This is a genomic window from Microcoleus sp. AT3-D2 (assembly GCF_036705715.1).
Classification (GTDB): Bacteria; Cyanobacteriota; Cyanobacteriia; order Cyanobacteriales; family Microcoleaceae; genus Microcoleus.
On sequence record NZ_JAUBVE010000010.1, the window covers coordinates 1 to 115343 of the forward strand.

At 46.2% G+C, this 115343-nt stretch carries 106 protein-coding genes, 1 other RNA gene, 2 pseudogenes and 1 CRISPR repeat array (1 of these 110 running past the window's edge); of the genes and pseudogenes, 65 read left to right on the plus strand and 44 right to left on the minus strand.

Annotated elements, in window-relative coordinates:
• The 9 genes from QUB44_RS06470 to QUB44_RS06510 form a co-directional block, all read left to right on the plus strand.
• Positions 1-597, plus strand: a 597-nt coding sequence (locus QUB44_RS06470) for a phosphopantetheine-binding protein (protein ID WP_333364570.1), incomplete at its 5' end; no start/stop codon positions are given.
• Positions 598-695: 98 nt separating this feature from the next.
• Positions 696-2384 (plus strand): pyridoxal-dependent aspartate 1-decarboxylase PanP, encoded by a 1689-nt coding sequence (gene panP / locus QUB44_RS06475; RefSeq protein WP_333364573.1) that lies wholly within the window; start codon positions 696-698, stop codon positions 2382-2384.
• Complete coding sequence (locus QUB44_RS06480) at positions 2371-3915, plus strand: condensation domain-containing protein (protein ID WP_333364576.1); 1545 nt, start codon at positions 2371-2373, stop codon at positions 3913-3915. Before panP ends, QUB44_RS06480 begins: the two co-directional genes overlap by 14 nt.
• A gap of 173 nt (positions 3916-4088) precedes the next feature.
• The gene (locus QUB44_RS06485) at positions 4089-6455 is read left to right on the plus strand and encodes a condensation domain-containing protein (RefSeq protein WP_333364579.1); all 2367 of its coding nucleotides are present in this window, start codon (positions 4089-4091) and stop codon (positions 6453-6455) included.
• Between the two features lie 6 nt (positions 6456-6461).
• Entirely contained in the window at positions 6462-7880 is a 1419-nt protein-coding gene (locus QUB44_RS06490; protein ID WP_333364582.1) for a condensation domain-containing protein, read from the plus strand.
• Between the two features lie 31 nt (positions 7881-7911).
• Entirely contained in the window at positions 7912-9204 is a 1293-nt protein-coding gene (ectB, locus tag QUB44_RS06495; protein WP_333364585.1) for a diaminobutyrate--2-oxoglutarate transaminase, read from the plus strand.
• A gap of 48 nt (positions 9205-9252) precedes the next feature.
• Complete coding sequence (locus QUB44_RS06500; RefSeq protein WP_333364588.1) at positions 9253-14373, plus strand: amino acid adenylation domain-containing protein; 5121 nt, start codon at positions 9253-9255, stop codon at positions 14371-14373.
• 169 nt (positions 14374-14542) lie between these two features.
• A complete protein-coding gene (locus QUB44_RS06505) occupies positions 14543-18889 on the plus strand; it encodes an amino acid adenylation domain-containing protein (RefSeq protein ID WP_333364591.1) in 4347 nt (1448 codons plus the stop codon).
• A 123-nt stretch (positions 18890-19012) separates the two neighbouring features.
• The gene (locus QUB44_RS06510) at positions 19013-20170 is read left to right on the plus strand and encodes an aldo/keto reductase (RefSeq protein WP_333364594.1); all 1158 of its coding nucleotides are present in this window, start codon (positions 19013-19015) and stop codon (positions 20168-20170) included.
• Between the two features lie 166 nt (positions 20171-20336).
• Here the strand turns inward: QUB44_RS06510 and QUB44_RS06515 are convergent, their stop codons facing one another.
• From QUB44_RS06515 to QUB44_RS06550, 8 genes are all read right to left on the minus strand, one after another.
• A complete protein-coding gene (locus tag QUB44_RS06515; protein ID WP_333364597.1) occupies positions 20337-21377 on the minus strand; it encodes a tetratricopeptide repeat protein in 1041 nt (346 codons plus the stop codon).
• A 451-nt stretch (positions 21378-21828) separates the two neighbouring features.
• Positions 21829-22602, minus strand: coding sequence for a BMC domain-containing protein (locus QUB44_RS06520; protein WP_333224493.1), 774 nt, complete (start codon positions 22600-22602; stop codon positions 21829-21831).
• A gap of 205 nt (positions 22603-22807) precedes the next feature.
• Complete coding sequence (locus tag QUB44_RS06525; RefSeq protein ID WP_333364600.1) at positions 22808-23485, minus strand: carbon dioxide concentrating mechanism protein; 678 nt, start codon at positions 23483-23485, stop codon at positions 22808-22810.
• Positions 23486-23774: 289 nt separating this feature from the next.
• On the minus strand, positions 23775-25409 hold the full coding sequence (locus QUB44_RS06530; RefSeq protein WP_333364603.1) for a ribulose bisphosphate carboxylase small subunit: 1635 nt from the start codon (positions 25407-25409) through the stop codon (positions 23775-23777).
• A gap of 110 nt (positions 25410-25519) precedes the next feature.
• On the minus strand, positions 25520-25825 hold the full coding sequence (locus QUB44_RS06535; RefSeq protein ID WP_006635057.1) for a EutN/CcmL family microcompartment protein: 306 nt from the start codon (positions 25823-25825) through the stop codon (positions 25520-25522).
• Between the two features lie 315 nt (positions 25826-26140).
• Entirely contained in the window at positions 26141-26482 is a 342-nt protein-coding gene (locus QUB44_RS06540) for a carbon dioxide-concentrating mechanism protein CcmK (RefSeq protein ID WP_242719590.1), read from the minus strand.
• Between the two features lie 96 nt (positions 26483-26578).
• On the minus strand, positions 26579-26890 hold the full coding sequence (locus QUB44_RS06545; RefSeq protein ID WP_006635059.1) for a carbon dioxide-concentrating mechanism protein CcmK: 312 nt from the start codon (positions 26888-26890) through the stop codon (positions 26579-26581).
• A gap of 506 nt (positions 26891-27396) precedes the next feature.
• Positions 27397-27522 carry a hypothetical protein gene (locus QUB44_RS06550; protein ID WP_333364608.1) on the minus strand — a complete coding sequence of 42 codons (126 nt, stop codon included), beginning with the start codon at positions 27520-27522 and terminating at the stop codon, positions 27397-27399.
• On the opposite strand from QUB44_RS06550, the gene QUB44_RS06555 reads away from it, so the two are divergent.
• Positions 27514-29388 (plus strand): NAD(P)H-quinone oxidoreductase subunit F, encoded by a 1875-nt coding sequence (locus tag QUB44_RS06555; RefSeq protein WP_333364611.1) that lies wholly within the window; start codon positions 27514-27516, stop codon positions 29386-29388. The genes QUB44_RS06550 and QUB44_RS06555 overlap by 9 nt on opposite strands.
• A 149-nt stretch (positions 29389-29537) precedes the next feature.
• Here the strand turns inward: QUB44_RS06555 and QUB44_RS06560 are convergent, their stop codons facing one another.
• Complete coding sequence (locus QUB44_RS06560) at positions 29538-30149, minus strand: Uma2 family endonuclease (protein ID WP_333364615.1); 612 nt, start codon at positions 30147-30149, stop codon at positions 29538-29540.
• 128 nt (positions 30150-30277) lie between these two features.
• Here QUB44_RS06560 and QUB44_RS06565 point away from each other — a divergent pair, with 128 nt between their 5' ends.
• Both QUB44_RS06565 and QUB44_RS06570 read left to right on the plus strand, forming a co-directional pair.
• The gene (locus tag QUB44_RS06565; RefSeq protein ID WP_333160186.1) at positions 30278-31792 is read left to right on the plus strand and encodes an NADH-quinone oxidoreductase subunit M; all 1515 of its coding nucleotides are present in this window, start codon (positions 30278-30280) and stop codon (positions 31790-31792) included.
• 177 nt (positions 31793-31969) lie between these two features.
• On the plus strand, positions 31970-33136 hold the full coding sequence (locus tag QUB44_RS06570; RefSeq protein WP_333364618.1) for a CO2 hydration protein: 1167 nt from the start codon (positions 31970-31972) through the stop codon (positions 33134-33136).
• A 350-nt stretch (positions 33137-33486) separates the two neighbouring features.
• Here QUB44_RS06570 and QUB44_RS06575 read toward each other — a convergent pair whose 3' ends face one another.
• From QUB44_RS06575 to QUB44_RS06610, 8 genes are all read right to left on the minus strand, one after another.
• On the minus strand, positions 33487-34206 hold the full coding sequence (locus QUB44_RS06575; protein ID WP_333364621.1) for a PHP domain-containing protein: 720 nt from the start codon (positions 34204-34206) through the stop codon (positions 33487-33489).
• Between the two features lie 407 nt (positions 34207-34613).
• Complete coding sequence (locus QUB44_RS06580) at positions 34614-37028, minus strand: bifunctional serine/threonine-protein kinase/ABC transporter substrate-binding protein (RefSeq protein ID WP_333364624.1); 2415 nt, start codon at positions 37026-37028, stop codon at positions 34614-34616.
• A 742-nt stretch (positions 37029-37770) separates the two neighbouring features.
• Entirely contained in the window at positions 37771-38523 is a 753-nt protein-coding gene (locus QUB44_RS06585) for a hypothetical protein (protein ID WP_333364627.1), read from the minus strand.
• Between the two features lie 17 nt (positions 38524-38540).
• A complete protein-coding gene (locus QUB44_RS06590; RefSeq protein WP_333364630.1) occupies positions 38541-39869 on the minus strand; it encodes a DUF2254 domain-containing protein in 1329 nt (442 codons plus the stop codon).
• A gap of 14 nt (positions 39870-39883) precedes the next feature.
• Positions 39884-40870 (minus strand): mechanosensitive ion channel family protein, encoded by a 987-nt coding sequence (locus QUB44_RS06595; RefSeq protein WP_333364633.1) that lies wholly within the window; start codon positions 40868-40870, stop codon positions 39884-39886.
• A 349-nt stretch (positions 40871-41219) separates the two neighbouring features.
• Positions 41220-42341 (minus strand): EcsC family protein, encoded by a 1122-nt coding sequence (locus QUB44_RS06600; RefSeq protein WP_333364636.1) that lies wholly within the window; start codon positions 42339-42341, stop codon positions 41220-41222.
• A gap of 14 nt (positions 42342-42355) precedes the next feature.
• On the minus strand, positions 42356-42907 hold the full coding sequence (locus tag QUB44_RS06605) for an SH3 domain-containing protein (RefSeq protein WP_333364639.1): 552 nt from the start codon (positions 42905-42907) through the stop codon (positions 42356-42358).
• 155 nt (positions 42908-43062) lie between these two features.
• Complete coding sequence (locus tag QUB44_RS06610) at positions 43063-43674, minus strand: hypothetical protein (protein ID WP_333364642.1); 612 nt, start codon at positions 43672-43674, stop codon at positions 43063-43065.
• Positions 43675-44169: 495 nt separating this feature from the next.
• On the opposite strand from QUB44_RS06610, the gene QUB44_RS06615 reads away from it, so the two are divergent.
• Complete coding sequence (locus tag QUB44_RS06615) at positions 44170-45096, plus strand: DUF2382 domain-containing protein (protein WP_333364645.1); 927 nt, start codon at positions 44170-44172, stop codon at positions 45094-45096.
• Between the two features lie 50 nt (positions 45097-45146).
• Positions 45147-46112 carry an S-layer homology domain-containing protein gene (locus QUB44_RS06620; protein ID WP_333364648.1) on the plus strand — a complete coding sequence of 322 codons (966 nt, stop codon included), beginning with the start codon at positions 45147-45149 and terminating at the stop codon, positions 46110-46112.
• 23 nt (positions 46113-46135) lie between these two features.
• Here the strand turns inward: QUB44_RS06620 and QUB44_RS06625 are convergent, their stop codons facing one another.
• The 7 genes from QUB44_RS06625 to QUB44_RS06655 form a co-directional block, all read right to left on the minus strand.
• Positions 46136-47767, minus strand: coding sequence for an alpha-amylase family protein (locus QUB44_RS06625; protein WP_333364651.1), 1632 nt, complete (start codon positions 47765-47767; stop codon positions 46136-46138).
• A 425-nt stretch (positions 47768-48192) separates the two neighbouring features.
• The gene (locus QUB44_RS06630) at positions 48193-48759 is read right to left on the minus strand and encodes a DUF3611 family protein (protein ID WP_333160326.1); all 567 of its coding nucleotides are present in this window, start codon (positions 48757-48759) and stop codon (positions 48193-48195) included.
• Positions 48760-48938: 179 nt separating this feature from the next.
• Complete coding sequence (locus QUB44_RS06635; protein ID WP_333364655.1) at positions 48939-49778, minus strand: hypothetical protein; 840 nt, start codon at positions 49776-49778, stop codon at positions 48939-48941.
• Between the two features lie 81 nt (positions 49779-49859).
• Complete coding sequence (locus tag QUB44_RS06640; RefSeq protein ID WP_333364658.1) at positions 49860-50477, minus strand: hypothetical protein; 618 nt, start codon at positions 50475-50477, stop codon at positions 49860-49862.
• A 78-nt stretch (positions 50478-50555) separates the two neighbouring features.
• The gene (locus QUB44_RS06645; RefSeq protein WP_333364660.1) at positions 50556-51596 is read right to left on the minus strand and encodes a hypothetical protein; all 1041 of its coding nucleotides are present in this window, start codon (positions 51594-51596) and stop codon (positions 50556-50558) included.
• Positions 51597-51831: 235 nt separating this feature from the next.
• Positions 51832-52446: a hypothetical protein gene (locus QUB44_RS06650; RefSeq protein ID WP_333364663.1), complete on the minus strand. Its 615-nt coding sequence runs from the start codon at positions 52444-52446 to the stop codon at positions 51832-51834.
• Positions 52447-52543: 97 nt separating this feature from the next.
• Positions 52544-53404 carry a formate/nitrite transporter family protein gene (locus QUB44_RS06655; RefSeq protein ID WP_333364666.1) on the minus strand — a complete coding sequence of 287 codons (861 nt, stop codon included), beginning with the start codon at positions 53402-53404 and terminating at the stop codon, positions 52544-52546.
• A gap of 444 nt (positions 53405-53848) precedes the next feature.
• Here QUB44_RS06655 and QUB44_RS06660 point away from each other — a divergent pair, with 444 nt between their 5' ends.
• The 7 genes from QUB44_RS06660 (at position 53849) to QUB44_RS06690 (ending at position 61270) form a co-directional block, all read left to right on the plus strand.
• Complete coding sequence (locus tag QUB44_RS06660) at positions 53849-54076, plus strand: hypothetical protein (protein WP_333364669.1); 228 nt, start codon at positions 53849-53851, stop codon at positions 54074-54076.
• Positions 54077-54375: 299 nt separating this feature from the next.
• Positions 54376-55410, plus strand: coding sequence for an RRXRR domain-containing protein (locus QUB44_RS06665; RefSeq protein ID WP_333364673.1), 1035 nt, complete (start codon positions 54376-54378; stop codon positions 55408-55410).
• A gap of 49 nt (positions 55411-55459) precedes the next feature.
• Positions 55460-56878, plus strand: a complete 1419-nt coding sequence (locus QUB44_RS06670) for an Nramp family divalent metal transporter (RefSeq protein WP_333364676.1) — start codon at positions 55460-55462, stop codon at positions 56876-56878.
• A gap of 241 nt (positions 56879-57119) precedes the next feature.
• Positions 57120-57983 carry an HAD hydrolase-like protein gene (locus QUB44_RS06675; protein WP_333364680.1) on the plus strand — a complete coding sequence of 288 codons (864 nt, stop codon included), beginning with the start codon at positions 57120-57122 and terminating at the stop codon, positions 57981-57983.
• Entirely contained in the window at positions 57976-59049 is a 1074-nt protein-coding gene (locus QUB44_RS06680; RefSeq protein WP_333364683.1) for an AI-2E family transporter, read from the plus strand. The genes QUB44_RS06675 and QUB44_RS06680 overlap by 8 nt, the downstream gene beginning before the upstream one ends.
• A 207-nt stretch (positions 59050-59256) precedes the next feature.
• Positions 59257-60108 (plus strand): DUF1206 domain-containing protein, encoded by an 852-nt coding sequence (locus tag QUB44_RS06685; protein WP_333364686.1) that lies wholly within the window; start codon positions 59257-59259, stop codon positions 60106-60108.
• Positions 60109-60295: 187 nt separating this feature from the next.
• Positions 60296-61270: a TIGR03885 family FMN-dependent LLM class oxidoreductase gene (locus QUB44_RS06690; protein WP_333364689.1), complete on the plus strand. Its 975-nt coding sequence runs from the start codon at positions 60296-60298 to the stop codon at positions 61268-61270.
• Positions 61271-61282: 12 nt separating this feature from the next.
• On the opposite strand, the gene QUB44_RS06695 is transcribed toward QUB44_RS06690, so the two are convergent.
• From QUB44_RS06695 to QUB44_RS06705, 3 genes are all read right to left on the minus strand, one after another.
• Positions 61283-62101: an ion transporter gene (locus QUB44_RS06695; protein WP_333364692.1), complete on the minus strand. Its 819-nt coding sequence runs from the start codon at positions 62099-62101 to the stop codon at positions 61283-61285.
• 687 nt (positions 62102-62788) lie between these two features.
• Positions 62789-63682: a DUF2382 domain-containing protein gene (locus tag QUB44_RS06700; protein ID WP_333364694.1), complete on the minus strand. Its 894-nt coding sequence runs from the start codon at positions 63680-63682 to the stop codon at positions 62789-62791.
• 682 nt (positions 63683-64364) lie between these two features.
• Complete coding sequence (locus QUB44_RS06705) at positions 64365-65603, minus strand: HetZ-related protein (RefSeq protein ID WP_333160354.1); 1239 nt, start codon at positions 65601-65603, stop codon at positions 64365-64367.
• A gap of 43 nt (positions 65604-65646) precedes the next feature.
• Here QUB44_RS06705 and QUB44_RS06710 point away from each other — a divergent pair, with 43 nt between their 5' ends.
• On the plus strand, positions 65647-65898 hold the full coding sequence (locus QUB44_RS06710; protein WP_333364696.1) for a hypothetical protein: 252 nt from the start codon (positions 65647-65649) through the stop codon (positions 65896-65898).
• A 225-nt stretch (positions 65899-66123) separates the two neighbouring features.
• Here QUB44_RS06710 and dtd read toward each other — a convergent pair whose 3' ends face one another.
• From dtd to QUB44_RS31090, 4 genes are all read right to left on the minus strand, one after another.
• The gene (dtd, locus tag QUB44_RS06715) at positions 66124-66579 is read right to left on the minus strand and encodes a D-aminoacyl-tRNA deacylase (RefSeq protein ID WP_333364700.1); all 456 of its coding nucleotides are present in this window, start codon (positions 66577-66579) and stop codon (positions 66124-66126) included.
• A gap of 307 nt (positions 66580-66886) precedes the next feature.
• Entirely contained in the window at positions 66887-68017 is a 1131-nt protein-coding gene (locus tag QUB44_RS06720; protein WP_333364702.1) for a GTP-binding protein, read from the minus strand.
• 387 nt (positions 68018-68404) lie between these two features.
• The gene (locus tag QUB44_RS06725; protein WP_333364705.1) at positions 68405-68614 is read right to left on the minus strand and encodes a hypothetical protein; all 210 of its coding nucleotides are present in this window, start codon (positions 68612-68614) and stop codon (positions 68405-68407) included.
• Positions 68615-68964: 350 nt separating this feature from the next.
• On the minus strand, positions 68965-69144 hold the full coding sequence (locus QUB44_RS31090; RefSeq protein WP_445299875.1) for a transposase: 180 nt from the start codon (positions 69142-69144) through the stop codon (positions 68965-68967).
• A gap of 721 nt (positions 69145-69865) precedes the next feature.
• Here QUB44_RS31090 and QUB44_RS06730 point away from each other — a divergent pair.
• From QUB44_RS06730 to QUB44_RS06745, 4 genes are all read left to right on the plus strand, one after another.
• On the plus strand, positions 69866-72640 hold the full coding sequence (locus tag QUB44_RS06730; protein WP_333364708.1) for an ATP-binding protein: 2775 nt from the start codon (positions 69866-69868) through the stop codon (positions 72638-72640).
• Positions 72633-73964, plus strand: a complete 1332-nt coding sequence (locus QUB44_RS06735; RefSeq protein WP_333364712.1) for a response regulator — start codon at positions 72633-72635, stop codon at positions 73962-73964. Before QUB44_RS06730 ends, QUB44_RS06735 begins: the two co-directional genes overlap by 8 nt.
• A 98-nt stretch (positions 73965-74062) precedes the next feature.
• Positions 74063-75613: a thymidylate synthase gene (locus tag QUB44_RS06740; RefSeq protein WP_333364715.1), complete on the plus strand. Its 1551-nt coding sequence runs from the start codon at positions 74063-74065 to the stop codon at positions 75611-75613.
• On the plus strand, positions 75610-76149 hold the full coding sequence (locus QUB44_RS06745; RefSeq protein WP_333160370.1) for a dCMP deaminase family protein: 540 nt from the start codon (positions 75610-75612) through the stop codon (positions 76147-76149). Before QUB44_RS06740 ends, QUB44_RS06745 begins: the two co-directional genes overlap by 4 nt.
• Before the next feature lie 241 nt (positions 76150-76390).
• Here QUB44_RS06745 and QUB44_RS06750 read toward each other — a convergent pair whose 3' ends face one another.
• The 3 genes from QUB44_RS06750 to QUB44_RS06760 form a co-directional block, all read right to left on the minus strand.
• On the minus strand, positions 76391-76897 hold the full coding sequence (locus QUB44_RS06750; protein WP_333364718.1) for a salt stress protein, Slr1339 family: 507 nt from the start codon (positions 76895-76897) through the stop codon (positions 76391-76393).
• 72 nt (positions 76898-76969) lie between these two features.
• Positions 76970-77575: a VWA domain-containing protein gene (locus QUB44_RS06755; protein ID WP_333364721.1), complete on the minus strand. Its 606-nt coding sequence runs from the start codon at positions 77573-77575 to the stop codon at positions 76970-76972.
• Between the two features lie 119 nt (positions 77576-77694).
• The gene (locus QUB44_RS06760; protein WP_333364723.1) at positions 77695-78171 is read right to left on the minus strand and encodes an NAD(P)H-quinone oxidoreductase subunit N; all 477 of its coding nucleotides are present in this window, start codon (positions 78169-78171) and stop codon (positions 77695-77697) included.
• Positions 78172-78602: 431 nt separating this feature from the next.
• Between QUB44_RS06760 and rplC the strand changes: the two genes are divergently transcribed.
• From rplC to prfA, 31 genes are all read left to right on the plus strand, one after another.
• Positions 78603-79238, plus strand: a complete 636-nt coding sequence (gene rplC / locus QUB44_RS06765) for a 50S ribosomal protein L3 (RefSeq protein WP_333364726.1) — start codon at positions 78603-78605, stop codon at positions 79236-79238.
• 190 nt (positions 79239-79428) lie between these two features.
• Positions 79429-80061, plus strand: a complete 633-nt coding sequence (gene rplD / locus QUB44_RS06770) for a 50S ribosomal protein L4 (protein WP_333364729.1) — start codon at positions 79429-79431, stop codon at positions 80059-80061.
• Positions 80054-80362: a 50S ribosomal protein L23 gene (locus QUB44_RS06775; protein WP_006634999.1), complete on the plus strand. Its 309-nt coding sequence runs from the start codon at positions 80054-80056 to the stop codon at positions 80360-80362. The genes rplD and QUB44_RS06775 overlap by 8 nt, the downstream gene beginning before the upstream one ends.
• A 168-nt stretch (positions 80363-80530) precedes the next feature.
• Entirely contained in the window at positions 80531-81394 is an 864-nt protein-coding gene (rplB, locus tag QUB44_RS06780) for a 50S ribosomal protein L2 (RefSeq protein WP_333364732.1), read from the plus strand.
• A 113-nt stretch (positions 81395-81507) separates the two neighbouring features.
• Positions 81508-81789: a 30S ribosomal protein S19 gene (gene rpsS / locus QUB44_RS06785; RefSeq protein WP_006634997.1), complete on the plus strand. Its 282-nt coding sequence runs from the start codon at positions 81508-81510 to the stop codon at positions 81787-81789.
• Positions 81790-81886: 97 nt separating this feature from the next.
• Positions 81887-82246, plus strand: coding sequence for a 50S ribosomal protein L22 (gene rplV / locus QUB44_RS06790; protein ID WP_006634996.1), 360 nt, complete (start codon positions 81887-81889; stop codon positions 82244-82246).
• Between the two features lie 113 nt (positions 82247-82359).
• A complete protein-coding gene (rpsC, locus tag QUB44_RS06795; RefSeq protein WP_242719701.1) occupies positions 82360-83088 on the plus strand; it encodes a 30S ribosomal protein S3 in 729 nt (242 codons plus the stop codon).
• A 115-nt stretch (positions 83089-83203) separates the two neighbouring features.
• On the plus strand, positions 83204-83623 hold the full coding sequence (rplP, locus tag QUB44_RS06800) for a 50S ribosomal protein L16 (protein WP_333157138.1): 420 nt from the start codon (positions 83204-83206) through the stop codon (positions 83621-83623).
• Between the two features lie 156 nt (positions 83624-83779).
• Positions 83780-84091 (plus strand): 50S ribosomal protein L29, encoded by a 312-nt coding sequence (rpmC, locus tag QUB44_RS06805; protein WP_333364735.1) that lies wholly within the window; start codon positions 83780-83782, stop codon positions 84089-84091.
• Between the two features lie 37 nt (positions 84092-84128).
• Positions 84129-84377 (plus strand): 30S ribosomal protein S17, encoded by a 249-nt coding sequence (rpsQ, locus tag QUB44_RS06810; RefSeq protein WP_006634992.1) that lies wholly within the window; start codon positions 84129-84131, stop codon positions 84375-84377.
• A gap of 116 nt (positions 84378-84493) precedes the next feature.
• Complete coding sequence (gene rplN / locus QUB44_RS06815; RefSeq protein ID WP_006634991.1) at positions 84494-84862, plus strand: 50S ribosomal protein L14; 369 nt, start codon at positions 84494-84496, stop codon at positions 84860-84862.
• A gap of 1 nt (position 84863) precedes the next feature.
• Positions 84864-85226, plus strand: a complete 363-nt coding sequence (gene rplX / locus QUB44_RS06820; RefSeq protein WP_333057790.1) for a 50S ribosomal protein L24 — start codon at positions 84864-84866, stop codon at positions 85224-85226.
• 146 nt (positions 85227-85372) lie between these two features.
• A complete protein-coding gene (rplE, locus tag QUB44_RS06825; protein ID WP_006634989.1) occupies positions 85373-85918 on the plus strand; it encodes a 50S ribosomal protein L5 in 546 nt (181 codons plus the stop codon).
• A gap of 22 nt (positions 85919-85940) precedes the next feature.
• On the plus strand, positions 85941-86345 hold the full coding sequence (rpsH, locus tag QUB44_RS06830) for a 30S ribosomal protein S8 (protein ID WP_190657976.1): 405 nt from the start codon (positions 85941-85943) through the stop codon (positions 86343-86345).
• Positions 86346-86468: 123 nt separating this feature from the next.
• A complete protein-coding gene (gene rplF, locus QUB44_RS06835) occupies positions 86469-87017 on the plus strand; it encodes a 50S ribosomal protein L6 (protein WP_333057791.1) in 549 nt (182 codons plus the stop codon).
• A gap of 2 nt (positions 87018-87019) precedes the next feature.
• Positions 87020-87382 (plus strand): 50S ribosomal protein L18, encoded by a 363-nt coding sequence (gene rplR / locus QUB44_RS06840; RefSeq protein ID WP_333057792.1) that lies wholly within the window; start codon positions 87020-87022, stop codon positions 87380-87382.
• A 131-nt stretch (positions 87383-87513) separates the two neighbouring features.
• Positions 87514-88062 carry a 30S ribosomal protein S5 gene (rpsE, locus tag QUB44_RS06845; RefSeq protein WP_190745441.1) on the plus strand — a complete coding sequence of 183 codons (549 nt, stop codon included), beginning with the start codon at positions 87514-87516 and terminating at the stop codon, positions 88060-88062.
• Positions 88063-88208: 146 nt separating this feature from the next.
• Positions 88209-88655: a 50S ribosomal protein L15 gene (gene rplO / locus QUB44_RS06850; protein ID WP_006634984.1), complete on the plus strand. Its 447-nt coding sequence runs from the start codon at positions 88209-88211 to the stop codon at positions 88653-88655.
• Between the two features lie 102 nt (positions 88656-88757).
• On the plus strand, positions 88758-90062 hold the full coding sequence (gene secY, locus QUB44_RS06855; RefSeq protein ID WP_333057793.1) for a preprotein translocase subunit SecY: 1305 nt from the start codon (positions 88758-88760) through the stop codon (positions 90060-90062).
• Positions 90063-90067: 5 nt separating this feature from the next.
• Entirely contained in the window at positions 90068-90652 is a 585-nt protein-coding gene (locus QUB44_RS06860; RefSeq protein WP_333209323.1) for an adenylate kinase, read from the plus strand.
• Positions 90653-90945: 293 nt separating this feature from the next.
• Complete coding sequence (gene infA, locus QUB44_RS06865) at positions 90946-91170, plus strand: translation initiation factor IF-1 (protein ID WP_006276978.1); 225 nt, start codon at positions 90946-90948, stop codon at positions 91168-91170.
• Between the two features lie 368 nt (positions 91171-91538).
• Positions 91539-91652 (plus strand): 50S ribosomal protein L36, encoded by a 114-nt coding sequence (gene rpmJ, locus QUB44_RS06870; RefSeq protein WP_015178722.1) that lies wholly within the window; start codon positions 91539-91541, stop codon positions 91650-91652.
• An 83-nt stretch (positions 91653-91735) separates the two neighbouring features.
• Positions 91736-92119 carry a 30S ribosomal protein S13 gene (rpsM, locus tag QUB44_RS06875; protein WP_006634981.1) on the plus strand — a complete coding sequence of 128 codons (384 nt, stop codon included), beginning with the start codon at positions 91736-91738 and terminating at the stop codon, positions 92117-92119.
• Positions 92120-92203: 84 nt separating this feature from the next.
• Entirely contained in the window at positions 92204-92602 is a 399-nt protein-coding gene (gene rpsK, locus QUB44_RS06880; protein ID WP_332978136.1) for a 30S ribosomal protein S11, read from the plus strand.
• 174 nt (positions 92603-92776) lie between these two features.
• Positions 92777-93721, plus strand: coding sequence for a DNA-directed RNA polymerase subunit alpha (locus tag QUB44_RS06885; RefSeq protein ID WP_333057810.1), 945 nt, complete (start codon positions 92777-92779; stop codon positions 93719-93721).
• A 124-nt stretch (positions 93722-93845) separates the two neighbouring features.
• Entirely contained in the window at positions 93846-94196 is a 351-nt protein-coding gene (gene rplQ / locus QUB44_RS06890) for a 50S ribosomal protein L17 (RefSeq protein WP_006634978.1), read from the plus strand.
• A gap of 29 nt (positions 94197-94225) precedes the next feature.
• On the plus strand, positions 94226-95068 hold the full coding sequence (gene truA / locus QUB44_RS06895; protein ID WP_333057795.1) for a tRNA pseudouridine(38-40) synthase TruA: 843 nt from the start codon (positions 94226-94228) through the stop codon (positions 95066-95068).
• A gap of 139 nt (positions 95069-95207) precedes the next feature.
• Positions 95208-95663 carry a 50S ribosomal protein L13 gene (gene rplM, locus QUB44_RS06900; protein WP_015178725.1) on the plus strand — a complete coding sequence of 152 codons (456 nt, stop codon included), beginning with the start codon at positions 95208-95210 and terminating at the stop codon, positions 95661-95663.
• On the plus strand, positions 95663-96076 hold the full coding sequence (rpsI, locus tag QUB44_RS06905; RefSeq protein ID WP_333364738.1) for a 30S ribosomal protein S9: 414 nt from the start codon (positions 95663-95665) through the stop codon (positions 96074-96076). The genes rplM and rpsI overlap by 1 nt, the downstream gene beginning before the upstream one ends.
• Positions 96077-96281: 205 nt before the next feature.
• Positions 96282-96590 (plus strand): 50S ribosomal protein L31, encoded by a 309-nt coding sequence (rpmE, locus tag QUB44_RS06910; protein WP_333059812.1) that lies wholly within the window; start codon positions 96282-96284, stop codon positions 96588-96590.
• A 346-nt stretch (positions 96591-96936) separates the two neighbouring features.
• A complete protein-coding gene (gene prfA / locus QUB44_RS06915; RefSeq protein WP_333364741.1) occupies positions 96937-98031 on the plus strand; it encodes a peptide chain release factor 1 in 1095 nt (364 codons plus the stop codon).
• Between the two features lie 15 nt (positions 98032-98046).
• Here prfA and QUB44_RS06920 read toward each other — a convergent pair whose 3' ends face one another.
• The gene (locus QUB44_RS06920) at positions 98047-98595 is read right to left on the minus strand and encodes a hypothetical protein (RefSeq protein ID WP_333364744.1); all 549 of its coding nucleotides are present in this window, start codon (positions 98593-98595) and stop codon (positions 98047-98049) included.
• A 27-nt stretch (positions 98596-98622) separates the two neighbouring features.
• Between QUB44_RS06920 and QUB44_RS06925 the strand changes: the two genes are divergently transcribed.
• Both QUB44_RS06925 and QUB44_RS06930 read left to right on the plus strand, forming a co-directional pair.
• Positions 98623-98988: a helix-turn-helix domain-containing protein gene (locus QUB44_RS06925; protein ID WP_333157145.1), complete on the plus strand. Its 366-nt coding sequence runs from the start codon at positions 98623-98625 to the stop codon at positions 98986-98988.
• Positions 98989-99039: 51 nt separating this feature from the next.
• The gene (locus tag QUB44_RS06930) at positions 99040-99387 is read left to right on the plus strand and encodes a helix-turn-helix transcriptional regulator (RefSeq protein WP_333364747.1); all 348 of its coding nucleotides are present in this window, start codon (positions 99040-99042) and stop codon (positions 99385-99387) included.
• A 1-nt stretch (position 99388) separates the two neighbouring features.
• On the opposite strand, the gene QUB44_RS06935 is transcribed toward QUB44_RS06930, so the two are convergent.
• Together QUB44_RS06935 and QUB44_RS06940 are read right to left on the minus strand one after the other, a co-directional pair.
• The gene (locus QUB44_RS06935) at positions 99389-99538 is read right to left on the minus strand and encodes a hypothetical protein (RefSeq protein WP_333364749.1); all 150 of its coding nucleotides are present in this window, start codon (positions 99536-99538) and stop codon (positions 99389-99391) included.
• A 115-nt stretch (positions 99539-99653) separates the two neighbouring features.
• Entirely contained in the window at positions 99654-100466 is an 813-nt protein-coding gene (locus QUB44_RS06940) for a pentapeptide repeat-containing protein (RefSeq protein ID WP_333364752.1), read from the minus strand.
• A 247-nt stretch (positions 100467-100713) separates the two neighbouring features.
• On the opposite strand from QUB44_RS06940, the gene QUB44_RS06945 reads away from it, so the two are divergent.
• The 3 genes from QUB44_RS06945 to QUB44_RS06955 all read left to right on the plus strand — a co-directional run bounded on the left by QUB44_RS06945 (position 100714) and on the right by QUB44_RS06955 (position 102049).
• Positions 100714-100977 (plus strand): hypothetical protein, encoded by a 264-nt coding sequence (locus QUB44_RS06945; protein WP_333364755.1) that lies wholly within the window; start codon positions 100714-100716, stop codon positions 100975-100977.
• 88 nt (positions 100978-101065) lie between these two features.
• The gene (locus QUB44_RS06950; protein ID WP_333364758.1) at positions 101066-101851 is read left to right on the plus strand and encodes a GUN4 domain-containing protein; all 786 of its coding nucleotides are present in this window, start codon (positions 101066-101068) and stop codon (positions 101849-101851) included.
• 45 nt (positions 101852-101896) lie between these two features.
• On the plus strand, positions 101897-102049 hold the full coding sequence (locus QUB44_RS06955) for a hypothetical protein (protein WP_333364761.1): 153 nt from the start codon (positions 101897-101899) through the stop codon (positions 102047-102049).
• 101 nt (positions 102050-102150) lie between these two features.
• On the opposite strand, the pseudogene QUB44_RS06960 reads toward QUB44_RS06955, so the two are convergent.
• A pseudogene (locus tag QUB44_RS06960) lies at positions 102151-103133 on the minus strand (transposase); the annotation flags it as partial.
• Positions 103134-103147: 14 nt separating this feature from the next.
• Here QUB44_RS06960 and QUB44_RS06965 point away from each other — a divergent pair.
• Positions 103148-103306, plus strand: a pseudogene (locus QUB44_RS06965) (IS630 family transposase); the annotation flags it as partial.
• A gap of 100 nt (positions 103307-103406) precedes the next feature.
• Here the strand turns inward: QUB44_RS06965 and ssrS are convergent.
• Together ssrS and QUB44_RS06975 are read right to left on the minus strand one after the other, a co-directional pair.
• A non-coding RNA gene (gene ssrS / locus QUB44_RS06970) (6S RNA) lies at positions 103407-103594 on the minus strand.
• A 50-nt stretch (positions 103595-103644) separates the two neighbouring features.
• Positions 103645-104907, minus strand: coding sequence for a 5-(carboxyamino)imidazole ribonucleotide synthase (locus QUB44_RS06975; protein WP_333364764.1), 1263 nt, complete (start codon positions 104905-104907; stop codon positions 103645-103647).
• A 337-nt stretch (positions 104908-105244) separates the two neighbouring features.
• On the opposite strand from QUB44_RS06975, the gene purD reads away from it, so the two are divergent.
• Positions 105245-106528 (plus strand): phosphoribosylamine--glycine ligase, encoded by a 1284-nt coding sequence (gene purD, locus QUB44_RS06980; protein ID WP_333364767.1) that lies wholly within the window; start codon positions 105245-105247, stop codon positions 106526-106528.
• A gap of 171 nt (positions 106529-106699) precedes the next feature.
• Entirely contained in the window at positions 106700-108886 is a 2187-nt protein-coding gene (locus QUB44_RS06985) for an ATP-binding protein (protein WP_333364770.1), read from the plus strand.
• A 215-nt stretch (positions 108887-109101) separates the two neighbouring features.
• Here the strand turns inward: QUB44_RS06985 and QUB44_RS06990 are convergent, their stop codons facing one another.
• The 4 genes from QUB44_RS06990 to QUB44_RS07005 all read right to left on the minus strand — a co-directional run.
• A complete protein-coding gene (locus tag QUB44_RS06990; RefSeq protein WP_333364773.1) occupies positions 109102-110001 on the minus strand; it encodes a S1 RNA-binding domain-containing protein in 900 nt (299 codons plus the stop codon).
• A gap of 99 nt (positions 110002-110100) precedes the next feature.
• Complete coding sequence (locus QUB44_RS06995; protein ID WP_333364775.1) at positions 110101-110847, minus strand: dienelactone hydrolase family protein; 747 nt, start codon at positions 110845-110847, stop codon at positions 110101-110103.
• An 899-nt stretch (positions 110848-111746) separates the two neighbouring features.
• A CRISPR array of direct repeats spans positions 111747-113019; the repeat unit is 37 nt; unit sequence GCCGGAAAAAACCTAAAACCCTATCAGGGATTGAAAC.
• A 79-nt stretch (positions 113020-113098) separates the two neighbouring features.
• Positions 113099-114301: a glycosyltransferase family 4 protein gene (locus tag QUB44_RS07000; RefSeq protein WP_333364778.1), complete on the minus strand. Its 1203-nt coding sequence runs from the start codon at positions 114299-114301 to the stop codon at positions 113099-113101.
• 111 nt (positions 114302-114412) lie between these two features.
• On the minus strand, positions 114413-115343 hold the 3' portion of the coding sequence (locus tag QUB44_RS07005; RefSeq protein WP_333364781.1) for an IMS domain-containing protein. 1391 nt of this gene lie beyond the right edge of the window; 931 of the gene's 2322 nt are visible here — the last part of the coding sequence; its start codon lies off the right edge, out of view; its stop codon occupies positions 114413-114415.

The following is a 115343-nucleotide window of genomic DNA, read 5'->3' on the forward strand; positions in this document are numbered from 1 at the left end:
AAACTTATATTTAACCGAGCTTTCAGATATCGATCGCACTTGTTCTTTGCGGGCGATCGATTATTCAGCAAGCCCTACTTAGTTGCTAACCCAGGGTTCAGAAATCAGTACCCAGAACTTATTCCCGAACTGCGTTCATTCTTGAAGCACAAACTGCCCGATTACATGCTGCCTTCAGCTTTTGTGCTATTAGATGCGCTGCCATTAACGCCCAACGGAAAAATTGACCGCCTCGCCTTATCTCAAAGGTGCGATTACGTTTCTGATGAAACAGCCTTCACTGATCCACAAACGCCCACTGAGGAAAAAATTGCTGAGATTTGGACTGCTCTTTTAGGGCTAGAAAAAGTAGGAACTAACCAAAACTTTTTTGACCTCGGCGGTCACTCTCTGATGGCAACACAGTTAATATCGCGAGTGCGATCGTGCTTTGGGATAGAGTTAGCGATGTGCGATTTTTTTGCCGATCCCACCATTCAGAATTTAGCTGAACTGGTCGAGGAAGAAATTCTGGCAAACGCCGATTCTAACCAGATAGATGAATTGCTGGACATCTTAGAAAAAGAGGAAGCACAAACTATGATGCTGACTGAGTAAATAGCGCGTTTGTAAAAAAGCATAAAAAGCCCTATACTCTTAAAGCTTTGCTTGGGGATAGGAAAGCAAAAAATCCCATTAGAAAGGATGGATTCGGTATGAGTAAACTAACAGTAAAAGCCAAAACCTCTCAAGATGTAATGGAGCCATTAAAAGCCTCTGTGACCCCACTTGAAGAAAAGTTAATGGAGCTATTCAGTGCCTCAGAAAAGTCATTTTTGGCAGAAGAAGCAATGGAGGAGCGAATTTCTGCCCTAGTTCAAGACTTTTTGTACGCAAAAACCGCTAGTACAGATATTGACTTAGAGTTAATTATTCAGCAGTTTATGGAAAACAAAATTCCCGCCCTTCCTACAGATGTTGGGAATTATATCAATGATTTGACCCAAACCCTCGTTGCCTATTCCATTCACACATCTTGCCCCCGATATATCGGTCATATGACGAGCGCACTTCCCTATTTTGTGCGGCCGATCGCGAAGCTTGTAACCGCGATGAATCAAAATTTAGTCAAGATGGAAACGGCCAAAGTTTTAAGCCCCTGTGAGCGCCAGACTTTGGCAATGATGCACCGATTAATTTACGATTTTTCTGAGGATTTTTATAACCAGCACATTCAAAAAAGTGATAGCACGCTCGGTATCATGGTAACGGGCGGCACCCTAGCTAATATCACAGCCCTGTGGTGCGCTCGCAACGCTTCTTTAGGGCCAAAAAATAACTTTGGTGGCATTGAAAAAGAAGGCTTGTACGCAGCTTTAGAGTTTTACGGCTACAAGGGAATGGTGATAATCGGCTCCAATTTGATGCACTATTCTTTTGAAAAAGCTGCCGGTTTATTAGGCATTGGCGATCGCAATCTCCTAAAAGTCCCCACCGATGCCAATCACCGCATGGATTTGGCAGCGCTGCGCCAAACTGTAGCCGAATGTCGCGATCGCAACCTGCACATTCTGGCAATTATCGGTATTGCAGGCAGCACCGATTCGGGAAGTATCGATCCGCTTCCAGAAATAGCCGCGATCGCGCAATCCGCAAACGCTCACTTTCACGTCGATGCCGCTTGGGGCGGCCCCGTGCTTTTTTCCGAACGTCACCGGCACAAATTCGCAGGCATTGAACTAGCAGATTCCGTCACCATAGATGGACACAAACAAATGTATTTGCCAATGGGAATCGGTCTGGTTTTATTCCGCAATCCCCAAACCGCCAAAGTTATTGAAAAACACGCACCCTACACGGTGCGAAAAGACTCCATCGATCTAGGCAAGCGCTCTCTCGAAGGCTCTCGACCAGGTGCGAGTTTGTTCTTGCAAGCCGCCTTGAATATCATCGGCCATCAAGGCTATGAGTTTTTGATAGATGCAGGCATCCATAAAACGCAGCACTTGGCCAATTTAATTCGGGAAAATCCCGAATTTGAATTGCTGCTCGAACCAGAAATTAATATTCTTTTATACCGCTACATACCAGAAACATTTAGGGAAAAAGCAGCCAAAAAACAACTAACCGAAGCAGACAACCACTTCATTAATCAATTTAACGAGCGCCTTCAGGAGGCCCAGCGGCGAGCCGGTCACACCTTCGTATCGCGAACAACCCTGCAAAACACCTGTTATGGCAAAACCATTCCCATTGTTGCTTTTCGAGTCGTCCTTGCCAACCCCCTCACCACTGAAGCAGATATCAATGTTGTTTTAAACGACCAGCTAAACATAGCAGCAAAGCTTTCCTTAACTATCACAAACAGCGACCACTGCGAGGAGGTGAATTATGATGTCTACTAATCGTTCAGAACGACTGAAAAACCTCTCGCCCCAGAAGCGAGCGCTCCTCCTCAAAGCATTGGGCAAAGAGGCCGCACAGGCTGAGCAATCTAAGCGTATTCCCAGGCGATCGCAGCAAAATTCGGCTCCCCTTTCTTTTGCCCAGCAACGGCTGTGGTTTCTCGATCGATTGTCTCCCGAAAACCCTGCCTACAACCTTCCTGCTGCTGTGCGTTTGCAAGGGCAATTGAATTTGTCAGCACTGCAACAAACACTCAATGAAATTGTCAGGCGTCACGAAGTTTTACGGACTGCTTTTGCAGAAGTAGACGGGGAACCTGTCCAACAGATTTCTCCTTCCTTGGATTTCGCTTTGTCGGTAGTAAACTTGCAACATTTACCAGAAACTGAGCAGCAAGCTGAAATTGAGCAGCGTACTCTTGAAGAAGCCCAACGCCCCTTTGACTTAACGCGATCGCCCTTACTGCGGGGCACTCTCCTGCAACTTAGTCCGGCAGAATATGTGTTGCTGCTGACGATACACCACATTATTTCTGATGGTTGGTCTATGGGCGTGTTGGTGCGAGAAGTAGCCGCACTTTATGAAGCTTTTTCCACTGACAAACCCTCTGGGCTGCCTGAACTTGCCGTGCAGTATGCCGACTTCGCCAGTTGGCAGAGGCAGCATTTCCAGGGAGAGAAATTAGAAAAACAGCTCGCTTATTGGAAACAGCAATTGGGAGGCGGTTTAGCTGTCCTGTCAACAGATAGGCAGCGCTCTCCCGTGCAAACTTTCCGAGGATCGCAGCAATCTTTTGTGATTTCTGCTTTTTTAGCTGAAAGGCTGAAAACGCTCGCCCAGCAACAAGATGTCACCCTATTTATGACGTTGTTGGCAGCATTTCAATCCTTGCTATACTGCCACATAAAGCAGGATAACGTCGCTATTGGCTCTCCCATTGCCAATCGCAACCGCCTTGAATTAGAGGAACTAATTGGATTTTTTGTCAATATTTTAGTGCTGCGAATTGACACCGCAGGTAATCCAACTTTCCGCGAACTACTCGGTCGAACACGCGAGGCAGCTTTAGGAGCTTACGCTCACCCCGATGTCCCTTTTGAAAAGCTCGTCGTGGAATTGCAGCCGGAGCGAAATCTCAGCTATAACCCGCTGTTTCAAGTGTGGTTTGTACTCCAGAATGCACCCAGGCCACCCCTGGAGTTAGCTGGTTTGACCTTGAGCATTCTGGAATTCGATGTCGGTATGTCGAGACACGACTTAAGCCTCACTCTCTGGGAGGTTTCAGAAGGAATTCAAGGCTTATTTGAGTACAAAACAGACTTATTTGAGGCGGCGACTGTTGCCCGAATCGTAAGAGGTTTTCAAATCCTCCTCAACCAGGTAGTCATCCAGCCAGATATCAGGATCGACGACTTGGCCGAAATTCTTGCCGAAGCAGAAAGGCAGCACCAAACCGAGCAGCAAAAACAAATTCATCTTTCGGGAATTCAAAAATTAAAAATGGCTAAACGCAAAGTTATGAAAAGTTGAAAATGATGGCTCATATCAATTCCGGTTGCATTGGAATGATTAAACCGCAGAGTACGCAGAGAACGCAGAGGAAGAGAACAGAGAGATGAATAGTTCCGATGCTAACGGATTTGATATCAATCTCTCAGGTTTTTTCGGGAAAAAGAGATAAATTTTTCACCAAACTAAAAACTATGACAAATACAGAAACAAAGAATCTCAATTCCCAAAAGTTAGGATTGGTTAGGCGAAAAGCCGTCAGCCTGTCCTCACAGGAATTAGTCAAAACCGCCTACCTCCAGCCCGAAAACCTTCTACCTCTAGTTGTTCAGCCAACAGTAGAAAAATTAAATCTCGCAGGTTGGGCTGCGAACAATTGCTCATCAATTGAAACGCAGTTATGGAAGCACGGAGGAATACTTTTTCGAGGCTTTGAAGTTGGCGGGGTGAGCAGTCTGGGGCGGGGCAATCTCAACCACCCCGAATTAACCGCAGAAAAATTTATTCCGAACCCATTCGTTGCGCCTGAAGCACATCTTTATAAAACGGGTGATTTGGCTCGTTATTTGCCAGACGGAAACATCGAATTCATCGGGCGAATTGACAGTCAAGTAAAAATCCGGGGCTTCCGCATTGAATTGGGAGAAATTGAGGCAGCGTTAGGGCAGCATCCAGATATCGCGCAGGCTGTAGTGGTGGCGCGGGAAGATGCGCCTGGTGAAAAGCGCCTCGTGGCTTATTTTGTTTCTCATCAGAAACAAGCACCAATCAGCAGCGAAATTCGCCGTTTTTTAGCGACAAAATTGCCTGAGTACATGGTGCCTTGGGCTTTTGTAACGCTCAAAAGTTTGCCTTTAACTCCTAACGGAAAGGTAGACCGGCGATCGCTCCCAGAACCAGACAGTGCCAGAGCGAAATTAGAAGGAACTTTCGCGGCACCTCGCACGCCTGCCGAGGAAACTATCGCCCAGATTTGGGGGCAACTGCTAGAGGTAGAAAAAGTAGGAATTTATGATAACTTTTTCGAGTTAGGCGGAGATTCGATATCAAGCATTCGCATCGTCGCTAAAATCAATCAATCCGGCTTGCGCGTAACGCCCAAACAACTGTTTGAGTGTCCCACTGTGGCGGAGCTGGCAGCCGTTGCCAGCACAATTGAAACGACTGAAAAACTGCTGCCTATTCTCCCCATACAGCAGGAGTTTTTAGAAGAAAAAATTTCCGGGAAATGCCAGAGCTTTTTATTTAAAACAGACTCGGCAATCGCTCCTGAACTATGGCAGCAAGCGGTGCAAAAATTGCTCGATCGCCACGACATTCTTCGCCTGCGATTTCTCCATACAGAATCGGGTTGGCAGCAAATGTACGGTAGTTTAGATGAAATTCAAACAGAACCTTTCTCATACATCGATTTATCGGCGTTGCCCGTGAGCGAAGGAGAAATTACTTTAGAAAAAACGGCAGCCGAGCTGAAAGAAAGTTTGAATCCAGCCGAGGGAATTCTCTGGCGAGTGGCTTTGTTTAACCAGGGAAACGATCGACCTAATAGCCTGCTATTAACGATTCATCAACTGGTGGCAGATAGCGTTTCCTGGCAAATTTTGCTAGAGGAACTTTCTGCGGCGATCGCGCAGCTAATTCAGGGGCAATCCGTAGAATTACCGCCCGCAACAGCAACTTTTAAACGGTGGTCAGAATTTCTGCAAGAGTACGCCAAATCGCCACAAATTCAGCAAGAGCGAGATTACTGGCTTGCTGCGCGTCAAGAAGTCTCGAAACTGCCTGTTGATTTTCCAAGCAACGATCGGGAAAACGCTGTATTAGTTTTGCTCGATGTTGAAGAAACTCGCACTTTACTGCAAAAAGTGCCAGCAGCTTATGGAACCCAAACGAGCGAAGTATTGCTGACTGCATTGGTGCAAACTTTTAATCAATGGACGAAAACGGATTCCTTGCTGGTGGATTTGGAGGCTTCGGGGCGAGAAGTTTTTGCCAAAGATATCGATTTGTCGCGCACGATCGGCTGCTTTGCGGCGATTTTTCCGGTGCAGCTCATTCTCAAGGGCATCTCTGGGCCTGGGGAAGCTTTGAAGGCGATTAAAGAGCAGGTGCGGGGCGTACCCAATCGAGGCGCTGGCTTTGGGGTACTGCGCTATTTGGGCGATCGCGCAGAAGTAGCGGCGCACCTGCAAGCCTTGGATCGATCGCAGGTTAAATTTAACTACCGCGAGCAATTAGATCCGATTTTGCCTCAATCTTTTGCGTTTGAGCTAGTTGAAAGCGCCAGCAGCAGCCTGCCAGGAAATCGGCGCTATCCGATCGAAATTGACTCCGGCGTGCGAGAAAATAGGCTGCAACTAGAGTGGAGGTATAGCGAAGCAGCCTACCGGCGAACCACCATCGAAAAACTAGCTAAAGATTTTGTGGATAATTTGCGATCGCTTGCTGCCCACTGTCAGTCTGCCGAAACAGGAACCTACACGCCTTCTGACTTCCCAAAAGCCAATTTGAGTCAAAAAGACCTCGATCGCTTCTTAGCGAAAATCAACCAACGGAGGTAAAAATTCATGCAAGTAGAAAACATTGAGGATATTTACGAACTTTCGCCGATTCAGAAAGGCATTCTCTTTCATAGCTTATTCGCTCCGGAATTGGGACTGTATTTTTTCCAAATGCCCTTTTTGTTGCGGGGAAATCTCAACGTTGACGCTTTCTCTAGCGCTTGGGAGCAAGTAGCGAACCGGCACGCGAGTTTGCGGACAGGCTTTTTCTGGCAAGATATCAACAAACCGTTACAAGTTGTATATCAGCAAGTAACTGTTCCCTTAGAGCAATTCGACTGGCGGGGGCTAAATTCTGCGGAACAGGAGGAGCAATTAAATACTTTTCTGGAGCGCGATCGCGCCCGCTTGTTCGACCTTTCCCAAGAGTGTTTGATGCGCCTGACTTTGTTTCGCCTCGCTGACAACTGTTACCAATTTATTTGGAGTAGACATTTTATGGCGATGGATGGGTGGTCAATCCCCACAATACTCGCGGAAGTGCTTCAAATTTACAAGGCGATTTGTGAGGGGAAAAAGGTAGATTTAGCACCCAGCATTCTCTACCGAGAGTACATCGAATGGTTGCAAAAACAAGACGTAGCGAAAGCCCAGACGTACTGGCGGCAGGCGATCGGAGAATTGCGATCGCCTACTTCCCTCACCAATCTAGATGCTAGCAGCGCCTTCAATTCCGAGGAAAAATACGACGAACAGAGAATCTATTTATCGCCAGAAACTACAGCAGCGCTGCAATCTTTTTCGCGGCAGCACCAGCTTACATTGAGTACGATATTTCAGGGAGCATGGGCGATGCTGCTCAGTTACTACAGCGGCGATCGCAAAGTCGTATACGGATGTACGGTGGCGGGACGCCCAGTAGAATTACTACAAGACGAGCCGCTAATTGGGCTATTTGTTAACAGCTTGCCCGTATGGATCGAGGTAGATTCTGACCAATCTCTGCTAGTTTGGCTGAGGCAGCTTCAAGAACATTTACTGGAAATGCGTCAGTACGAGTGGAGTCCGCTAGTTGATATTCAAGGGTGGAGTCAAGTGCCGCGAAGCAAGCCTTTGTTCGAGAGTATCTTGGTGTATGAAAACGCGCCTGTGGATTCACTCTTGGAAAAATGGGAAGGCAATCTAGAAGTCTCGAACTCGACGATTTTCTCCAATGCGCCGAATTTTTACAAGACTAACTATCCCCTGACTGTTGCCGTGTATCCGGATCTCAAGTTCTGCATCGGCATCAATTACGATTTCCGCCGCTTCGAGCTCGCCACAATTACTCACATTCTGGAGGATTTCGAGAGATTGATTCAGGGCATCTTGGCGCAACCAAAGGCGCTCCTGAAGGAGTTGCTGTTGCCGATCGATCGCGAGTATCCCATGACGTTAAGCCTGGAAAGAGAAGTAACGTTTAGTTTTGAATTGTCCGCCGCGTAACTAACAAATTAACTAGAGTGAGAAAGTTGCCATGCATCGCATCGCCCTACAAAAGCCAAGTCAGCAAGCAAATATTTTTGAAATTCGCGAGTCTAATGTCAGAAGCTATTGCAGAAATTTCCCTGATATATTCCATCGGGCAAAAGATTCTATCATATATTCCGAAACAGGAGCGGAATATATCGATTTTTTAGCAGGGGCAGGGGCGCTGAATTACGGACACAACAATGACTATATCAAGCATAAAGTAATAGCGTATCTGGAATCGGACGCGATCGCGCACGGATTAGATATGCACACCTCAGCCAAAAAAGAATTTTTAGAAAAATTCTTTTCGTCTGTCTTAGAACCGAAAAAGCTGGATTATAAAGTTCAGTTTTGCGGCCCAACGGGAACGAATGCCGTTGAAGCGGCTTTGAAATTAGCCAGAAAAATCAAGAAAAAACCGGGCATTTTCTCATTCATGGGAGCCTATCACGGCATGACGTTAGGCAGTTTAGCTGCGACTGGCAATATTGCCGCGAGAGCGGGGGCAGGCGTAACCTCAAATAATGTAACTTTTATGCCCTATCCCTATGGATTCATGGAAAGTTTTAACACTATCGGTTATATCGAAGCAGTCCTAAATGATGTCAATTCTGGAATCGAAAAACCAGCGGCAATTATTTTTGAAACGGTGCAAGCTGAAGGGGGAGTAATTGTCGCGCCCGTCGAGTGGATGCAACAACTCAGAGACTTGTGCGATCGCCACGACATTTTATTAATTTGCGACGACATTCAAGTTGGTTGCGGGCGGACAGGGCCATTCTTCTCATTTGAAAGAGCTAATATCGTTCCCGATATGGTAATCCTCTCCAAATCGATCAGCGGTTATGGATTTCCGATGTCGCTTTTGTTGATTAAACCTGAGTTGGATATTTGGGAACCGGGCGAACATACAGGTACATTTCGGGGAAATCAACTCGCTTTCGTAGGAGCTGCCGCTGCTCTAGAGTATCGAGAAAATATCCGCCTTGAACCCGAAGTACAAGTGAAAGAGTTTTTGTTAAAAAAATTCCTCGCCGAAGAAATCGCCCCCATCAGCGAAAAAATAGATATCCGAGGAATTGGTTTAATTTGGGGCATTGATTTGGTAAATTTTGGCGGTGCCAGTTTTGCTAAAAAGGTCACTTCGCGGTGTTTCGAGTTGGGATTAATCGTCGAAAGAGTTGGGAGAAATGATACCGCGATCAAAATATTGCCCCCGCTAACTATAGAATGGCCGATTTTGAAAAAAGGCGGCCTGATTCTCAAACAAGCCTTGTCCGATTGCTTTAATTCCTAATTGCCCTAACTTTTTCCAATTTTTTTTAATAATGTGAGGAGACGATCGATGATAGCCGTAGTTAATCAAATCAGGCCGCTTACCCCCATTTCTGATAACTTGTTGTCTCAAAAAATTTATTGGTTAAACAAGCTATCCGGGGAACTGCCGGAGACAACTTTGATAGCCGATTATGTAAGACCTGTGCTAGATAGCGGCAAAGAGCGAGAGGTAGCATTTGAACTGTCGAGCGAACTTTCTGAAGCGATTTTTAAGTTGGCGAAAAAATCCGATTTGTCAATTTATCTAATTCTGCTCGCTACCGCTAAAATACTGCTCCACAAATATACGAGCAATAGGGATGTTATTGTTGGCTCGCCGATTTATAACCCAGAAAAAAGCGATCGCTTAATTAATCGAGTGGTTCCGCTGCGCTCCACTGTAACTCCTCAATTGACTTTTAAAGAGTTTCTGCTGCAAGTCAAAGATACTGCGATCGCGGCCTACAGCCACCAAAATTATCCGTTTGCTGAATTAGTGCGGTTGTTAAAACTTTCCGAAACTCAGAGCCGCTGTCCAATTTTTGACGTAGCCGTCTTATGGGAAAACATTCACTCTGCAAGCGATCTCGCGGAACTCGGCAATGATTTAACAATTGCTTTGAAAGTCGATGGCAATCGGATTGTCGGCAAAATTGAGTACAGCGACTTGCTTTTCAAAGAGGAAACCATCAGAAGACTGACGGCACACTATGTCAATCTTTTGGAAAACGTCACCAACAACATTCACTTTAAAATTGCGGATCTTAGTTTTTTAAGCAAATCTGAAATCCGCCAGCTATTAGAAACTTTTAACGACAATGCTAGAGAGTATCCTGTCGAGCGAACGATTCACGATTTATTTGAAAGGCAGGTCGAAAAAACGCCCGATCGCATAGCTGTTGTTTTTGAAGAAACTCAGTTAACTTATCGCGAACTGAATGCAAAAGCGAATCAACTCGCCAGATTTTTGCAGAGTTTAGGAGTCAAAAATCGACAACTGGTGGGAATTCTGCAAAAACGCAGTCCGAATTTTCTCATCGCTATTCTCGCTATTTTAAAGGCGGGGGGAGTCTACGTGCCCATTGACAGCACTTATCCTGTGGAGAGAATTCGCTATATGCTTTCTCACAGCGAAGTGCCGATTCTCTTAACAGACGCTTCATTTTTAGAGATTTTGGCTTGCCAAATCGAGTATTGCCCTGAGTTAAAATATTTGGCTTGTTTAGATGTCAAGCCGGAGGGCGCAGCGATCGCCGCCGAGGTTCAGATATGTGATCGCCGCGATTTCGATAAACTGCCCGCAGCCAATCTAGAAACTAGCAATCGCGGCACCGATCCAGCTTACGCAATTTATACATCGGGTTCCACCGGATTGCCCAAGGCAGCTATTATCCGACACGGCGGCGCGATCAATCACATTTACGCCCAATTTGAGGCCCTGGGATTGACTGAAGAATTTACCTTTTTGCAAAGCGCTCCCGCTTCATCGGATATTTCGGTTTGGCAATTTTTAGCGCCTCTTTTAATTGGCGGAAAAACCGTAATTGCCGACGCGGAAACAATTTGCAATCCAGAAAAATTGTTTGAGGTAATTCAAAAACACAAATTAACCCTCGTCGAACTCGTTCCCACCGTTGTCCGAGGATTGACAGACTATCTTTCAAAATTCTCGCCGCAGCAACGAGCGTTCCCCAATTTAAAATGGATGATGGTAACGGGAGAATCCGTCTCGGTAGAGTTGGCGAATCAGTGGTTGCGTTTGTATCCCTATATCGGCGTTGTCAATGCTTATGGCCCTACAGAAGCGGCTGACGATATTACGCAGGCAATTATTGCAAAACCTTTGCCGGAAAATCAGCGATCGCTATCCATTGGCCAACCCCTCGCCAATTTAAATCTTTACATCCTCGACTCTCAGATGAAGTTAGTGCCCGTGGGAGTGCCGGGAGAGATTTGCGTGTCGGGATTTGGCGTCGGCGAGGGCTATTGGAAAGATGAAAAGAATACTCAATTAAGCTTTGTTGAAAATCCCTTTCTAAATACGGCAAAACCGCTGCCAGGAATTGACAAAGATTTAATGTACAAAAGCGGAGATTTAGGGCGGTGGCTTCCGGATGGAACGATCGAATTTCTAGGGCGCATCGATCGCCAGGTAAAAATTCGCGGTTTCCGCATCGAATTAGGAGAAATAGAGGCTGTATTGGAGCGACATCCAGCGGTGCGGGAGACGGCAGTTATCGTCAGGGAAGATAACCCCGGCAACAAGCGTCTAGTCGCCTATATCGCTGGGCACCAGGCACAAAACAGTTTATCAGAGTTTCAATCGTCGAGCCTGGCAGATGAATTATGCGGCGATTTAAAACAAAAATTGCCGGAATATATGGTGCCTTCAGCCTTCGTGCTGCTGGAGGCGCTGCCGCTTTTGCCGAATGGCAAGGTGGATCGCCGATCGCTGCCTGCACCGGAAAAAAGCGCGATCTCCGCGGTACGATCGCCTGTGGAGGAAATGGTTGCTGGCATCTGGAGCGAAGTGTTAGGCATCGAGGGAATTGGCAGCGAGGATAACTTCTTTGAATTGGGAGGACATTCCCTATTAGCTACTCAGGCGATCGCGCGCCTGCGAGAAGCCTTTAAAATTGAATTGCCCCTGCGCGTCTTATTTGAATCGCCAACAGTGGCAAGTTTGAGCGATCGCATTTCCCAAATCGGCAGCAGCGAGCAAAAACTGGAAGCACCCCCCATCGATCGCGCACCGCGAGGCCCAGAATTGCCCCTTTCTTTCGCACAACAGCGCCTCTGGTTCGTCGATCAGTTGCAACCGGGCGATCCGGCTTACAATATCCCCGCAGCCGTGCGCTTGAAAGGTGCGATCGACCTGACAGCATTAGAGCGCAGTTTCCAAGCAGTGATCGATCGCCACGAAGCCTTGCGGACAACTTTTGGCGCGGTGGAACGGCGGCCCATTCAGTTGATAATTCCCGAACCGACTTTCGCGCTCTCAGTTATAGATTTGCAGCACTTTCCTCAATCTCAGCGAGAAGCAGAAGCTATGCGACTCGCCACCGAGGAAGCGCAACAACCTTTTGACTTAGCAAACTGGCCATTAATGCGAGTCACTTTGCTACAGTTAGGCGACACAGAATTTATCTTATTGCTAACCATCCATCACATCGTTGCAGATGGCTGGTCTCTAGGGGTACTCGTGCGGGAAATGGCAACCCTCTACGAAGCTTTTTGCACTGGCAAACCCTCCCCACTTCCCGAACTTTCCATCCAATACGCCGATTATGCCGTGTGGCAGCGAAACTGGCTCTCTGGGGAAGTTTTAGAAGAAAAACTTGCCTATTGGAAGCAACATTTAGGCAATCCCTTACCAGTGCTGCAACTGCCTGCAAAACAACCGCGCGCCGCTGTTTCTACCTATCGCGCTGCCCTTCAACCTTTCCAGCTTTCCCCAAACCTTTCTGCCGCGCTCAACAAGCTGAGTCGCCAACAAAATGTCACCCTATTTATGACGTTGCTAGCTGCTCTTGAAACGCTGCTATATCGATCGACAAATCAGGATGACATAGTGGTCGGCACCGATCTCGCCAACCGCACCCAATTGGAAACAGAGGCTCTGATTGGTTTCTTTGTCAATATCTTGCTTTTGCGCGGCGATCTGGGCGGCAATCCTACTTTCATTGAATTGCTCGATCGCGTGCGCGAAGTCACCTTAAAAGCCTACGCTCACCAGGATTTCCCATTCGACAAATTGGTAGAGGAATTGCGGCCCGATCGCAGCCAGAATCAAACACCGCTCTTTCAAGTCTTATTCGTCATGCAAAATATGCCCATGCCTGCTTTAGAGCTAGGCGGGTTAACTTTGACACCCTTAGAACAAGACAGCGGCATCGCCAAATTTGATTTAGTTCTCTTCGTGGGAGAAACCGAGCAAGGAATTGCAGGCACTTGGAAGTACAACACCGACCTTTTCGATGCCGCCGCCATCGAGCAAATGTCCAGCCGTTTTGAAACCTTACTCAACAGCATTGTGGCGCAGCCTGAGACTCGGTTAAACAACTTAGAAATTCTCACAAAAGCGGAAAAAGAACAACAAGCAATGCAAGAAGTCAAGCGCGAAAAGCTGAATTTTAGCAAGTTTAAGAGTATTAAACCGAAAGTAGTCACTCTGCCAGACGGCGAGTTGATAAAAACCGAATTTCTCCAGCCTGGGGAACTATTCCCGCTAGTCATTAAACCCGCTGCCAGCAAAGTCGATCTCATTGATTGGGCGAAAAACAACCGAACTTCGATCGAGACCAAATTGCAGCAACACGGTGCTATTTTGTTTCGAGGCTTTACCGAGCCCTTAGTTTCTACTTTCGAGCAGTTTGCCTTGGGGATTTGTCCGGAATTGTTCAGCGAGTACGGAGATTTGCCGCGCGAAGGAATGGGTGGCAAAGTTTACGGTTCGACCCCTTATCCCGCCGACCAAACCATCTTCTTTCACAACGAAAGTTCCCACCTGCACCGCTGGCCAATGAAAATTTGGTTTTTCTGCGTTCAACCCGCGCAGTCAGGCGGCGAAACCCCGATCGTTGATTGCCGGAAAGTTTACCAGTTGCTAGACCCCAAACTCCGAGAAAAATTTGCCCAAAAGCAACTGATGTACGTCCGCAACTACACCGACGGACTCGATGTAAGCTGGCAAGAATTTTTCAAAACGGCGCATAAAACTGAGGTGGAACAATATTGCCGTCAAGCGGGCATAGAATTTGAGTGGAAAGACGGAAATAAGCTCAGAACTAGCAAGCGGAGGCCGGCGATCGCCAAGCACCCCAAAACTGGAGAGATGGTATTTTTTAACCAACTTCCTTTGCACCAAATTTCCTGCTTAGATCCCGCCGTCCGCAACTCCTTATTATCTGTCTTTGGAGAAGGAAACCTGCCTCGCAATGTTTATTACGGCGACGGCACTCCCATTGAAGACTCGGTAATGGCAGAAATTCAGGCCGTCTATCAGCAGGCAACCGTTAGTTTCCCTTGGCAAGCTGGCGACATATTAATGTTAGATAATATGTTGGCTGCTCATAGCCGCAATCCATTTGTCGGGCCGCGCAAAATTGTAGTAGCGATGGGCGAAATGATCGGTGAAGCAGAGATTTAAAAGCTGGCTTTTATCGCGCAAAATTCGGCTTTATCCAACTCGGTTACGAAGTTAGAATTGCCAGTATTCGCCACTTCAACGCCTTTTTCATAGTCTGTTTTAACGGACTTGAGCTATAAGCTTTGGACTTAAGTCCCTGGCGATCGTAAAACATAAAGCAATATAACCCATGCAAACAATTAATGGATTTCGGCTTTCTCCTCAACAAAAATATCTGTGGCTGTTGCAACAATATAGTCCCGCTTATCGCGCTCAATGTGCGATTTTAATCGAGGGCAATCTCCAAGCAAATGCCTTAAAAGAAGCGCTGCAAAAAGTCAGCGATCGCCACGAAATTCTGCGAACGAGCTTTCAGCGACGTTCTGGGATTAAATTTCCGATTCAAGTCATCGGCGATCGCAGCTTAATTTCGTGGCAGATCGTTAATCTCGAATGCTTAACCCTGCCAGAACAAGCGGCTAAAATCCCTGAAATTTTTCAAAACGAAAAGCGCTCAGTTTTCAACTTTGAGCAAAATCCAATTTGGCGTTTATCCTTAATTTCTCTATCAGCAAACAGGCACATTTTAGTTGTCAGCCTGCCTTCCCTGTGCGCCGATTCCCGCACCCTCAAAAATCTAATTCGAGAAATTAGCCAGTGTTATGCAGCTTGCTTGCAAGGTGAGGAAGTGGCGGACGAAGTGGTGCAATATGTCCAATATTCGGAATGGCAGAATGAATTGATTGAGGATGAAGAGGCGGCAGAGGGCAAAAAATATTGGACCGATCGGGATTACTCGGCGCTAGCGAGTTTAAAATTGCCTTTTGAAAATAAAAATATCAGCGCGTCCGATCGATTTGAACCGAATTTTTTTGAGGTTAAAATAGAACTGAGTTTACTAGAAGAAATAGAAGCGATCGCCCGCCGCTACGAAACCTCAATATCTGCTTTCTTTCTAGCTTGCTGGAAAACGCTGCTCTGGCGGCGGTTGGGAAAGGCAGAAATCATTATTGGCACCGCCTTCGACAATCGCAAATATGAAGAATTAGAGCCAGCACTCGGTCTATTTGCCAAGTTTCTACCGCTTCGCAGCCAACTGCAAGAAAATTTTACCTTTCAGGAATTATGGCAGGAAATTCAGCAATCCCAAAGCGATGCTTATAAATGGCAGGAATATTTCAACCGGGAAGATATAAACGGATCGCCTGGATTTCCATTTTGTTTTGAGTTTGAGGAACAACTAGAAAAGTATGCCGCGGCTGGCGTAGATTTTTCAATTTACCAGCAATATGTCTGCGGCGATCGCTTCAAAGTTAAACTTTCCTGCGTGCGCCGAGAGGATGCTCTCATCGCTGAGTTTCACTCTGATCCGGCCTTGATAGGGGAACAAGCGATCGAATGTTTAGCAGAGCAATTCTACACCTTAATAAAAAGTGCAGCTAATCACCCAGAAACCGCTCTCGGCGAGTTGGAAATTTTGAGCGATCGCGCCCGCCGCCAAGTCTTAGTTGAGTTCAACCAAACACAGAAAGATTACCCAAAAGACAAGTGCATTCACCAGCTATTTGAGCAACAAGTCGATCGCGTACCAGATCGCCTTGCGGTTATCTGTGAAAATCAGCAGATCACCTACCGAGAACTCAACGCCCGCGCCAACCAAATCGCTGATTACCTACAACAATTAGGAGTTAAATCCGAAGGATTAGTGGGAATTTGTGCTGAGCGATCTGTGGATGCGATCGCCGGAATGCTCGGCATTCTCAAAGCAGGCGGCGCATACTTGCCACTCGATCCGGCCATGCCAAAAGAGCGCCTCGCCTTGATGTTGCAGGATGCCGGAGTGGCAGTGCTATTAACGCAACAACAGCTAATCGAAAACTTGCCAAAAACTCAGGCAAAAATCGTTTGCTTAGACGCAGGAATTCCCTCTGTATCCCCCTCTCCCTCTCCCTCTCCTCCTCTCTCTCCTGAAAATTTAGCTTATGTCATTTATACTTCCGGTTCCACTGGCACGCCAAAGGGAGTGGCAATTGAACACCGATCGCTCGTCAATTACCTCTACAGCATTCAGGAACAGCTAAACCTGCCATCAGGTGGCAGTTTCGCAACCGTTTCTACCTTGGCAGCAGACTTAGGATATACAGTAATTTTTCCAGCTTTATGTACGGGAGGAAGCCTTCACATAATTTCCCAGGAATGCGCCACCGATCCAGAGGCGATCGCTGCTTACTTTCAGCAGCATTCCATTGACTGTCTCAAAATCGTTCCCTCCCATCTAAAAGCTTTATTAACTGCTTCCGATCCGGCGCAGGTTTTGCCGAAAAAGCGATTAATCCTTGGCGGCGAGGCCTTAAGTTGGAATTTGCTCGAAACTATTGAGAAATACGCCCCAGACTGTTCAGTCTTCAACCATTACGGGCCAACAGAAGCAACCGTAGGCGTGCTGGCTTATCCCATCCAAGACCGAGAAAACTGCATTTCTGAGACAGTTCCTCTCGGTCGCCCTATCAATAACGCGCAGATTTATTTACTTGATTCGCACTTGCAGCCAGTTGCCATTGGCGTGTCCGGCGAGTTATACATCGGCGGTCTTTCTTTAGCTCGCGCCTATCTAAATCAACCCCACTTAACAGAAGAAAAATTCATCCTCAACCCCTTCGACGCCGAACCAAGAGCGCGTCTGTATAAAACAGGAGATTTGGCTCGGTATTTGCCGGACGGAAATATTGAGTTTTTAGGGCGGATCGACAGCCAAGTTAAACTGCGAGGGTTCCGCATTGAATTGGGGGAAATAGAAGCAGCGCTATCTCAACATTCCGCTGTGCGCGAAGCAGTAGTTTTGCTACTGGAAAATGAACCGGGGAATCAGCGCTTAGTTGCCTATGTTGTACCCGCGAGGGAATCAGCGATCGCTATTAACGAGCTGCGGTCATTTTTAAAAGAAAAACTGCCCGACTACATGGTTCCTTCTGCTTTTGTCGTAATCAAAACATTGCCCCTCACTGCTAATGGAAAAATAGACCGGCGGGCGCTGCCAGCGCCGGAGGCGGCGAGAACCGATTTAGCAGATACTTTTGTCGCTCCTAGCACTCCCATTGAGAAAATGCTTGCTGAGATTTGGGCGGAGCTGCTAGGGCTGGAAAAAGTGGGAATTCATGACAATTTCTTTGATTTGGGGGGACATTCATTACTGATTACTCAGTTGCTAGCAAAGGTAAGAGATTCTTTCCAAAAGGAATTGCCCTTGCGCCGTTTCTTTGAAGCGCCTACCATCGCTGCTTTAGCAAAGAATATTGAGGTGAAGCATGGGGCGGATTCTGCGGGCGATCGCACTGCAAGTTTCGATATTAACGCTGAAGTTGTTTTAGATCCGGCAATTCGCCCTGCAACTCCATTGAGCGAGCCAAAAACTGAACCAGCTTGCATTCTCTTAACAGGGGCGACGGGCTTTTTGGGAGCCTTTTTACTCCGCGACCTCTTGCAACAAACTCAAGCAGAAATTTATTGCCTAGTCCGTTCTGCCGATTCAGAATCAGCTAAAAAGCGGATTCAAAGCAGCCTCGAATCCTATTTAATTTGGGATGAAAGCAGCAGCGATCGCATTATCCCAATTTCTGGAGATTTGTCTCAACCACTTTTGGGGCTTTCCGAGGAGCAGTTCGGAGTTTTAGCCAGTAAAATTGATGTCATTTACCACAATGGCGCGTTTGTCAAGTTTACTTATCCCTACTCTGTTCTCAAACCCGCTAACGTTTTGGGGACGCAGGAAGTTCTGAGATTGGCGAGTCAAAGTAAGCTAAAACCAGTCCATTTAATTTCTACGATTTCCGTTTTCTCGGCAATGGCAGAATCTGGGATTAAGGTGGTGCGAGAGGAGGATGAACTCACTCCGGGAGAGGGTCTAAAAGGCGCTTACACTCAGACTAAGTGGGTGGCAGAAAAGTTAGTAGAGGTCGCGCGCGATCGCGGCATTCCTGTTAGCATTTACAGGCCAGGCCGCATTTCTGGGGACAGCCAAACAGGGGCCTGCAATCCGAGTGACTTACTGTACAGGTTAATCGCTGGTTGCGTGCAACTTGGATGTGCGCCCGATGACGATAAGCTGATGAATGTAGCGCCTGTTGACTATGTGAGCGGATCGATCGTTCATCTTTCGAGCCAAAAAGAATTGCTCGGAAAGACTTTTCATTTAGTCAACACTCAGTCCTTTCAGATGAGTGAATTGCTGGGCTGGATTTGCTCAATGGGTTATCAAATCAAACGAGTTTCGTCTGAGGCTTGGCAAGCAGAAATAATCAATCGCGCTGGAAATTCTCCCGATCATGCTTTGTACCCGCTAGTCGGTCTTTTCTCCGAAAAAGTTTCGGAATCAGAAATGGCTAAATCTGCCACGCTGCAATTCGATTGCCAGAATGCGTTGAAGGGACTTTCTGGAACGGACATTATCTGCCCGCAAGCGGATGCGAGTTTGTTTCGGACTTATTTTTCCTATCTCGTCGATCGCCAGTTAATAGAGGGTCCCAAACATCTGGTCTAAAAATGTAGAGGCGCGAGCGATCGCGTTTCTACCTCGCTCACTTTGAGGAGATTTTTAAATCAAGCATCACTTAGACTTGCGGAATTCCTGATTAGTTTATTTAAGAGAAGGCAAAAGATTTTTATGTTAGGAAGTAGCAATACGATCGCGATCGCAGGCAGAGCTACCGCAGAAGGAACGCGGCGTTACAGGGAACGGCACAACAAAAACTGTGCAGCCGATCACTTCCGAGAAACTGGTTCGCTTGTGGCCAGCTCGATTGGAATTGGCACCTACCTTGGCGAACCAGATGAGTATACTGACACTCTTGTGGCGTCCGCTGTAGTGGAATCGGTTCGGCGGGGTGCCAACCTAATTGACTCAGCAATCAACTACCGCTACCAGTACGGAGAGCGGAGTGTCGGAAAGGCTATCCGGCGTCTCCTGGAATCGGGAGAAGCCTCAAGAGATGAACTAATTATCTGTACGAAAGGCGGCGTTGTTCCGCATCCAACTCCCAACCATGTAGAGTGGTTTTATCAGCAGTACGTCGAGCCAAATAACTCTACGGTCAGCATGGCAGATTTGGCTGAGGAGCGTTACTGCATCCACCCAGAATACATTCAAGATCAGCTTAATTGGAGCCTCGCAAACCTCGGCATCAAGACAATCGATGTCTACTATCTTCACAATCCAGAAAAGCTACTTTCTCAAGTTGAACCCGATACTTTTTACAATCGGTTGCGAGAGGTTTTTGAGGTACTTGAAGGTGCAGTTTTAGCTGGAAAAATTGCCAATTACGGTCTGGCAACTTGGAATGCTTTTCGCGTACTTCCAACTGAAAAAAACCATATCGATCTCGCGCGTGCCAAGTCAATTGCTCGGGAAGTAGCTGGGAACAAAGAGGATCGGTTTCGGTTTATCCAGCTTCCTTTGAATATGGGGATGCCGGAAGCGGTGCTAAGCCCAACTCAAACAATCGAAGGAGAAAAAGTTTCAGTATTGGAAGCTGCCGATTGCTTAGGCATTTGGGCGATCGCCAGTAGGTCGATCTGTGAAGCGCAGGTTATCGGTCAGATCCCAGAAAAGATTGCTTCTGCTTTTGGCGATCGCTTGCAGACAGACTGCCAGCGGGCGCTCCAATATACCCGGAGCGCCCCTGGCCTCCTGAGTGCCCTTGTAGGGATGAAAGCGCCAAAACATATAGAAGAGAACCTCGCCCTTGCTGCTGTCCCGCGGCTTGGGAGAGCAAGCTTTCAGGAACTTACTGATTCAATTGTTCAAGTCTTAAACGGAAATTGAAGTTCCCCTTGCCGGAGAGCGAACGGCAGAACTTAAAATCTTGAATGGCGTTATGGAATAGTTTCAGTTAATGTTTATGGTTCTTCCGTACTTAGTGTCCTAAAATTGGATATTATTGTAACATTTTAGCCCATTAAGTACGGAAGAACCCTGACTAATTACTAAATCAATCATTAATAAATTCACCTTCACAGATAATCGAGTCTCTGTTCTCCAAATCTTCTTGATTCCAGACCGCGTTTAATGCTGCGGAACTTAAGGAAGTTGACATTGTATTTAAGGTTGTGTTGTAGTATTCGACAGCATTATTAAGTTCCACCTGCGGCGCTTCTTTGAAGTACGAATTAATATCAGGCGTACACCGCTGGGCTTGGTAGTATACATAAGCTTCCGCATTAATGCACATTACGTGGTAAAAATCCTTATTTGCTGCCGCAACATCTCCAAGTTTATACAGCGCTAAACCCCGGTTGAGATAAGCTTTAACATAGTTCGGATCGAGTTCCACTGCTTTGTTAAAGTCTTCAATTGCAAGCTGCATTTGTTTTAATTTATAGCGAACGCAACCTCTGTTATAATAGGCATAAACATTTTGTGGATCGATGGCGAGTGCAATGTTGTAATCGGCCATCGCCTGCGTATTGTCTCCTAATTGGTGGTAACAAAGGCCTCGATTTATGTAAGCTTTGATATATTTAGGATTCAACCGCAGCGTTTCGTTAAAGTTTTCCGTTGCTGCCTCTTTTTCTCCCAAAAGGTAGTAAGCGCGCCCCCGGTTGTAATAGGTTTTATAATTGTTGGAATTGATAGATAGAGCTCGATTGTAGTCTTCTATTGCTTCTTCGTAATTTCCTAAATTAGCAAGTACAAGTCCCCGGTTGTTGTAGATAGCATGGTTGTTAGGCTTATTTGCTAAAGCACAGTTTAGATCATCAATGGCTTTTTCGTGTTCTCCGAGATGACGCCAAGCATTCCCTCGATTCAAGTAAGCCTCGAACAAATTAGGATTGATATCTAGGGCTTGGCTGAGGTCGGCGATCGCTTTTTGGTAGTCTTTCATGTAATAGTAAACCAAGCCGCGATTGTTATAGGCTTTGGCATCGGCTGGATTGACTTGCAGTATCTGATCGAAGTCCTCAAGTGCCGCTTCATAGTTTCCTTTCTTGGCGCTGTGCAAACCGCGCTTGTAAAATTGTTTGAGGTTCATAGGTCAACTTTCAGGATTGCTTGATGCTGGGGGTTGATTCCTGTGCAGTCAGTTTTGAGTTGGACAGCCGTTAATCTGTTGGAAGAGCCTCCACCTGCGGTCAGAGTAACTCTTAAATGATTCTCGGCAATCTACCGTAAACAGGCTTTTGGGTTTATTTTAACAGTAGTTAAATCCTGTTGAAAGGCTCTGCACCTCGGCTGGATTTACTTATTAGTCAGTTCGATTGTTTACCCGATCGACTTGAGTTCAAAAGTCTAGGTTTACTTGGTGCTCTGTGTCTCTTGATGCGGCTGCGATCGGCTCGATCGGCAAATTAAGTTTGAGACCGCTACTCAGTATAAATTGTTGCCAGCAGTCCTACCGAGTCAACTCTATATTTTTTTTGACAAACTTCGTCTCAGTATTTGCGGCAGTACGTCTCTACAAACTTTTGTTGTCTAATTACCAATTACCGATTGATTTCCTCTTCCACATAAACAGTTAGTTTCTCCAAATCTGGAAGTTCGATCAATTCTTGTTCCTTTTCCTTAACCGACACGGGCATCATCACAGGTTTACGTTGCTCGATCCAGCAACTCGCCAGCGGTAAAGTTTGTTCCAAATCTTCCAAAGGCCTCGGAATTACCATCACCGCGTTCAACTCGCCAATTCGCTCAGCTTCGTACATCCCGGCCTCTACGGCTACTGCTACATCTGCAACTGCACCGCGAATAATTGCCGTGCACAAACCGGCGCCTATTTTCTCGTAAGCTGCCAAGTGTACGTCTGCGGATTTGAGCATAGCATCGCAAGCACCGACCATTGCCGGAAATCCCCGAGTTTCGAGCAAACCGATCGCCTGATTGCTAAGCCGAGAATAACTGCCTTTTTCCGAAAGTTCAGTCAGCCGAAAGCCGATCGGCAAAACCACTTCCAAATTAGCCAAAGGTCTAGCAATCACCAATTTAGAAACAAACTGCCCGAACTGTTCGGCAGTTTGAGCTCCAGCTTCCACAGCCAAACGCACATCCGAAATTCTGCCCCGGACGATCGCAGTACAGTGACCGGAACCAATTTTTTCGTATCCTACTAAAATCACTCCTGCCGACTTCAGCATCATGTCAGCAGTCCCCACAATTGCCGGAAAACTCTTGGTGGATACCAAACCCAAAGCAGTGTCTTTGAAGTATTCCTGGCGCTGCGATCGTTCTTCGTGACTGTTACGATCCGTTTGTCCGTCCATCTTCTATTACCCTTAGAAACTTCCCAAAATAAAAATTTGTTGATAGTTTATAGTTTCTCAGATGAGAAGACAGACTGCACGAGCTACAAGACACAGATTGCTGCGGCAAGGCCTTACAAATTGCTGAGCTACCAATAATATGAGATTACCTATTTATATTTGATCTTTCTGCCTTCAGCATAGCTGCCTTTTGCGGAAATGACGGCTACCCGGAACCGCCCGATAGAGTTTGGCCGTTTTCCTCCGGTCGATTAAAAGCTTGCCGGTGCGGAAACAGCGTCCCCAACAGCCGATTGATGTGAGCTTGACCGTACAGAATAGTTGGCGTTTCCCCTGGTTGGGGCGGCTCTGTGGCGGTGGATTCCGGCGACTCTGGGGCAGTCTCCGGCGCAGTTTGAGGCGGTGTTTGGGCAGGTTGTGGCGGCTCGATCGGCTCGATCGGTCGATCGACTGGTGGCGTAGTGGCTTCGGGGGTTTCTGGTGATGTTGGCGCTGCTGTTGGCGCTGTTGCGGTTGCTTCTGCGGCGGCTTGGCGGCTGGTATCTCCCATTAGAGAACCTGCTGGCATAATTTGCATTTTGTCGATACAAGGATTGATTAGGGTCGTCCCGGCGCCAATACAGGCATTTTCCCCGATCGTTCCCGCACCTACCACCAGCACCCCTGCACCCAGAATAACGCCCGCCGCGATTTCCAGAGTACCTTCACGGGCGTGAAGGATAACTCCCATACCGATACAGGCACCGGCGGCGATCGAGATCCGGCTGCCCGGATCTGCTTGCAGGATTGCTCCAGGGGCGATCGCCGCACCCTCATTCACAACTACATCGCCACTCATCAAAATCTGAGAGTTGCTACTTAATTGCAGTGGCGATAAATACATTCGACTTCACCATGAAAGGAGCTATTTTTTTCGATAAAACGACTTTAAGTTATGGGTTTTCTCGACTGATAAATTTAACCATGTCAATCTAAGAAACGATAATGTACTAATACTGAGAAGCTTGATGCTTTAACGTTTTATAGAAACTTTCAGAAGATTCTAGATTTTGACCAACATTTGTCAATCGAGCTTTTTAACTATCTCAAATCCAACTTCAATCCGCTGGGGTTTCTCCCGTTGGCCCCTGTGCAAGGGCTTAACGGGAGAAACAGGCTAATTACCAGGCAAATTAAGGTCGTTGGATAATTTCTTCGAGTACCCGGCGCTTCGCCTTGGAGTCGATGCCAAGCAAGCGGACGTACTCGCCACTGTGTTCTTTGAGACAGCTTTCGAGGGCAGAAATCACTTCGGATTCGCGGTTGGATGTGATCGGCGCGCAACTGTTCCAAGAACCGGTGCGGAAACGGCGCGCGTCGGCGTGTTCCGTGCCAATTTTGTAGCCTTGGGAAAGCAGGTTACGGATTTGGTCGATCGTCTTGCCGGTCAAACTTCCGCTGCTCGCCGAACCAGTCGAAGCTGCTTTGTATCCCGATGTTGCTGCCGGCTTAGCCGATTGAGCAACCGGGCCGTCGGGACGCTGAATAAGTTCTTCAACTATGCGCCGCTTAGCTTTCGGGTCAATCCCGATCAAGCGCACGTACTCGCCCGGGTACTGATTCATCACAGCTTCCAAAGCGGCGATCGCCTCAGATTCGTTTCTCACTTGCAGCGAAGCCCCGCTTTGCCAAGAACTGGTGCGGAAGCGGCGCGCATCGGCGTGTTCCGTACCCACCTTGTAGCCTTGAGCTAGCAAGCCGCGAACCTGAGCCACTGTTTCGGCACTCAATTTTCCGCTTGACACGGAACCGCTATTGTGGTGGGAAGCTTGTGCAACTTTACCGTTAGATTGATGAGTTTTCGCACCGTTAGAACCGTTAGAGCCGTTGTCTCCCGGTCTTTGGACGATTTCTTCTAGTACGCGGCGCTTGGCTTTGGTGTCAATCCCGATCAAGCGGACGTATTCTCCTTGGTGCTCGGCCATGCAAGCTGACAAAGCCGCGATTACTTCAGAGTCGCGCTTTGAGGAAATCGGGCCGCAAGTACGCCAAGAACCGGTACGGAAGCGGCGTGCGTCGGCGTGTTCGGCTCCCACGCTGTATCCTTGAGCTAGTAAATTGCGGATGCTATCGGCAAGAGTTGAACTCAATTGGGTGCCGACATGGGTAGAATATTTGGTTTGAGTCATATTTGGGTTTTTAGTTTGTTCGTTGCGAATTGGTGCTAGACAGGCGATGTTCTCAGCGCAGCGATAACCCGTTCTCAGAGCGTCATTGATGCCGATGACATGGGTCGCAAATTGAACGTCAGAATCTAGAACGTCAGGCAAGCGATCGGCTTGCTTCTGATTAGTGATGATGGCTCCCGAAGGTACGTACTTACCTTCGGGAATCTCCACATCTTTAATTAGTACGTGCATCATGACAATGCAGCCGTTGCCCACTCTGGCATTGAACACCGTAGAGCGAAAGCCGATAAAGCAGTCGTCGCCCACGTAGGCAGGGCCGTGAATTAAACTCATGTGGGTGAGGGAAGTATTTTTCCCCACCCACACAGAATAGGATTTGTCGTCGTCTCCTGTGACTCGCCCTTTTTCTAGGCCGTGAATCACCACTCCGTCTTGAATGTTGCTTCCTTCTCCGATATAAAAAGGAGTGCCTTCATCGGCGCGGATAGATGTCCCGGGGGCAATCATCACATTAGAACCGATATGCACATCCCCAATAATGTTAGAAAAGGAATGTACGAAGGCGGTGTCGTGAATTTTGGGCTCAGCCAAGTTTTTCGACCAAGGCGTCGGGGGAGCCGCAACGTTGCGGACTGCCATAAATTAAGTTCTCCTAAACTGAAAATCTTTTTGTTAGTTGTTAGTTGTTAGTTGTTAGTTGTTAGTTGTTAGTTATTTTTCCACTAACTGCTAACTGCTAACGGTTGCAACTAGCCGTATGGGTCGTCTTTTTTACTGTAAATGAGGCGGTTTTCTACATTGACAGTATCTATAATGCCTACTACCAGAGCATCGATCGGACGGTTTTCGCTCCCGGGCGCGATCCGGGCTGCGCTGCCTCGGGTTACTAAAACCCATTCATCTATACCAGCACCCACACAGTCAGCGGCTACCTCATAGCCGGGAACTGGCGAACCTTCCTCATCGATGAATTGCAGCAGTAGAAATTTCGATCCTCTCAGCGTCGGCTCTTTTTGGGTACTGACAACTGTGCCGAGAACTTTGGCCATTTGCATTTGAGGTAATAGGTAATAGGTAATTGGTAATTGTCATTTTTACACTGTCACTTGTCTTTTTTTTATTAGCTTTGCTCAGTCCGCTGTCCGCCGTTTAGAGTTATTCGTCTAGTAACTAATGACTCATGACTCATGACTCATGACTAATGACTAATGACTCATGACTCATGACTCATGACTAATAACCAATATCCCATGCCCACCTCAATTAAAAATTAAAAATGCTAAATCAAAAACCTCGCGATTTTTAATTTTTAATTACCAAACGCCCCTAACAGCCGTGAAGCGAAGCTATCCCGTAGGGAATCGCCTATCTTATGATCTGTTGAGAGGGCGAATGCCGCTCACGCCTTCGCGGAACTGTTCTACAGCTTCGGTGTAGCGAATCGGCAGCACGTACTCTAAGTTTTCGTGAGGGCGGGCGATAATGTGGGTGGACATCACTTGTCCGCCGTTAACGCGCTTGACTGACTCTACTCCGGCGGAAACGGAAGCTTGCACTTCCGAGACATCTCCTCTGACAATGACCGTAACGCGAGCGCTACCGATTTTTTCGTAGCCTACCAAGGTGACGCGGGCTGCTTTGACCATCGCGTCAGCAGCTTCTACAACTGCGGGGAAGCCTAGGGTTTCGATCATGCCAACTGCAATTGCCATTGGTTTTACTCCTGATTGAATATTTGGGGAACTAAACAGTTAATTTTTGACGATCGCACAAATTTTCGTTTAACGAAATTTTTGTGCGCTAAGAACTTAGTAGCCTCGGAACTGTTCTACTGCTTCTGTATATCGAATCGGCAGAACGTATTCTAGGTTTTCGTGGGGGCGAGCGATAATGTGGGTAGAGACGACTTCTCCGCCATTCACCCGCTTGACGGATTCGACTCCGGCTGCGACTGAGGCTTGGACTTCCGACACGTTGCCGCGCACAATTACCGTGACACGGGCGCTGCCGATTTTTTCATAGCCCACGAGGGTAACGCGGGCAGCCTTGACCATAGCATCGGCAGCTTCCACAACAGCGGGAAAACCTTTTGTCTCAATCATTCCCACGGCAATTGACATTTTTGAATCTCCTTTGAGGATGAGCGAAATTACCGTTACAAATCTTTGAGAAATCTAAAAATTTGGACGGGGAGGCCCACATTTTTTAGTAAGGCAGTGTAAAGCTTCCTATCCTATAAGAATAGGGGAAGCTGTCCACGTTGACAATATAAACTAACATCATAATGTTTAATAACAAAAATTAAAATTTTTTATGTTACTTAAAACAATTTAACATTTATTTAATAATCTTAATATTTAGAGGGGTAGATACCGAGAGCGAGGCGGGATTAAAGTAAGTAAGAATACTCATAAAGTAGAGTTCGGTATGTGAAGTCGGAGCTGATCACTGCCGGGAAACTTGGGAATTTCAAAAGGGGGATCGCAGGGAAATCGGCAAAAAAGGCAGTCTTGGCCCATCGGCAGGCATTTTTTTCTTTGAGTGCCTCCTCTGCTCAGCCAGTAATTTTGTATTGAGATAATTATCAGTTTTGATGCTTTAATGTATAGTTAATCTGGAGTGCAAATTATTTTGCCACAACTATACGATCGGGTTTAGTCAAAGTTTTAGGGCCTCGCGCGATCGCCCGCAACTGTTTTTGTATAAAGGCAGCCAGTAATTTGAAGTTTAAGGCATAAATTAAATGACTCAATTTCTCCTCCAAGCCTGTTGGTGGATACCTTTATATGGCTTAATAGGCGCAATTTTAACTTTGCCGTGGTCTACCGGCACCATTCGCAGAACTGGCCCGAAACCTGCTGCTTACTTCAATTTGCTGATGACGGTGTTGGCTTTCATACACGGGTCAGTTATTTTTACAGCGACTTGGGATCAACCGCCCCAACAGTTGCTCGTGCACTGGGTGCAAGCAGCCGATTTAGATTTGTCTTTTGCAATAGAAATCTCCACAGTCAGCGTCGGAGCAATGGAGTTAGTTACAGTTCTGAGTTTGCTAGCACAAATTTACGCTCTAGGCTACATGGAAAAAGACTGGGCGCTAGCTCGATTTTTTGGGCTGATGGGTTTTTTTGAAGCGGCAATTAGCGGCATTGCCATTAGCGACTCGCTGCTTATAACTTACGCTTTGTTGGAAGTGCTGACGCTTTCAACTTACTTGCTAGTAGGGTTTTGGTACGCTCAACCGCTGGTAGTAACAGCCGCTAGAGATGCGTTTTTAACAAAGCGTGTAGGAGACGTGCCACTGCTGATGGGAGTAGTGACGCTTTCAACTTTAGCGGGAAGTTTGAATTTTTCCGATTTGGAAAAATGGGCGGAAACAGCAACTTTGTCTCCCCTAGTGGCGACTCTTTTAGGTTTGGCTTTAATCTCCGCACCTACGGCCAAGTGCGCTCAATTTCCCTTCCATTTGTGGCTCGACGAGGCGATGGAAGGGCCCAACCCGGCTTCGATTATGCGGAATACGGTAGTTGTGGGCGCTGGGGCTTATGTTTTGATTAAACTTCAGCCTGTTTTAGCGCTGTCGCCCGTGACGGATGCGGTACTGGTGGTTTTGGGTGCGGTGACGGCGGTTGGCGCTTCTTTGGTGGCGATCGCCCAAATCGACATCAAAAGAGCTCTATCGCATTCTACCAGCGCCTCTTTGGGTTTGGTGTTTATCGCCGTGGGGCTAAATCAAGTTGACATTGCTTTGCTGTTGCTGTTCGCGCACTCGATCGCCAAGGGCCTATTATTCATGAGCGTAGGGTCAATTATTACCACAACTAACACTCAAGATTTAACAGAAATGGGTGGGTTGTGGTCGAAGATGCCTGCCACGACTACGGCTTATTTAGTAGGCGCTGCGGGGATGGTAGCGTTGTTGCCTCTGGGCAACTTTTGGGCGATGCGACGCTGGCTCAACGGTTTTTGGACGGTGCCTTTGTGGCTGGTAATAGTGCTGCTTTTAGTTAACGGTTTGACAGCGCTAAATTTAACTCGCATATTCGGTTTAGTGTTTGTGGGAAAACCGCAGCCGAAAACTCGTAGAGCTCCAGAAGTTGGTTGGCCGATGGCTTTGCCGATGGTAATTTTGACAGTGATGGGGTTGTTAGTGCCTTGGATGTTGCAGCAGTGGCAACTGTTAATTAGTTGGACTGGGCCTTGGGCGGAAACGGGGGATTTTGATGCTTTAAATTTGCTGTTGAAGACGCTGGATACGCCGCTGTTGTTGTTATCGGGGTTGATAGGCGTTGCGGTTGGGGTGGCGATTTATTGGTACGGGGTTTTACCTCGACCGGTACGGCTGCCGGTGCCGGCCTTGCAGGATTTGTTTGCTTATGATTTTTATATCGATCGAGTTTACCGCTTGACTGTGGTTTGGGCTGTGGCTTCAATTTCTAAAATCAGCGCTTGGACTGATAGGTATGTGGTGGACGGGGCGGTGAATTTGTTCGGTTTTGCCACAATTTTCAGCGGTGAAGGGTTGAAGTACAGCGGCACCGGTCAGTCGCAGTTTTATGTGTTGACTATTGCGACGGGAGTAGCTGTGTTGCTGGCGTTGATTATTTGGCAGTTTTAAACTGCAGAGGAGAGGTTGGCAGATGAATTTTTCGGGGTTTGTCTGCTTTTTGTCTGATGTTATTTAATTTTAAACCGCAGATGAGGGCGGATGAACGCAGATGAACGCAGATGATTTTATTCTGGGTTTGTCTGCTTTTTTATCTAATTTTACTCAAACTCGATCGGCCACAATTCGGCAACCGGAACTTCCCAACCGGGCAAAAGTTCGGGAATTGAAATCATGTCGCCATCTCTCAATACCACTGGCTCGGCTGTCCGAGTGTAAATTGTTACTGTGCGCTTGTCTGGGTCGATTAATATTCCTACTTTTGCTCCGAGTTCGATAAATGATAAAATTTTTTCTCGCAGGGGTTTGAGGCGATCGGACTGAGATTTGATTTCTACAACTAAGTCGGGAACGAGTTCGGCAAAATACCTTTTACTTTGTTTGAGGCGATCGGCTACCACAAACGAAACATCGGGTGCTGTAAGATTTGAATTGGGGAGAATAAACCCGCCGCTGGACTCAAACACTCGTCCGAGTTTGCGGGGTTTGACCCAGTTACGCAAAAGACTCCCAAACTCTGCCCCAATTTCGCTCGATACAAGGTCTGATGGGCCCACAATGATAATCTTCCCATCTACCAGTTCTAATTGGTAGTCTAGATGCACTTCCGAGAGTATACCTTGCAGTTGTTCCAAGTCGGCAACGGTGAGGCGAGTGGAAGGAGAACCGGATTTAATTTGCAAATCTTCTCGATCTGTAAGACTTGAGGTCATAGAAGGATTCCACAGACATTTGAATCTATGTTAACAAGAAAATTAGCCGATCGCTTTTATATGTAGTTGCTTTGCGTTAATGTTAAATATAGCTCTAAATACTGTGTAACAAAGGAAAGTTTTAATTGATGCTCAGTGCTTTAATCTGGATACCAATGTTGGCTGCTGCCCTGATTGGGTTGTGGCCCGGTTCAGTGAGTTCTAAAATAGTTCGGAATGTCGCGATCGCCATTGCGGCCATAACTTTTATTCTTTCGGTGATTTTGGCAGTTCAGTTTGATGCCAGTATCAGTCAGTTGCAGTTTGCGGAATTCATTCCTTGGATAGATGTTTTGGGATTGAATTACAATCTCGGCGTTGATGGTTTGGCTCTGCCTTTGGTAATTTTAAATACTCTGCTGACAGGAATAGCTATTTACGCTACGGATGAGTCGATCCGCAGACCTCGACTTTATTATTCTTTGATTCTGTTAATTACTGGCGGCGTAACAGGGGCTTTTTTATCTCAAAATTTGCTGCTGTTTTTCCTGTTTTTTGAGGTAGAATTGATTCCGCTTTACCTGTTAATTGCGATTTGGGGAGGCGAGCGCCGGGGTTATGCTGCTACTAAGTTTTTAATCTATACTGCATTTTCGGGAATTGTGCTTCTGGCTGCTTTCTTGGGCACTGGTTGGCTTAGCGGTGCTTCGAGTTTCGATATGGTTGGTGCAGCGGGCGCATCGCATTTGCAAGGAGGATTGCCATTGCCTTTGGTAAGGCAAATTGTTTTGCTGGCAGGGGTGTTGCTGGCTTTTGGAATTAAGATGCCTTTGGTGCCTTTTCATACTTGGCTGCCGGATGCTCACGTAGAAGCTTCGACGCCGGTTTCGGTGCTGCTGGCGGGGGTGCTTTTGAAGCTGGGAACTTATGGGATGCTGCGCTTTGGTTTAGGTTTGTTTCCAGAGGCGTGGGCGGTGGCGGCGCCGATTTTGGCGAGTTGGGCGGTGGTGAGTGTGCTTTACGGGGCGAGTTGCGCGATCGCCCAAAAAGATATGAAAAAAATTGTAGCTTACAGTTCGATCGCTCACATGGGCTACATTTTGTTAGCTAGCGCCGCAGCTACTCCGATTAGTATGCTGGGAACTGTTTTGCAAATGGTTAGCCACGGTTTAATTTCGGCGCTGCTATTTTTGAGTGTCGGTGTTATTTACAAAAAATCCGGCACCCGCAACATCGATGTGCTCAAAGGTTTGTTCAATCCCGATCGCGGTTTGCCGATGATTGGCAGTTTAATGATCCTCGGCGTGATGGCAAGTGCTGGCATTCCGGGTTTGGCTGGATTTATTGCTGAATTTTTGATGTTTCGGGGCAGTTTGCCAGTGTTTCCCGTGCAAACTTTGCTCTGCATGATCGGCACTGGTTTAACTTCAGTTTACTTTTTACTTATGGTCAACCGCGCCTTTTTCGGCCGCCTTTCGGATGTGGTGGTAAATTTGCCGCAAGTCCGCTGGCGCGATCGCATCCCTTCGCTGGTTTTAGCAATAATTATCGCCATCATGGGAGTGCAGCCGGGAGTTTTAATTGCTTTGAGCGAAAAAACTGCGATCGGAATGGTTGCTAATGTGCCACCGCAAGTTAAAGTGATTGCTCAAAACTTGAAATAAAATATGACCTAGGTTCGTAGTCAGGAATGCCAGTCCTCTCTTAACAGCTTTTAGTCTATAGGTTAGTAGTGAGGAGTGCCAGTCCTCTCTTAACAGCTTTTAGCCCATCATTAAAGGACTAAAGTCCTTACTACAAACTTATTTCTTCGTTCTTCCTTCTATTCAGGCTTAATTAAAATGACAAGTACCGTATTAAAACCATCTTCCCATCCCCTATCCGCATACATTGACATCTTGGAATCAGGCAAAGCTTTACTGCCTGAATCTACGGAAAATGTAGTTGAAGTTGTCGGCATTCTCAAAAGTTACGGTGTGGTTCTCGATGCCTATTCTCGCAATCTCAACTATATTGCAGAAGAACAGTTTTTAGTGCTTTTTCCGTTTTTTAAATATTTCAACGGAGATGTGACTCTGCCCAAACTAATGCGCTATTTGTGGCATGATCGCATAAATTTCGAGTATGCTGAGTATGTTATGAAAACTATGCTGTGGCACGGCGGCGGGGGTTTTGACAGTTATTTGGATTCCCCGGAATTTAGCAGTTTGGTCGAAAAGGCGATCGCTGCTAAACTGAAAGGCAATTTTTTCATGCAGGGACTCAACAAAGCATTTCCTGATTTTTTGCCGGAACAAGTGCGGATGCTGGCTTACTACACGGGTCTCGGTCAGTTTTGGCGGGTAATGAGCGATTTGTTCATCGACTTATCTGATTCCTACGAAGCCGGCAAAATTAAGTCTATCGCAGACGTAGTTGATTTTGTCTTAGCAGGTTTGGTTAGCGCCGCTAGTTTACCAATTACCTACAGCGTCAAGATTGGCGGTCAAGTCTACGATATCATTCCGGCCTCGGCTAACTTGACATTTTTACCAGATGTAGCAGTGCCTTATGTAGAGTCAATTTTCTTTCGGGGCACTGCGTTTTTTGGCACAGTTTCCTACAACGCTCAAGCCCATCAAATCCCGGAAAAACAAAAAGATTTTGCCTACGGGGCTTTGTTTGCTGACCCTTTACCTATTGGAGGCGCAGGGATTCCGCCAACTCAATTGATGCAAGATATGCGGCATTATTTGCCGGAGTATTTGCACGAAGTTTACCGCACTAGCTGTCGGGGTGAAGATGATCTGCGGGTGCAAATTTGCCAAAGTTTTCAGAAGTCGATGTTTTGCGTGACGACGGCGACTATTTTGGGTCTAGCACCTCATCCCATGAATACCTCCGATCCAGAGGAAAAAAAGGCTAATCGCGCTTATTTGGAAGGTTGGATGGATCGATTTGGAAATTCTCGCTTGGATTGGGCAAATCAGCCAACTAACCGGGCCTGTCAGTTGTTCCCCGAACGGTAGAAAGGCGACTGGTTTTTAGGGCGCAATGTCTCTAGGATTTGCAACGATATTACCTGAAGAAAGCAATTGCTTACTTTTGGATACCGAAAGCTCATCCTGGCGATCGCAATGATATCATGTCCCGTAAAATAGCCGTTATCAGGCAAGTAGTGAAAACTTCAGTCCCCAGACTTTTATGAGGACTGAAGTCCTCACTACCAAACAATTTTATAGTAGTCATTTTAGCGGACATAATATGACCTGGTGAACTGCTTGTTTTCGGGTTATTGCGATTGCTTTCATCAGATATCGCTCCGCTAACGCTTAGACTGGACAATCACAGGATAAAACACTTGTTATTTCCGAACTATTTAGATGCGGACTAGAAGACTCAGGCCATGAGAGTCCGTGCCACAAGTTCCAAGCAAAACATAAGTTTCTGCTAAATCTTTGACTAAAGCAGTTTGTTTGGGGCTTGGTTTCCAAGGATTGGGATTACCGTAAGCATAGTAGGTTTCTACACCGTCAATGCCGAAACGGGCTGCTTCTGGGATTAGTTGATCAGCAGTCGATCGATACCTGCAAGGATGTGCGAGAACTGCTAAACCTCCTGCTTCATGAATAGCTTCAATTACCCTGGCTGCTGAATAAAAATAAGTGCCTTCAGTGCTTTTCCCTCGCAAGTAAGGTTTGAGACTGGGATGTTGTGGATCGAAGGCGTAAGCGAGAATGTGTACCTCATTGTTGAGCAATTCGGCATTAATTTCAGCGCCTGTCCAGAGACTAGGTGCTTCGCTATTTTTGTCGGCATGGTTTAATTTCCAATTATCCAGCCAAATTTGAGCTTTAACGTAGCCTTGGGTGCTGTGGTGGTCGGTGATAGCGAAGCCCTTGAGACCCCCGGCTATGGCTTGTTCCATCAATTTCTCTGGCTGCAATCGCCCGTCGGAGTAGACTGTGTGCATATGAAAGTTATAGGAACCCGGACAGCTATCGGCATCAATTGTCTGGAAGACTTGTTTGAGTGCTGAGCTATTCTGGGCTTCTGGTCGGAGACTAGAAGCGGGGGAGGTAGCGAAATTGACAGCCATAAGCGTTATTATAAAAAAAACTAACCTTGTTTAATATATCTAATAAATTGATATGTTGCACCTGTGGCAATAGTCGGCTGTGGGATTGAAACATCTGGCGGATTGTTGCGTTCGGCACAAGATATCCATTCACTCGCACATCTTGCACAATTCTTTATCCAGAATTTTATCGTCGGGTGGGGCGGGTTTATGAGATGATTGATTTTAGGCAATTATACTTGGTAAAACTCGTCCCGGACGGTTTGTTGACAATGCCACAAGATATCAATTACTCGCACATATTGCATCATTTTTAACAACAGGCAAGATGCCTGTTCCACAAAGAGTAAATTTTATTGTGGGGAGTAGGGGTTGGGCAGGAGAGCTCGCCATTAAAAGGTTTGTTGAGAATGGCACAAGATATTAAGTCAATCGCATTTTAAACCGGCGGCTGCGGCTGTGGAAAATTCGCTCGGCACAAAGGTAACGCCATATATTGCTGTAGAACAGGATACAATATGCGCCACTCGTTTAGGAGGGTTTTTCCGATTTCCAGTCTTCGAGTCAAACTCAATTATACCCGTGGCTCCTTCGGCTTTAAAGTTGGGATCGGCTAAGGTTTTTTGCATTCCTTCGCGACTGGGTTCTGGCTGCATTTCTAGGGCTTTAATCAGCGTCCGGGCGGCATCGTAAGTTAAAGCCGATCGAGTATTGACCGGACCTCCCCACAATTTTTCAGCGTTTTGCGGAAATTTTTTGTCAAAACTTATTAACGGATGCCAAAACACGGATATGCCCAGTTTTTCAACAGACTTTAGCTGTTTTGCTACTTCTAACGTTCTCGGCTCGTACAGCGTCCAGGGCCCGACAATCCAATTGCGATCGCCATTAGCTTTAATCATTTCGATCGCATTTTCCAGCGAATTAGTGACTTGACCGTCGGGAATGACAAGTAAAGCTGTTTTTCCGGCTTTCTCAACTTCTTTGATTGCTGCTTCTGCGTCTAAATTATTTTTAGATAAATCGTAATAATTCCTAATTCTAAAAGTCGAGCCTCCTTTTGCTTCAAATTGCTCTTTGAATTCTTCCCATAAAGAAGCGCTAAACGGACTGTTGGGATTGTAAAATACTGCGGCTTTTTTCTCACCGACCAAGAGCAGTTGATTTACTAAAGCTTCAGCTTCTATGCTAGTTGTCGGAGCCGTCCGAAAGAAAAATTTTCGAGGTTTTCGCGTCAGTTCTTCGGTTGTGCTTCCCGGAGAAATGGCGACGAGTTGATTTTGATTGTAAATATCTACTGTTTCCACAGTCATATCGCTAGTATAGTGTCCGATGACTGCTAGAATATCGGGCTGAGCGACCAGATAATTAGCCCTTTGAACCGCGTATGATTTGATATTGCCATCATCAGCAATGATGACTTTGAGACCTTTTCCTTTAATAGCTTTTGGTTCTAGAAAGCCTTGACCGGGAAAATCTTTATTGTTCTCATTTGCAGCCAGAAGACCTAAATTAACTTCGGTTTGAGCTTGAGCAATGCCACGCAGCAGTTCTTCTGCTAAATTTGCGTTGAAGATGCTGCCGTCCTGATTTCTGCGGATGGGAACAACAATTGCGATCGTGTAATATTCTGCATTTATTGCCTTCAGCAGAGCATTGTTGATGTAAATTAAAGTTTCTGGATCTCTGCGGTCTTCCCGCCAGGACTGTTTGAGCAATTTTAAAGCTTCGGGATAATTTGAGTCGGCAAACTCATTGATTCCCCTTTGCTTTGACCACAGGGCGGAGGTTTGCACTAGGAGTTTTTTGCCGGAACTTACACCATCTGCGGAGGGTTTAGGCAACGTTGGTTGCGAGGAAATTCTGGGGATTAGCGGGGAAATTCTGGGGATTAAAAATACGATCGCCCCAAAAGCCGCAATTCCCGCAAAGCCGAACAGCAGCCAGCGCCAGCCCGATCGCAACTTCCGCGAAGTTTTGGGTAACTCGCGCCCTGGGACGATCGACAAATCCAATTTTTGCAAAACTTCATCAACCGATTGGTAGCGGTCTTGAAAGTGGAAACGTACCATCTTGGTTAAAATATTTTTGAGCTTGTCGCTAACAGGTTCAGAGGTTAAATAATCCCAGACAATTTCACCAGTTTCGGGGTCTTGCGGCAGATTGGTGGGACGCCGCCCGGTGAGGGCTTGAATCGCGATGATTCCTACTGCATAAATATCATTGTAGGGTTGCGGGAGAGACCGCGTATCGTGTTGTTCGGCAGGCATATAACCCCTGGTGCCGATCGCCTGCGAGCTGAATATTTCACCTGTAGAGTTAGAGGTAAAAGTGCCGATTTCTTTGACGGCCCCAAAATCAATTAAAACAATTTTTTGATCTGTTTCGCGCCGAATTAAGTTAGCAGGTGTAATGTCCCGGTGAATAATATTTTCTTGGTGGACTGATGTTAATATTTCCAGAACTTCCCGCAACAAAGCAACGGTATTTTGCTCATTCCACCGATCGCCCGCAGTGAGTTCTTGACTAAGCGGATGTCCTTCAACATATTCTTGAACTAAGTAAAAATAATCGTTTTCTTCAAAGCGATCGAATAATTCGGGAATGCGCGAGTTTCTCCCCAGACGGCACAAAGCGCTAGCTTCCCTTTCAAATCGCTTCCTTCCCTTCTCCAAGACTCGCGGATCGTTCGATGGGGGAAAAGGAATTTCCTTAACAACGCACAGAGGATTATTGGGTTTGTTTCGTTGTGCAGCCGTGTAGGTTCTAGCAAACCCTCCCTGTCCCAACAAAGCGAGAATTTCGTAGCTTTCATGCAGGATATGCCCTAAGTTGACACACATAAATTTTCCAACACCTCTTGACAGGCTGCGGCCTTTAATGTTGATTATAGGGACTTAAACCAAAAATTAGTCCCTTTTATTGTAAAATCCATTGTAGTGTAGTTGGCGCTTCCACGTCGAAAAACTCTCATAAAGGAAACAACTCCCACCGCCATGCCCCCATGATTCGATAAATGGTGTCGTCGCGAGAGACGATGTTTTTACCCACAAATCCCAAAAAACGGGATTCACCCTCATCATAGATGACTCAGGTAAGGGCGAAAAAGTGGCTCTTTAACAGCAAGAGTTTGCCGACAATATATGGCGTGGAATCACCCAAACTGATAACTGGGTAGTCTTCGGAATGAACATTTATATGATGGAGTAAAAAGTCTGCCATTAGATGTAAGCTGTTAAGCATTTACACTACGATCAGAGTCTTACTTTTTAAAGTTAAGACTGTTAATACCGTCGCAGTTGGTAGCCGTGCTAGCAAAAATTATCCCGGTAATTTTAAGCGGCGTCTGAAAGAACACTTGATTCCTGATAATGGTTTTAAGCTCGAACGTTTTGGCTTTATTTGATATCAATTCCGGCTACGCCGGAATGATGATATCAAATCCGCGCTTCATCGTCGGGCGTAAAGTCGAATCAAACTGCCAACAAATAATTCGCGTAATATTCATTCTTTTGACTCACCGTCAACAGTCAACAGTAAACAGTCAACAATCATTCCGGTGCAACCGGAATCGATATGATTCCTCTACAAAGCCAATAAAAGAGCCGTGTAAATTCCAGCACCAAGAGCAAATGCCCAAAACCGACTTTCTCGTTCTTCTGGCAATTCTTCTTTGAGGACGTTGAGAACAATTCCTCCGGCTAAAAAAGCAAATAAAACTGCGATCGTAGTTTTTCCAATTTCAGTAGCGCTACCCAAGACCCACCCCACAAGAATAGCTGCTGCTAGTATCCAGCGCCCGATGCGGTCATAAATATGTTTGTGGTGTTCCCGCAAACCAGAGTCGTTCACTGCAAAGTGCAATGCCATTGCACAAGAAAACAACAGCAGATTGGTAAGGCCCGGTTCTTCCCGATGCAGCAGCAGATAGCCAATCAAAGCGTTGTAGATTGAAAAAGAGCCAATGTGCAACCAAAAAACACCAAGACTGGTCACATCCTCTTTGCCACGCTGACGAGATAAATTTGCAATTCGTTCCAGGCCGTAAAATACAGTCAATCCTAACAAAGCTATTAAATAAACGTGGTGTTCTAGATAAGAAATAACTCCTGCTTCTACTTGCTCTAATACCGCTTGGTGCAGATTTAATTCCGGTAAAATATGCACAAAAACATAAGCTACCGAAACCCCACTCGCCGCTGAAAGCCAGCCACTGCCAGGAATAGGAGCAAACCGCAACTTGCCGCAAAATAAATGTGTCAGCGCTAAAGTAATGGCAATCAGCGCGGTTAAAGCTAAAGTATTAGGAGCAGATCGTAAAGCTGCTGTTATTACCATAATTATGGTCAAGCAAATTAATCCTCGCCTAAAGCTTTAATGACTTGGTGATACTGCTCTTGGAGATCTTTCTGGTCTTGCTCCTGAGAGATTTGTTCGCGGCTACTATTTAAAATCATCTCCGCCTGACGGCGTAAAGCTTCTCGTTGTTTGGAATTGCGGGTGTAAGCAGCGATGCAAGCTATAGCTTCCAATAAGCGAATTGTTACCGCCACATCTGATTTACTGTACTGGCGAATTTGGTTAAAGGCAGTACCGACTAACCCTTCAAACGTCACTCCTTCAACAATGACGCGCAAATTCTGTTCATCGTCGTAGCGATAGGGCGAGGGAAAATCCCTTTGAGCGAGGCGGGATAATCCGGCGCTGAGTCTATCGATACACCGAATCGCAGTAAACGGATCGTTGATACCAGGAGAAATCGCACGCAAGGCAATTTCAACTAACTGATCGATTGGAAATTCTACATCTTGATATTCAGTCCGTTCTTGGCCCAGAATAAAAGCATCGTTAATCTGTTGTTTCAAGCTTTGATTCACCTGTTTTTCCGGGAAAACCATCGCTAAATCGCTGCCCTTGACAATAAACTTTCCCGGTCGAGTTGTCAGACGTACAAGCAGATTGTACTGACGGGCAATTTTCATTAATTCGTCGTCATCGATTGCTTGCAAATAACCCTCACCAGTGGCTTTGATTGGACTTGCTTCCGAGTCAAAATTTGCAGGAATTTCTCCCACTTGTTGTCGCGAGTTGTTCGCTTTACCTTCTCCGATTTTTTCGGGAAACAGACGATCTAGAGCTTGGTCTAAATCGCCACTAACCTGAGTAATTACATGGGAGGCTTGAATAATGGTTGATGCGTGATGGATAAAGTAAATCAGTACGCCGATACTGGCAATTGCTAATCCGGTACCAACTGTAACCGAGAGTTGGGGTACAAAGAGGCTGTATCCTTCTCCTTCTGCATGAATGGTTCGCAGTACGAGTAAACAGTAAATAAACGTGCCAATGAAAGTGCCAAGCACGATTTGATTGCCCGTATCCTGCATAAAATTACGCAGCAATCGGGGACCAAAATTTGAACTCGCCAACTGAAGCGCCACAATAGTAATAGAAAAAGCTGTAGCAACAACGCTGATCATTGAACTGGCAACCGATGAAAGAACCGATCGCGCACCATCGGTTCCACCCGTGTAAATCCACCTCCAGTTTGGTATATTACCCGTGCGGTCAAGTGTCAGCATGGCGATCGCTAAAACGATCGACCCCAGCGCCATCAACGTTGGGATAAACCAGTAGCTAGAGTGCAGTGAATCCCAAAGTTTGCTTAACTTGACATTTTTCATGAGTTGGTGTGGGGTTAAGATTGTCCATTGCCGTCTTGTTGCGATCGCTGTTCAATAAGTTGTCGCAGAGAACCGCTGATGCTGCGGGGTTTGGGAACTTCGCCATTACCAGCGGGCCATCCTTCGCGTTGACGTTTGCGATCGCCATCCGTCTCTTCGGTTTGGTCGTGAAACAAAATTTGCTGCGTAGGAAAGGGCAAGTCGATGCCATTGGCAGTCAGCTTTTCCTTAATCGCAAAAAGTACCTTGTCCCGCGATCGCAGATCGTCAAGTCGTCGCGGCGGAGCAATCCACCATCGAGCGCGGATATTGACGGTACTTCCTGCAAGTTCCATCAGCAGCACGTCAGGAGCAGGATCATTCAAAACCTCATCCACACTCTGCAGGGCTTCCATCATTAACTGCTTGGCTCGGTGGATATCATCGCCGTAGCCGATACCAACGTCGTATTCCATCCGGCGTTTCTCAAAGGCGGTATTCACAGTAACAGAATTAATGAACAATTCCGCATTGGGAATTACAATCCGGCGACCATCATAGGTTCTAATTGTTGTAGCGCGAGTTTCAATATTTTCTACCGTTCCCTCAAAGTTTTTAAACACAATCTGGTCATCGATTTGGAACGGTTCCGTCAAAAGAATTAGGATACCAGCTAGGAAGTTTTGTAAGATATCGCGAAAGGCAAAACCAATCGCTACCCCGCTAATTCCTAGCAGTTGCACCAAATCGCCTGCTTTAAATGTGGGAATTACAATCGACAAGGCAATAAACAGACCAATCAGAACAGTAATACCCTGCGCTAACCTTCCCAACACCAGTCCCAAATTCCGGGATTGGCGGTGGTTGCGGGTAAGCCGCCTGACCGCTCTCTTAATTGACCTCCCAACAAAGAAAAAGATTGCGAAAACAAGGAACGCTAGTACCATATTAGGCAGCAGGACAATGAAGCCATTGATCATGCTCTCAATCTTGTTCCAGACTCCGGATATTTCTGCTGTCATAAAACTTCCTCTTGCATCATATCGATTCCGGTTGCACCGGAATGCTTGTTGACTGTTGACTGTTGACTGTTGACTGTAGAAGGAGGGGTCAAAAAAATGAAAATTGCGCGAATTATTTGTTGGCAGCTTGATTAGACTTTACGCCCGACGATGAAGCGCGGATTTGATATCATTCCGAAGCATCCGGAATTGATATCAGTCATTATTGATAGTATTAAAATTAGCCACGTCAAACTCTATCTTAAGGCTGTAGATTACTTTAACGTGAGGCTAATTTAGGACTTACACAGCCACAGTAAATATTGGGGATGGTTCGTTACGCATAAAGCTAACGCACCAACAATTTTTTTCAAGTGGATATCGAAGCCACATCTTGGCCGTTGAGTTTTTGTGCGATCGCATCCAGCACCATCTGTTCTGCTTCGGAAACCTCTCCCTTACTTTCGGCAATGCGACGGCATTGAGCTAATAGCGGTACTGCAAAGTCGGGGTTAAGTTGCTCTAACAATGCACCCAATGGTTTGGGGGACTTGATGTTAGCAGCAATCCTTTTGAGAGAATCGGCATTTAATTGCAATACCTTCAATTCTGGCAGAATATCTTCCCAGTTTTTGTTGGGATAACTTGCCAAAATCATGTGAACCATAATTTGATCCATCGCTGCTTGCTGCGCGATCGCAACATCGAGATATTTCTCGCTTTGTTGCTGGATCGCTTGCAGCGTTTCGGTTCCAGGTTCTTCAGTCTCTTCCCTCAGTTTGGCTTCGTAAAACTGGCGCGCCGCATATCCCAGCGCGTACAGCATCGTAGCATTCGTACTCGCACCAATCATCGCGCCAGCCAGCGGTACGTTGCGTAAAAAGCCCAAACCAGCTCTCATTGCGTTGCTACCGCCTAGCGCTAACCCAAAAATTGCCAAAACCTCGCCTTTTCGGGCTGGCTGTTGCAAATCCATCCCATAAGCGGCGGCAATTTCATAAACCATTTCGGTTTGAATCGCAGTAGTCGCGGCTAAATCGATCGCCAGCAGTGCAGCCGCGACACCGGGTAAAATGCTGCTAGCAAATCCGACACCACCGGCGTGGATCGCTTTTTCCACCATAATGCGATGGGCAATTTCGCTGGGTTCTTCATTGGGATACTTTTGTTGGAGTTCCTTGACTTGAGCTTCGGCTTTGGCTAAGTCGATGCGATCGCTGACCCCAACTAACCAATCAAGTCTGAGTACCCCTGCCACTTGTTTAACAAAGGGAAGATTGCCAACATAAGTTACCGCATCTCCGGTTCCTTGCGTCGCTTGTCCAATCCATCGATAAGTTTGTTTAGCAGCAGCTTCCCCCCAATCAAATGCTGTGTCAAAAACCGCTTTGCCTGTATTCATTGCAGATTCTGTTGTCTCGGCAATGAAATTTAACAAACCAGTTTTTTGCTGTGAATTAGTTTCTTTTTTTGGGTTTGATTGGTCATCCATCACTGTTTTTTCAATTAACTACAATACGCCAGATTTTCTGCTTGGACGTAACCTTTCAGAGGCACTGTAATCGGCACCCAACCATCCGTTCCTATACTTTCAATCGTCACTCTTCGTCCACTCGCAACGACTCCAACCCTTTCCCCATCAGTGGAAGGTGCTTGATGTACGTTAATTCCTCTGGCTGCTGCAACTTGCCGGCAGTTAGTAGGAGGCGGGACGGTTGCCGCTTCACACGCTCCGAGAAAACCACCATATACGTAGCCTTTTATCGGAGCTGTAATTGGTACCCAGCCATTCTCACCAAGACTTTGAATCGTCACATTTCGTGCGGAACCGATGATGCCAACCGCTTCGCTGTTAGCAGTCGGTTGTCGCCGAACATTAAGGCCATTCCTCGCAATAACCTGGCGACAGCTATCCGGTACTTGCGCTAGTAAAGATTCACCTTGAATCTGTTTTTGATTTCTATCAGAGGCGAACGAGGGAGCAACTAAAACCGTTGCCGTTAACAATATCGAAGTTGTTAACCTTGTATATTTTTGCCAGATCCTCTGCTCTTGCATCGCTTTATCTCCTTTTAAATCTCTATGCCAAAACCTTAGAAAAGGTTTTTAGCTCGTTCATCTTCTCCAAGAAAGGATGAATCATCATCACAATGGTATAAAATCTTTCGACTCGCTCCTGTGCTTGTTGAATTTTCAGGTTTTATCATCGCTAATCAAGCATAAACGCGAGGTTTGCGAGCGCCAACAGCAGCACCAATCATTGCCGCTGCCAAACTTAGCAAAGAGCCAAGTAGAAATGACCAAGTAGCTTTAGCTGTATTACCAGCTATATCGCGAACTTGATTTGGGTCTACATTCGGCGCTTGATTGGGTATATTAACGCCGCCCTGTTGTTGTACTTGATTGGCAATTTCTCCAGCATTAGCAGCCGCAGCGCCAACAGCACCCGATATCCCGCTTCCTAATAACCAAGCACTAAGTGCTAATGTAGCTCCCCAAAGAATTGCTGCATTCAAAAGTGCTGTTTTCTTGGTCATCGGGCCGCAGCTTTGAGCCATCACCCAACCGCCCAAAAATAGGGAAATCAGCAAACTAATAATCGACCAAATTACGACCCCAATACCAACGGAACCTGCATCCGCGCCTGTTGCACCTGCGGTTAATCCGATCGCCATTCCCAAAGCGCTTAAAATTAGTTGAGTACCCAGAGCGATCGCAATTCCTGCCAAAATTGGCCCCCACCTCACTTGGTCGTGGTAATCCACCGGCGGATTGACGATGGTAGGCTCAGTGAGTTCACTGCCCGATCGATCTGGATGAGTCATAAAAGATTAACCCCTGCGTTACGTTGTTGCTTTTTTTCCGTTGCTTGTAATTTAATTTTACTTAATAAGTATTACGAGAATATCTACCGAGGGGCATAATATTTTTTTATTTAATAATTTTAAATATCAAAAGTAGTAATTTCGCTCATAAATCGAAATCTAATTCAGAAAAAACCCCAGCAGCTAGTTAGAGATGTCCTTAATTTTGTAGGATCTCGCGTAGTTAAGGTGATAATAAAACCTAATAAATCCTTGTGATAGTTGGTTGCAGAAACGTTGTAAGTTGGCTCCACCCAACCTACGAATGATTAGATAAATTTATTACATTCAGTACAGGAATCCTAAATTCATCTACCTAAAGATATAAAAATAGAAAAAAATATCGCTATTTTGATGATTCTCAATTTGCTGAATCATTCATAAGAAGGAAGTATTAGAACTGATATCTATCTAAAGTAGGTACACAAGTTGATGTAGATAGTACACGAAAAAACAATGTTACTTTACAAAATTGAGGATTTTAATCCCAACTACCGCCAAGCAGCTTTTGATGACGACGATATCAAAGGGCTGGATGTGTATGGCGGAAATACCCATGATAAAATTGGCACGATCGATACTGTGCTGGTAGATGAGACAGGACGTTTCCGCTATTTTGTGGTAGAGACTGGTTCTTGGATTTTTGGCAAAAAAGTTTTACTTCCCATCGCTCTTTGTCGGATTGATTTTAAGGGGGGGCGCGTTTACGCTACAGGTTTGCAGAGTAAAGACCAAGTGGAAAAACTACCCAGGTATGAGCATGGGACGGCAGTTGATTACGATTATGAAGAACAAGTGCGGGGTATTTATCGTACTTCAACAGTAGAAGCGTCTGTACCAGTAGAAGCATCATTACCTTTAGAAGGGCCTGTTCCAGTTTCGAGAACGTATTCTGTCTCGCCTCCAGCTCGTAAAGCTCCCTATGACCGGGATACCTATACTTACGAGCGAGAACCCGAATTGTATCAGATGAACGAACAGGATCATCAAAAACTCAAACTGTACGAAGAACGATTAGTTGCAGATAAAACCCGTCGCAAAACAGGCGAGGTAATAATTGGCAAACAAGTTGAAACCAAAACGGTACAACTGGAAGTTCCTGTAGAAAAAGAGCGAGTGGTGATTGATCACACAACTTCAGAATATGCAGGGAGTCGAGTAACTCCAGATACCGCCTTCAAGCAAGAAAAAATGGCACACTTTGAAATCTACGAAGAAAGTGTCGATATCAAAAAGCAGGCCTTCGTGCGCGAGGAAGTGCAAGTCAGAAAAGAAGTTGAGCAAGATACGGTTGAGGTAACAGATACAGTACGTCGCGAAGAGTTAGATGTAAAAAAAACAGAATGGGATTCGTCGGAGCGGAAAAAAAGTAATCCGCTTTAACTCAGCCAAAGAGTATCGTTAAAAATGCAAAAATCAGGAGGAAATTTATCATGTCTACTCGCAGGCATTTACCGTCAATCAGCGTAGCCTTTTTAGCTTTAGCTGTTAGTGTCAGTGGCACTGGCTTTGTGCTAAGTTCCCAGCAAGTTGCTGCTCAACAAGCTAAATCGAAATTTCCTGATGTACCGCCGAATTACTGGGCGCGTCCGTTTATTGATTCCTTATCTGAAAAAGAGATTGTTACCGGATATCTAGACGGAACTTTTAGACCCAAACAGGCTGTGGACCGGGATGAATTTTCGGCGATGATCCGCCAAGCTTTTAATCGAGCAAGCGTTAGAAATATCCCGAGTGGAAGTTACTTTAAGGATGTGCCTCAAAACTATTGGGCAGAAACTCCGATTCAAGAAGCTTATGAAGCGGGATTTATGAATGATTTTCCCGGAAATGAGTTTCGTCCGAAGCAGCCCTTGACTAAGGCACAAGCATTAGTTGTGTTAATGAGGGGTTTAAATATGGATTACAATCGCCCTGTTGTCAAACCCGATCAAGCTGCTGCAACTCCCGCAAGGCCAACTCCAGTAAATAAACGTCGAATTGCTAGGAACCGTTTGGCATTTCCCCTCGCAGCGACTGTTTTGATGCAGCCGTTATTACCTGTAGTGGCAAGGCAGCAGCCTGCGGCTGCGCCCGCACCTAAATCGGCTAAGACTGTTCCATCAAGAACGACAAAAGCTGCAACAGCGCCTGCTAAAAATTCGGCATTAGATTTTCTCAATTCGTACTATAAAGATGCGGGGAAACTTCCTAAATATGCGGTTGAGCCAGTGGCAGCAGCGACAAAGGCAAAGATAGTGGTCAACTATCCAGATCCCAGAGCTCTTAATCCGAACGAGTTGCTCAGTCGGGGTAATGCTACTGCCCTAATTCATCAAGCTTTGGTCAATCAAGGTCAGATAGAACCGCTTCCAGACAAGAATACTGCTAAGTACATTCCTAACAGTCCACGTCGCTAGTGTTCCCATCAACATTAACTTTTTTACCCCTGGATTCGATTGACTCGGAACCAGCGATAGCCGTAGGCTTCTAAGGGAATAGAGGGCGAGTCGGCATCGAGAGATTCATAGAGCCGATCGCCAAATAAATCGAACAGATTGCTGTATTCGTTAGATTTGAGCGTAGCAGTACAAGGCTTGTCGGCTAGATTGTGCACAACAATCACCGTCCTGCCTTGCCAGTCGCAGCAGTGGGCTAAAACCGAGGGAGAGTCGGTTTCCAGAATGTGCCACTTGCCCCTACCCAACTCAGGACATTGCTTGCGGATGCTGATTGCACGTTCCATCCAGTTAATTAATGAGCCAGGATCGCGCTGCGCTGCGACGACATTGACTTGTTTGTAACCGTATTCTCCGTTGGCGATCGCAGGTCTGGCAAGGGCATCAGTTGCAGCCGTCGAGAAGCCACCATTCGCTGCATCTGACCATTGCATCACCGTGCGGACGCTACCTCGACCTTCCAGCGAAAGATCATCGCCCATGCCAATTTCTTCGCCATAGCGCAGCATGGGTGTACCAGGCAGAGTGAAAAGCAAGCTGTAGACCAGTTCAATCCGGCGGCGAGATCCTCCCATCATCGGTGGTAAGCGGCGACGAATCCCGCGCCCGAAAATTTGCATAGTTTTCTCAGGGGCAAACGCTGCAAAAATTTCCTCTCGTTCCGATGAAGTAATGCGGTCTAGCGTCAGTTCATCATGGTGGCGCACAAAATTAAGCCACTGACAAATATCAGGAATATCCGGTAAGGTTTTTAGTCCATCGCGCAATGCTGTGGATTCTTGACGCGCCAGTGCCAAAAACAGATGCTGGTTCAGCAAAAAGTTGAACAGGATGTGCATTCTGTCGCCCTTATCAAAGTAGATAGAAATTTGCTCGCGATCGACATTTGCTTCTGCCAGCAACACTGCATCACCCCGACGCGATGACACAAACTCTCTCATTTCTTCCAAGAAACCTCGCAGGCTTTCGGGGTCTGCACCTTCGATGCCAATTCCTTTAATTAAAAAGGGAACAGCATCAATGCGAAATCCAGACACGCCCAGTTCTAGCCAGAAACCCATAATTTTGCAGATTTCTTCTCGTACCGCCGGATTGCCAATATTCAAATCTGGCTGTTCTTTATAGAAGTGATGCAAATAGTAAGCTTTTGCTTGTTCGTCGTACTCCCAAATACTGTCCTCGGCATCGGGAAACACCAGCAACTCTGGATCAGTTTTGGGTGGATTTTCTGACCACACGTAGTAATTGCGATACTTGGAGTTTTTATCGCTTTTGGATGCCACAAACCAAGGATGCTGATGGGACGTATGATTTACTACTAGATCGATCAGCACGCGAATCCCTCGTTCCTTTGCTTGGTGCATGAACTCGACAAAATCTCCCAGGGTTCCCAGTCGCGGATCAATGTTGTAGTAATCCATCACGTCGTAGCCATTGTCCCGGTTAGGGGAAGGATAAAACGGCAGCAACCACAAACAAGTAATTCCTAGCGCGGATAAATAGTCTAGGCGGTTGATAAGTCCTTGAAAGTCGCCGACACCATCGCCGTCCGAGTCCATGAAGGTTTCAACATCAAGGGAGTAGACAATTGCGTTTTTATACCAGAGGTCTTTCATTGCACTAAATTTATTAATAGAGAAAGGGTGTAACATGGCTGTGTTCAGAAACCTGGTCACAGGGCCATTTAGGAAGCTGAATTCCACGGCTATAGCTCATCCTTCGGAAGATGAGCCTAAGTTATGTTTGTCCAGATTCAAAATCTATCCATATCAATCTCGATGAAATATCTCTCACTATAATAAATCAATTACGAAAAAAAAACGGTTGCTCAGGCTGATTAGCATTAGCTGGAGCGATCGCTACCAATTTCCGATTAGATGTTCATGCCAATAGCCAACTTGTTGAGCTTGTAGCTGCACTGTCTGCGCTTTCTTTCGCCAAGACAGTGCAAAAGCACCAACCTTAGTTAAATGGGCCAGCGCTTGTAAGTCCTTACGGCATAGGAGTTGTGTTTGCCTTTAGCGATCGCCAATGCTGCCAACTACTCTTCTACCCAATTGAGTAAGCCAAGAGAAGTAACAGCTCCAAAAAAGTGAGCGCCAATCAGATTGACGTTTGCCATCGTCACAAAAATATCTAGGGAACGAATCACATTTTCTGGCGCATAAGCTGCCATCGCTTGGGGCTGACTAAGAGTTTTCGCTAGCACTACAGCAACTGTTTCTTCAGAAGCGACAAACGCGATTAATACCCCCACCAAACTAGAAACTAATCCAATCCGTAAGGTGTGAGTAATATGTTCTTTGCTGGGATATACCTGGGAATTTTCGGCGTGCAAAAGTCTGCCTAAAAGCCGATAGCGAAAATCCCAAAATATTCTAAAGCACAGCAATAACAGACCAACAATCGCTAAAAATACCCCGAAACCAATACCTGCATTATTGGTTTCTTCGCTCATGTTGCGACCCAACATAGCAAATACTAAAACAATGCCGGAAACAGCACCCAAGAATAACTGTATCCAGAAGCTAAATCGACTGAACAAGCGAAAAGTTGCGACGAATTCGCTTTGGGTCAGCGGTTGCGGCAAGGATTCTGGTTGATTCATTATATACACCTTATTGCTGAATTGATCGTCAAAACAAACGAGGCAAGAAAGAGGTTATGCTTGTCTTCCTGGCGATCGCGATCGCCTTGTGGTTAGCTATTAGACTTCTCCATAAAACTCGGTTAAGGGCAGGCATGATGCCTACCTACCCCGCAGTAGTTATGAGAGAGGTCTATTGGTTAGTCAGGAATGGCTGAGGGATATACTCCTGTAGCAACTAAGACAGGTTTGTTGGTATACTCGGCTTCTAGCTTCTGCTTCAAGGTCAAATCCCATTGCAGATCGTAGTCCCGCTCAAGTTCAGCGAGAACAAACGAACGCAACTCGCCGGTTACGGCAACCTTCTCACCTTCTCGCACGCTTGGTTGTGGAACTGTGTGTATCACTAACAAGTCTTGTCCGCCAATTAATTTGTCTTCATCCAAAGTGAACGAGTTTGGACTTCTGAGGGTTTCGACTTCACCGCTGACCGCCAGTGTCTTGCCGTAGTATTTTTGGGGATTTGAGGTGAGTTCCCCCGGTGTGGGGGCTAGCGCCATCGATTGTGCAACGATCGCAGGTTTAGTTTCGTACTCGGCGTACAAGTTTGGCTCTAAGCCTAATTTGTACTCGCGCTCAATATCTGCAAGGACAAAATTGCGAACTGTTCCCGTTACTTGAACTTCTTGACCTGATTCAGCCGGCAGCACAAAAGGCTTGCCGGTGGCATTGACAACCAAAATCGGTTCGCTGCCAAAAAACTCCTGATCGCTAACTGTAAAGGTCGATGGCCCCAATTTTTTGACTGGTTCGCTTCTGATGGTCACAGTTTTGCCAAGCAGTTGTGCTGTGTTATCAACCACATTCTCGGTTGTCGTGGCAACCGAACCGGGTGTTCCAGGTGCAGGTACAGGTGCCGTTGCTTGCCGCTGTGGGGTAGTACAACCCGGAAGCAGCATAGCTGCTAGTGCGAGTGCGATCGCTCCTCCCTTAGCATTTGAGAGCTTTTGAGTGGAATTGTTCAAACGATTATTAACCATTGAAAAACCTCCAAGATTTTTTCTGTTTATTTTGTTGATGAAGCTACAGAATTCGTGTTCAAAACCGGGTCTTTTTATAACCTAATTCAAAAACACTTGACCGTCAGGTTGAATTCTTAGAACTCCTTGATTGCCATCAAAGTTACTCGTTTCATCTATTGAAACTGCTAGCATCCCTTTTTCAGAACTAGACATGGGTATAACTTTCAGCAGCCCTCCATCTACGCGCACCATTGTGACAGTCACAGGCGTTGGTAGATTTTGCAGAACAATTTCAGCTCCGCGCCCTAGCATTCGGGATTCAGTATGCCCGATCGCCTGATAGGAAATCGGGGTATTTGTGCTGTTTGTTAATTTCACGCTCACCTCACCTGCCATTGGTGTGACAGTGGCAAGGGGAGTCTGTCTTGTTTCTGGCAAAGGTGGTTGGGTAACATTGGTTCGCCTCGCGGGAGGAACCATATTTTGACCCAACTCTTGCTGATTCAATCTTTGACTTGCAGCATTAGGCGGACATCCTTGAGAAACCCGAACATTACTGTTAAAAGGTTCTTCATAGTAAATCTTAGGACAGGGGTTGAGTGTAGGATCGGGAGCTGCTGATGCCACAAGAGGAACCGTTGGCAGCGCGATTAATAAACTTCCAGAGATGATTTGTAATATCCCTGGCGTTTTTTTCCAGCGATTTAGTTCATACATAGATATCTCCTGATGGAATCTTTCAAATTTAGTCAGGGTTTGCCAGATTTTTGGCGGCAAATAGTCGCGAGTCGCTGCTCAATTTTGAAACAGTACCAAAGTTTCTTCGCTGGTGCGATCGCCTCTACTAGAACTGAGATTCACCTCGTATCGGGTTCCTGGTAGAGAAATGGTCGGCTTAAAAGCAAAACTGAATTTACCTTGTTCATCCGCCCGAATTGTGCGTTCAAGGATATTTCGTTCAACTCCAAACAAACCTGCCACCGAAGAGGTAGCCTGAACGTTGACATTAACTGTCGCATTTGGGGCGCTGCGTCCTTCCACTTCAACCGTCCCGCTGACGCGAGCATTTTCTTCGGGAGTGATAATTTCTAGCGGGATTTCGGCAGTGTTGGAACTGCCATCATCGCTAGCAATTAGCTCTCGATCTAAACGGGAACGAATAACTTGATTTCCCGACTGCAAACTAGCCGTAACCGCTGCACCCGCAGGGGGGAAATAATCTTGGCTGCGGATCGTATATTCCCCTGTGTAAACGCCGTTGGATTCTTCCCGCATGGGGATGTTATAAGCAACTCCTTCAATGGAGAAATTAGCTGTAGCGTTAGGAGTGCCGAGCAATTTGAAATTGAGCGTGGTTCCCGGATCTAACTGCTGTACTGGTTGAGCACTGAAGCGGTTAATAGACAAAGATTGAAAGCCGCGATCGCTATAACCAGCAACTAGAGGTTCTTGCAAGCGGGTGCTACTGATGCGATCGCCTTGTTGCAAATTTGCCCGCACAACTGTATTTTCGGAAATTCGATCGCCCTCGCGAATCATGTAGCTTGCCTCGTAAACTCCCGGTTGAACCTCCCGCATCGGCAGATTTTGCACTGCATTTGGGATAGTCAAGGTAGCTCTAGAATACGGGGTTCCTCGCAGCACGAAAAAGAGTTCTGTTCCCGGATCTAATCGCTGTACTGGATACGCGGTAAAACTGTCGATATCAGAGCCGACTACTCTTCGTTGAGCTACTTGGATCGAGGGTTTGGGACTAGCTTGGGCAATTTCCGGTAAATAAAGGGTTGAACCCAACATAACCAGTCCAATTGCCGTTGAAAATGATTTTATTTTCATAAAATCCTCCTAAATCGCAACAACCAACCTCTTGCAGTAACGTGAAAATTTAAATTAATTATTAAAAATTGACTTTGGCTAAAGGTCGATTGTCTGTGTTCTACATTCTCTCAAAACTTGTTTATCTCTCTACATTTAATCTCAACTCTCCAAAGCTTGCCATCTGTCGGAGGCAATAAGAAAATATCTATCTGATGAAAGATGATTGAAGAAAAAATGATGAATTTGCTTTGAGTTAAGTGCGATCGCTCGGACTATTGGCGATAGATGCTTGATTTTCCACTGTCGCACTGGGGCGCATCCATTCTTGCAACGTCCATAAGCTAGTTAGGGCAGCTATTGCAGCTCCCAAACTATCCATAATCAAATCAACAATCGTATCATTCAGGCTCTCAATCACTTCGGTTGAGAGAACAATACCAGCCGTCCACTCGGCAACTTCCCACAAAGCACCAATCGCAATCCCAAAACTGGTTATTGTTAGCAAGTACAGCAGTTTATGGTTACGAAAAATAGTCAGCATTGAACTGTATGCTAAAAAACTCAATGCTAAAGTCACGGCAAAAGTCGTGAAAGCATGAACAATTTCATCATAAGGTCCCGGTTGGTAAAACAGCCCCAAAACCCAGCCTCCGGCGTTGAGTAAGGCAGCAAGCACAAACAGGAAATCAAACAGCGTTGGCAAGCGATCGTCCATCACCACAAACGCCAGGGATGCTACTAAGAATAAGGCTAACCCCAAGGCATTTTGCCATTTTCCCTGACTCAGAGCAGCTATTACTGCTATTGTTAATAACGCCTGTCCTACCCAGGCTGCAACTCGATAGCCACCCCAGTTTGTAGTCATCATCACTCTCCTTCTATCTTAAGATAACAAACACATCCCCGACTTCTTAGAGAAATCGGGATTCTCGATGCCCTTTCTGTGGTTTATTTGAACTCAATTTCTAGAGGTCATCTTGAGCAACTTGGGCATGGTTTAAGGAAGCGACCAAGGTAACTCCGCCTAAAATATTACCAATTAGGGTAGGTATCATGAATTTGCCAAAATATTCTGGCCACGAAACAGCTTTAATTGCCACTGCATAAAAAACTTCCACCGATCCGGCAATAATATGAGGAAATTCACCTAGCCCAACCAGGGAAGTGATGATAACAATTACCCACAGTTGGGAAGACTCAGCGGCGGGGAGAAGCCAGACCATTAAAGCAATTAACCAACCAGCAAAGATTGCCCGCAATAAAGTTATCCAAAATCCTCCATCGATAACTCTTAAACCTATTTCGCCAAACGCTGTTTGAAATTCAGGCGGGAAGACTCCAGCCTGTGCAACTATTGAGGCAAATATGAATGCACCTAACAAATTGCTTGCTAACACAATTGCCCATAATCGCAGCACTCGCATAAAAACTTTGCGTCTGCGATCGTTTAACAAAGGCAGAATGACAGTCAGAGTATTTTCAGTGAACAACTGCTGACGCCCCATCACCACGATGACAAAGCCGATACTGTACCCAAGGCTGACAATGATGGAACTCCAAGATTGCTGGGGTAAATTTGCTTGGAGTACACCTTGAGCCACCAGGGAAAATCCCATAGATAGTCCTGCGGCTAATCCAGACCAAGCTAGGGCTGAAACAGGACGGCACAACTCACTTTCACCCTCAATCCTAATCGTTTCGTGAATGATTAAGGCAGTGGGACGGATGCGCTCAATGATCTCTTCACGATCGCGATCGCTTAGTTCCAACTTTTGTTGACCCAGCAATTCTATTGCTTGGCTGGCTCGATCGCTATTTTGTGTCATCTCGCTCTTGTTAAATTATATGAACTTCGTTGTTCTCAGGATACAAACTAAACAATAGCGACGCGCCTAACCTGAGAATGAGCTTTGGGTTTTTCTAAAAAGTCTCTGTAGAGAAAAAATAGCCGTGCAGCATCTATCTTAAGTTGGGTGATTTTAAAATTGAATGTAAAAGCAATATATCTTAAGTAAGATATTTGGCTATTTGGTTTAATTTTGCACAATCTTTGCCCGACATAGGTGTAGGGTGAAAATGTAAGAGTGGCAGTCTTAGGAGGTATCTTTGTACAAAATTAATTCGTTAAGTACAAGAAAACCTGACCCATTCAAAAATTCAACCACGAATGCGATTGGGGATGCTTCTAGCTGGTTCGCTCGCTGTAATTGGGAAGGAAAAGTCCTCTCTCAAACTTGAGAACCTAGTCAAGGCTGAGTGCGATCGTATTCGTGGTGGACATTGCCGTTTTTTTGGGACTACCAGCACTTTTTTTGGCTTGGCGCGTACCGTCATTTGCAATTGGCAAAGACCTGCTGTGGGTTTTACGTTGGCACAATCATGCAAGTGGCTTTGACATTCAGTTCAATCTAACGTTTTTGCTGGCGATCGCAGTTGTCTTTGGTTTAATCGGGCTTTGGGGAAAAGCCACCAGCAAGCGTCGTTTTAACAAGCTGTGAAGCACCGGAATATGAAAATCCACAATTTTAACCTCACCATAAATCGTGGGTAAATCGATCGGTGTTGACCAGTTACTAATCGAGTAATAACAGTCACTAACCCCAGCCTGAAGGCGTGGGGCTTGAAAAGAGGAAGACTCACCACCTTCTTAATTCAGGACTAAAAAAGTGTCTAGCCAATTACTGAACTGCCTGGGAGTGGTATCCCGCAAGACGTTAAGAATGCCTCCCTAGTTTTTAACCTCTCTGGTGGTCAGTGGCGAAGGGAAATATACACCTAGAAATAGGACTTACCGTCAATGTTTGTACCAGTTGTAGGCAGCAATAACCGTCCCCTGATGCCAACTACCCCTGCTCGGGCTAGACGTTGGATCGAATCGGGCAAAGCTACGCCGTTTTTTAAAAAAGGAGTATTTTGTGTTCGACTGAATGCAAAACCTTTAAGCCACAACTATCAACCAATTGCAGTTGGCATTGACCCAGGTAGTAAGCGTGAAGGATTTACCGTTAAATCCAGAACACATACCTACTTAAACATCCAAACCCATGCAATTGATTGGGTAAAAGAGCGCGTTGAGGTCAGACGAAATATGCGACGTGGTAGGCGGTTTCGCAATACTCCATGCCGTCAAAACCGAACTAATCGCTCGGTTAATAAAAATCGCATCCCCCCATCGACTAAAGCGAGATGGCAGTGGAAATTAAGGATTGCCAAATGGTTGACTTTGATGTTTCCGATATCGACATTTGTTGTAGAAGACGTTAAAGCAAAAACCTGGAAGGGAGCTAAGAAATGGAATACAAGTTTTAGTCCTCTGGAGGTAGGTAAACGATGGTTCTACTCGGAAATTGAGAAAATTGCTCACCTGGAAATTAGACAGGGCTTTGACACCTGTAAAATGCGTCAAGATTTAGGACTCCTCAAGTCTAAAAAAAAGCTGTCAAACTTGTTTGAGGCTCATTGCGTTGACTCTTGGGTATTAGCTAATTGGTATATCGGAGGACATATTCAGCCCGATAACACCGAGCTAATAGAAGTAATCCCTTTGGAGTTTCATCGCAGACAGCTCCATCGTTTGCAGCATTCCACTGGTCATGTCCGCTCTCGGTACGGCGGAACTTTAAGTGCAGAATTTAAGCGCGGTTCAATCGTTAAACACCCTAAATATGGGTTCTGTTATGTTGGGGGTTGGCAAGAGTCGCCAACAAAGAAAGACCCACACCGAAAAACAATTAGTTTGCACGATCTAAAAACAAGCAAGCGATTGTGTCAAAATGCAGCGCCTACAGATTGTAAGTTTTTGTCTTACAATTCGTGGCGCTCCGCAAATTAATCTGTAAAGCCGATGCTCAAAGCACGGGGTTTCACACCCAGAAATTTCAATGAATAGAGATATAGATCGCAGTTCTTCTGCACAAATAACTAACCAACAGAGTGAAAATACAAGTCAACAAATCCCGCAGCCGCCAGAGGGTTGGGACCGCTTTAAATGGTTGGGGCCGAGTTTTTTATGGATGCTGTCGGCTGCTGGTTCTGGTGAGTTACTATTTACACCTCGAATTGCAGCACTTTACGGCTACTCGCTGTTGTGGGCGCTGCTAGCGGCTGTTATCCTAAAGTGGTTTATCAACAACGAAGTCGGGCGGTTTTCGGTTTGTACGGGCGCAACAATTTTAGAAGGTTTTAAGCAAATTCCTGGACCAAAAAATTGGACGATTTGGCTGATTTTATTGCCGCAGGTGGTAGTAGCAATTTCCACGGTTGCCGGACTTGCAGGTGCCGCCGCTACAGCACTGATTCTAGTAACAGGAGGAACTGTTAAACTTTGGACGGTGATTATTATCGCTGTGACGACAGCAATTGTGTTCATGGGGCAGTATAAAGTTGTTGAAAAAATTTCCTCAATTATCGGCATCGGCCGCACGTTGGCAGTAGTAGCCGCGGCGATTTTTGTTTTTCCCAACCTTCGACAATTCGCAGCGGGGTTAGTGCCTCAAATTCCCCAAAACGTGCAATATCAAGAAATCCTACCTTGGCTGGGTTTTATGCTAGCAGGGGCAGCAGGATTGATGTGGTATTCCTATTGGGTGGAAGCCAGAGGATACGGTGCTGCTTCCCTCAAACAAGAACAACCCCTTGATTTTAATCAAATCGGCCACGAACAAGTAAAAAGGTTGCAGGGTTGGGTGACTTTAATGAGTTTATCCAACACCTTAGCAGTCGTGGGTGCGCTGTTAGCGGCACTCGCTTTTTTGATTCTCGGTAGCGAGTTGTTGCGTCCCCAAGGATTAGTGCCAAAAGAACAACAAGTAGCAGAAATTTTGGGTAGTTTGCTAGGCGACCTGTGGGGGCCATTTGGCTTTTGGTTTATGGTGGCAATTGTTTTTATTACTTTTTGTAGCACCACGCTTTCAGTGCAAGATGGCTTTGGGCGGATGTTTGCCGATGGCACACAAATTTTACTGCAAGGATTTGGCGTGCAGGGTCGTTGGACGAATGAAAAATTTTTGCAGCGATTTTATATTATAGTGCTGTTAGCTGTGTTACCCATTGCGATTTATCTGATTTTCGGCGAACCCGTTTCCTTGTTACAAATGGCTGGAGGCATTGAAGCAGCTCACATTCCCATTGTGACTGGATTAACGCTTTATGTGAATCATCGAATGCTGCCCAAGGAATTGCGACCCTCGAAGTTTATCTGGGGTGGAACGGTAATTGCAGGGATCTTCTTTGCCTGCTTTGCAGTTATCTATCTTTTACAACTGACCGGTATAATTGGCACGAGTGGAGGAGGAAGTTAAACAGGGTTTTTCTCAGATATTGCAGCATTCGTGCCGGACCTGTAGGGGCGGGTTCACCAATAGTCTTAAAGCTTGCAAACAGGTTAAATAAACCCGCCCGACTCCACGAAAAATCCCATTATTGACATTAGTGCAATATCTCAGTTTTTACACTTTACCTGTTTGGGAACTATTTCCCAAAATGGGGAAAATCGCAAGTATCAAGTTGCTGTTGTTAGTTAACCTTCACTTTCAAATTGTTATGACTCTCGCAACCAAACCTTTATCTAACTATATCGCCGTCGTGTTTGACTTCGACGATACCCTTGTCCCCGATACCGTCGATAGTCTGTTAGAAAGCCTCAATATTGATGCGCTCGCCTTTCGTCGCCAGCGAATTCAACCTTTAATCGATAGCGGTTGGGACAAAATTATAGCCAGATTTTACGCAATTATCGAGGAATCTAAGCGTCAAGGGAACAAAATAACCCAGGAATATCTAGCAAATGTTGGGAAAAAATTAGCGCCCTTTGATGGCGTTCCGGAAATGTTCGATCGCCTACGTCAAAGCGCTTATGCAATCAACCCCAAAGTGGAAGTTGAATTTTATCTAATTAGCTGCGGTATGGTGGAAATTGCCCGCAATAATTGCATCGCCCCCAAGTTTAAGGCGATGTGGGGTTGCGAGTTCCATTATGGTAAAGAGGGCGAGATTGAGTTTCTCAAAAAAATTGTGACTCACACGGAAAAAACTCGCTATTTGTTCCAACTTGCCAAAGGCGTTGACAACGATCCAAAAGAGGATGGCAAGACATTTGTTTATCGGGATGTTCCGGCGGAAGAATTGCACATCCCGCTAACGCAAGTCATTTATGTGGGTGATGGGGCATCAGATATTCCTTGTTTTTCGCTTTTGAATGAACAACAGGGAATAGCCATTGGAGTTTATAAAGATAGTACCGCACAAGATTGGAATCGAGAAATAGAAATTAGCCAAAGTCAGCGGGTGATAAATTTGGCTTCCGCAGAATACAGTGAGGATTCGGAATTGATGCGATCGCTCACTCTCGCTGTAGAAAGTTTAGCCAAAAAAATCTCCCTACTCCAGTTAAGTGTTGGTGAATAAAGAGGCTTTTGTTGTGGGTTTAGGACAGTGTATCGGTTTTTTTGCTTTGGTAGCCTCGCTCTATATTTTGTGGAAAATTAGAGCGATTATTCTACTGTTTTTCACTGCCGTAATTTTAGCGATCGCTCTCAACCGTTTAGTGCGAAGATTGCAGCAGTCGGGTGCGAAGCGGGGAGTGGCGATCGCCTTAGCTGTTGCGATTCTAGTCACAGCGATCGCTGTCTTGCTAACTCTCATCGTAACGCGCCTGAGCAATCAATTTCAAGAGTTGTCCCAACTCGTCCCGCTAGGAATAGAACAACTGCGAGTTGGGATCTATTGGTTGCAAGCAAGATTACCCGGACAAATTGTTGATAACCTTCCCAGTATTGACGATTTAACCCAAGAAATTAAAACGCTTTTTCGGTGGACAAGTTCGCATATTTATCTGTGGTTTTCCAACTATCTAAGCTTGATTATCAATACCTTATTAATTACCGTTTTGACAATCATGCTTCTGGTAAATCCGATGCCATACCGCCACACAATTATCAGCCTTTTTCCGGCTTTTTACCGTCAGCGAGCCGATGAAATTCTCTCAAAATGCGAAGAGGGTTTAATGGGTTGGTTGGCAGGCGTTGCATTAAGCATGAGTTTTATTGGTATTACGAGTATTATTGGTTTGTTTGTTTTGCAAGTTCCACTGCCTTTTGTGAACGGGGTTCTGGCATTCATATTAGCCTTAATTCCCTATCTGGGCGCAATTTTAAGCGTAATTCCACCGCTGCTGCTGGCTTTATTAGATTCGCCTTCAAAAGCAGGCGCGGTGTTGTTGCTTTATTTCCTCATTCAACAAATTGAAGGCAACTTGATCACACCTATCATTATGGAAAAGCAGGTATCTCTGCTTCCCGCTTACACCTTAGCTCTCTTGACAGCATTCGGATTCTTCTTTGGTTTTTTGGGATTATTTTTAGCGCTACCAATTCTCATTGTTATTCAAATTTGGGTTAAAGAAGTTTTAATCAAAGATATACTAGACCGCTGGCAGACTGCTCCATCAGGGAAGCCAGCAGATAACCCATAAAGCTATATTTGTCAAGCCCACTTTATGTGAAGTTTATCAATCAATCAACCGATGAGACTCCCGCTCAAGACAGATGACAAAAATCTCTAAACAAGCTATTAATTAATAGATAATAACATAAATTATTTGTTTAAAAACTCAGTTAACTGGAAAGGAATGCACCATTGCCTATGGCAGCAGTCGTGAACAACTAAATTGTCAAAAAATATGAAACGAGACAACTCATCCACCGACAACATTAAACAGTCAATTGGACAGGCAGCTTCTCATCCCTGGTTTGAGCGACTGGCAAGATTGGGATATGCTTCCAAAGGCTTAGTTTACTTTATTGTCGGTTTTCTAGCAGCACAAGCCGTCTTTAGTATGGGCGGCAGGACAACAGATACTAGCGGTGCATTATCAGAAATTGTTAACCAACCGTTCGGTAAATTTCTGCTATTTCTTGTAACGATTGGCATTATTGGTTATGCCCTTTGGCGTATCGTTCAGACAATTCTCGACCCAGAACACCAAGGACAGAAAATGGATGCCAAGCGAATTGCCCAACGCATTGGCTACGCATTAAGTGCTTTAGCTTACGCAGGTTTGGCTTTAACTGCTGTAAAACTGATAATGGGTTCGGGCGGTGGTAATAGCGATACAACCCAAGATTTGACAGCCCAAATTTTAGCGCAACCGTTTGGACAATGGCTGGTAGGATTGGCGGGATCAATTGTTATTGGCGTAGGTTTTTCTTATTTCTACGAAGCATATAAAGCCAAATTTCGTCGCCATTTCAAGCTAGATGAAATGAGCCAAACCGAGCAACATTGGGCGACACGGTTGGGTCGATTCGGAATTGCTGCCCGTGGAGTTGTTTTCGTTATAATCGGTTTTTTCTTAATTCAAGCAGCAAGGCTATCGGATGCCAGTCAAACGAAGGGATTGGGCGATGTGTTGGGAATTCTGGCACAACAGCCTTTTAGTCCAGTGATTTTGGCTCTAGTACCTTTGGGTTTAATTGCCTATGGTATCTACTCGGTAATTGAAGCTCGCTATCGGCGAATTTTCCGTTCATAAGCTTGCCCGTTATACAGAAAGTTATGAATTTTGAGTTAGATTTTGTTTACTTATCTAACTCCAAACTCATAACTTTTATAAGGGGTTTTGATTCAATCATCTGCTTTTAAGTCGGGAGATTTTAACTCACAACTCAGGGCGGGCACGGGGGTACCGCCCCTACTCAACTCAAAATTCCTAAAAACTTATGGCACAAATTGGTTATCATGCTTCCCACGAACAATTCAAACCCAGCGAACTGCTGAAATATGTCCAAATGGCAGAACAAGCTGGCTTTACCCATGCCCTTTCTTCCGATCACTTTCATCCTTGGAGTGAAGCGCAAGGACAAAGTGGTTTTGCTTGGTCTTGGTTGGGTGCAGCAATGCAAGCAACGCCGACGCTTTCCTATCGGGTGGTTTGCGCTCCCGGACAGCGGTATCATCCGGCTATTATTGCCCAAGCTGCGGCAACGTTGGCCGAAATGTTTCCAAATCGTTTTTGGCTGACGGTTGGCAGTGGTCAAGCGTTGAACGAACATATTACTGGGGATAAGTGGCCTACCAAGAGCGATCGCAACACGCGCCTCAAAGAATGTGTCGATATTATCCGCGCCCTTTGGGCAGGAGAAACCGTCACCCATCGAGGTTTAGTGTGCGTAGAAGACGCAAAACTCTATACCCGCCCGGAAATTCTCCCATTAATTATTGGTGCCGCAGTTACCCCAGAAACCGCAGAATGGTTGGGCAGTTGGGCAGATGGATTAATTACTACTTCTCGCCCACCTGAAAAGTTAAAAAAAGTCGTCGATGCGTTTCGTCGCGGTGGTGGAGAAGGGAAACCAATGATTTTGAAAGTGCAGCTTTCCTATAACAGTAATGCAGAGAAAGCACTACAAGGCGCTCATCATCAATGGCGTAGTAATATCTTCAAAAGCAAAATGCTGACAGAACTGATAACACCCGATCAATTTGATGCCGCCGGGGAGTTTGTGCAACCTGAAGAGTTATATCAACACGTCCGCGTTTCGGCAGACCAAGAGCAGCATATTGAGTGGTTGCAAAAAGATATTGAATTGGGGTTTGATCAACTAATTTTGCACAACGTTAACCGAGAACAAGAGCAGTTTATTGAGGTATTTGGCGAAAAAGTAGTGCCAGCGCTGACCAAAACTCGATCTTAGCATCTACCTAATTCAAGACTTTGAATTCTGATTCAATAATTGCTGAATCTCAGTTCGCAAGGCAGCAATTTCAGTGTGAAGTGCTGCAATTGATTTCGCTCCTGCTAATTCTGCTTCGTCATCCTCTGCATCGCGACCAATAAAAAATGTGGCGATGGTCGCAGTTACATAACCAAAAACCGCAAACGCATAGAGTGCCAAAACAAGGCAAAGTATGCGACCTTCTGGCGTTTTGGGCCAATATTCCGAACCCATTGTCATCATTAGCATTGCCGTCCACCATAAGGCTGTGCCGTAATTATTTAACCCGGAGGAAACATCGGCGACATCTTTTTCAAAAGCATACATCCCTGCTGCACCTACCAAGGTAATAATTATCGTTAGTCCTACGACATAACCAAATCCGCGACGGCTAACACTCGCAGCTAATGCCCGCATACCTCGATTCGTACCAGTCATAACTCGCAACAACTGCAAACTTCGTACAGCCCGTGCTGTTTTGAATGCTCGCACAACTCGTAAAATCCTCAAGGTACGCAAAGCAGGCAACAGCAGAGAAAAAGCCGTTATCCAATGGCTTTTGAGATAGGAAATTTTGCGGGGCGCCAAGGCAAATTTAAGTAGAAAATCTGCAATAAAGATAATCCAAATAGTAGTGCTAATGACTTCTAGCAGTGGGTTTAATCCCCAAATTAACTCAATAATAAATAGGGCTAGCCACACAAATGCCAGCACCAGCATAGGAATTTCCAGCCAATCTTCTAGCTGTTGAAAAATCTCGCTTTGCTCTTGTTCTATGGCTTGTTTTTCTGCCAGGTTGGGGGTGTTCATCTACCTACCAAATCATTAGAAGTTTGTCTTTTACGCTGCATTTTAGCATAAGCTTTCGCCAACGGCACAACAGTAAAGCCGTGGGCGATTATTGACGCGCAAATAATTAGGCTACCAATGACCCAAGCTGACTCTAATCCCGTTTTACGTAGCGCCAGCATGGCATAAAAAATCGCTGCCGCACCGATTGGACCAAACTATCCTAAAAACAAAGTATCCTGCCAGCTTTTTAACTGACCCAAAAGGGGACGCAACAGCAAAAAAGCAGGAGGGCAGCGTAACAGCAATACTGCTACTGCTAGTAGCAAACCTTTCCACCCAAGTTCTAGCCATTGTTGCCACGGCAGGGCTAAACCCAATAATACAAAAATATAAATGGTAACAATGCCTTTTTCAGCTAAAAATTGAATAAATGGACGCGCCCAGTAATTAGGCGGGACATCAGGAACTTCTGCTGAGCTTGTTGAGCTGCAACTGGCTCAGGCTTTACTAAAAAACTTGTCGCACCGATGCTACACGAGAAAGCTAGGAATGCTGCACTTATTAGCGGCAAACGGCAGCAATTAAACATAAAAAATCACCTCTTTTTTTACAGTTGTAGTGATTTTTTAGGTTCGTCTTTGCGCTTCAACGCACAGATGGTCGAAGACAGCGCAACTACAAACCCTTGTTCAATTCATTGGTACTCTAACGTCCTTCCCTCTTCACGTCCAACTCTTCACGACGCAGTGTTTCCGTTGCCTCAACAATCTCCGTTTCAACTTCTTTCCTGATGTTAACTTCTTCGCGCACGAAAGCTTCTTTTTTGACATCAGCAGTTTCTTCGTAAACTTCCATACGCATCACCTTTTCCTGCTTAAAGGGAGTATCCCGATTTACGGGCGCACCTGCCTTTCCTGGAGTTACACTTTCAATTACAACTCGCTCTTTTTCTGTTGGAATTGAAATTCGTGCCGTGTCGGTTTCTACTCGCTTGCCAATTGCTACCTCGCCAGCTTTGTGACGGCTTTTTTCTGCAACCAGTCGTTCTTCGTAGAGTCGGAATTTGTGATGCTCGCGCTCGTTCATCTGATACAATTGAGGCTCTTGTTCGTAAGTGTAGGTGTTGCGGTCATAACCAGCAGCGCTAGCTTGGTTAGAGACCGGACGCGGCATAGAAACTGGTGCAGATGCTTCTAAAGGCAATGATGCTTCTACAGGTGCAGACCCTTCTACCGTTAGAGTACGATAAACACCCCGCACTTGTTCTTCATAATCGTAATCAACCACCATCCCATCCTCATACCTGGGTAGTCTTTCTGCTTGGTCTTTACTCTTCAAACCCGTCGCGTAGATGCGTTCTGCACCAACGTCAACTCGACAAAGAGCAACTGGAACTAATACCTTCTTGCCAAATATCCAGAAACCCGTGTCAACAACAAAATATCGGAAACGCCCTGTCTCATCAACTAGCGCGGTATCAATAGAGCCAATCTTTTCATCTGTATTTCCAGCATAGATATCCAGACCTTTGATGTCTTCACCATTAAAAGCAGCTTCGCGGTAATTGGGATTAAAATCTTCAATTTTGTAAAGTAACATAGGAGTCCTTCCCTTTTTATCTACATCAACTTATGCCTCCATTTTAGATATATCTCAAATTTGATGCTTCCTTCTTATGAAGGATTAAGTGAAACACAATAGTAGGATGAGTATATTTATTTTATTTTTTTTCTGTCTTTGGATAGATGACTTTTTCATTTTTTATCCACCTTCCGCACCCTCAAGTTTCACAATCGGTTTCTAACTATTTTTATAAAAAAATACACTTATAAATTAGACTTTGATACTTTATATTAAGGAATAAAAAAACTTATACACATAATTTATTAGTTTAAAAGTAGACTTTTATGTGAAATATTTTGGGGCAACACATTTGAAAAACTTTGCCTTGATTATGCTACTCCCTATCTTTGAATATTATTATGAATATATGCAATGCTGCCTCTTCAGCAAGCAAGCTCCAATAACTGATGACTGATGACTGATGACTAATGACTAATGACTAATAAACACAAATTCCCCGGCATAACCAGGGAACGAAAGATATTAAAAAAAGTAATGTTGTTTTAATAAATTGAATTTGCCAAAAAGCGGCGATAATTTAGTAGCAGCGCTTGTTGATTTGAGAGCGGACGCCGGGGCGGGCAGTCCTGTCTAGATGCCGCACCCGATCGCATTTTCCAGTCTCAAGAAAACAGTTGCATTCATATTTGAGTACCACTTAAGCTTGGTTGCTGTTGCGAGTCTGGCTAGCCAGCTCCAACAGTTGCGCCCAGCGTTTTTGGACTTGTTTGGGAGTGCATTTGAGCGCGGTGGCGATCGCCTTATCGCTTTCTTGATTCCGCTTCATTTCTAACAGTTGCTGCATTTCGGGCGCAAGTTGAGCGCGAAATGCTTCCCATTTGTCCGAAGTCATTCCCAGCTTTTGATCCACATCAGCACCCAGCCATTCGTGGACGAGTTTCCAATTTTGAGTGCGGGCAAATTTTTCGACGTGGTACTTGAAACGTTGTTGCAAGTAGTCGCGCTGGCGGGAAGACAAACCGAGCACGCGGTCAATTTCCGAAGCCGAAAGGTCTTGCAATTTTAAAGTTAAGTAATTCACGCATTCTGGCTGATTTTGCGATTCCAGATAGGCGATCAATTCCGATACTACTCGATCGCGCAGCACAGCATCAGCCGGATCGACAGTTTCCGATACCATTTGCTCGCGCACTTGTTGCAGCGCCGGAGAGCGGCTGTACATTTCCGCATCTTCTCCCTTGCCGGATTCTACAGCCATTTCAATGTCGATCGCAGTTTCGGGAGGTTGGCCCTTGGCAAATCCTTGAGCGCGCAACACGATCAGGCGTTGGCGGTTGCGGCCGGGCAAACCAATTTGGCGCTTGGCGTAGTGTTCGGTGAAAGCCATGTACTCAGCCAATTCTAGCTGCGTGCGGGGCTGGTAGGTGACATCGAGTTGGTGTTCGCGGCGGAAAGCTCGCAGAGATTCGATGTAAAAGCCTTGCAAAAAGTCTTCAATCATGTTGTAGCGAGCTTGGAAGTTCAAGTTCGATCGGAAAGAAGCAACATGGCGGTAAATCATGGCCGCGAGGTGAGAATGCAGTTCGACGCGGCCTTGTTTGGAACCGAGGCGGTAGTATTGCAGGGTTTTTTGCAACCGGTGCTCGGCCAAAGTGATTTGCCAAGCTTCAACTTCGCCGGAAATTTGGATGCGATCGCTTTTTTGGCAAATCCGTTCGACTTCCTTAGCAATCCGCATCGCCACTGCTTGAGCGCTGCGGCTGGGAGTTTTCATTTCCGCTTGCAATTCTTTGAGAGCGAAGTCAGCCAAAGCGAGGATATCGATGCTGGGAACAGTATTGATTTCGGCGTTTGGTTCGCTGGAGGTAGCCGGAATGCAGTTGAAGCCAGAAGCGGTGTTGCAGTTGACGGTGTTGGTGGCAGTTTTGAGAGTCATGGCATTTATCGGGTGGTAGGGCACAGCGGGTGTGCGAGGACATTTGTCAGAGAGTGAGGCGGCAGTGGCTGGCGGTTTCGCTTACTGTGCTGATTCAACTCTCTATACATTGAATATTACGGAAGTAGAGATAACCGTAGTTATGCCAGTGTTCCACTCTCTCATGCAACAGTTTTTGGCTGCTGAATCTGATTCTAAGCCCTGGCTGTGGAAGATTGGTTTTATTGCCGTTAAAGCCTTACTGTACAAGCATTCTGAGCTGTTATGTGCGTGGGGCGATCTGGAGGAAAATTGAGAGTGCTGCGAGGCCGCTGAGTGGACAATCTAATAACTGGCTATTTGAGGCGGTTTTGGCCGTTAGAGATTGTGGAATCGAGACTTCGCAGAGTGTAGCTATCTGCAATGTCTTCAGAACCTACGCAACAGCAGTTAGGAAACCCGGTTAATCTGAAAATTTGATCTGATTCAAGAAGGAAGAAGGAATAAGAAAGAAGCACAGGGTGAATTGTTTGCAAACAATTCACCCTGATTCTTTCTCTAATACCAAAGTCACCGGCCCGTCATTATCTATAGAGACTTGCATCATCGCTCCAAACAAGCCTGTTTCAACTTTTAAGCCGCTCTGGCGCAACTTTTCGACAAATTTATCATAAAAAAATTCCGCTCGTTCAGGAGCCGCTGCTCTGTCAAAGGAAGGCCGCCGACCTTTGCGGCAGTCCCCGTAGAGCGTAAACTGACTCACAACCAGCAACTCGCCGCCGATGTCTTGTACGGACTTGTCCCAGCGCCCGGTATCCGTGGCCGAGTCGGGAAACAAACGCAATTCCAGGCATTTGCGAGCCATCCAATCGAGTTCTGCTTCGGTGTCGGTGCCTGCAATACCTACAAGCAAGTTAAGTCCGCAGCCAATTTTGCCTACAATTTGACCGTCTATTTCGACTTGAGATGATTTTACTCGCTGGATGATGACTCGCATGGGAAATTAGAAATGCTTAAATTTAAAACTAAAAATCAAAAGGTAAACTTACCTTTTGAATAGGAATTATGAAAAAAACCCCGGTTTCTTCGATAAATCTTGGTTTTAACTTATATCTTGCACCATTGTCAAGAACAGGCAAGATGCCTGTTCCACAAAGAGTATATTTTCTTGTGGAACAGGCCGGAAAGCCTGTTCCTAAAAGGCTAATTGAGAGTGGTGCAAGATATAAGTTTTAACCGCGAAGTCTCGACGAAAAAACCGGGTTTCTAGCCAGCGCACGTCTGTTCTCTTTAATTTTCAGCCTTTAGTTTTTCCCAAAACCTTTACCGCGACTGGTTGAAGGCATACAAAGACAGTTTTCGAGTTGCGATCGCAACGTCTCGGTATCCAAACCCTGACCAATGAGAACAAGCTGGTTTTTGCGATCGCCTTTCCACTCGTCGTCATCCATTGAAAATCGCTTGCCGCTCAAGTGAAAAATATGGCGTTTGGGACTTTCTTCAAACCACATAATCCCTTTTGCGCGAAACACATTTGTTGGCAGTTGTTTGTCTAAGAAATATTGAAATTTTCTTAGAGAAAACGGCTTGTCGCTTTGGAAAGAAATTGAGGTAAATCCGTCATTTTCTAAATGGTCGGAGTGATCGTGATGGTCGTGATGGCCGTGGTCGTGACCGTGATGGTCGTGATGTTCGTGGTCGTGATGGTCGTGATGTTCGTGGTCGTGATGTTCGTGGTCGTGATGTTCGTGACTGCTAGGAGTTTCTTCAGATTGGAAATATTTGTCCGATTCAAACAATCCGACGCTGAGGACTAGCGGCAGGGGAACTTGCGATTTTACTGTTCGCAGAATTCGAGCACCTTCTTTGACATCCCGAATCTTAACTTCCAACAAATCTAAATCTGCTTCTTCAACCAAATCAGTTTTGTTGAGGATAATTATATCGCCGTAAGCTATTTGACTGTAAGCTGCTTGAGAGTTGAACAAATCTAAGCTGTAGTTAGCTGCGTCTACTAATGTAACTATCGAATCGAGACGAGTCAGGTCGCGCAGTTCTGTGCCTAAAAAAGTCATCGCTACTGGCAACGGGTCGGCGAGTCCGGTTGTTTCGACTACCAGATAATCGAGATTTTCTTGACGTTCCAGAACTTTGTAAACTGCATTAACTAAATCTTCATTAATTGTGCAGCAGATGCAGCCGTTGTTCAGCTCAACCATATTGTCGTCGGTGGTGACAATCAGTTCGTTGTCGATGCCGATTTCGCCAAATTCATTTACCAAAACTGCTGTTTTCAAACCCTGCTGATTGGTCAGGATGTGGTTGAGCAGGGTTGTTTTGCCGCTGCCGAGAAATCCTGTAATGATTGTAACGGGCAATCCGTGTTTGGGAGCATCCATCGCCGGTTCTGTCTCGGACTGATTTGTAGATTGCATAGCTTGACTGTCAAATAATGTCGATCGCACTTTCTTTGTGGTTCTTATTGTATCTTAATTAGGACAAAGCCTGGTAAACCCAGTTTCTCGGAGAAATGTTGGGTTTGGTGGCATGGTATCTACGCATCAACCGGGAATCAGCCCGATAGTGCAAAATAAGTGGGCCGCTAATTATCGGCAATTGCTAACGCGGTCGATCACACTTTTTTATTTTTTTGATAATTTTTTTGTTCCCAGTACCTGTAGCAGTTTGCCTGCAACCAGTTTTCCCGGTAAATTCAGCAGCGACAAATTTGGGACAGACTCAAGCTGAGTGCGATCGGCAAATTCCCGCTAATCTATAGAACCCATTTGAGATCTTTTACGCGGTGGCTAGTCTTTTAAGCATCAGTCTAATAAAGCAAAGCTTGAGTTTGGCATTTGAACGAGTGAGTGTGCGATCAAATTTTTTGACGCCAGCTTTTGCATCTTTCCACCCAAGCGTTTGAAGGTTCTCTTCCCCCATCTAGCCGCCGATGGCCCAAATCCAGATTGCCCTTTAGCGTGATTTTCGGCTTTTGATTGCCCGGTTGCCAGTTCAAATTGAATCTTAGCCATAATCTGAGGATAAATCTCCTCCAAGGCAAGAGTTGCGTTTCTCAGGGTGGTACCCGTTGTCTAACAAGATGTTAGTTTTGGGAAGTTCGGCAGGTTTAGATTTGAAGTAATTGATGTTTTGGGAAAGCAGTTCAATCAGCTTGCAGATCATCAGATAAGATAGCTTTAGTACAATGGGTAAAGAAGGGAAAGCCAAGTATATCGACAACTAGATATCTTTTGACGCCAAAGCGTGCATTTATTTGTAGAAACAAAACTCTTTAGACTCCTCACTAGCATAGAAGCGTGTTTTTCTCCCATGAGTGAGTCAATCATGATTAGGGTTGTCCACTGCGGTTTTTTTTGACTTGTTAGCGCACCTTACTATTTAACTCGGTCATGATCCGATCAAGTACACCGTCCTCACACCAATTTTTGTAATGCCAGAAGACAGTAGAATATGGTGGTATATCTCTGGGCAAGTCTGACCAATTACAACCGTTCTTGAGTTGATAAAATATCCGCGAAAAGGATTTGCCGCGCAAGTCCACACCGGAGGTCTGATTTTCTTCTTTTGGGGCAGTAATGGCTCAATAATTTCCCACTCCTTGTCCGTGACATCGCTGGAATAAACCATTTTCAACCCCAATCTGATTAAATTTACCTCTTTTTGTCAATTTTACTCGATCGCCCTGGGAGCATCTCAATGAAAGCAGTCAAGCTAGAAATTGGAGTTTGGAGGCCCGATACTGCGAGGCGCGGGGCTGCGAGGCAAGAGGAAGAAAGAAGGAGTCATTGGAGGCAGGAGACCGGAAGAAAGAGGAAGAAAGAAGGAGCTAGAAGAAGTGTTTTTACAAATATGAGATGCTCCCCTCGCCCAAAAGATCTCAAGTGGGTTATATAAGCGGTAGTCTTCGATTGTAATGGGGTTGAGAGATTTTTGGTGGAGTGCGTGCGATCGCCTTTAAATTTCAGCCAGAACGATCGCCCGATCTACTAAAAATCACACTCGGCTAACATATCCGAGCCGATCACATTCTCCCAGCCACTCCACCAATCAACGGAACATCAACCAACTTAGCGATTGTTGCACTTCCGTGAACAAAAGAAAACCACTGGCAACTTGCTAATGCGACTGCTTGTTGGAGGTACAAGATTAATTATTAGCGTCGGTGTCTAGCCAGGAATTTAAGCGCCTTGAAAGCTCTACCAAGGTCGATTGAACATCAAGCTACCAATTCCTCAAGTCTATTTTCTATAGAAGCCACTACCATGTCTCTGACAAACTCATCCCTGAATCTATTTAAACCTAAGCGCAAACTTTCCCTGCGATCGCTCTTGATTGTCCCGTTTGTACTACAAATCTTCGTAGCAGTTGGACTAACGGGATATTTTTCCCTGCGGAATGGACAGAAGGCAGTCAATGATGTTGCCAGTCAGTTACGTCAAGAAATGAGCGATCGCCTCAACCTGCAAGTTCTGAACTATTTGGAAAAACCTTATATTGCCGGACAAGTGATCGTAGTTGCGGCCCAAGAGGGTCAGCTTGATTTAACAGATTTCACCAAACTGGAACGAACTTTGTGGCGGTTAGTCAGCCAAAATACCCTCGAAGACGTGCAAATTGGTTTAGAGGATGGCACGAATATTGCTCTTGATACAACAATCAATGACGGCATCGTTTCTCGCCTCAGTGACAAAGCGCGTCTACCTCAACGCCAATTCTACAAACTTGACGATCGAGGTCAACGGGTCGCACTGCTCAAAACTCAGGCAGAGTTTGACCCCCGGACTCGACCCTGGTATCAAGTTGTACAGAAAGCAGGAAAACCAGCCTGGACATCTGTGCCCTATGTTAGCAGTTCGTATCAATCGGCTACCATGGCTCTATCCCAGCCGATTTACAATCGCGGTGGAACGTTACTAGGAGTGCAAAAAAGTACCTTTCGGCTGGACAAGATTCATCGTTTTCTGAGCGAGTTGAAGGTGGGTCAAACGGGACAAACGTTTATCGTCGATCGATCGGGCAATCAGATTGCCAGTTCAACGATCAGTCAGCCTTACATTATGGATCTTAAAAATGAAGAGTTGCAACAAATTCCTGCAGTCAAGTCTGAAAGTTCTGTAATTCGTGCCACAGCGCAAGCTATCCTCGATCGATTTGGCAACTTCAACGCTATTGCACAGAATCAACAGCTTGATTTTATGCTGGCAAACCAACGGCAGTTCGTGCAGGTTTCCGCCATTCGAGACGAACGAGGTATCGATTGGTTCAGCGTCGTTGTGGTGCCTGAATCAGATTTCATGGCACAAATCAATGCCAATACTCGCACCACAATTTTGCTGTGTCTAGGGGCTTTGGTGGTGACGACTATACTGGGTCTTTTTACTTCGCGTTGGATTACCAAACCGATTTTGCAGCTACAAACAGCCAGTCAGGCGATTAGTTCGGGGCAGTTGGATCAAACACTTCAGGTGCAAGGTATTAGTGAATTAGAATCGCTGGCAGATTCCTTTAATCAGATGGCGGGTCAACTCAAAACCTCCTTTATCGAACTGGAAAGCCGGGTTGAGGAACGCACCGCAGAACTGAAAGAAGCAAAACTTGTAGCCGATGGCGCGAACCAGGCAAAAAGCGAATTTCTTGCCAACATGAGCCACGAACTCCGCACTCCCCTCAACGGTATTTTGGGCTATGCTCAAATCCTCAATCGCAGCAGCGCATTGCCCGCAAAAGAACGTCACGGAGTAGAGGTCATTTACCAGTGCGGTTCTCATTTGCTGACGCTGATTAACGATGTGTTGGACTTGTCCAAAATTGAAGCCGGCAAACTAGAACTCGCACCTAAAGCGATTCACTTTCCCTCATTCGTCCAAGGTGTCGCTGAAATCTGCCGCATTCGTGCCGACCAAAAAGGCATTGACTTCGTTTACCAGCCCGATCCGCAGTTGCCTGAAGGGATTTTTGCTGATGAAAAACGGCTGCGTCAGGTGTTACTCAACTTGGTGGGAAATGCGATTAAATTCACCGACAAAGGTTGTGTCACGCTCAAGGTTGCCGTAGTTGAGAATCCTCTCAATCCATCCACTCGCTCTTTCAAATTTCAAGTTGAGGATACGGGCGTAGGAATTGCGCCCGATCATTTGGATAAAATTTTTCAGGCTTTTGAACAAGTGGGCGATCGCCAGCGCCAAGCCGAGGGCACGGGTTTAGGACTGGCGATCAGCCAAAGAATTGTCCAACTTATGAACGGACAAATCCAAGTTAAGAGCCAACCCGGAGTCGGTAGTGAGTTCTTTTTTGAGGTGGAATTGGCGATCGCCACCGATTGGGCCGAGCAAAACTCCATCACAACTGGGAAACAAATTATTGGTTACGAAGGACAACGCCGCAGCATTCTGGTGGTAGACGATCGTTGGGAAAACCGAGCCGTTCTCGTCAACTTGTTAGAACCACTCGGATTCCAACTGAGTGAGGCAGAAAATGGACAAGCAGGATTGGAAAAAATACGACAGTCTCAACCTGACTTAGTGATTACAGACTTGGCGATGCCAGTTATGGACGGCTTTGAATTGCTCAAACAAATTCGCAGTGCCAATGATTTGCAATACCAGAAAATCATAGTCTCTTCTGCATCAGTATCACAAGCCTATCGACAGATGAGTTTAGATGCAGGGGGAAATGATTTCCTGGCAAAGCCCGTGGAAGTGAGTGAATTATTTAACCTTTTAGCCACTCATTTAGAATTAAAGTGGAAATATGAAATTACATCCTCAAACGGCTCTGGGTCATCCACTCCAACCAGTGCATTAGAGAAGCCAGAAGGAATTATTATTCCTTCCTCAGTAGAGTTAAAAACCTTACTAGAACTGGCCCAGAAAGGCAATTTAAAAAGGCTACGATCACACACAGAGCATATTGCTCAATCTAATCCTGGCTACGCAGATTTTGCCTCACAAATTATTCATCTTGCCAAGCAATTTAAAGCCGAAGAGATTGAAGAGTTGCTAGAACAACACCTCACAGAGAAGAAAGCCGATGTCTAGTCCTGAATTAATTCTGGTGGTGGATGATACCCCTGCGAATTTAGAAGTGGTTTGTGAAACCTTAAGTGATGCGGGGTACGAAGTAGCAACCGCAATCAATGGCGATCGCGCTCTTAAGCGAGTCCAAGTTTATCCTCCCGATCTGATCTTGCTCGATGTTCAAATGCCAGGAATTGACGGCTTTGAAACCTGCCAACGTCTGAAGGCAGATCCCACCACAGCCAGCATTCCGATCATTTTTATGACTGCTCTCTCCGATGCCGATAGTAAGGAGAAAGGATTTGACTTGGGTGCTGTGGACTACATCACCAAACCCTTTCAAGAAAAGGAGATGCTAGCACGGGTGAAAACTCATTTGCAGCTACGGCAGTTAACTAAAAATCTTGAACAGCGTGTAGCTGAGCAAACGGCTGATTTAGAAGCAGCCTTCACACAACTGCAACAGTCTCAGTGTCACTTAGTCCACACCGAAAAGATGTCTGCTTTGGGCAATTTAGTGGCGGGTGTCGCTCACGAGATTAATAATCCGCTTGGCTTTATTGCTGGCAATCTGAAACCCGCTCAGGACTATATTAAAGACCTCTTTCAACTGATCGCTCTCTACCAGAAAGAACTCCCTTATCCAAGTGCCACTCTACAAGCATTCGTGGAGGAAATAGACTTGGAATACTTACAAGAGGACTTACCCAAGTTGATTGATTCGATGCAACAAGGAGTCGATCGCATTCGCACAATCAGCACCAGTCTAAGAACCTTCTCGCGTTCGGATTGCGAGATTCCAATTCTTTGCAATATCCACGACGGCATTGACAGCACGCTGTTGATTCTCAAGCATCGCCTCAAAGCCAACGAATGTCGCCCGGAAATTCAAGTCATCACAGACTATGGCGATCTGCCACAGGTAGAATGCTTTGCGGGACAGTTGAATCAGGTATTTATGAATGTGCTGGCAAATGCGATCGATGCCCTGGAGGAATCAAATAAAGGACGCAGTTTTGCTCAGATAAAAGCCAACCCCAACCAGATTACTGTCAAAACCCAATTGTCGGAATCTCAGGCAGTGATCCGAATTCAGGATAATGGGATTGGGATGACGGATGCGGTGAAGCCAAAAATCTTTGAGCATCTGTTTACCACCAAAGGCGTGGGGCAAGGAACAGGGCTAGGATTGGCGATCGCCCGTCAAATCGTAGTCCAGAAACACTCTGGAACTCTAGAAGTCAACTCAACTTTAGGTCAAGGTACAGAATTTGTGATTTCAATTCCGGTGAAGGATCTCGCTGTAAAAGACATTCAGGCAACGATCTGCGTTGACGCAGCATAACAAATCATTGCAGCGGCAGCATAAAGAGGATTGATAGCGCCCCTTCAAACCATCCAAACTATTGATATAGTAGTACGCGGTGCAAAAAACGGTAAACCATGACAGCCACAAATCTCGTCAATAAATTTGAGTACAAACCCCTATACAAACCAAATCAATTAATTTGCGGAACGGGGCAAACAGCCATTGTCAGTGGCTGGACAGTAAAAAGTGCGATCCTTTCCAAGGGCTGCGCTAACGGCAAAAAATTACAACCCAATGAATTTGCTGTCATCGGACAACTATACTCTCCTACTCGCGGCATCAACTTCTTAATTAGAAACTTGCTGTGCAATCCCCACGTCCGCTTTTTAGTAATTCTCAACGCTACCAAAGAAGACCGCAACTCCGGTGCCGCAGCGTGCTTGATTGACTTTTTTCGCAACGGCTTTGAAGCCGGCAAAAGCGATACTGGTAGAGATTGCTGGTTAATTAAATCTTCAATATTTGGCTACATTGATATTGAAATAGCAGCAGAAGCCTTAGAACTATTGCGTCATTCAATCGAATGGAAAGAAGCCATAGATATAGCAGAAACAGTGACTCTTGTCAAGTCTTTTTCCGAAAAAGCAGTGGTTGAACCTTGGGGAGAAACCGTAACTTTTCCATTAGTCGAAATCGTCCCGACTGTACTCCCCGGCCAGAAATACGGACACAGAATCGAAGGCAAAACTATCGCCGAAACTTGGGTAAAAATCATCCACCGAATTAAGACCACTGGCACCCTGCGGCCGACTGGTTACGACGGACAGTGGCAAGAATTAATCGACTTAATGGCAGTGATTACAGATGAACCTGCGGAGTTCTATTTTCCCGAACCGAATTACTTACCAATAGACCGTGATTTTCTCGAACAGTACAAACCGCAAATGCTCGAAGATGCCCCCTATAACGAAGGCATTAAATATACCTACGCCCAGCGGATGCGGTCGTGGTTTGGACAAGATCAAATTGAAGAAGTTATTGCCAAACTAATTAAGGAAATTGACGCGGCAAGTGCTGTAATTAGTTTGTGGGATGCGGGCGGAAATGTTAACAGAAGACCTGACGGTTCCTCCGACCACCAGCACAGCGGCAGTCCTTGTTTAAATCACATTTGGGTGCGAGTTGTGGATGAAGAAATATCCCTAACAGCAACTCTTCGCAGTAACGATATGTTTGCGGCGTGGCCGGCAAATGCAATGGGTTTGCGGGCTTTGCAGCAGCACATTCGAGATGAAATTGCGAGGCGTTCCGATTATAATTTGACAATGGGCCCGTTGGTAACGCTGAGTCAATCGGCTCACTTGTATGACGATACCTTTGAAAATGCCGATCGACTAATTCAAACCCAATATGCTAAAATCTGCGAAGATCGAGACTTTTTCGATGCAGCGGGCAATTTTTTAGTTGAAGTAGCCGACAATCAGATAGTTGTCACGCAAACCACCCCCGGCAGCGGCGAAGTTGTCACCTGTTATTCTGGAAAAAACCCTCTCAAGTTAGTGCGAGAAATTTGTGCGGCTTCCCCGGCTATCAAAGGCGAGCATATTGGTTATTTGGGAATAGAATTGCAGAAGGCTGCCGAGTGTCTGAAAACGAGCAAGCAATACATCCAGGATAGACGATGAATCTAGAAGAAGAAAGACCGAGTTGGGACGAATACTTCTTAATGTTAGCAAAATTGGCTGCTACTCGATCGACTTGTCTGGCTTTTCCTGTAGGCGCGGTGATAACTAAAAACAGGCAAGTTTTAGCAACGGGTTACAACGGTTCGCCGTCAGGTTCGGCACACTGTACTACTCAAGGCTTCTGCTATCCTGGTTTGAGTAGTTGCGACGCCAGTAAAACTTTGCCATCAAGGGCGGTTCACGCGGAAGCAAATGCGATCGCCAAAGCTGCTAAACACGGTATATCTACTGCTGGGGCTAGTATTTACGTCACTTTAGAACCCTGCATCTATTGTTTGAAATTAGTCATTGCCGCTGGAATTAGAGAAGTGTTTTACGAAACGAGTTTTAACAGCGGAGAAAAAGCTGCTTTGAGAGATACTTTTATCAGTGAAGGTATTGTTGAGTTAAAACAAATTCAGTTATCTGAAGATACAGCAAAAAAGGCGGCTTTGTTTTTGTTGCATCCTACATCGGTGGCCAAAAAATTAGTATAGGATCAATCCTCCCCGTGGTTGTCGCAGCCACAGGAAATAACTGTGCTGTGTCCCTATAAATGATATTTATTGGCTGGCAATTTGTAGGGATACGGCAGTGCCGTATCCTAAATCCCGCGTAATACAAAGGATATTTACTTTACGTCTTGCAAAGACACAGCACTGCCATACCCTTACAACAAATAGAACTGGCAATTAACCAAAAGGTGGCCTGACAAATTGTGAATACCGTGTAGTTCAATCAATCAAACTCATTCACCACTTGCAAATACTCGATTGCCGCATCTATCCTCGAAGAATACTTAAAAGCAAACTGATCGAACCAATATCCCTCATCGGAATTTTTATCCAACTTTTTCAGCCAAACCTGAGCTTGCCTAACTTTCTGTCTGTGCGTTTGTACGTCCAACTGCAGCCCCGCGACTTTTTCTGCTGGCAGCAGTTCCAGTGCAGCCACTTCCTGAGCTTTATTTGGTGCTTCGTGCTCAGCCTTAAGCGGTTGCTGTGAAGCCACTGCCTGAGCTTTATTTTGCGCTTCGTACTCAGCCTTAATTTGAGCTAAATCCTGATCCAAAGAACCAGCATACAAATTTATATCTGATGTTTTAAATGTTTGATTTGACGGCACTGCTGCTTGTGGCACAGGCGCTTGTGCTTGCACCGGTGTCTGACTTTTCAACTCAGCATTTTTTTGAGATGCTTGATACTCTGCCTTAAGTTCACCTAACAGGCGTTCGATAGATTCCATAACTTAAACCCCCCTAAAAAATGCTGCTGGCCCAACTGACCCAAATATAATCGCGTGAACTTCGCCCGCCCCTCAATCAGTTATTGCATTCAGCAATACCTCTGTCAGGGTCATTCCTTCAATATCATCCATCGTGACAGTATCAACGATATCGAATTTAGCGCCGGCGCTTTGGAGTTCGTCATCCAATATTTTGAGAAACTTAGTAGCTTCCGGCGCATTCCCTACTTGAATAAAAGAAATCGCTAACTCTTCATCTCGATCGAGCTTCCGCGAAGCTTCTATAATCGTTTTCATCACTTCTTTGCGATCGTCCGGTTCCCCGTCCGTCACCACTAATATTGTTTCCCCATTTTGCTTGGTCTTACCGGATGCTTTGCGCTGAAAATAATTGTTCAGAGCGTCTTGCAGAACAGCAGCTAAATTCGTAGTTCCCGAAGGTTCGTTTTCTTGGAAAATTTGCACGACTTTAGCTGATGTTACGTTGTCATATCGCTTGAAGCGACCGGAAAACACATAAACTGTTATGCCATCAGGATCAAGTTCTTCGCATTTATTCGCCAATGCGATCGTAGATTCTTGCATGAGCGCCCACCGACTTTTACCGCCCATCTGGTCTTTCGTGTACATACTGCCGCTTTTGTCAATGATGATGGTATAATCGCGGTTCTGAAGCATAAGATTTTTCCTGTTAATTAAGTTTTGCCCAAAAATACCAAAACCAGCGAGCAGAAGCTGTTGAGCTTTAGTTGCTCGCTGCGTTTTTTTAGTTGATTTGCGATCGCAAATATCGGAATTTAAGCTGCAACTAAAGCATCTTTAAGTGGCTTCCAGCTAAAAGCTCGATCGCCCCCCATCTCAACTGCTATTTTAACTCGCGGTTCTAACGTCGGCAAAACTGTCAAATACTCAATCTCCTGACTCGACAAAATCTGCCCTTCAATAATCCACAGCACCAGTCCTTTTGCTTTCGGCGGCAAATTGTCTAATTGAGTTTGCAACATCGGTGGCACGTAGTACGTATAACCCACTGCCGATTCATTGCCAGTAGTTTTCTTGCCCAAATGCGGCGGCCGCACCCCGTGAACCCCCGTCAAATACATCGCCAAATCACCCAAACCCCGCGCCGAAATCGTGTACGCACCGTAGCCCGCAGCCCTCAGCCGCCGCAGGTAGCGCCCCTCAAATCCTCCCTCTAAAGGAACGTACAGGGCCAGCGACCCCGACTTTTCCAAATCCCGAATTAGATCCGATCCCGTCGTAATCAGTCCCATAAATTTGTGTTTCCTGCTGTATCAAAATTTGGTCGATCGCTGCTTGCGAGCTGGAAATATTATAAATCCTAAAGTTGAGGCGAAAAATTCTCATCGTGGCCTTGACAAACGGCAAACACTTCATGTACTATTGTGAATTGTCGCCGTAAAGGATACTGAGTAGTTTGCTGCTCAAGTCCTGGCGCAAACAAGCAAGACCGAGACAAAACTCGGAGATTTAGCAGGTAAAAAGCCGCAAATCTCAACCCTTGCAAGACTTCCACAAGCTCGCTCCCAAATTTAAAACTCAAATTTTAAACACCGAGGAAGGCTGTTGGTTGATAACAGTTAATTGCAGGAACACTGAAATAAATGTTTCTGCACAAGAGCAAGCGGATTGACGTAAATTTCGCAATCCGAAACCTCTTGCGTAAATAAAAGGAAGAAAATCCGTGTCTGTAGGCATTCTTGGCACTAAACTAGGCATGACTCAAGTGTTTGACGCCGAAGGGAGAGCCATCCCCGTCACCGTCATACAAGCAGGGCCTTGTACAGTAACTCAAATCAAAACAAAACAAACTGACGGCTACGGTGCCGTTCAAGTTGGATACAACGAAGTCAAACCAAAGGCTCTCAACAAGCCAGAACTAGGACACCTTGCCAAGTCGGGGGCGAATCCATTGCGCCACTTGCAGGAATACCGATTGGAAGACACCAGTTCATTTGAATTAGGTCAACAACTAAAAGCAGATACCTTTACACCGGGACAAATAGTAGATGTCATCGGTACCAGCATCGGTAAAGGTTTTGCAGGTTTTCAAAAGCGCCACAACTTTAAACGAGGTCCGATGTCTCACGGTTCCAAGAACCACCGCGAGCCTGGATCGATCGGGCCTGGAACTACTCCAGGTCGCGTTTATCCCGGAAAAAAAATGGCAGGACGTATGGGCAACGTTCAAGTCACCGTCCGCAAACTAACAATTGTCCGGGTGGATGCAGAGCAGAATTTGCTGCTAATTAAGGGAGCCGTTCCCGGCAAAGCTGGCGCCTTAGTCAATGTTGTGCCTGAGAAAAAAGTAGGACGTTAGTCAGTAGTCAGTAGTCAGTAGTCAGCAGTCAGTAGATAGTGGTTGGTCGTTAGTAGCAAGCAATAACTAAGAACTAAAAGCTGAAAACTAAGACCTGAAAACTAAGACCTGAGAACAGACAATAGACGACAGACAACAGACAACAGACAACTAACAACAGACAACTAACAACAGACAAAGGACAAAAGATATGGTTAACTGTGTAGTGCGAAATTGGCAAGGCGAAGAAGTTGGGGAAACAACTTTAGAACTGCGCGTAGCCAAAGAAGAAAATGCGTCTCACATCGTTCACAGAGCATTGACGCGGCAAATGAATAACGCTCGTCAAGGAAATGCTTGCACCAAAACTCGATCGGAAGTCAGAGGCGGTGGCCGCAAACCCTGGCGTCAAAAAGGCACCGGCCGAGCCAGAGCAGGTTCTATCCGTTCTCCGCTGTGGCGGGGCGGCGGTGTCATCTTCGGGCCAAAACCGAGAGACTTTGAAGTCAAAATGAACAAAAAGGAACGCCGTCTCGCTTTGCGGACAGCATTCCAAAGTCGCACCGAAGACATCATTGTGGTTGAAGAATTTGCAGAGCAATTTCCGAGACCGAAAAGCAAAGAATTGCTGAGTGCGATCGCCCGCTGGGGTATCGAACCCGATACAAAAGTTCTGTTAATCTTGCCCGAACCGCAACCAAACGTCTACTTATCAGGACGCAACATCGAATTAGTAAACGTCATCTTGGCAACCTCCCTGAATGTTTACGACGTTCTCGCGGCTGACAAAATTATCGTCACATCTACAGCCATAGCTAAAATTCAGGAGATTTACGGTGAGTAAAATCGACCCCCGCGACTACGCAGATTTGATCCAGCGTCCGATTCTCACCGAGAAAGCTACCCGAATGATGGAATTAAATCAATTCACATTCGACGTAGCCCCCAAAGCGACAAAGCCTCAAATCAAAGCTGCAATCGAAGAACTATTTAAGGTCAAAGTCATCGGCGTCAACACCCAAAACCCGCCGCGCAAAAAGCGTCGAGTTGGCAAATTCGTCGGCTTTAAACCTTGTTACAAGCGAGCAACCGTAACTCTGACCGACGGAGACTCGATTCGCAAACTCCTATTCCCAGAAGTCTAGACGATTTTGGATTTTAGATTTTAGATTTTAAATTGCGGTTAACTGGTGGAAATTCTCGAACCAGAAAACTCGTAAGTTAACCAAAGATCGCCAATCTTCAACCTAAAATCTAAAATCGATAAACGTCAAATCCAAAATCCAAAATCCAAAATCTAAAATAGATCGATTATGGGCATCCGTTCTTACCGACCTTATACCTCCAGCACCCGGGAACAGACAGTCTCGGACTTCGCTGAAATTACCAGATCAGAACCAGAAAAGTCTCTAACTAGCAATAAGCACACCAAACAAGGCCGCAACAACCGAGGCGTCATCACCTGCCGCCACCGGGGAGGCGGTCACAAACGGCTTTATAGAGACATCGACTTCCGCCGCGACAAACACAGCATTCCCGCTACTGTCAAGGCGATCGAATATGACCCCAATCGCAACGCCCGCATCGCCCTCGTGTTCTACAAAGACGGCGAAAAACGGTACATCCTGCACCCGCTCAACTTAAACGTCGGTACAGTAATTGTCTCAGGCCCAGACGCGCCGATCGAAATCGGCAACGCCCTCCCCCTGAAGAACATTCCCCTCGGTACCAGCATCCACAACGTCGAGCTAGTACCCGGAAAAGGCGGACAAATCGTTCGCTCCGCCGGCTCCAGCGCTCAGCTAATGGCAAAAGAAGGTAGCTACGTCACCCTCAAACTGCCATCCGGCGAACAGCGCAAAGTCCGCGCCGACTGCTACGCCACCATCGGTCAAGTCGGCAACACCGACGCCAGAAACATCAGCCTGGGTAAAGCCGGCCGCACCCGCTGGAAAGGTCGCAGACCCACTGTTCGCGGTAGCGTCATGAACCCGGTAGACCACCCGCACGGCGGTGGCGAAGGCAGAGCTCCTATTGGGCGTCCGGGGCCTGTCACTCCTTGGGGTAAACCAGCATTGGGTGCAAAAACTCGACGCAAAAACAAGCGCAGCGACGCTTTAATAGTCCGCCGCCGCCGCAAATCTTCCAAGCGTGGCAAGGGCGGCAGACAAAGCTAGTCATCAGTCAGCAGTCTTCAGTGCTTAGTTATTAACTGCTAACTAATGACTGAGGACTGATGACCAATGACTGGTGAAAGCTGACTAATGACTCCTGAATTACTAAAAAAATCATGTCTCGATCGCTAAAAAAAGGCCCCTTTGTCGCAGATGCTCTGATGACAAAAATCGAAAAACTCAACGCCGCAGGCCAAAAACAAGTAATTAAAACTTGGTCGCGCTCTTCCACAATCCTGCCCCAAATGGTAGGTCACACGATCGCCGTTCACAACGGCAGACAGCACGTACCAGTCTACCTCACCGATCAAATGGTAGGTCACAAACTCGGAGAATTTTCCCCCACTCGCACCTTTAGAGGTCACGCGAAAAGTGGTGATAAAAAGGCAAAAAGATAGCCGAATTAGGTGACAGGTAATAGGTAATCGGACAAACTTTTTCCCAATTACCAATTACCTTTTTCCCAATTACCAATTACCAATTACCCAAATCGAAATGGTTATAGATACCACATCCGAAATTAAGGCGATCGCCCGTTACATCCGGACATCCCCCTTCAAAGTGCGCCGAGTCCTCGACCAAATTCGCGGCAAAAGCTACCAAGAAGCGCTGATTTTACTCGAATTCATGCCCTACCGCGCCTGCGAACCAATCGTCAAAGTTTTGCGATCGGCAGTAGCCAACGCCGAACACAACGCAGGATTGGATAAATCCAAGCTGGTAGTTTCTCAAGCTTACGCAGACCAAGGCCCAGTCCTCAAACGCTTTAGACCCCGCGCTCAAGGTCGCGCCTACCAAATCCGCAAGCCAACCTGTCACATTACCGTAGTAGTAGCTCCGCTTGTAGAAAACTAACCAGGGAAAAACGTAAGAGGTAATAAACAGCTTAAAGTTGAAAAAAATAGGTAATCACCAATTACCAATTACCAATTACCAATTACCAATTACCAATTAACTCATCAACTATTATGGGCCAAAAAATACATCCAATTGGTTTTCGCCTCGGCATTACCCAAGAGCACCGCTCTCGCTGGTTTGCTGATCCCAAAAACTATCCAGAACTCTTGCAAGAAGACTATAAAATTCGCAAGTACGTTCGTAAAACCCTCAGCAATGCTGGGATTTCCTCGGTCAGAATTGAGCGGAAAGCCGATCAAATCGACCTAGAAGTGTTCACCGCCAGACCAGGCGTTGTCGTAGGCCGCGGCGGAGCAGGCATCGAAACCTTGCGCGTCGGTTTGCAGCAGCAACTCGGTAGCAACCGCCAAATCCGCATCAACGTCGTCGAAGTCCAGCGAGTAGATGCCGATGCCACACTGATCGCGGAATACATCGCTCAGCAACTAGAACGGCGCGTATCCTTCCGCCGAGTAGTCCGCCAAGCAATCACCCGCGCCCAAAAAGTCGGCATCCAAGGCATCAAAATTCAAGTCAGCGGACGCCTCAACGGTGCAGAAATTGCCCGTACCGAATGGACACGGGAAGGAAGAGTCCCCTTGCACACGCTGCGGGCGGACATCGACTACTCCTACTGCACTGCTCAAACCATCTACGGTATTCTGGGCATTAAAGTTTGGGTTTTCAAAGGCGAAATTATTCCCGGACAGGAACAAGAGGCTGCACCAAATGCCGCAGTGCCCCGCACCAAACAAAAGCGCCGCCGCCAGAACTTTGAAGATCGATCGAACGAAGGCTAGCTAATTGTGAACTGTTAGTTGTCACTTGTTAATTGTCAGTTGTTCCAAACCAATTAGCAATTAGCAATCACCAATTACCAATTACCAATTACCAATTACCCAACTCCCTTTCGCCATGTTAAGCCCTAAAAGAACGAAATTCCGCAAACAACAGCGCGGGCGAATGAGCGGTATTGCCACCCGTGGCAATACAGTTAGCTTTGGCGACTTCGCGCTCCAAGCCATCGAACCAGCCTGGATCACCTCCCGCCAAATAGAAGCCGGACGGCGCGCCATGACCCGCTATATCCGCCGGGGCGGCAAAATCTGGATTCGCATTTTTCCCGACAAACCAGTCACCGAGCGCGCAGCAGAAACCCGGATGGGTTCTGGTAAAGGCTCACCAGAGTTTTGGGTTGCCGTGGTCAAACCGGGCCGGGTAATGTTTGAAATTGGCGGCGTAACTGAAGAAACTGCGCGCGAAGCAATGCGTTTGGCATCTTTCAAATTACCAATTAAAACCAAGTTCATCACTCGCGAAGAAGGCCAGTCATAGCGAAGAGCGAAGGTAGAATTAGGTCTGTATTAATCAGCATTTTAAACGGCTACAGCATTTTAAAATCTGGCTTTCATAACTTTTCTTTCCTTCGACCTTCAGCCAAGCGAGACAATTCTGTCTTCTGTCATACCGCTAACGAGAAAGCACACAATTATGTCTTTGCCCAAGATTAAAGAAGCTAGAGAATTAAGCGATGCAGCACTAGCAGAGCAAATTTTAGCCGCCAAGCGCCAACTAATGGAATTGCGGCTGCAGCAAGCTACCGGCCGCATGGAAAAGCCTCACCTGTTCAAGCACGTCAAACACCGGCTAGCTCAATTGATGACAGTTGAACGCGAGCGCCAAATCGTTGCTGAGAAAGAAACGGCAGAAAAATTAGCCGCATCTAAACAGGTAGCACAGCCTGCTGCAACCGCAGCAGTCAGCCAAGAGTCAGAAGCAGCCGAGCCGACGATCGCACAGTAGCTAAAAACAGTCAATTGCACAACAAAAATAGGTAGCTATGGCAATTAAAGAACGAGTTGGCGTAGTAGTCAGCGACAAGATGGATAAAACCGTCGTGGTAGCAATCGAAAACCGCTCCTCCCACACCAAATACGGCAAAATCGTAGTCCGCACCAAGCGGTACAAAGCTCATGACGAAGAAAATCAGTGCAAATCGGGCGATCGTGTCCGCATCACTGAAACTCGCCCACTGAGCAAAACCAAACGTTGGACGGTTGCTGAGATTTTTGGGACAAAAAACGGCTAAGAGTTAATTGCGATCTCGCGCTCGCCCGATCGGTACTTGATTAATCAATTAGCCGTCAACAGTCAACAGTTAACAGTCAACAGTTAACAGTCAACAGTTAACAGTCAACAATCACCATGATTCAACCCCAGACATACCTCAATGTCGCCGACAATAGCGGAGCCCGCAAACTGATGTGCATCCGCGTATTGGGAGGCGGCAACCGTCGCTACGGCGGAGTCGGCGATGTCATCATTGCCGTCGTCAAAGACGCCATCCCCAATATGGCCGTCAAAAAATCAGATGTCGTTCGGGCTGTCATTGTCAGAACCCGCAAAGGTTTGCGCCGCGACAGTGGCATGAGCATTCGTTTTGACGATAACGCCGCCGTTATTATCAACGTAGACGGCAACCCCAAAGGCACTCGCGTCTTCGGCCCCGTCGCCCGCGAACTGCGCGACAAAAACTTTACTAAAATCGTTTCCTTAGCCCCGGAGGTACTTTAAAATGTACGGAAAAAAGGGTAAACCAACTAGCGAGCCGCAGCGCTACAGAATGCACGTCAAAGCAGGCGACACCGTGCAAATAATTACTGGCAAAGAGAAAGGAAAAGTCGGAGAAATCTTAAAGACATATCCTAAAGTCAGCAAAGTAATTGTTAAAGGTGTAAACATCAGAACAAAGCACGTCAAGCCCCAGCAAGAGGGAGAGTCCGGGAAAATACTCACGTTTGAGGCTCCCATTCACAGCTCCAATGTCATGCACTATTCCGAAAAAGAAAAAATAGCTAGCCGCGTTTGCTATACATTTAGCGAAGACGGTCGGAAACTGCGACAGCTCAAAAAAACTGGAGAAATCATCGATAATTAGTCATTAGTCTTTAGTCATTAGTCATTAGACAAATGCTTTCCTGACAACAGTCAACGGACAACAGTCAACGGACAACTGACAACAGTCAACTGACAACTAATAATTCCCTGACCAAGCCCAGGGACAGTTAACGAAACACAAAAACTATGCCGGACAAACTCAAAGTTCTTTATCAAGGAAAAATCGTTCCCACACTGATGGATCAGTTTAAATATACTAATATCCATCAGGTTCCTAAACTCGTCAAAGTCACAGTGAACCGCGGTTTGGGAGAAGCATCTCAAAACGCTAAGGCACTGGATTCGTCGATCAACGAAATTGGCATCATCACCGGTCAAAAACCAGTGGTGACGCGGGCGAAAAAAGCGATCGCAGGCTTCAAAATCCGCAAAGGAGTACCCGTCGGCGTTATGGTGACGCTGCGCGGCGATCGGATGTACGATTTTCTCGATCGGCTGATCAACCTCGCACTTCCCCGCATCCGCGACTTCCGCGGCATCAGCCCCAAAAGCTTCGACGGGCGCGGCAACTACAGCTTGGGTCTGAGAGAACAGCTAATTTTTCCAGAAATAGAATATGACCGCATCGATCAAATTCGAGGCATGGACATTTCAATTATCACCACAGCAAACACCGACGAAGAAGGACGCGCCTTGCTTAAAGAAATGGGAATGCCGTTCCGGGACAACTAAGCACTAGAGTAAGAAGCAAAAGATGGCAGCTAACGATACCATAGCAGATATGTTGACGCGCATTCGCAATTCTTGCATGGCGCGCCACCAAACAACGCAAATTCCAGCTACAAAAATGACCCGCAGCATCGCCCAAGTCCTCAAAAGTGAAGGCTTCATCGGCGAATTTGAAGAAGCAGAAGCAGAAGGGGTCAAGCGACATTTAGTGCTTTCTCTAAAGTACAAAGGTAAAACTCGCAAGCCCATTATCACGGCACTTAAGCGAGTCAGCAAACCAGGACTGCGCGTTTACTCGAACCGTAAAGAATTGCCCAGAGTATTAGGCGGAATTGGCATTGCCATTATTTCCACCTCCAGCGGCATTATGACGGATAGAGAAGCTCGACGCCAAGGTTTGGGCGGTGAAGTGCTTTGTTATGTTTGGTAGTCATTAGTCATTAGTCATTAGTCACTGGTCGTTGGCAACAGACTCAAAAATCAATCACTAAGGACTAATAACTAAGCACTAATAATCAAGGACTAATAACTAAAAACAAAGGACCAAAAAACTATGTCGCGAATTGGCAAGCGTCCGATTAGCATCCCCACGAAAGTCACCGTCACCCTAGACGGTCAAAAAGTAGCCGTCAAAGGCCCTAAAGGTGAACTTTCCCGAGTTATCCCAGCCGAAATCCTCATGGGAATTGAAGGCGAGACTTTACTCGTTACCCGCCGAGACGAATCTCGCGTCGCCAGACAACTGCACGGCTTGTGCCGCACCCTCGTCGCCAACATGGTCGAAGGTGTATCAGAAGGTTTTCAGCGGCGTCTCGAAATTATCGGCACAGGTTATCGGGCACAGGTTCAAGGACGGAACCTGATTTTAAACGTCGGTTACAGCAAACCCGTTGAAATGCCCCCTCCAGAAGGCATCACAATGGCAGTTGAAGGCAACACCAACGTCATTGTCTCCGGCATTGACAAAGAACTCGTAGGCAATACAGCAGCCCGCATCCGCGCGGTGCGTCCGCCCGAAGTCTACAAGGGCAAAGGCATTCGCTACAGCGGCGAAGTTGTCCGGCGCAAAGCTGGTAAAACAGGCAAAACAGGTAAGAAGTAACAATGAAGCTTACTCGCAAAGAATCAGTCCAGCGCAGACACCGCCGTGTTCGGCGCAAGGTGTTCGGCACCGCCGAACGTCCCAGACTAGCGGTATTTCGCTCAGATCAGCACATCTACGCTCAAGTCATCGACGACACCGCCCAGCACACTTTGGCCTCCGCGTCAACCCTCGATCCCGAATTGAAGTCAACTCTCAGTTCTGGCGGCAACTGTTCCGCGAGCGTGCAAGTCGGTCAGTTGATTGCCAAACGCTGTTCCAGCGCTGGCATAGTCAAAGTCGTATTCGATCGCGGGGGCAACCTCTATCACGGTCGTGTCAAAGCCCTCGCAGAAGCAGCTCGCGAAGCGGGGTTAGACTTTTAGGAAGAAGGAAGAAGGAAGAAGGAAGAAGGAAGAAGGAAAAAAGAATATACAACAAAATTCTTAATTCCTAATTGTTAATTTCTCATTTCCAACTACCAGTTACTAATCCCCAATTCCCAAAGAACAAAACTATGGCAGAACAAAAAGAACAGCGCAACAAGAAAAAAAGCAGCAGCAACAACAAAGGGCGCGAAAAAGAATCCGAATGGCAAGAACGGGTTGTTCAGATTCGGCGCGTTACCAAAGTAGTCAAAGGTGGTAAAAAACTCAGCTTCCGCGCCATAGTCATTATCGGCAACGAACGCGGTCAAGTAGGAGTAGGAGTCGGCAAAGCTAGCGACGTAATCGGTGCCGTTAAAAAAGGCGTCGCTGACGGCAAAAAGCACCTAATTGAAGTCCCCCTCACCAAATCTAACTCCATCCCTCACCCCATCAACGGTGACGGTGGCGGAGCTAAAGTGATGATGCGGCCGGCCGCTCCAGGAACCGGGGTAATTGCAGGGGGAGCAGTGCGAACTGTTCTCGAACTAGCAGGAGTCCGCAACATCTTAGCCAAACAGCTAGGTTCTGGAAATCCCTTAAACAACGCCCGAGCCGCAGTCAATGCCCTCTCCACCCTCCGCACCTTGTCCGAAGTTGCTCAAGAGCGCGGAATTCCAGTAGAAAATCTCTACGGTTAGGGCACGCGAGAATGGGAAACTGTAAGTTTTGAGTGTTAAGTGCTTGCGGTGAAAATAAAAAAATCCGCAACTCAAAACTCACGCACTCAAAACTACTGCGTACCCCCTCTCTAAATACCAATTACCAATTACCAATTACTAAAACTATGAGATTGCAAGACGCCCGACCCAAAGCAGGCTCCCAAAAGCGCCCCCGACGCTTGGGCAGAGGTATTTCTGCCGGTCAAGGCGCGAGCTCCGGCAAAGGGATGCGCGGTCAAAAATCTAGAGCCGGTAGCGGCACTAGACCCGGTTTTGAAGGAGGTCAAAATCCTCTCTACCGCCGTCTCCCCAAGTTGAAAAGCTTCCCTCTAGTGAACCGGAAAGAGTACACTACCATTAATGTAAGTAAATTAGCATCGCTGCCAGCAAACACCGAAGTTACTCTCACCTCTCTGATCCAAGCAAAAATTGTCACCACAGACGACGGGCCGCTGAAAATCTTAGGAGATGGCGAACTGAATGTACCTTTGCAAGTGCGCGCCTCGGCTTTTACCGCAGGTGCTCGCACCAAAATTGAAGCTGCAGGCGGAAGTTGCGAATTAGTTGCGTGAAGATTTGAGGTTTGAGAGTCTGTCCAAATCTCAAATCCTCAAGCTTGCTATCAGAAAATGATTTAGTCGAAAATCCCAAATCTAAAATCCAAAATCGTAACTATGGACGTTAGTAGAGAGAAAGCGCCAACTGCACAAGAGACGTTCATGCAGATGGCTCAAGCTGCTGGTTTGCGAGGCCGCATCCTCGTAACCGTTGGCTTACTGATTTTAGTACGCCTGGGTGTCCACTTGCCAGTCCCCGGCATCGATCGAGTCGCCTTTGCCCAAAACGTCCAAAATAGCCCTTTAATTGGCTTTCTGGATTTGTTCTCAGGAGGCGGCTTGTCTGCTTTGGGGATTTTCGCGTTGGGGATTTTGCCCTACATTAATGCTTCAATTATTGTGCAACTTCTAACTGCGGCTCTGCCAAGCTTAGAAGACTTGCAAAAAAATGAAGGGGAAGCGGGGCGGCGCAAGATTTCTCAAATTACTCGCTACGTTTCATTGGGCTGGGCAATTCTGCAAAGTATTGGCATTGCGATTTGGGTCAGCCCTTTTGCTCAATCTCCAGCGCCTTTATTCATAGCAGAAACTGCTTTGGCTCTGACAGCCGGCTCAATGTTTGTGATGTGGATATCGGAAGTGGTGACGGAACGAGGTATCGGGAACGGAGCTTCGTTGTTGATTTTTATCAATATTGTGTCGGTATTGCCACGCTCTTTGGGACAAACTTTTGAATTGGCTCAAAGTGGGGACACGCAAGTTGTCGGCCGCGTAGTCGTTCTACTGCTGGTCTTTTTGGTGACGATTGTCGGGATTGTTTTTGTTCAGGAAGGTACTCGCCGCATTCCGATTATCTCTGCCCGGCGCCAAGTCGGCCGCAAAGTTTATCGGGAGAGCCGGAGTTATCTGCCCCTGCGCTTGAATCAAGGCGGAGTGATGCCGATTATTTTTGCATCTTCGGTGTTGATTGTGCCTTCTTTCCTCGCTCAGTCTCTCAATAACCCGTTTTTGGTTCAAGTTGCTAATGTTTTGAGTCCGAACGGCCCAGCCCCTTGGGCTTACGCGCTGTTTTATCTGACTTTGATTCTATTCTTCAGCTATTTCTACGCTTCGTTGATTGTCAACCCCGTAGATATGTCTCAGAACTTGAAAAAAATGGGCGCTAGCATTCCGGGAATTCGTCCGGGTCAGAAAACGAGTGATTATGTGGAGAAGGTTTTGAACCGTTTGACTTTCTTGGGAGCGATTTTTCTCGGTCTGGTGGCCATTGTACCAACTGCTGTAGAAAGCGCGATCGGAGTGCAAACTTTTAGAGGTTTTGGCGCAACTTCCCTACTGATTCTAGTAGGTGTCGCGATCGAAACTGCTAAGCAAATTCAAACTTACGTCATCTCCCAGAGATATGAAGGAATGGTGAAGTAATCGTAATGCAATTTATTTTCATGGGGCCTCCAGGGGCGGGAAAGGGAACTCAGGCTCAGATATTAGGCGCTCTCTGGAAAATACCCCACATTTCTACCGGCGAAATCCTGCGCGCCTGCGTGGTGGCGAAAACTGCCTTGGGTCTAAAGGCGCAAGCCTACATGGACAGGGGTGAGTTGGTTCCCGACCAATTGCTGATGGATATCGTGCAGGAACGCTTGAATGAACCGGACGCTAATGCGGGCTGGATTCTCGACGGCTTTCCCCGCACTGTTACCCAGGCAACTTTTTTAGACAAACTGCTGCACGAGCTTAGCGGTGCCGAGGGGAGTACATCGAACCCAAAATGTGGTCTCAAAGCTGTTAATCTCGACGTTCCTGACGACATTTTGGTGTCTCGCCTGCTGTCGCGGGGCCGGCAGGATGACAATGAGGAGACGATCCGCCGTCGGTTGCAAGTTTATCGCGAGCAAACTGAGCCTTTGATTGATTTTTACAGCGGCCGTCAACAGTTAGTTGCGGTTGATGGCGATCGAGCAATGGAATTAGTCACCGCAGAACTGCAACAATCTCTCTCGATCGACTCTTGAACCCTCTCAATACAGCTTGTTACTCACAAGCTTTTGCTAAGATATGTTAACTAGGAGCTTTTTGTGCTATCAGGTTTTGTGAGGGTTGCTAGAGACCGGATTGAACTCGATACTAATTGCCACAACTTTACTCAAGTAAAGCTAAAACAAGCGGTTGGTTGAGTATTAAAGTCGATCGAGGCGCCCTAATTATTGCCCCCCGTTCCCGTTGGACTCCTACCAGTAAATAGGTTTTGAGGCTCACGCCGGGACACTCCTAGTTAATCAAATGTAGAGTTGAGGTAAATACCAAATTGTCTAAGCAAGATTTAATTGAAATGGAAGGGACAGTGACGGAATCCCTGCCCAATGCGATGTTTCGCGTTGACCTAGATAATGGGTTTAACGTGCTGGCTCACATTTCCGGCAAGATCCGCCGCAACTACATCAAAATTCTGCCTGGCGATCGCGTCAAAGTCGAATTGACTCCCTATGACTTGACCAAAGGCAGGATTACATATCGCCTTCGGAAAAAATAGGCTTAGATAAAACTTTCTAAAAACTAATTCTAAGTTTAATTTAGAGAGAATTTGGTAAAAAGCTTCAAATTTATGCTATAATGCTACGTTTGTAGTGTTGCCGAGAAGGGCGTCAACAACCTACCGGTGTATCGGGTTAAGTCATTGTTACACCGTAAAAACATCGCTCGCCACCACTCTGGCGCAGGCGAACTTTACCCAGCAATGGGAGTGGGTGCAAGCGGGCTCCTTCATGAAACAACCCGCACTTTATACAATTTAATCGAGGAGAGGTCTACACCTTGCCCAGCCTCTCCTCCCACCGCTCTACGGGCAGTCCCAGCGTGCCTGTTCTCCGCTAGAGCGGGGTTCTCCAGGCAGGAAGAAAGATGAAAGTTCGAGCATCTGTCAAAAAAATTTGTGAGAAATGTCGCGTCATCCGCCGTCGCGGTCGAGTGATGGTGATATGCACTAACCCGAAACACAAACAACGCCAAGGTTAGAAAAAAAGAAGATTGGGCACTGCACGCAGGTGCATCCTAATTGAACATTGTAGCCAAACAGGAAAACTAGGGAGAGAAAAAGTGTGGCACGGATTGCCGGGGTAGACCTTCCACGCGATAAGCGCGTCGAAATAGGTCTGACATACATTTACGGAATAGGCTTGTCGCGAGCCCAAAAAATTATCGCTGCAACAGGCGTAAATCCTGACACTCGCGTCAAGGATTTAACAGAGGCCGACGTGACAGCTCTGCGGGCTCATGTAGAAACAACATACCAAATCGAAGGAGACCTCCGGCGCTGGGAGTCAATGAACATCAAGCGCCTGATGGACATCGGAACTTATCGCGGTCGGCGTCACCGTTTGGGTCTGCCGGTGCGGGGACAACGAACCCGTACCAACGCCAGAACCCGTCGTGGCGTCCGCCGAACAGTTGCGGGCAAGAAAAAGGCACCTTCCAAGAAGTAACATCTTTTTGGGAAAAATACGCTGGGGGCTGCTGGCTCCTAGCGCTTCGGGACATTAGTTGAGAGAAACGTTAAAGAGACTAATATGGCGCGACCACAAACAGGCAAGAAATCTGGTGCAAAAAAGCAGAAACGGAATGTACCCAATGGGGTAGGCTACATCCAGTCTACCTTTAACAACACGATTGTAACTATTACCGACCTCAACGGCGAAGTGATATCCTGGGCATCGGCAGGTTCCAGCGGTTTTAAAGGAGCTAAAAAGGGAACTCCCTTTGCCGCTCAAACAGCAGCAGAAAGTGCTGCCCGCAGAGCCAACGACCAAGGAATGCGCCAAATAGAAGTAATGGTGAGCGGGCCTGGAGCAGGTAGAGAAACTGCAATCCGGGCGCTGCAAGGGGCGGGACTGGAAATCACCCTGATTAGAGATGTTACCCCAATTCCTCACAACGGCTGTCGCCCTCCCAAGCGGCGTAGAGTCTAAAACGATTTGAGATTTTAGATTTTAGATTTTGGATAATGGCTAACTGCTTAAAGTCAAAAACTAATGGTTCTAACTGTTGCCCCGTCCATCCAAAATCCGAAATCCGTTCAGGGGTATGCTCTGCAATCTAAAATCCAAAATCAAAAATCCAAAGTGGAAAAGGGAGGTCACTCCGTGGCGCAGTTTCAAATTGAATGTATAGAGTCTAACACTGACAAAGACCGCAGTCAGTACGGAAAATTTGTCCTGGAACCGCTCGATCGCGGTCAAGGAACAACTGTTGGGAATGCGCTTCGGCGAGTTCTGCTGTCAAACTTGGAAGGAACAGCAGTAACTTCAGTCCGAATCGCGGGCGTCAATCACGAGTTTGCCACGATCGAAGGGGTACGTGAGGATGTTCTAGAAATTCTCCTGAACATGAAAGAGGTCGTCCTCAAAACTCATTCTCAGCAGCCCCAAATCGGCAGGTTGCGGATTGAGGGGCCTGTCACAGTAACGGCCGATAGATTCGATTTGCCCTCTGAGGTGGAATTGATCGATCGTTCCCAGTACATTGCAACTCTCTCCCCAGGCTCAGTTCTGGAAATGGAATTCAGAATTGAAAAAGGCATCGGATACCGAGCAGTAGACCGCAGTCGCGATGATGGGTCGGCTTTGGATTTTCTCCAAATTGACGCCATCTTTATGCCGATTCGCAGAGTCAACTACAGCGTTGAAGATGCTAGGGTAGGCGGTACTGTCGAGAAAGACCGGCTGATTATGGAAATCTGGACTGATGGCAGCGTGACTCCTCAAGAAGCTTTGAGTCAATCTGCCAACATCCTGGTAGATTTATTTTCACCTCTCAAAGACATCACCCAAGATTCTCTCAAACCAGAGTATCCAGGTGAAGCCGATCCTACTAGCCAAATTCCGATCGAAGAATTGCAGTTGTCCGTCCGGGCTTACAACTGTCTCAAGCGGGCTCAGATCAACTCAGTCGCAGACTTATTGGATTATACCCAAGAAGACTTGCTCGAGATCAAGAACTTCGGGCAGAAGTCTGCTGAAGAAGTGATTGAAGCTTTACAAAAACGCTTGGGCATTACCTTGCCACAGGAAAAATCAGCTAAAAGTTAATCAACGGGTAACGGGTAAAAAAGTTCTGAATTTTAAGTAGGTGAGTTTTTAAGTTAAAGAAATCACCCCCCTAGATCGCGGACTATCCCGGCACCCAATTACCAATTACCAATTACCAACTGCCATGCGTCACCGCTGTCGCGTTCCCCAACTCAGCAAACCGGCTGACCAGCGCCGCGCCCTACTGCGCTCGCTGACCACCGAATTAATCCGCCACGGTAAAATCACTACCACTCTCGCCCGCGCCAAAGCGCTGCGCTCAGAGGCGGACAGGATGATTACCCTGGCCAAAGATGGCTCCTTAGCCTCTCGCCGCCAAGCTATGGGCTATATCTACGATAAACAGTTAGTACACGCCCTGTTTGAGGCTGCCCAAGAACGGTACGGCTCGCGCAACGGCGGCTACACCCGCGTAGTGCGAACTGTCCCCCGTCAAGGAGACAATTCCGAAATGGCGATCGTTGAACTGGTTTAATTCAATTTTGGGTTGGAGATTTGTGATTTATGACTGACAATCCAAAATCCCCAATCGAAAATCCCCAATCGATACAGCGCGTTGCTCTAGTAATCCAATACCTCGGCACTAACTTTCACGGTTGGCAGCGACAGCCGAACCAGCGTACAGTACAAGAAGAAATTGAAACAGCAATATCGACTGTTCTGGAACGCCCGGTAACGCTGCACGCTGCTGGGAGAACCGATGCGGGAGTTCACGCCGCTGCTCAAGTAGCGCATTTTGATGCCCACGGCCCAATTCCGGCTCACCGCTGGGCAAGCGTTCTCAACTCTCGACTGGCAAAAGATATTTTAATTCGAGCTTCGGCAAAGGTGGAACCTACCTGGCACGCTCGGTTCTCAGCCAGTTGGCGGCGCTATCGCTACACCCTTTATACAGACCCGACCCCTAATTTGTTTGTGCGTCCTTTTGCTTGGCACTGCTATCACGCCCCTGTGGATGAATCTTTGATTCAAACAGCTTTGACACCGCTCATCGGGCGGCATCACCTGGCTGCTTTCCACCGCGCGGGTTCTGCCCGCCCCCATTCCTGGGTGGACGTGCAAGCGGCCGAGTGTCAGCGTTCTGGGCCTCTTATCTATATAGAGGTTCAGGCGAGCGGGTTTCTGTACGGGATGATGCGGCTGCTGGTGGGGTTGCTGGTGCAGGTGGGTCGCGGGGAAAGGCCGATCGACAATTTCACCGATATCTGGGTCAACGAACGCCGAGAAATGGTAAAATATGCCGCTCCCGCTCAAGGTTTGTGCCTGCTGCGGGTTGGCTATTCAGAATTTCCCTTTCCCCCAGAGGTCTGGTACGACACTCAGCCAAAATTAGTCATTAGTCATTAGTCATTAGTCATTAGTCATTAGTCATTAGGTAACTACTAATAAAAAACTAAGGACAACTAACAATTAAAAACTGACAACTGACAACTGACAACTGACAACTAACAACAGTTAACAGTTAATAGACAACTAACAACAAACAATGAACAAAACTTACGTCCCTACTCAAGACTCCCTAGAGCACAAGTGGTACGTGGTCGATGCCGCCGACCAGCGACTGGGCCGTCTGGCAACTGAAGTTGCCATGTACCTCCGGGGGAAACACAAACCGACTTACACTCCTTCTATGGATACCGGCGACTTCGTAATTGTCATCAATGCCGACAAAATCGCTGTTACTGGCAAAAAACGCACCCAGAAAATCTACCGCCGCCATTCTGGAAGACCGGGCGGGATGAAAACAGAAACTTTTGCCAAATTGCAAGCACGTTTACCCGAAAGAATTGTCGAAGAAGCTATACGAGGAATGCTGCCTCACACTTCTCTGGGCAGACAACTGTTTACTAAACTCAAGGTGTACGCTGGCCCCAACCACCCGCACCAAGCTCAAAAACCAGAAGAATTAATTGTTCACACGATTCCGGGAGGAAATGAGTAATGCAAGCAACAGATACATCGGGTCGCGCTGTGTACTGGGGTACCGGCCGCCGCAAGTGTTCCGTAGCGCGGGTGCGCTTGGTTCCCGGCACTGGCATACTGACTGTCAATGGTAAAGAGGGGGATTTGTACCTGCAATTCAATCCTACTTATTTGGCTCTGGCTAAGGCTCCTCTGGAAACTTTGGGTCTGGAAAATGAGTACGACATTCTGGTAAAAGTCGAAGGCGGTGGCTTGACAGGTCAGGCTGACTCGATTCGCTTGGGTGTCGCTAGAGCACTTTGTCAGTTAGACCCGGAAAACCGCAAGCCTCTGAAGACTGAGGGCTATTTGACTCGCGACCCGCGGGCCAAAGAACGGAAAAAGTACGGTTTGCGGAAAGCTCGCAAAGCTCCTCAATACTCGAAGCGGTAATCGAGGGAAGAAGGAAGAAGGAAGAAGGAACCAGGAAAAGGCAAAAATTATCTATCCAGATTTTATTAGCCTTTTTTTGAAGTTTATTTCCGATTCCCGATTCCTGGTTCCAACAGATATAAGGCAAAATTCGTGCTGTTGTTGGTGTACAAGTCCTGCGGCAGCTAAAATGGTTGTAAAGTCAAAAATTAGAGAGAAAAAAACAATGGCAAAAGATGGCATTCACCCTGAGTGGTATCCCGAATCTCAGGTTTATTGCAACGGGGAACTTGTGATGACTGTGGGTTCCACTAGACCAAAGCTTCAAGTTGATGTCTGGTCGGGAAATCATCCTTTTTATACTGGCACTCAGAAGATTATTGATACTGAAGGTCGTGTAGAGCGCTTTATGCGGAAATACGGCATGACGGAGGTAGAAATGCCGAAGGCAGATGCTTCCTCTGGACCGCTGAAAATGGAAGATCCGAAAGCAGATGCTGCTAAGGCGGCTGGTAAAGGCAAAAAGAAGAAGTAGCCGGATTGTCATTTGTCCGCAGTTTGTTGAGAGTAGTTCTTTCTACTGGCAACTTACCGCCCTCGGATTTTAGATTTTAGATTGAAGACTTCGCTATGCAGGCAGTTGAGTTCTATCGCGTAGAGTTCGATCGACATTCTATCCTAACTGCTCTTGAGTTCTAAAATCTAAAATCTAAAATCTAAAATCTAAAATCGATCCGCCCTCGGATGGGAGAGTTTAGATTGAAGACTTCGCTATGCAGGCAGTTGAGTTCTATCGAGATTCTATCCCGACTGTTCTTCAAATCTAAAATCTAAAATCTAAAATCTAAAATCTAAAATCGATTGACAAAGGACAACTGACAATGGCTGAATCTTATTTGCTGGATAAATTGAAGTCGGTAGAGCAAACTTTTAATGAGTTGACTCGCCGCATGGCTGACCCGGATGTGGCTAGAGACAATCAAGAGTTTCAACGTGTAGCAAAAGCTCGATCGTCCTTGGAGGAAGTGGTCGATACTTTTGCTCTGTGGAAAACCACTCAGGAAGATTTGGTGGGCGCGCGACAGGTTCTCAAGGAAGCCGCGGGCGATCGAGATATGCAAGAAATGGCTGCGCTGGAAGTTCAGGAACTTGAGGCGAAGCTGGAGAATTTGGAAAGTCATTTGAAGGTTTTGCTGCTCCCCCGCGACCCGAACGATGACAAGAATATTATGCTGGAAATTCGGGCGGGTACTGGCGGAGATGAGGCTAGTATTTGGGCGGGAGATTTGCTGCGGCTGTATTCCCGTTACGCTCAAACTCAAGGCTGGCAGGTGAAGTTGGTGAGCGAGTCGCTGGCGGAAATGGGCGGCTTTAAAGAGGTGATTCTGGAAATTACAGGCGACAGCGTTTACAGCAAGCTGAAGTTTGAGGCGGGGGTACACCGGGTGCAGCGAGTGCCTGTGACTGAGGCTGGCGGCCGGGTGCATACTTCGACGGCGACGGTGGCTGTGATGCCGGAGGTTGATGATGTGGAGATTCACATCGATCCGAAGGATATTGAGATGAGCACGGCTCGATCGGGCGGCGCTGGCGGTCAAAACGTGAACAAGGTGGAAACTGCTGCGGATTTGTTTCACAAGCCGACGGGAATTCGGATTTTCTGTACTGAGGAGCGCAGTCAGTTGCAGAATAAGGAGCGGGCGATGCAGATTTTGCGGGCTAAGCTCTATGAGATGAAGTTGCGGGAGCAGCAGGATGAGGTGAAGTCGCGGCGTTTGGCTCAGGTTGGTACTGGTTCGCGATCGGAGAAGATTCGCACTTACAACTATAAGGACAATCGGGCTACCGACCACCGTTTGGGGGAAAATTTCTCGCTCAATAGTGTTTTGGAAGGGGATATTGAGGAGATTATTCAAACTTGCATTTCTCAGGATCAGCAGGAACGTTTGGTTGAGTTGGCTGCTTCTACTAATTGATGGAGTGATGGGGGGCTAGGCGCATTGTTTACTCAGCCTCAGTTCCCTTGTTACGCGGGAGATCTGGTTGAGTAGGGCTTCCCAAATTGCATCGGCGATCGCCACTGGATATTTGAAATGTTCGAGGTCGTATTGTACAATGACTTCTAGGGGTGCTAGGATTTGCTGGTTTCGACAACTAGCAATTGCTGCGATCGCCTCTTGTTGCCATCTGGCAAATAGTCTGTAGCTGAAAAAGGAACTGCATTTTTGTCCTTTCTTGTTCAGGTAAACGACTATTACTTGATGTTGTTTGGGGTAAACTTTGACTATCCGGTTGACGGGCATTCTCAGGGCTTCGCCTGCTTCTTTTTTGGAGATTTGCCAGCACTGGGGTTTTAGCCAACCGGAGGCTGTAAGGCTCTGGCGTGTGTGGCTGGGCTTGTGAGTTTTTTGAGTGCGTCTCTGGGTCATTGCTATTTCTCCTAAATCAATTTTAATTAAAATTAAAATTTTCAATGTAATTAAAATAATATCTGCTAAATCTTCTCCTGTCAAGCAAGACAGGTAAAATTGTTGGTACACAAGTAAACTAGGAATTGTGGTTATCTCGTGGCTGATATCGTGGACGCAGAAGCTAAGAAAAAACTGAGTGAGGTTGTTAAATTAGCGCGGGGCTCGATGAGTCTGACTGCTTTTGGCAAGCTGTTGGGAGTTTCTGCTGCTTCTGTCTTGTATTGGGAAAAGGGGCAGGTACTTCCAGATACGAAAAATTTGACTCAGATTGCGACAAGAGCAGGCTTTACGATGGAAGAGCTCATGGCTCATCTTGAAGGCAAGCCGATGCAGGAACCCGTAGATACTAACGATCTGCTTAAAAAAATTCAATCTATACCAATTAGTGAGTTGGCAGTGATTGGTAGAGCTGTGATGGATAGACTCGCGGCGGCGGCTGAGTCGTCTGGGAAATATAGTTGATGTATCAGTTGGCAAGTAGACTGCTATATACGATCACATAGCTTTTAAGTCGTGAACATCCAAAATAGACAAAAACTTAGCGAAATCATCAAAACTGCTCGCGGAACAATGAGTCAGCGATCGTTTGGCAAGCTTTTGGGCGTTTCCGCTACCGCTGTTCAGCTTTGGGAAAGGGGCGATACAGTTCCTGATACTGAAAACTTGGGTAAGCTCGCAGCGAGAGCCGGCTATACTCTGGAAGAGTTTCTCAGCTTTTTGGATGGCAATCCAGTCTCGCAAGCCCCAGAAATTAACGATATTGTCAAAAAAATTCAGTTTTTGCCTCTGAGTCAGGTGGCGCTAATTGGCAAAGCTGTAGCGGATAGATTCGCTGCATCGGCTGAGGCTGCTGGGGAATGAGTTAGGCTCGATCGCGATCGTCCGTTTTGCAGAAGTAGATCCCGATCGCCCTTAAAAATTTCCACCACTCGTATTTATCACAAAGTGAGTAATTTGTCAAGGCACAATCTACTTTGTTACGGAGTGCGATCGCCCGTATGCACTTACGCACTCCAAGCAAAGAAACCGGGTTTTTTACCGAATCTGCGGGATACAACGAAGTATTATCGTAAAAAACCCGGTTTCTGGGCCCCTATGCGATCGCCCTTATGAAAAAACCACTCGCCCTATCCGTGACTCAATATGTCTAAAAACTCTTGGACAATGCGATCGGGTTCTTCTGTGCATCTGTTAGCGTCGCAGTAGTGGATGATGCTGATACCGTGAGATGCAAACAGGCGATCGCGCGTTTCATCTTTTTCTGTATCGGAATGCGATATTTCCAGAATACCCCATTTGCCTTGGTGGAATATGAGGAAATCTGGTTCTTGGTTTTGTCTACCTGCGGGTGTTGTGAGGCGGGCTTTGGAGTTGGGGAAAAAGAGGGTGTTTGTGCGATCGAGTGCTTCGGCAATTTTCACTTGTTCTTGGCTGTGAAAGCGCAAATCATTCCAGTGATAAATCCCTTCTTCTATGCTTGACAACATTCCCTGGTTATGTGCGTCTTCAGCCTTGATAATTTCATCTGATGCCGTCTTATCCTCAGTTACAATTGATTTGTTTAAATCAGTCTGATAAAAATCGGCTTCACTTAAGTTTGTGAGCAATACTCTGGCTCCGCTTAAGTTAGCACCGCTGAGATTTACTCCAATTACTTGAGTTCGATGTAATGTCACTTGATGTCGCCGTAAGTATCGTTTTATAACTGCTTTAATATTACTTTTTTTTACTTTTTCGTCAAAAGCGTCTGAGAGTAACTTCCAGAGTTTATAGCCAGCGGCTTTAATATATTCATCATCATATTTAGAAAATTTAGCAATTTCCTCATAAGACTGTCTGCCTTCCCAGGACTGTTTGAAGATTAGCTCTTGCACGTCGTTTAACTGTTCGTCGTCATCTAGGACTGTTTCGACAATGGCGAGAGCTTCATCCACAGTCATGGGTTAAATCCTCTTAAAGGTAGTGTCCGAGTTGAGGTTGCGCTGGCATGGTTTATGACACTTTGACCGTGCGCGCACATTGCTGTGGATAGATTTTATCACAATCTCCAAGATGTTGCTACTATTTCTAACTTTTTGTCACTTTTTATCACTGACAAAGATGAAGTTGACTCATTAGAATACTTAAATGTCAGCAAATGGCTGGCGTTCATATTTACAAATAACCGTAGCATAGGAGTTAACAAAAGTGAGTTTACCATACAACCTTGCCGAGACAATTCGGAATATTATGGCTGCTTTGGCTTTGGCTCAAGGAATTTTATCCCCCTCACAGGTTTCTGATATTCCCAACTCGACAATAATAGCTCAATTTGAAGAGCAAATCGGAATAGCAGACCAGGCAGAAAGAGAGAGAGTAGAAAGGGAACTAAAAAAAGTAAAATCAAGTCAATCGACCATGCTAGAGATAGCTAAAGAAACAGGCTATGGTAGCGGTAATTATGGCGGATAAAGCAATTTTGATTAATTTTTACCAGTAGACACAACCATCAGGGGATTGAGTGGCAATTCCCCTGATTACCTAATCAAGGAAAGTATCAATGTGGATTTTAATTTTAATTGTGCTGGCTGTAGTTGTTTACTTCGTGGTGTCACAAGCATCAAGCAGTAATCAAGCTAGTAAGGCATCAAGTAGGACTCAAGCTAGTAAAGCATCAACCCAGAATTATACTAATCAAGTTGATTATTCAAATCTTGAAGTAATATCACTTGACAGCAGCGTGTCTATTCACTATAACTACACACGGCTTCGTGACCTACTCGCAGAGGGCAAATGGAAAGAAGCTGACGAAGAAACAGGGAAGATGATGATCAGGGTATCTGCTGTAACAGCCAATAAAAAATTGGCGTCTGAAGAATATGATCTCGTTATTAGTGAAAGTCGGTTCAATCCGGCAGCAGCCGAACACGTACCTTGTGAAGACCTTTGTACTATAGATCGACTTTGGCTTAAATATAGTAATGGTCGCTTTGGGTTTAGTGTACAAAGACGAATTATATCAGAATTAGGAGAGGATGAACTATCCATTCTGTCAGACAAAACAAGTGGAAGTCGAAATTATAGCAGCCGATTTGTTCAGCAACCTTCTTGTACATTAAGCCATAACTTCCTTAAACGCATAGGATGGCACACTAAATTCAGTGACGGCAGTGACGGTAATACAATAGATTATAACGATCTTACTTTTGCAATCGAAGCTCCATATGGGCATCTTCCCACAGCAAATTATGGGGAGGGAGGATTATATAATCCGTCAAAAAGCCTGAATCAAGCTGTCTCACTCTATGTCTTGAATAGGTTTTCAATTTGCGGTATTGCTCTGTAGTCAAAAGCTTTGTAACATAAACTTGTTGACATACTTTTAGAGAACATGGAATTGAGCTACGATCGCCCCTTCACTCCTAAAAGCGATCGCACCTCATCACCTTTCTACAACCTTCTCCCATCGCCAGCTTTAAAAGTTTTTGCAGTGCGATCGCCCTTAACAAATAAGAAAAAGCGCGATCGCTCAATCGTCCCTTAAAGCCGACAGTGTTAAGGAGTGAAAATCCGACCAACTCCTATATAGGGCTTGCTGAATAATCGATCGCAAACTATGAACAGGAGCGATCGATATATTCAAACTCAACTAAAGATAAGTCTTTTCTGCATCGAGTCCACCCAACAATAATTGTAGATTATTTTCAATTTAAAAACAGGTGTTTTTTTTCCAAATAGACATAAAAACACACAAAAAACCCGGCGCCACCAGGTAGCAAGGTTCATAACTAAAAAAGTAATTGCAATAACTGTACCAGATGTATTATCGAGTTTAGCCATCACTCGATTCTGACCGAATCTTCGTTTACCTTGCCTGAACTTGCCCTCAATCGCATTGCGAATTCTCTCATCTTTCAACGCTTGCCTCTTTTTTGATTTACTCACATTTGCTGGCGGTCTTGCTAGGGGCGGCCCACTAATTCTAATTCCTCTTTCTTTGCACGCCCGCTCGGTTCTAAGAGTGTGCGATAAATCCGATCAGCATGAACTGAATCTGGACAATATCCCGTGAACCTATGATATGCTTCTAATTGGGCTTTTAAGTCACCTGATTCGTTAAAGTTATCCCAGCTCATCCGGTCTAAAAATACATATCCTTCAAAAGAACTGGCTGATAGCTTGGCTCCAAATTCTACGCTTTTCCCAGCTTTTCCCCTGACTATGGGACGGATGTGGGGTTGGCTTAAACTTACTATTCTATCCTCAATACTTTGTTTATTATTGTCAAATAACCATTGCTGTTGGCGAGCGACTTCTGTGAGGACTAGCAAGGTTTTATATTGCTTTTTATTCAGACCTTCTAGGGTCGCACCTAAATCGATTAGCTGTTCAATATAATCCCGGTTTCTTGTGATATATTAAAGTTGTTTTTTAATTTCCTGTTTTCTTTTGTTGCGTGTGAGTCGTCTTTGTTTCGCTACTGCTAAGTAGTCTTTTCTTGCTAGATTACGGTAGGTTCTTGGTTTTTTATGGGTGTTTTCTTTGATTTGTTTATACAGGGTATCTATAATTTTTTCTGTATGAACTCTGGCTCCGTTTAATAGTCCTAAGTCGGTCGGATAACTAATATAACTTAATTTAATTAGTATGGCATTCGGCAAAATAACATATTGTCAATCGACTTTTTACATATATTGAAGAGCTAGAGTATTTATTGCAGATCCTCTTAAATGAAGGACAATTAATAATTAAATGGGGGCGCAAAATCACAAACAAGGGTAATGCTTGTCTCACAGTTTAAATGTGCAACAGCTTAAACTCCAAGTATGAGTAAAAGCGTTTATCTCAAAAAAAAATAGGCTAGCTATATTTCACAGCGCCTATCCCAATCAAAATTTTAATGGCTCCCCGCAACGCCGTCTTACCTCAGCTTTTGACCTGGTATTTTACCAGGTGGGTACCGTTGGCTCGGACTTAAAGTTTCTGGGTACAAGCCCAGTTTACTGCTGTCCAAACATCTTGATTCCCGAGAGTTAAGAGTTATAGATCAAAAAAACATTATTGGCAGTCACCAACGTCGCAGTAGAACCTTTATTTAATATATACCAACTAACCCGATTTTGGCAAGCTTCGAGCAATTTAACTTGCATACCAGATAGATTCAACGGTTTGAGCCAGATCCTCAGCTGACGATCGCCCCTGAGCCACCAAGTCCGCGTCGAGCACAACTGTAACGTGACCGAGTTTGCGACCGGGACGCGATACTTTCTTACCATACCAATGGACAAAAGCACCGCTAATTTGTGCCAGTTGTTTTCTTTTTGCTAAATAATCGGACTGGGCAGACTCGTAACCTAGCAAATTTACCATGACAGCGCCTGCACATTTTAAATCGGAATTCCCTAAAGGCAGTTGACAAACTGCGCGCAAATGCTGTTCAAATTGTGAAGTTTCGCAAGCATCGATCGTAAAATGTCCCGAATTGTGGGTGCGGGGTGCAATTTCATTGACTAACAGCTTATTGTCGGCGGTTAAAAATAATTCAATGCCGAATATGCCGACAGCTTGCAAACTGTTGAGGAGAGTGCGGGCGATCGCACAAGCTTCATTTTTCACATCTAAACTAATATCAGCGGGCGCAATCACCAGATGACAAACCTGATTTTGCTGCTGAGTTTCCACTATCGGATAAATCGCAATTTCGCCAGTTGCCGATCGAGCTGCAATCACAGCCAATTCGCGATCGAACGGCACAAACTCTTCCACTAGCAAAGACTGACCTTGGAGTGTAGCACGAATTGACTCAAAACTCCCCCAATCCTTAACAATAAAAGTACCTTGGCCGTCATAACCGTGGCGGCGAACTTTGACCACAAAGGGAAAGTTGATCGATCCAGCACCCGAATCTCCTGCAATCTGCACGCTGTCAGAAACAGAAATTGCCCGAAAGTCGATCGCCACCGCATTAAACAATTCCGGGGGCAAATCCGCACTGCAATCCCATTCCCAAAACCTCGGAGTTGGCAAACCCAAACCTTGTAAATAACAGCGCTGAACGTACTTATCCAACAAAGGAGAAAGCGACGACAAACTCGGCTGAAATAACACACCTTGCTCTTCTAGCGATCGCAAACCATCCAAATCCACAAACTCATTTTCAAAAGTAATAACATCGCAGCCAGCAGCCAATTGAGCCGTAGCCAAAACATCATCAACAGCAGCCAAAACAGCATCAGCAGCAACAGAAACTGCCGGGTCAGTAGCATGGGGAGTTTGTACTACCAATTCAATACCGAGCGCCCTAGCAGCATCCCCCATCATCCAAGCTAGCTGGCCGCCGCCGACAACGCCCACCCGCTTAAATTTTGCAGACGAACTCGCAGCGGTTTGATTTGATTTCATGTGAGTAAAATTCCCAGAGTCAACCTGCCTATCTTATCGCTATTTGTCCCCGGATCAATTATAGTAATTGCAGAGTTAAAAGCCAGAAAAGAGTTTTAATTGCCTGATTAAATCGAGGCAGAACCCAGAAAAATTGGGCGGCTAAAGTCTTTAATTATTGCACGCTCCCAGCCATTGATAAACAGCGGTAGAAGCCCACTCCTCCAGAAAAGTGCCACATCTAGCAATTCCCTAGCGCCAAGCATGGCATAATTGACAGCACTGCAAAAAGCAGATAGACAGATGCCAACACTGAAAATCAGACATTCAGGGAACACAATTTATAGGTGAGGATACTGTGAAAGTTTTAGTTGTGGGAAACGGAGGTCGCGAACACGCGATCGCAAAAAAACTGCTAGAATCTACGCGGATTAAACAAGTATTCTGCGTACCGGGCAACGGCGGCACAGCTACCACCCCAGGCTGTCAAAATCTGTCGCTCAACATCGACGACTTCCAAGGCATCGAACGCTTTGTGATGGTCAACAACATCGGATTAGTCATCGTCGGCCCCGAATTGCCTCTATCGCTAGGCATCGCCGACTATTTCCACCAGCGAAAAATGATGATTTTCGGCCCCACAAAAGCCGGCGCCCAAATTGAATCCAGCAAATCCTGGGCGAAAGAATTGATGCTCGAAGCAGGCATCCCCACACCCAAAGCTGCCGTATTTACAGACGCAGAAGCAGCAAAAGCATACGTTCTGGAACAAGGAACCCCAATAGTCATCAAAGCAGACGGACTCGCATCAGGCAAAGGAGTCACCGTTGCCACCACCGTCAAAATGGCTCACAGCGCGATCAACACCATTTTCCGAGGCGAATTTGGCACCGACAACATCCGAGTAGTCGTCGAAGAATTTTTAACAGGTCAAGAAGTCTCGATTCTCGCCCTCACCGACGGCATCACAGTGGAACCGTTGCTGCCCGCCCAAGACCACAAAGCTATCGGCGAAGGCGACAAGGGAGCCAACACCGGCGGTATGGGAGCCTACGCCCCAGCGCCCATCGTCACCCCGGAACTAATGGAAAGGATTCAAGAAGAAATTCTCGAACCCACCCTCGCAGCACTGCAAAAACGCAAAATCGACTACCGGGGTGTACTCTACGCAGGTTTAATGATTACCCCCGACGGAGAACCCAAAGTCTTAGAATTCAACTGCCGTTTCGGAGATCCCGAAACTCAAGCGGTTTTGTCACTGCTGGAAACTCCTTTGGAAGATTTGGTGCTCGCCTGCTGTCAGCAGCGTCTCGGTGAATATTCTATTCGCTGGAAGTCGGGGGCTTCTGTGTGCGTAGTTTTGGCTTCTGGGGGCTATCCTGGAAGTTATCAAAAAGGCAAAGTTATTACAGGTATCGAGGAAGCTGAAGCCAAAGGAGCAGAAGTGTTTCACGCCGGCACCCAGTTCAAGCACCAGCAGTTGGTGAGCGACGGCGGCCGGGTTTTGGGCGTCACTGCGGCGGGAGAAACTTTGGAACAAGCTATCTCCAAAGCTTATGCAGCAGTTGATTGCATCCAATTTGAAGGCGTCTACTGCCGCCGGGACATCGGCCGCCGAGCGCTGGGCGATAAAAAAAATTAGGAATTGCGCCCTATTGCCGCCATCCGAAAGCGAAGCAATCTCAATGTAGAAATGTAACAATGAAGTTTGGTATCTCTGCGGTGGCGGTAGCGGACAAGCCGCAGCAGAAAATTCGATCGGGAGCCAACTGAATTGATCTTGCTTTTAATATTGAACTGGTGAACTGATGAAATGCTGGCCATACTAAACAAAATCGGAGAAATTATTGCCCGCTGGTGGTCGGATTTTACCCTCCAGACCCGCCTGATGGCCGGTGCTACCCTCGTAGTGTCGTTAATTATGAGCGGCCTGACATTCTGGGCCGTGAATACTATCCAGCAAGACGCCCGACTTAACGATACTCGCTACGGCCGCGACCTCGGCCTGCTGTTGGCGGCAAATGTGGCGCCGCTGATTGCCAAAAACGATCGCTCCGAAGTAGCCCGCTTTTCGCGCCAATTTTACAGCAGCACCTCCAGCGTCCGCTATATGCTTTATGCAGACGAAGCGGGAGATATTTTCCTGGGGATACCATTTTCGGAATCGGAGGTGGAAACTTCCCTGACGCTGCGCCGCCAGATCAAACTTCCCGATAATTTTCTCGCCGATATTGAGGCGAGAAATTTAACTTCTTTGCCTTTGGTACGGCAGCATTTGACGCCAGATGGAGAAGTTACCGATGTATTCGTGCCGTTAATTCATGAAGACAAATATTTGGGAGTTTTGGCGATCGGCATTAACCCCAATCCCGCAGCAGTTATCTCTTCAAATCTGACTAGGGATGTCACTTTAGCAGTATTTGTGACAATTTGGGTAATGGTAATTTTGGGAGCTGTATTTAATGCCCTGACAATTACTCAGCCGATCAAACAATTAGTCTTCGGGGTCAAAAACATTGCCAGCGGGAATTTTAAGCAGCGAGTTGACCTGCCTTTAGGGGGAGAATTGGGCGAGTTAATCGGCAGTTTTAATGAAATGGCTCAGAAACTCGAAAGTTATGAAGAACAAAATATTGAAGAGCTGACAGCGGAAAAAGCTAAGTTAGAAACTTTGGTATCAACAATTGCTGATGGCGCGCTTTTATTAGACGCAAATTTGCAGGTGATTTTAGTTAATCCGACTGGGATGCGGATTTTTGGATGGGAGGGCAAAAATGCGCTCGGAGTAAATGTTCTGAACATTTTGCCTTCGGAAGTGCAGCAGGAGTTGGCGAGACCTTTGCAGGAAATAGCTGCGGGCGATCGCGAAGGCGGCGAATTTCGCATCTCTATGAGCGAACCAGTTAACCGTACAATACGGATTGTTTTAACTACAGTCATTCTGCACAAAGCGCCCGGTGCCGAACCGCTGTGCAGAAGCTGCATCCGCCATGAGGAAGATACCTGTACCGAGCCACAACGCCCGGTAGCTGTAGAGTGTACTTTCTACGAGCAAACCTCCAAGCATCAAGGTTCGGGGAATTACCGAGAAAGTCTCAAAGGCATTGCAATGACAGTGCAGGACATCACTCGGGAAGTAGAACTAAATGAGGCTAAAAGCAATTTTATCAGCAATGTTTCTCACGAATTGAGAACACCTTTATTTAATATCAAATCTTTTATCGAGACTCTCCACGAGTACGGAGAAGACCTACTAGAAAGTGAGCGCAGGGAATTCCTAGAAATTGCCAATCGAGAAACCGATCGACTAACTCGTTTAGTTAACGATGTGTTAGACTTGTCGCGACTGGAATCCTGCCGAGTTTATCACTTGGAGGCTGTTGACCTCCCGCAAGCTGTGGAACAAACCCTGCGGACTTATCAGTTAAATGCTAAGGATAAAGGCATTGAATTAGAGCAAGAAGTTGACCCGTATTTGCCACCTGCTTTAGGTCATTACGATTTGTTACTGCAAGTATTTGCAAATTTAGTAGGAAATGCCTTAAAATTTACGCAGTCCGGCGGCAAGGTGGCAATTCGAGCGTATTTGCTAGAGCCGGAGGCGCCCACCCACAAAGATGGTCAATCCGTCAACCACAACTTGTCACCGGATGCCCAACATTTTCCGGTAGTGCGGATCGAAATTTCTGATACTGGAATTGGCATAGATCCCGAAGATCAACAAGCAATCTTCGATCGCTTTTTCCGGGTAGAAAACAGAGTACACACTTTAGAAGGAACTGGATTAGGTCTTTCTATTGTCAGAAACATTATTGACAAGCACCACACTAAAATTAATTTAGTTAGCGAAGTTAATGTGGGTACGACTTTCTGGTTCGACTTGGCAGTTTATCAGCCGAAACAAACAGTAGAGATGGAAAATTCTTGGCCAGTGGAAGCAACGGTGGAGAGTGAAACAATTGCGAGTCATGTTAGATCGATTCCGGTTGCACCGGAATGATTGTTGACTGTTGACTGTTGACTGTTGACTGTGGATAGTGATATTGTTTCCGGTTGATTAGGAATCAAGAAGAAAGCAAATTAGTTAGATTGGGATTTTGAAACCACAGATGAACGCCGATGGGATTTTATCTGTGTTTATCGGCGTTTATCTGTGGTTAAATCTACATTCCTATTGTTGTTCGGTAGATGATGGGGTGGTAATTAGATCAAGACTTAAGAAAGAGTCTTTCTAGCACGTTCCGATCGCTCTTCTGCGGTATCCATAACATCCGCCATTTTATCCACCATTTCCCCTGGGTAATTTTCTAGTACCCGAGTAGAAAGTGAAATTCGGCCACGATTTTCATCGAGGTCAACCACGATCGCTTTCAGGGGTTGACCGGGAGCAAACACCTTGCCAAGGTTATCAATATATTTTTGGCTAACTTGCTTGATGTGCAGCAAACCGCTAACTCCTTCCAAGTCTACAAACACGCCAAAAGGCTTAATGCTGCTGACTTTTCCTTCCACCAACTGACCAATTTGCAAGTCCTTGAAGGCATTCGATTGAGTGGCCATCCGCTGGGAAAGTACGAGTTTTTCTCGTTCGCGATCGACCTCCAAGAAATTAACGCTCAAAGATTGACCAATCAGCGATTCTAGGTTATCGCGATCGACTAAGTGCGATCGGGGAATAAAGCCGCGCATTCCCTGAACATCTACAGTCACGCCGCCCTTATTTGCCCCAGAAACCCGCACCTGAAGAACTTTACCGGTTTCCTGCAATTCAACTAAATCTTCCCAAGCTTGCTGAATTTGTAACTGCCGCAGAGACAAAGTAACTTGGCCATCGGCATCTTGTTCGCGGATAATCAAAAAGTCCCGTTCCTCGTCCAGCGGAACCACTTCCGACAAATCCGTTACTGTTCTCAAAGCAGCCTCTTCGATCGGCAAAAAAGCCGAAGACTTGCCGCCGATATCAACATACGCGCCGTTTGAGTCGTACTCGAACACTTTGCCGCGCACTACTTGTCCTTTCTGGAACTCGTAATTGTGCTGTTCGAGGGCTTTAGCAAAATCATCCATTGAAAAGGATGCTTTTGCGCTTTGAGAACCTGTAGATTTGGAATTCATGTCAGTTTAGTTGTCAGTTGTCAGTAATTTAGTTGGCAGTCGTCAGTAGAAAAAATTTTCCCACTCTCCCCATCTCCCTATCTCCCCATCTCCCACTCTTTAAGCTGGTTGAAGTTGCTGATGAAATAGCTGCTTCACCTGCACCCACGAGTCGGCTGCTGCCGTAGCGTCGTAACTGCCGCGGTGGTCGCAGAAGAAGCCGTGATCGGCATTGTAGCGGAAAATTTGGTGAGAAATACTGTGTTTTTGCAATTCTGCGGCGATTTGGTCAACTTGTTCTAAGGGAATGCTGGGGTCTTGAGTGCCAAAAAAGGCGTAGAGAGTGCCTTTAATGTCTGCTGTGCGGGCGATCGTGGGGGCTCCGCCGCCGGGGGTTAGAGTGGCGATACCGGCGCCGTAGAACGACGCTGTAGCCTTGATTTCGGGCAAAGTAGCGGCGAGGTAGGCGACGTGCCCTCCAAAGCAGAAACCGATGCAGCCAAAACCTTCTGGTTTGACAGAGGGTAGAGTTTTGAGGTAATCGATGGTGGCTTGGATATCGCCCAGAAGTTCGGAAGCTGTGGTTTTTTCTTTGTATTCTCTGCCGATTTGGATGGCTTCGGGTGTGTAGCCGGTTTCAAAGCCGGGGGCTTGACGCTGGTAAATGGCTGGGGCGATCGCCACATATCCTTCTTTTGCTATTCTTTCAGTAACTTCGCGGATGTGCGAGTTGACCCCAAAGATTTCTTGAATCACGATAACTGCGGGAAATTGCCCTGGGGAGGTTGGCTGGGCTAGGTATGCAGCTATTTGCAAATCCCCGTTAGGAACTGTGATGTTTTTGGTGCTAATTTCGGCTTTTGTCATAGGTTGTTTTAAGGTAAATGCCACTCTACTGATTTTAAGTTAATTTGGGGATTTTGTAGGCAATTTGCCAATAATATTTTTTGGAACCGCGAAGCACAAATACCGCAAATATGGCAGGTAAAAATTCGCTAATTATTGAATATTTAGGTTGTGGTGAATAAGTGGGGGCAAATCACTCCTAGCAATTAATTGGGGATTCAATCCCGGTAAAATATAAGTTGTGGTCTGTGATTTTCTAAAGCATAGATTTTGATAAGTCTACGACTTGGCAGCTTTTATCTGGCTTTTTCGTGAGATTTTAGAGATAAGTGGCTAAGTCGTTAGCTGTTGAATATGAGCTAATTTTTTTTGATATATAGGAGTTGTTTTTTAATCGCTTTGCTTTCTGGTTGGCGGAATCGTTTGAGGAGATTGATTCCGGCTAGGACTCAAGTCTAAGTTACGATCTACCGAAGAAAGTCATGCAACCAGTTGAGGAGATTGATGCAGGGTAGGACTCAAGTCTAAGTTACGATCGCCATGCCGAACAAAGTCATCCAACCCAAGGAAGACACTATTTGGTTTTTTCCGCTGTGCGTTTGTTGTCAGGGTAAGATCGAAGGTATTGGTGGGGTAGAACCCGTTGAGCGAAGAATATTTTTTGCTGAGTTTCCGTGAATGGGTAGGTGTTAAAATCGGGCTATCAAATTTTTCTGGTCAAACTCATGTGGAGCAATAGTTTGATGCCCCTAGTGTGAAAAAAAGATAGACGCAAAGGCTGAAAGCTTTACAGGACAAGGTTTTGGAGTGAGTATGGAAACTTGGGTATTGACAAGCCGAAGGCTGGAATGGTACTTTTCTTTTAGATGGACGCAACTGCACCTTGAAAACCAAATACACCCTGGCTTCTGGAACGGGCTGCCGGAAAAAACCTAAAACCCTATCAGGGATTGAAACGACAGCATTTGGTAGCGAGCCAATCTTTCTGAATAAAGCCGGAAAAAACCTAAAACCCTATCAGGGATTGAAACTTCAATGTGGTTCATATTTCTTTATACAAGCTCTGCCGGAAAAAACCTAAAACCCTATCAGGGATTGAAACCCTTTGAGAAGATATAAAATTCGGAAAACATACGAGCCGGAAAAAACCTAAAACCCTATCAGGGATTGAAACCTTTAAAACAAAATATTCGCCCCATCCCTTCGGCCGGAAAAAACCTAAAACCCTATCAGGGATTGAAACCTGAAACTTCCCCGGCTCGCTGCCAGTCGCCGGAAAAAACCTAAAACCCTATCAGGGATTGAAACAGCGAAGGGATTGGGACTGAGTGCATCACACTTGATCGAGAGCCGGAAAAAACCTAAAACCCTATCAGGGATTGAAACAGTTGCCACAATTGACCCTCAATAGTAGAGGCGTTAACCGTTGCGCCGGAAAAAACCTAAAACCCTATCAGGGATTGAAACCCGCCTGAATAGCTACCGCTGCAGCACCCGTAATGCCGGAAAAAACCTAAAACCCTATCAGGGATTGAAACCCATCGTTAATTTTTGCCGGAGCGCTTCATGCCTTAAAGCCGGAAAAAACCTAAAACCCTATCAGGGATTGAAACCTGTGATGAATATCAGAGATTGATCGGCTCTGTTGCGCCGGAAAAAACCTAAAACCCTATCAGGGATTGAAACCTCCTGATGCTTATAAACCGGATGACATCTCCAAGCCGGAAAAAACCTAAAACCCTATCAGGGATTGAAACTAATTCAATAGCTTGATTGTCGAGCTTAGCTAACGCCGGAAAAAACCTAAAACCCTATCAGGGATTGAAACACAAATTCGACCGGGGAAACTCGCGAGTATTACCGCCGGAAAAAACCTAAAACCCTATCAGGGATTGAAACGTCACTGAAGAGGAAGCGCACGAACTAGAAACCATCGCCGGAAAAAACCTAAAACCCTATCAGGGATTGAAACCCGGCACTTGATGCGATTTTTGGGCCTGTGCCAGTAATTGGCCGGAAAAAACCTAAAACCCTATCAGGGATTGAAACCGCGGCAACTTTCTCATTAATCGCAAAATTACGGCCGCCGGAAAAAACCTAAAACCCTATCAGGGATTGAAACCTGCTTACTCTGTTTTTGTACTAACTCAGGCGAAGCCGGAAAAAACCTAAAACCCTATCAGGGATTGAAACCTCAGAATCCTGTATCGGCTCATGGGAGCTTTGAGCCGGAAAAAACCTATTTCCCCATCTAGGGCTTGAAACGCCCAAACTACAAAATTATTGGCTCAAAAATAGACCTCTCCTCTCTCTTTCTATCTCCTCCCATAACCTCAAGCAATCGATCGACTACACGCCTCCAAGTAAAATTTTCAGCCACAAAAGCCGGGCCCGCAACCCTCGCTTTCGCAGCCAATCCAGGCTGTTCGATCGCCCTGCACATCAAATCAGTCAAATGTTCCCACTCAGGAGCTAAGATAAATAACGTTTCCCCGTCACTTACCACACTCATAAATTTACTTTCAATCCGCAGTGCAAAGTCCGATCGCGTAAAATCATCCGTAGGGCCGCCCTCCGTGCAAATAACAGGCAAACCGCAAGCGGCAGCTTCCAACACCGGCAAATTAAAACCTTCTGCCAAATAGGGAGAAACATAAACATCTGCAGCTTGGTAAAACTCTGCTATTTGAGCAAAAGATAGCTGGCTACCAGTATAAATTAATCTTGGTAAAACTCTCGCTCTTTCAGCATCGTCGAGCACAACTCGGCAGGCTTCCGCAATCTCGTCTCTCGACGGATAAAGCAGTTCAGAACCTTTTAAAACTAATCTCGCATCTGGATATTTGTCAACTACCGCAGCGAAGGCTTTTAATAAAGGGCGAATACCTTTGCGATCCGTTTGTCCTCCGATATTTAAAAATATAAAATAGTTTGACCACCCGAAACTTTCGCGCAGTGATTGACGCCGATCGCCCGCAGCAGGATAATAAATCTTAGGATCGACTCCCAAAGGTACGACGGTAATGCGATCAGCATCAACTCCGCTGCGAATTAAGCCGGCTTTTGACCAAGCTGAAGGTGTAATAATTTTCGTTTCTGAGTTAACCGGGGTTTGGGCGATCGACTTAACCCCCATCGCCTGTAATACTGAACGGGTAATAATCCCCCATTCTGTGGCTGCAAATACCCAAGTTTGAGCGCTACTGGATGCCGAGAAGTCCCACGGGCAGTACATTCGCAGGGTAACGTCGGCTGACTGATTTACCGCAGGGATCTTAATGCTGCGAAGTAAGGTTTCATTTGGGCGATCGAACAAACTAATTTTCGTCTCCCAAGCTGCGTCAATGTAGGGCATATCGCGGTGGAAAAGCTCAATTTGTCCTCGCGGGTGATCGAGCATTTCCAGCAGTTGAAATTGATTGGCTACGCAATAGGAATGATAAATAAAACGCCAGCCTTCAACAATAATCTGCAATTCAAAACTCCCGCTTTTGGAATTAAAAATTCACCTACTAATAATCAGAAATTAGTCATTAGTAATTAGCCAGCATAAATTACCAATTACCAATTACTAATGACCAATTTCTTACTTAATCACTTGCCAATCCATAATCCGCCACTGTCCCTCTTGACGGATCAAGTCGTAGCGCACCCGCAGGTTTTCATTGCGGGAAGAAACGAGTTGAGAACGATCGAACACTTCGGCTTTTTCCGCGACTTGGGCATCTACTTGGGCGCGATCGGGATTAGTCGGATTTGTGGTAACTCCATTAACTTGCAGCTTGTGTACATAACGCTGGTGCGCGTTGTTACGCTGTTGAGCTTCTGCCATTAATTGCCAGCGAGACAAAGCCGGTTCTGTGAGAACTTGCCTTAATTCTTCGACAGCGTGATTGGGGCCCAAAGCCGCTGCTTTCGCCGATAGCCAGCTTTGAACTATTTGTCGGGCTGATTGCTCAGTGATTTCTCCCGACACTGGGCCTGCGGCGCTCGGCTCTGGGGCCGCGGCCAAGGCAGGGATTTCTAGGGGCGGTTCTTCCAGGCGGACGAGGGCTTGCTCTCCTCGGAGAGATGGGCCCGATAGGGCTTGCATCGCGCTAGCCAACAGACTGAGTATTAACCACAGAAGTAACAGGCTCAGGACACCTGCGACTAGAAACAAAGCCAGCCTGTTTGGAGGCATGGACTTGACTTGGGCGGTAATTTCTGCTGCCTTGGTGCGCGCTCGATCTACAAAATCGCCCTTTAGCCCATTGCCGCTTGCTCCGCTGCGCCCTGAATGTTGGCGTCTGCGATGTTTGGAAGTCGATTCTGCAGGGTGTGGCACTGTAGCTATCGGGAGAGAGACGGGGGCAACAGCGCTAGGCGCGGCCACCGTTGCCGGGGATTTCGCGCCAGAGGCTGCGGTGGAATCCGCGCCCGGTACGGGGGTCAACGTGACCGTACTGGCTCCCTGCTTGGCTGTGGGTGCCGGTGTGGGTATGGCAGCGGGCGATCGGCCTGCTGTCGGTTGCAGT

Coding starts and splice junctions, on each gene's coding strand:
- QUB44_RS06655 (WP_333364666.1), bottom strand. CDS start 53,404: ATGACACAAAATAGCGATCGAGCCAGCCAAGCAATAGAATTGCTGGGT.
- QUB44_RS06670 (WP_333364676.1), top strand. CDS start 55,460: ATGAATAGAGATATAGATCGCAGTTCTTCTGCACAAATAACTAACCAA.
- QUB44_RS06675 (WP_333364680.1), top strand. CDS start 57,120: ATGACTCTCGCAACCAAACCTTTATCTAACTATATCGCCGTCGTGTTT.
- truA (WP_333057795.1), top strand. CDS start 94,226: ATGACTGACAATCCAAAATCCCCAATCGAAAATCCCCAATCGATACAG.
- QUB44_RS06590 (WP_333364630.1), bottom strand. CDS start 39,869: ATGAAAAATGTCAAGTTAAGCAAACTTTGGGATTCACTGCACTCTAGC.
- QUB44_RS06995 (WP_333364775.1), bottom strand. CDS start 110,847: ATGACAAAAGCCGAAATTAGCACCAAAAACATCACAGTTCCTAACGGG.
- QUB44_RS06740 (WP_333364715.1), top strand. CDS start 74,063: ATGACAGCCACAAATCTCGTCAATAAATTTGAGTACAAACCCCTATAC.
- rplQ (WP_006634978.1), top strand. CDS start 93,846: ATGCGTCACCGCTGTCGCGTTCCCCAACTCAGCAAACCGGCTGACCAG.
- rpsK (WP_332978136.1), top strand. CDS start 92,204: ATGGCGCGACCACAAACAGGCAAGAAATCTGGTGCAAAAAAGCAGAAA.
- rplX (WP_333057790.1), top strand. CDS start 84,864: ATGTACGGAAAAAAGGGTAAACCAACTAGCGAGCCGCAGCGCTACAGA.
- QUB44_RS06565 (WP_333160186.1), top strand. CDS start 30,278: ATGCTCAGTGCTTTAATCTGGATACCAATGTTGGCTGCTGCCCTGATT.
- QUB44_RS06955 (WP_333364761.1), top strand. CDS start 101,897: ATGGAATTGAGCTACGATCGCCCCTTCACTCCTAAAAGCGATCGCACC.
- rplP (WP_333157138.1), top strand. CDS start 83,204: ATGTTAAGCCCTAAAAGAACGAAATTCCGCAAACAACAGCGCGGGCGA.
- rpsS (WP_006634997.1), top strand. CDS start 81,508: ATGTCTCGATCGCTAAAAAAAGGCCCCTTTGTCGCAGATGCTCTGATG.
- rpsC (WP_242719701.1), top strand. CDS start 82,360: ATGGGCCAAAAAATACATCCAATTGGTTTTCGCCTCGGCATTACCCAA.
- QUB44_RS06690 (WP_333364689.1), top strand. CDS start 60,296: ATGGCACAAATTGGTTATCATGCTTCCCACGAACAATTCAAACCCAGC.
- QUB44_RS06720 (WP_333364702.1), bottom strand. CDS start 68,017: ATGCAATCTACAAATCAGTCCGAGACAGAACCGGCGATGGATGCTCCC.
- rplB (WP_333364732.1), top strand. CDS start 80,531: ATGGGCATCCGTTCTTACCGACCTTATACCTCCAGCACCCGGGAACAG.
- prfA (WP_333364741.1), top strand. CDS start 96,937: ATGGCTGAATCTTATTTGCTGGATAAATTGAAGTCGGTAGAGCAAACT.
- rpsE (WP_190745441.1), top strand. CDS start 87,514: ATGGCAGAACAAAAAGAACAGCGCAACAAGAAAAAAAGCAGCAGCAAC.
- QUB44_RS06665 (WP_333364673.1), top strand. CDS start 54,376: ATGTTTGTACCAGTTGTAGGCAGCAATAACCGTCCCCTGATGCCAACT.
- QUB44_RS06940 (WP_333364752.1), bottom strand. CDS start 100,466: ATGACTGTGGATGAAGCTCTCGCCATTGTCGAAACAGTCCTAGATGAC.
- dtd (WP_333364700.1), bottom strand. CDS start 66,579: ATGCGAGTCATCATCCAGCGAGTAAAATCATCTCAAGTCGAAATAGAC.
- QUB44_RS06560 (WP_333364615.1), bottom strand. CDS start 30,149: ATGACCTCAAGTCTTACAGATCGAGAAGATTTGCAAATTAAATCCGGT.
- QUB44_RS06555 (WP_333364611.1), top strand. CDS start 27,514: ATGACTCAATTTCTCCTCCAAGCCTGTTGGTGGATACCTTTATATGGC.
- rpsQ (WP_006634992.1), top strand. CDS start 84,129: ATGGCAATTAAAGAACGAGTTGGCGTAGTAGTCAGCGACAAGATGGAT.
- QUB44_RS06625 (WP_333364651.1), bottom strand. CDS start 47,767: ATGAAAGACCTCTGGTATAAAAACGCAATTGTCTACTCCCTTGATGTT.
- QUB44_RS06975 (WP_333364764.1), bottom strand. CDS start 104,907: ATGAAATCAAATCAAACCGCTGCGAGTTCGTCTGCAAAATTTAAGCGG.
- QUB44_RS06750 (WP_333364718.1), bottom strand. CDS start 76,897: ATGGAATCTATCGAACGCCTGTTAGGTGAACTTAAGGCAGAGTATCAA.
- rplD (WP_333364729.1), top strand. CDS start 79,429: ATGGTTAACTGTGTAGTGCGAAATTGGCAAGGCGAAGAAGTTGGGGAA.
- QUB44_RS06575 (WP_333364621.1), bottom strand. CDS start 34,206: ATGGCTGTCAATTTCGCTACCTCCCCCGCTTCTAGTCTCCGACCAGAA.
- QUB44_RS06540 (WP_242719590.1), bottom strand. CDS start 26,482: ATGGCAATTGCAGTTGGCATGATCGAAACCCTAGGCTTCCCCGCAGTT.
- QUB44_RS06685 (WP_333364686.1), top strand. CDS start 59,257: ATGAAACGAGACAACTCATCCACCGACAACATTAAACAGTCAATTGGA.
- QUB44_RS06640 (WP_333364658.1), bottom strand. CDS start 50,477: ATGTATGAACTAAATCGCTGGAAAAAAACGCCAGGGATATTACAAATC.
- QUB44_RS06635 (WP_333364655.1), bottom strand. CDS start 49,778: ATGGTTAATAATCGTTTGAACAATTCCACTCAAAAGCTCTCAAATGCT.
- QUB44_RS06615 (WP_333364645.1), top strand. CDS start 44,170: ATGTTACTTTACAAAATTGAGGATTTTAATCCCAACTACCGCCAAGCA.
- QUB44_RS06650 (WP_333364663.1), bottom strand. CDS start 52,446: ATGATGACTACAAACTGGGGTGGCTATCGAGTTGCAGCCTGGGTAGGA.
- QUB44_RS06695 (WP_333364692.1), bottom strand. CDS start 62,101: ATGAACACCCCCAACCTGGCAGAAAAACAAGCCATAGAACAAGAGCAA.
- rpsI (WP_333364738.1), top strand. CDS start 95,663: ATGCAAGCAACAGATACATCGGGTCGCGCTGTGTACTGGGGTACCGGC.
- QUB44_RS06505 (WP_333364591.1), top strand. CDS start 14,543: ATGCAAACAATTAATGGATTTCGGCTTTCTCCTCAACAAAAATATCTG.
- QUB44_RS06985 (WP_333364770.1), top strand. CDS start 106,700: ATGCTGGCCATACTAAACAAAATCGGAGAAATTATTGCCCGCTGGTGG.
- secY (WP_333057793.1), top strand. CDS start 88,758: ATGGACGTTAGTAGAGAGAAAGCGCCAACTGCACAAGAGACGTTCATG.
- rplM (WP_015178725.1), top strand. CDS start 95,208: ATGAACAAAACTTACGTCCCTACTCAAGACTCCCTAGAGCACAAGTGG.
- QUB44_RS06950 (WP_333364758.1), top strand. CDS start 101,066: ATGTGGATTTTAATTTTAATTGTGCTGGCTGTAGTTGTTTACTTCGTG.
- rplN (WP_006634991.1), top strand. CDS start 84,494: ATGATTCAACCCCAGACATACCTCAATGTCGCCGACAATAGCGGAGCC.
- QUB44_RS06480 (WP_333364576.1), top strand. CDS start 2,371: ATGATGTCTACTAATCGTTCAGAACGACTGAAAAACCTCTCGCCCCAG.
- QUB44_RS06485 (WP_333364579.1), top strand. CDS start 4,089: ATGACAAATACAGAAACAAAGAATCTCAATTCCCAAAAGTTAGGATTG.
- QUB44_RS06630 (WP_333160326.1), bottom strand. CDS start 48,759: ATGAATCAACCAGAATCCTTGCCGCAACCGCTGACCCAAAGCGAATTC.
- QUB44_RS06645 (WP_333364660.1), bottom strand. CDS start 51,596: ATGAAAATAAAATCATTTTCAACGGCAATTGGACTGGTTATGTTGGGT.
- ectB (WP_333364585.1), top strand. CDS start 7,912: ATGCATCGCATCGCCCTACAAAAGCCAAGTCAGCAAGCAAATATTTTT.
- QUB44_RS06545 (WP_006635059.1), bottom strand. CDS start 26,890: ATGTCAATTGCCGTGGGAATGATTGAGACAAAAGGTTTTCCCGCTGTT.
- rplR (WP_333057792.1), top strand. CDS start 87,020: ATGAAGCTTACTCGCAAAGAATCAGTCCAGCGCAGACACCGCCGTGTT.
- QUB44_RS06585 (WP_333364627.1), bottom strand. CDS start 38,523: ATGGTAATAACAGCAGCTTTACGATCTGCTCCTAATACTTTAGCTTTA.
- rplE (WP_006634989.1), top strand. CDS start 85,373: ATGCCGGACAAACTCAAAGTTCTTTATCAAGGAAAAATCGTTCCCACA.
- QUB44_RS06860 (WP_333209323.1), top strand. CDS start 90,068: ATGCAATTTATTTTCATGGGGCCTCCAGGGGCGGGAAAGGGAACTCAG.
- QUB44_RS06730 (WP_333364708.1), top strand. CDS start 69,866: ATGTCTCTGACAAACTCATCCCTGAATCTATTTAAACCTAAGCGCAAA.
- QUB44_RS06500 (WP_333364588.1), top strand. CDS start 9,253: ATGATAGCCGTAGTTAATCAAATCAGGCCGCTTACCCCCATTTCTGAT.
- QUB44_RS06745 (WP_333160370.1), top strand. CDS start 75,610: ATGAATCTAGAAGAAGAAAGACCGAGTTGGGACGAATACTTCTTAATG.
- QUB44_RS06580 (WP_333364624.1), bottom strand. CDS start 37,028: ATGTGTGTCAACTTAGGGCATATCCTGCATGAAAGCTACGAAATTCTC.
- QUB44_RS06600 (WP_333364636.1), bottom strand. CDS start 42,341: ATGGATGACCAATCAAACCCAAAAAAAGAAACTAATTCACAGCAAAAA.
- QUB44_RS06725 (WP_333364705.1), bottom strand. CDS start 68,614: ATGGCTAAGATTCAATTTGAACTGGCAACCGGGCAATCAAAAGCCGAA.
- QUB44_RS06595 (WP_333364633.1), bottom strand. CDS start 40,870: ATGACAGCAGAAATATCCGGAGTCTGGAACAAGATTGAGAGCATGATC.
- QUB44_RS06525 (WP_333364600.1), bottom strand. CDS start 23,485: ATGTATTTATCGCCACTGCAATTAAGTAGCAACTCTCAGATTTTGATG.
- QUB44_RS06510 (WP_333364594.1), top strand. CDS start 19,013: ATGTTAGGAAGTAGCAATACGATCGCGATCGCAGGCAGAGCTACCGCA.
- QUB44_RS06735 (WP_333364712.1), top strand. CDS start 72,633: ATGTCTAGTCCTGAATTAATTCTGGTGGTGGATGATACCCCTGCGAAT.
- QUB44_RS06705 (WP_333160354.1), bottom strand. CDS start 65,603: ATGACTCTCAAAACTGCCACCAACACCGTCAACTGCAACACCGCTTCT.
- rplV (WP_006634996.1), top strand. CDS start 81,887: ATGGTTATAGATACCACATCCGAAATTAAGGCGATCGCCCGTTACATC.
- QUB44_RS06515 (WP_333364597.1), bottom strand. CDS start 21,377: ATGAACCTCAAACAATTTTACAAGCGCGGTTTGCACAGCGCCAAGAAA.
- panP (WP_333364573.1), top strand. CDS start 696: ATGAGTAAACTAACAGTAAAAGCCAAAACCTCTCAAGATGTAATGGAG.
- QUB44_RS06520 (WP_333224493.1), bottom strand. CDS start 22,602: ATGGACGGACAAACGGATCGTAACAGTCACGAAGAACGATCGCAGCGC.
- QUB44_RS06760 (WP_333364723.1), bottom strand. CDS start 78,171: ATGGGACTGATTACGACGGGATCGGATCTAATTCGGGATTTGGAAAAG.
- QUB44_RS06535 (WP_006635057.1), bottom strand. CDS start 25,825: ATGCAAATGGCCAAAGTTCTCGGCACAGTTGTCAGTACCCAAAAAGAG.
- QUB44_RS06570 (WP_333364618.1), top strand. CDS start 31,970: ATGACAAGTACCGTATTAAAACCATCTTCCCATCCCCTATCCGCATAC.
- QUB44_RS06530 (WP_333364603.1), bottom strand. CDS start 25,409: ATGGCAGTCCGCAACGTTGCGGCTCCCCCGACGCCTTGGTCGAAAAAC.
- rpmE (WP_333059812.1), top strand. CDS start 96,282: ATGGCAAAAGATGGCATTCACCCTGAGTGGTATCCCGAATCTCAGGTT.
- QUB44_RS06490 (WP_333364582.1), top strand. CDS start 6,462: ATGCAAGTAGAAAACATTGAGGATATTTACGAACTTTCGCCGATTCAG.
- rplO (WP_006634984.1), top strand. CDS start 88,209: ATGAGATTGCAAGACGCCCGACCCAAAGCAGGCTCCCAAAAGCGCCCC.
- QUB44_RS06990 (WP_333364773.1), bottom strand. CDS start 110,001: ATGAATTCCAAATCTACAGGTTCTCAAAGCGCAAAAGCATCCTTTTCA.
- rpsH (WP_190657976.1), top strand. CDS start 85,941: ATGGCAGCTAACGATACCATAGCAGATATGTTGACGCGCATTCGCAAT.
- QUB44_RS06700 (WP_333364694.1), bottom strand. CDS start 63,682: ATGTTACTTTACAAAATTGAAGATTTTAATCCCAATTACCGCGAAGCT.
- QUB44_RS06755 (WP_333364721.1), bottom strand. CDS start 77,575: ATGCTTCAGAACCGCGATTATACCATCATCATTGACAAAAGCGGCAGT.
- rpmC (WP_333364735.1), top strand. CDS start 83,780: ATGTCTTTGCCCAAGATTAAAGAAGCTAGAGAATTAAGCGATGCAGCA.
- QUB44_RS06620 (WP_333364648.1), top strand. CDS start 45,147: ATGTCTACTCGCAGGCATTTACCGTCAATCAGCGTAGCCTTTTTAGCT.
- QUB44_RS06610 (WP_333364642.1), bottom strand. CDS start 43,674: ATGACTCATCCAGATCGATCGGGCAGTGAACTCACTGAGCCTACCATC.
- rpmJ (WP_015178722.1), top strand. CDS start 91,539: ATGAAAGTTCGAGCATCTGTCAAAAAAATTTGTGAGAAATGTCGCGTC.
- rplF (WP_333057791.1), top strand. CDS start 86,469: ATGTCGCGAATTGGCAAGCGTCCGATTAGCATCCCCACGAAAGTCACC.
- QUB44_RS06605 (WP_333364639.1), bottom strand. CDS start 42,907: ATGCAAGAGCAGAGGATCTGGCAAAAATATACAAGGTTAACAACTTCG.